106 protein-coding genes, 3 tRNA genes, 3 pseudogenes and 2 riboswitches (2 of these 114 cut by a window edge) are annotated in these 112,188 nt (G+C 71.8%); of the genes and pseudogenes, 85 read left to right on the top strand and 27 right to left on the bottom strand.

The annotated features are described in order from the left end of the window. Nucleotides 1-507, bottom strand: partial view of a helix-turn-helix transcriptional regulator gene (locus ACYVAQ_RS12880; RefSeq protein WP_460790095.1) — the beginning only. Its footprint begins 1,986 nt before the window's first position; the window shows 507 of its 2,493 coding nt (coding positions 1-507); it begins with the start codon at nt 505-507; its stop codon lies off the left edge, out of view. Nucleotides 508-557: 50 nt separating this feature from the next. Further along, the gene (locus tag ACYVAQ_RS12875) at nt 558-2,306 is read right to left on the bottom strand and encodes a fibronectin type III domain-containing protein (RefSeq protein WP_460790092.1); all 1,749 of its coding nucleotides are present in this window, start codon (nt 2,304-2,306) and stop codon (nt 558-560) included. On the opposite strand from ACYVAQ_RS12875, the pseudogene ACYVAQ_RS12870 reads away from it, so the two are divergent. The 6 genes and pseudogenes from ACYVAQ_RS12870 to ACYVAQ_RS12845 form a co-directional block, all read left to right on the top strand. Next, nucleotides 2,289-2,561: pseudogene (locus ACYVAQ_RS12870) on the top strand (hypothetical protein); the annotation flags it as partial. The gene ACYVAQ_RS12875 and the pseudogene ACYVAQ_RS12870 sit on opposite strands and share 18 nt — an antisense overlap. 238 nt (nt 2,562-2,799) lie before the next feature. Beyond that, nucleotides 2,800-2,925: pseudogene (locus tag ACYVAQ_RS12865) on the top strand (DNA topoisomerase IB); the annotation flags it as partial. A 172-nt stretch (nt 2,926-3,097) separates the two neighbouring features. Beyond that, the gene (locus ACYVAQ_RS12860) at nt 3,098-3,418 is read left to right on the top strand and encodes a hypothetical protein (protein WP_460790090.1); all 321 of its coding nucleotides are present in this window, start codon (nt 3,098-3,100) and stop codon (nt 3,416-3,418) included. A 7-nt stretch (nt 3,419-3,425) separates the two neighbouring features. Then, entirely contained in the window at nt 3,426-3,716 is a 291-nt protein-coding gene (locus tag ACYVAQ_RS12855) for a DUF1905 domain-containing protein (RefSeq protein WP_460790216.1), read from the top strand. Nucleotides 3,717-4,076: 360 nt separating this feature from the next. Then, entirely contained in the window at nt 4,077-4,631 is a 555-nt protein-coding gene (locus ACYVAQ_RS12850; RefSeq protein WP_460790088.1) for a DUF222 domain-containing protein, read from the top strand. A gap of 129 nt (nt 4,632-4,760) precedes the next feature. Beyond that, complete coding sequence (locus ACYVAQ_RS12845) at nt 4,761-4,976, top strand: HNH endonuclease signature motif containing protein (RefSeq protein WP_460790084.1); 216 nt, start codon at nt 4,761-4,763, stop codon at nt 4,974-4,976. Between the two features lie 198 nt (nt 4,977-5,174). On the opposite strand, the gene ACYVAQ_RS12840 is transcribed toward ACYVAQ_RS12845, so the two are convergent. Continuing rightward, on the bottom strand, nt 5,175-6,059 hold the full coding sequence (locus ACYVAQ_RS12840; RefSeq protein ID WP_460790082.1) for an alpha/beta hydrolase: 885 nt from the start codon (nt 6,057-6,059) through the stop codon (nt 5,175-5,177). 14 nt (nt 6,060-6,073) lie between these two features. Continuing rightward, nucleotides 6,074-7,192, bottom strand: a complete 1,119-nt coding sequence (gene serC / locus ACYVAQ_RS12835; RefSeq protein ID WP_460790080.1) for a phosphoserine transaminase — start codon at nt 7,190-7,192, stop codon at nt 6,074-6,076. Nucleotides 7,193-7,293: 101 nt separating this feature from the next. Between serC and ACYVAQ_RS12830 the strand changes: the two genes are divergently transcribed. Both ACYVAQ_RS12830 and ACYVAQ_RS12825 read left to right on the top strand, forming a co-directional pair. After that, entirely contained in the window at nt 7,294-7,701 is a 408-nt protein-coding gene (locus ACYVAQ_RS12830) for a zinc ribbon domain-containing protein (RefSeq protein WP_460790078.1), read from the top strand. Then, nucleotides 7,694-8,170 (top strand): GNAT family N-acetyltransferase, encoded by a 477-nt coding sequence (locus ACYVAQ_RS12825; RefSeq protein ID WP_460790076.1) that lies wholly within the window; start codon nt 7,694-7,696, stop codon nt 8,168-8,170. Before ACYVAQ_RS12830 ends, ACYVAQ_RS12825 begins: the two co-directional genes overlap by 8 nt. Here ACYVAQ_RS12825 and ACYVAQ_RS12820 read toward each other — a convergent pair. Continuing rightward, complete coding sequence (locus ACYVAQ_RS12820; RefSeq protein WP_460790073.1) at nt 8,167-9,369, bottom strand: MFS transporter; 1,203 nt, start codon at nt 9,367-9,369, stop codon at nt 8,167-8,169. The genes ACYVAQ_RS12825 and ACYVAQ_RS12820 overlap by 4 nt on opposite strands. 48 nt (nt 9,370-9,417) lie before the next feature. On the opposite strand from ACYVAQ_RS12820, the gene ACYVAQ_RS12815 reads away from it, so the two are divergent. Beyond that, complete coding sequence (locus ACYVAQ_RS12815) at nt 9,418-10,059, top strand: FadR/GntR family transcriptional regulator (protein WP_460790071.1); 642 nt, start codon at nt 9,418-9,420, stop codon at nt 10,057-10,059. Between the two features lie 4 nt (nt 10,060-10,063). On the opposite strand, the gene ACYVAQ_RS12810 is transcribed toward ACYVAQ_RS12815, so the two are convergent. Further along, nucleotides 10,064-11,167 carry a citrate synthase 2 gene (locus ACYVAQ_RS12810; protein WP_460790068.1) on the bottom strand — a complete coding sequence of 368 codons (1,104 nt, stop codon included), beginning with the start codon at nt 11,165-11,167 and terminating at the stop codon, nt 10,064-10,066. A gap of 119 nt (nt 11,168-11,286) precedes the next feature. Between ACYVAQ_RS12810 and pdxH the strand changes: the two genes are divergently transcribed. Beyond that, on the top strand, nt 11,287-11,955 hold the full coding sequence (gene pdxH, locus ACYVAQ_RS12805) for a pyridoxamine 5'-phosphate oxidase (protein WP_460790066.1): 669 nt from the start codon (nt 11,287-11,289) through the stop codon (nt 11,953-11,955). On the opposite strand, the gene ACYVAQ_RS12800 is transcribed toward pdxH, so the two are convergent. Continuing rightward, entirely contained in the window at nt 11,907-13,088 is a 1,182-nt protein-coding gene (locus ACYVAQ_RS12800) for a serine/threonine-protein kinase (RefSeq protein ID WP_460790064.1), read from the bottom strand. The two genes, pdxH and ACYVAQ_RS12800, sit on opposite strands and share 49 nt — an antisense overlap. Before the next feature lie 146 nt (nt 13,089-13,234). Between ACYVAQ_RS12800 and ACYVAQ_RS12795 the strand changes: the two genes are divergently transcribed. The 7 genes from ACYVAQ_RS12795 to ACYVAQ_RS12765 all read left to right on the top strand — a co-directional run bounded on the left by ACYVAQ_RS12795 (nt 13,235) and on the right by ACYVAQ_RS12765 (nt 21,266). After that, nucleotides 13,235-13,816 (top strand): TetR/AcrR family transcriptional regulator, encoded by a 582-nt coding sequence (locus ACYVAQ_RS12795; RefSeq protein ID WP_460790062.1) that lies wholly within the window; start codon nt 13,235-13,237, stop codon nt 13,814-13,816. Next, on the top strand, nt 13,816-15,555 hold the full coding sequence (locus ACYVAQ_RS12790; RefSeq protein ID WP_460790060.1) for an ABC transporter ATP-binding protein: 1,740 nt from the start codon (nt 13,816-13,818) through the stop codon (nt 15,553-15,555). Before ACYVAQ_RS12795 ends, ACYVAQ_RS12790 begins: the two co-directional genes overlap by 1 nt. Then, nucleotides 15,552-17,534 (top strand): ABC transporter ATP-binding protein, encoded by a 1,983-nt coding sequence (locus tag ACYVAQ_RS12785; protein ID WP_460790058.1) that lies wholly within the window; start codon nt 15,552-15,554, stop codon nt 17,532-17,534. The genes ACYVAQ_RS12790 and ACYVAQ_RS12785 overlap by 4 nt, the downstream gene beginning before the upstream one ends. A 186-nt stretch (nt 17,535-17,720) precedes the next feature. Further along, nucleotides 17,721-19,349, top strand: coding sequence for an MDR family MFS transporter (locus ACYVAQ_RS12780; protein ID WP_460790056.1), 1,629 nt, complete (start codon nt 17,721-17,723; stop codon nt 19,347-19,349). A gap of 29 nt (nt 19,350-19,378) precedes the next feature. Beyond that, nucleotides 19,379-19,870: a MarR family winged helix-turn-helix transcriptional regulator gene (locus ACYVAQ_RS12775; RefSeq protein ID WP_460790054.1), complete on the top strand. Its 492-nt coding sequence runs from the start codon at nt 19,379-19,381 to the stop codon at nt 19,868-19,870. A gap of 206 nt (nt 19,871-20,076) precedes the next feature. Then, nucleotides 20,077-20,520, top strand: coding sequence for a MarR family winged helix-turn-helix transcriptional regulator (locus ACYVAQ_RS12770; protein ID WP_460790051.1), 444 nt, complete (start codon nt 20,077-20,079; stop codon nt 20,518-20,520). Between the two features lie 59 nt (nt 20,521-20,579). Continuing rightward, nucleotides 20,580-21,266: a metal-dependent transcriptional regulator gene (locus ACYVAQ_RS12765; protein WP_460790049.1), complete on the top strand. Its 687-nt coding sequence runs from the start codon at nt 20,580-20,582 to the stop codon at nt 21,264-21,266. Nucleotides 21,267-21,465: 199 nt separating this feature from the next. On the opposite strand, the gene ACYVAQ_RS12760 is transcribed toward ACYVAQ_RS12765, so the two are convergent. From ACYVAQ_RS12760 to ACYVAQ_RS12735, 6 genes are all read right to left on the bottom strand, one after another. Beyond that, on the bottom strand, nt 21,466-22,839 hold the full coding sequence (locus tag ACYVAQ_RS12760; RefSeq protein ID WP_460790046.1) for an outer membrane protein assembly factor BamB family protein: 1,374 nt from the start codon (nt 22,837-22,839) through the stop codon (nt 21,466-21,468). A 29-nt stretch (nt 22,840-22,868) separates the two neighbouring features. Beyond that, nucleotides 22,869-23,696 carry a Sir2 family NAD-dependent protein deacetylase gene (locus ACYVAQ_RS12755; protein WP_460790043.1) on the bottom strand — a complete coding sequence of 276 codons (828 nt, stop codon included), beginning with the start codon at nt 23,694-23,696 and terminating at the stop codon, nt 22,869-22,871. 20 nt (nt 23,697-23,716) lie between these two features. Further along, nucleotides 23,717-24,274 (bottom strand): protein-L-isoaspartate O-methyltransferase family protein, encoded by a 558-nt coding sequence (locus ACYVAQ_RS12750; RefSeq protein WP_460790041.1) that lies wholly within the window; start codon nt 24,272-24,274, stop codon nt 23,717-23,719. Continuing rightward, complete coding sequence (locus tag ACYVAQ_RS12745; RefSeq protein ID WP_460790039.1) at nt 24,274-24,540, bottom strand: DUF2277 domain-containing protein; 267 nt, start codon at nt 24,538-24,540, stop codon at nt 24,274-24,276. Before ACYVAQ_RS12745 ends, ACYVAQ_RS12750 begins: the two co-directional genes overlap by 1 nt. A gap of 68 nt (nt 24,541-24,608) precedes the next feature. After that, a complete protein-coding gene (locus ACYVAQ_RS12740; protein ID WP_460790037.1) occupies nt 24,609-26,684 on the bottom strand; it encodes a beta-propeller domain-containing protein in 2,076 nt (691 codons plus the stop codon). A gap of 13 nt (nt 26,685-26,697) precedes the next feature. Then, entirely contained in the window at nt 26,698-27,204 is a 507-nt protein-coding gene (locus ACYVAQ_RS12735; RefSeq protein ID WP_460790035.1) for a SigE family RNA polymerase sigma factor, read from the bottom strand. A gap of 100 nt (nt 27,205-27,304) precedes the next feature. On the opposite strand from ACYVAQ_RS12735, the gene ACYVAQ_RS12730 reads away from it, so the two are divergent. Both ACYVAQ_RS12730 and ACYVAQ_RS12725 read left to right on the top strand, forming a co-directional pair. After that, nucleotides 27,305-28,522, top strand: a complete 1,218-nt coding sequence (locus tag ACYVAQ_RS12730; protein WP_460790033.1) for a saccharopine dehydrogenase family protein — start codon at nt 27,305-27,307, stop codon at nt 28,520-28,522. Nucleotides 28,523-28,657: 135 nt separating this feature from the next. Beyond that, nucleotides 28,658-29,401, top strand: coding sequence for a mechanosensitive ion channel family protein (locus ACYVAQ_RS12725; protein WP_460790031.1), 744 nt, complete (start codon nt 28,658-28,660; stop codon nt 29,399-29,401). A gap of 90 nt (nt 29,402-29,491) precedes the next feature. Here ACYVAQ_RS12725 and ACYVAQ_RS12720 read toward each other — a convergent pair whose 3' ends face one another. After that, a complete protein-coding gene (locus ACYVAQ_RS12720) occupies nt 29,492-30,781 on the bottom strand; it encodes a hypothetical protein (RefSeq protein ID WP_460790029.1) in 1,290 nt (429 codons plus the stop codon). Nucleotides 30,782-30,840: 59 nt separating this feature from the next. On the opposite strand from ACYVAQ_RS12720, the gene ACYVAQ_RS12715 reads away from it, so the two are divergent. The 14 genes from ACYVAQ_RS12715 to ACYVAQ_RS12650 all read left to right on the top strand — a co-directional run bounded on the left by ACYVAQ_RS12715 (nt 30,841) and on the right by ACYVAQ_RS12650 (nt 44,467). Further along, nucleotides 30,841-31,398, top strand: a complete 558-nt coding sequence (locus tag ACYVAQ_RS12715) for a TetR/AcrR family transcriptional regulator (protein ID WP_460790027.1) — start codon at nt 30,841-30,843, stop codon at nt 31,396-31,398. Beyond that, a complete protein-coding gene (locus tag ACYVAQ_RS12710; RefSeq protein WP_460790025.1) occupies nt 31,395-32,639 on the top strand; it encodes a cytochrome P450 in 1,245 nt (414 codons plus the stop codon). The genes ACYVAQ_RS12715 and ACYVAQ_RS12710 overlap by 4 nt, the downstream gene beginning before the upstream one ends. Beyond that, complete coding sequence (locus ACYVAQ_RS12705; RefSeq protein WP_460790024.1) at nt 32,636-33,415, top strand: SDR family oxidoreductase; 780 nt, start codon at nt 32,636-32,638, stop codon at nt 33,413-33,415. The genes ACYVAQ_RS12710 and ACYVAQ_RS12705 overlap by 4 nt, the downstream gene beginning before the upstream one ends. Beyond that, entirely contained in the window at nt 33,412-34,791 is a 1,380-nt protein-coding gene (locus ACYVAQ_RS12700; protein ID WP_460790021.1) for a cytochrome P450, read from the top strand. Before ACYVAQ_RS12705 ends, ACYVAQ_RS12700 begins: the two co-directional genes overlap by 4 nt. Further along, complete coding sequence (locus tag ACYVAQ_RS12695; protein ID WP_460790017.1) at nt 34,788-34,991, top strand: ferredoxin; 204 nt, start codon at nt 34,788-34,790, stop codon at nt 34,989-34,991. Before ACYVAQ_RS12700 ends, ACYVAQ_RS12695 begins: the two co-directional genes overlap by 4 nt. After that, complete coding sequence (locus tag ACYVAQ_RS12690) at nt 34,988-35,590, top strand: nuclear transport factor 2-like protein (RefSeq protein ID WP_460790015.1); 603 nt, start codon at nt 34,988-34,990, stop codon at nt 35,588-35,590. The genes ACYVAQ_RS12695 and ACYVAQ_RS12690 overlap by 4 nt, the downstream gene beginning before the upstream one ends. Then, on the top strand, nt 35,587-37,038 hold the full coding sequence (locus tag ACYVAQ_RS12685) for an aldehyde dehydrogenase (RefSeq protein ID WP_460790013.1): 1,452 nt from the start codon (nt 35,587-35,589) through the stop codon (nt 37,036-37,038). The genes ACYVAQ_RS12690 and ACYVAQ_RS12685 overlap by 4 nt, the downstream gene beginning before the upstream one ends. A 129-nt stretch (nt 37,039-37,167) precedes the next feature. After that, nucleotides 37,168-37,917 (top strand): SDR family oxidoreductase, encoded by a 750-nt coding sequence (locus ACYVAQ_RS12680; RefSeq protein ID WP_460790011.1) that lies wholly within the window; start codon nt 37,168-37,170, stop codon nt 37,915-37,917. After that, entirely contained in the window at nt 37,914-38,714 is an 801-nt protein-coding gene (locus tag ACYVAQ_RS12675) for an NAD(P)-dependent oxidoreductase (RefSeq protein WP_460790009.1), read from the top strand. The genes ACYVAQ_RS12680 and ACYVAQ_RS12675 overlap by 4 nt, the downstream gene beginning before the upstream one ends. After that, nucleotides 38,711-39,103, top strand: coding sequence for a carboxymuconolactone decarboxylase family protein (locus ACYVAQ_RS12670; protein WP_460790007.1), 393 nt, complete (start codon nt 38,711-38,713; stop codon nt 39,101-39,103). Before ACYVAQ_RS12675 ends, ACYVAQ_RS12670 begins: the two co-directional genes overlap by 4 nt. Before the next feature lie 36 nt (nt 39,104-39,139). Continuing rightward, on the top strand, nt 39,140-39,856 hold the full coding sequence (locus tag ACYVAQ_RS12665; RefSeq protein WP_460790005.1) for a 4'-phosphopantetheinyl transferase family protein: 717 nt from the start codon (nt 39,140-39,142) through the stop codon (nt 39,854-39,856). Nucleotides 39,857-39,962: 106 nt separating this feature from the next. Next, nucleotides 39,963-41,195: an imelysin family protein gene (locus tag ACYVAQ_RS12660; protein WP_460790003.1), complete on the top strand. Its 1,233-nt coding sequence runs from the start codon at nt 39,963-39,965 to the stop codon at nt 41,193-41,195. Continuing rightward, the gene (gene efeB / locus ACYVAQ_RS12655) at nt 41,192-42,409 is read left to right on the top strand and encodes an iron uptake transporter deferrochelatase/peroxidase subunit (RefSeq protein WP_460790002.1); all 1,218 of its coding nucleotides are present in this window, start codon (nt 41,192-41,194) and stop codon (nt 42,407-42,409) included. The genes ACYVAQ_RS12660 and efeB overlap by 4 nt, the downstream gene beginning before the upstream one ends. Nucleotides 42,410-42,451: 42 nt before the next feature. After that, a complete protein-coding gene (locus tag ACYVAQ_RS12650) occupies nt 42,452-44,467 on the top strand; it encodes a phospholipase C (RefSeq protein WP_460789999.1) in 2,016 nt (671 codons plus the stop codon). Between the two features lie 63 nt (nt 44,468-44,530). On the opposite strand, the gene ACYVAQ_RS12645 is transcribed toward ACYVAQ_RS12650, so the two are convergent. After that, nucleotides 44,531-44,603, bottom strand: a tRNA-Arg gene (locus tag ACYVAQ_RS12645). A 145-nt stretch (nt 44,604-44,748) separates the two neighbouring features. Between ACYVAQ_RS12645 and ACYVAQ_RS12640 the strand changes: the two genes are divergently transcribed. After that, complete coding sequence (locus ACYVAQ_RS12640) at nt 44,749-46,041, top strand: LCP family protein (protein WP_460789996.1); 1,293 nt, start codon at nt 44,749-44,751, stop codon at nt 46,039-46,041. After that, entirely contained in the window at nt 46,038-46,235 is a 198-nt protein-coding gene (locus ACYVAQ_RS12635; protein WP_460789994.1) for a hypothetical protein, read from the top strand. The genes ACYVAQ_RS12640 and ACYVAQ_RS12635 overlap by 4 nt, the downstream gene beginning before the upstream one ends. Before the next feature lie 28 nt (nt 46,236-46,263). Here ACYVAQ_RS12635 and ACYVAQ_RS12630 read toward each other — a convergent pair whose 3' ends face one another. The 4 genes from ACYVAQ_RS12630 to ACYVAQ_RS12615 form a co-directional block, all read right to left on the bottom strand. Further along, a complete protein-coding gene (locus ACYVAQ_RS12630; RefSeq protein WP_460789991.1) occupies nt 46,264-46,617 on the bottom strand; it encodes an MscL family protein in 354 nt (117 codons plus the stop codon). 49 nt (nt 46,618-46,666) lie between these two features. After that, complete coding sequence (locus ACYVAQ_RS12625) at nt 46,667-47,323, bottom strand: RcpC/CpaB family pilus assembly protein (protein WP_460789989.1); 657 nt, start codon at nt 47,321-47,323, stop codon at nt 46,667-46,669. 77 nt (nt 47,324-47,400) lie between these two features. Continuing rightward, complete coding sequence (locus ACYVAQ_RS12620; protein ID WP_460789986.1) at nt 47,401-47,685, bottom strand: FmdB family zinc ribbon protein; 285 nt, start codon at nt 47,683-47,685, stop codon at nt 47,401-47,403. A 71-nt stretch (nt 47,686-47,756) separates the two neighbouring features. After that, nucleotides 47,757-48,359 carry a 5-formyltetrahydrofolate cyclo-ligase gene (locus ACYVAQ_RS12615; RefSeq protein WP_460789984.1) on the bottom strand — a complete coding sequence of 201 codons (603 nt, stop codon included), beginning with the start codon at nt 48,357-48,359 and terminating at the stop codon, nt 47,757-47,759. A gap of 23 nt (nt 48,360-48,382) precedes the next feature. On the opposite strand from ACYVAQ_RS12615, the gene ACYVAQ_RS12610 reads away from it, so the two are divergent. The 8 genes from ACYVAQ_RS12610 (at nt 48,383) to ACYVAQ_RS12575 (ending at nt 54,431) form a co-directional block, all read left to right on the top strand. After that, entirely contained in the window at nt 48,383-49,771 is a 1,389-nt protein-coding gene (locus tag ACYVAQ_RS12610; RefSeq protein ID WP_460789982.1) for a UTP--glucose-1-phosphate uridylyltransferase, read from the top strand. Continuing rightward, nucleotides 49,764-50,243: a cyclic pyranopterin monophosphate synthase MoaC gene (gene moaC, locus ACYVAQ_RS12605; RefSeq protein WP_460789980.1), complete on the top strand. Its 480-nt coding sequence runs from the start codon at nt 49,764-49,766 to the stop codon at nt 50,241-50,243. Before ACYVAQ_RS12610 ends, moaC begins: the two co-directional genes overlap by 8 nt. After that, nucleotides 50,240-50,722, top strand: coding sequence for a MogA/MoaB family molybdenum cofactor biosynthesis protein (locus tag ACYVAQ_RS12600; protein ID WP_460789978.1), 483 nt, complete (start codon nt 50,240-50,242; stop codon nt 50,720-50,722). The genes moaC and ACYVAQ_RS12600 overlap by 4 nt, the downstream gene beginning before the upstream one ends. Nucleotides 50,723-50,730: 8 nt before the next feature. Further along, on the top strand, nt 50,731-51,348 hold the full coding sequence (locus tag ACYVAQ_RS12595; RefSeq protein WP_460789976.1) for a GNAT family N-acetyltransferase: 618 nt from the start codon (nt 50,731-50,733) through the stop codon (nt 51,346-51,348). Between the two features lie 99 nt (nt 51,349-51,447). Beyond that, nucleotides 51,448-52,275 carry a divisome protein SepX/GlpR gene (gene sepX, locus ACYVAQ_RS12590; protein ID WP_460789974.1) on the top strand — a complete coding sequence of 276 codons (828 nt, stop codon included), beginning with the start codon at nt 51,448-51,450 and terminating at the stop codon, nt 52,273-52,275. 132 nt (nt 52,276-52,407) lie between these two features. Further along, nucleotides 52,408-52,809: a hypothetical protein gene (locus tag ACYVAQ_RS12585; RefSeq protein WP_460789972.1), complete on the top strand. Its 402-nt coding sequence runs from the start codon at nt 52,408-52,410 to the stop codon at nt 52,807-52,809. Nucleotides 52,810-52,959: 150 nt separating this feature from the next. Next, on the top strand, nt 52,960-54,300 hold the full coding sequence (locus tag ACYVAQ_RS12580) for a malic enzyme-like NAD(P)-binding protein (protein ID WP_460790215.1): 1,341 nt from the start codon (nt 52,960-52,962) through the stop codon (nt 54,298-54,300). Nucleotides 54,301-54,355: 55 nt separating this feature from the next. Next, nucleotides 54,356-54,431 (top strand) — tRNA-Ala (locus ACYVAQ_RS12575). Between the two features lie 116 nt (nt 54,432-54,547). Here ACYVAQ_RS12575 and ACYVAQ_RS12570 read toward each other — a convergent pair. Beyond that, nucleotides 54,548-55,832 (bottom strand): annotated as a pseudogene (locus ACYVAQ_RS12570) (ISL3 family transposase). A 139-nt stretch (nt 55,833-55,971) separates the two neighbouring features. Here ACYVAQ_RS12570 and ACYVAQ_RS12565 point away from each other — a divergent pair. The 6 genes from ACYVAQ_RS12565 to ACYVAQ_RS12540 all read left to right on the top strand — a co-directional run bounded on the left by ACYVAQ_RS12565 (nt 55,972) and on the right by ACYVAQ_RS12540 (nt 60,646). Beyond that, the gene (locus ACYVAQ_RS12565) at nt 55,972-56,430 is read left to right on the top strand and encodes an IS3 family transposase (RefSeq protein WP_460789970.1); all 459 of its coding nucleotides are present in this window, start codon (nt 55,972-55,974) and stop codon (nt 56,428-56,430) included. Continuing rightward, on the top strand, nt 56,321-56,836 hold the full coding sequence (locus ACYVAQ_RS12560; protein WP_460790213.1) for an integrase core domain-containing protein: 516 nt from the start codon (nt 56,321-56,323) through the stop codon (nt 56,834-56,836). Before ACYVAQ_RS12565 ends, ACYVAQ_RS12560 begins: the two co-directional genes overlap by 110 nt. Nucleotides 56,837-56,874: 38 nt before the next feature. Then, complete coding sequence (locus ACYVAQ_RS12555) at nt 56,875-57,348, top strand: nucleotidyltransferase domain-containing protein (protein ID WP_460789968.1); 474 nt, start codon at nt 56,875-56,877, stop codon at nt 57,346-57,348. Further along, nucleotides 57,348-57,716: a HepT-like ribonuclease domain-containing protein gene (locus ACYVAQ_RS12550; protein WP_460789966.1), complete on the top strand. Its 369-nt coding sequence runs from the start codon at nt 57,348-57,350 to the stop codon at nt 57,714-57,716. The genes ACYVAQ_RS12555 and ACYVAQ_RS12550 overlap by 1 nt, the downstream gene beginning before the upstream one ends. Nucleotides 57,717-57,947: 231 nt before the next feature. After that, complete coding sequence (locus ACYVAQ_RS12545; protein ID WP_460789964.1) at nt 57,948-59,021, top strand: hypothetical protein; 1,074 nt, start codon at nt 57,948-57,950, stop codon at nt 59,019-59,021. Nucleotides 59,022-59,614: 593 nt separating this feature from the next. Continuing rightward, nucleotides 59,615-60,646: an FUSC family protein gene (locus ACYVAQ_RS12540; protein WP_460789962.1), complete on the top strand. Its 1,032-nt coding sequence runs from the start codon at nt 59,615-59,617 to the stop codon at nt 60,644-60,646. Here ACYVAQ_RS12540 and ACYVAQ_RS12535 read toward each other — a convergent pair. Then, entirely contained in the window at nt 60,573-60,953 is a 381-nt protein-coding gene (locus ACYVAQ_RS12535) for a thioesterase family protein (RefSeq protein WP_460789960.1), read from the bottom strand. The genes ACYVAQ_RS12540 and ACYVAQ_RS12535 overlap by 74 nt on opposite strands. Nucleotides 60,954-61,136: 183 nt before the next feature. On the opposite strand from ACYVAQ_RS12535, the gene ACYVAQ_RS12530 reads away from it, so the two are divergent. The 4 genes from ACYVAQ_RS12530 to nrfD all read left to right on the top strand — a co-directional run bounded on the left by ACYVAQ_RS12530 (nt 61,137) and on the right by nrfD (nt 67,780). Then, nucleotides 61,137-62,354 carry a PucR family transcriptional regulator gene (locus ACYVAQ_RS12530; protein WP_460789957.1) on the top strand — a complete coding sequence of 406 codons (1,218 nt, stop codon included), beginning with the start codon at nt 61,137-61,139 and terminating at the stop codon, nt 62,352-62,354. A gap of 64 nt (nt 62,355-62,418) precedes the next feature. Continuing rightward, the gene (gene fdh, locus ACYVAQ_RS12525; RefSeq protein WP_460789954.1) at nt 62,419-65,703 is read left to right on the top strand and encodes a formate dehydrogenase; all 3,285 of its coding nucleotides are present in this window, start codon (nt 62,419-62,421) and stop codon (nt 65,701-65,703) included. Further along, nucleotides 65,703-66,692: a 4Fe-4S dicluster domain-containing protein gene (locus tag ACYVAQ_RS12520; protein WP_460789952.1), complete on the top strand. Its 990-nt coding sequence runs from the start codon at nt 65,703-65,705 to the stop codon at nt 66,690-66,692. The genes fdh and ACYVAQ_RS12520 overlap by 1 nt, the downstream gene beginning before the upstream one ends. Further along, on the top strand, nt 66,689-67,780 hold the full coding sequence (gene nrfD / locus ACYVAQ_RS12515; RefSeq protein ID WP_460789950.1) for an NrfD/PsrC family molybdoenzyme membrane anchor subunit: 1,092 nt from the start codon (nt 66,689-66,691) through the stop codon (nt 67,778-67,780). The genes ACYVAQ_RS12520 and nrfD overlap by 4 nt, the downstream gene beginning before the upstream one ends. A gap of 131 nt (nt 67,781-67,911) precedes the next feature. Here nrfD and selD read toward each other — a convergent pair whose 3' ends face one another. Beyond that, the gene (selD, locus tag ACYVAQ_RS12510; protein WP_460789947.1) at nt 67,912-68,895 is read right to left on the bottom strand and encodes a selenide, water dikinase SelD; all 984 of its coding nucleotides are present in this window, start codon (nt 68,893-68,895) and stop codon (nt 67,912-67,914) included. Nucleotides 68,896-68,924: 29 nt separating this feature from the next. On the opposite strand from selD, the gene ACYVAQ_RS12505 reads away from it, so the two are divergent. The 25 genes from ACYVAQ_RS12505 (at nt 68,925) to ACYVAQ_RS12385 (ending at nt 98,785) form a co-directional block, all read left to right on the top strand. Beyond that, a tRNA-Sec gene (locus tag ACYVAQ_RS12505) sits at nt 68,925-69,020 on the top strand. A gap of 36 nt (nt 69,021-69,056) precedes the next feature. Further along, complete coding sequence (gene selA, locus ACYVAQ_RS12500) at nt 69,057-70,361, top strand: L-seryl-tRNA(Sec) selenium transferase (RefSeq protein ID WP_460789944.1); 1,305 nt, start codon at nt 69,057-69,059, stop codon at nt 70,359-70,361. Between the two features lies 1 nt (nt 70,362). Then, a complete protein-coding gene (gene selB, locus ACYVAQ_RS12495; protein WP_460789942.1) occupies nt 70,363-72,135 on the top strand; it encodes a selenocysteine-specific translation elongation factor in 1,773 nt (590 codons plus the stop codon). Nucleotides 72,136-72,280: 145 nt separating this feature from the next. After that, nucleotides 72,281-73,138: a formate/nitrite transporter family protein gene (locus tag ACYVAQ_RS12490; RefSeq protein WP_460789940.1), complete on the top strand. Its 858-nt coding sequence runs from the start codon at nt 72,281-72,283 to the stop codon at nt 73,136-73,138. An 18-nt stretch (nt 73,139-73,156) separates the two neighbouring features. After that, on the top strand, nt 73,157-74,539 hold the full coding sequence (locus ACYVAQ_RS12485) for a cytochrome ubiquinol oxidase subunit I (RefSeq protein WP_460789938.1): 1,383 nt from the start codon (nt 73,157-73,159) through the stop codon (nt 74,537-74,539). After that, a complete protein-coding gene (locus ACYVAQ_RS12480; protein WP_460789936.1) occupies nt 74,536-75,705 on the top strand; it encodes a cytochrome d ubiquinol oxidase subunit II in 1,170 nt (389 codons plus the stop codon). Before ACYVAQ_RS12485 ends, ACYVAQ_RS12480 begins: the two co-directional genes overlap by 4 nt. Further along, complete coding sequence (locus ACYVAQ_RS12475; protein WP_460789934.1) at nt 75,702-77,027, top strand: NAD-binding protein; 1,326 nt, start codon at nt 75,702-75,704, stop codon at nt 77,025-77,027. Before ACYVAQ_RS12480 ends, ACYVAQ_RS12475 begins: the two co-directional genes overlap by 4 nt. Nucleotides 77,028-77,125: 98 nt before the next feature. Continuing rightward, a complete protein-coding gene (locus ACYVAQ_RS12470) occupies nt 77,126-78,268 on the top strand; it encodes an acyl-CoA dehydrogenase family protein (RefSeq protein WP_460789931.1) in 1,143 nt (380 codons plus the stop codon). Further along, nucleotides 78,268-79,110 (top strand): phosphate/phosphite/phosphonate ABC transporter substrate-binding protein, encoded by an 843-nt coding sequence (locus ACYVAQ_RS12465; RefSeq protein ID WP_460789929.1) that lies wholly within the window; start codon nt 78,268-78,270, stop codon nt 79,108-79,110. Before ACYVAQ_RS12470 ends, ACYVAQ_RS12465 begins: the two co-directional genes overlap by 1 nt. Further along, nucleotides 79,088-80,278, top strand: a complete 1,191-nt coding sequence (locus ACYVAQ_RS12460) for a hypothetical protein (RefSeq protein WP_460789927.1) — start codon at nt 79,088-79,090, stop codon at nt 80,276-80,278. Before ACYVAQ_RS12465 ends, ACYVAQ_RS12460 begins: the two co-directional genes overlap by 23 nt. A gap of 193 nt (nt 80,279-80,471) precedes the next feature. Next, a complete protein-coding gene (locus ACYVAQ_RS12455; protein WP_460789925.1) occupies nt 80,472-81,158 on the top strand; it encodes an SDR family NAD(P)-dependent oxidoreductase in 687 nt (228 codons plus the stop codon). After that, nucleotides 81,158-81,922, top strand: a complete 765-nt coding sequence (locus ACYVAQ_RS12450) for an SDR family NAD(P)-dependent oxidoreductase (protein WP_460789923.1) — start codon at nt 81,158-81,160, stop codon at nt 81,920-81,922. The genes ACYVAQ_RS12455 and ACYVAQ_RS12450 overlap by 1 nt, the downstream gene beginning before the upstream one ends. A gap of 25 nt (nt 81,923-81,947) precedes the next feature. Next, entirely contained in the window at nt 81,948-82,844 is an 897-nt protein-coding gene (locus tag ACYVAQ_RS12445; protein WP_460789921.1) for a polysaccharide deacetylase family protein, read from the top strand. A gap of 180 nt (nt 82,845-83,024) precedes the next feature. Beyond that, nucleotides 83,025-84,542, top strand: a complete 1,518-nt coding sequence (locus ACYVAQ_RS12440; RefSeq protein ID WP_460789918.1) for a PucR family transcriptional regulator — start codon at nt 83,025-83,027, stop codon at nt 84,540-84,542. Between the two features lie 138 nt (nt 84,543-84,680). Beyond that, the gene (locus ACYVAQ_RS12435) at nt 84,681-86,309 is read left to right on the top strand and encodes a GMC family oxidoreductase (protein ID WP_460789917.1); all 1,629 of its coding nucleotides are present in this window, start codon (nt 84,681-84,683) and stop codon (nt 86,307-86,309) included. A 23-nt stretch (nt 86,310-86,332) separates the two neighbouring features. Next, a complete protein-coding gene (locus ACYVAQ_RS12430; RefSeq protein WP_460789915.1) occupies nt 86,333-86,740 on the top strand; it encodes a hypothetical protein in 408 nt (135 codons plus the stop codon). Continuing rightward, nucleotides 86,737-88,176, top strand: a complete 1,440-nt coding sequence (locus tag ACYVAQ_RS12425; protein ID WP_460789913.1) for an aminobutyraldehyde dehydrogenase — start codon at nt 86,737-86,739, stop codon at nt 88,174-88,176. The genes ACYVAQ_RS12430 and ACYVAQ_RS12425 overlap by 4 nt, the downstream gene beginning before the upstream one ends. Nucleotides 88,177-88,201: 25 nt before the next feature. Continuing rightward, nucleotides 88,202-89,620, top strand: a complete 1,419-nt coding sequence (locus ACYVAQ_RS12420; protein ID WP_460789911.1) for a purine-cytosine permease family protein — start codon at nt 88,202-88,204, stop codon at nt 89,618-89,620. After that, complete coding sequence (speB, locus tag ACYVAQ_RS12415) at nt 89,617-90,579, top strand: agmatinase (RefSeq protein WP_460789909.1); 963 nt, start codon at nt 89,617-89,619, stop codon at nt 90,577-90,579. Before ACYVAQ_RS12420 ends, speB begins: the two co-directional genes overlap by 4 nt. A gap of 39 nt (nt 90,580-90,618) precedes the next feature. Then, nucleotides 90,619-90,714, top strand: a riboswitch (glycine riboswitch). Next, nucleotides 90,715-90,808, top strand: a riboswitch (glycine riboswitch). A 47-nt stretch (nt 90,809-90,855) separates the two neighbouring features. Further along, on the top strand, nt 90,856-93,702 hold the full coding sequence (gene gcvP / locus ACYVAQ_RS12410; protein WP_460789907.1) for an aminomethyl-transferring glycine dehydrogenase: 2,847 nt from the start codon (nt 90,856-90,858) through the stop codon (nt 93,700-93,702). Between the two features lie 10 nt (nt 93,703-93,712). Further along, complete coding sequence (gene gcvT, locus ACYVAQ_RS12405) at nt 93,713-94,810, top strand: glycine cleavage system aminomethyltransferase GcvT (RefSeq protein ID WP_460789905.1); 1,098 nt, start codon at nt 93,713-93,715, stop codon at nt 94,808-94,810. A 31-nt stretch (nt 94,811-94,841) separates the two neighbouring features. Then, nucleotides 94,842-95,213: a glycine cleavage system protein GcvH gene (gcvH, locus tag ACYVAQ_RS12400; protein WP_460789904.1), complete on the top strand. Its 372-nt coding sequence runs from the start codon at nt 94,842-94,844 to the stop codon at nt 95,211-95,213. 1 nt (nt 95,214) lies between these two features. Next, on the top strand, nt 95,215-96,486 hold the full coding sequence (gene glyA / locus ACYVAQ_RS12395) for a serine hydroxymethyltransferase (RefSeq protein ID WP_460789902.1): 1,272 nt from the start codon (nt 95,215-95,217) through the stop codon (nt 96,484-96,486). Beyond that, the gene (gene lipA, locus ACYVAQ_RS12390) at nt 96,483-97,418 is read left to right on the top strand and encodes a lipoyl synthase (RefSeq protein WP_460789899.1); all 936 of its coding nucleotides are present in this window, start codon (nt 96,483-96,485) and stop codon (nt 97,416-97,418) included. The genes glyA and lipA overlap by 4 nt, the downstream gene beginning before the upstream one ends. Further along, the gene (locus tag ACYVAQ_RS12385) at nt 97,415-98,785 is read left to right on the top strand and encodes an L-serine ammonia-lyase (RefSeq protein WP_460790209.1); all 1,371 of its coding nucleotides are present in this window, start codon (nt 97,415-97,417) and stop codon (nt 98,783-98,785) included. The genes lipA and ACYVAQ_RS12385 overlap by 4 nt, the downstream gene beginning before the upstream one ends. Before the next feature lie 74 nt (nt 98,786-98,859). On the opposite strand, the gene ACYVAQ_RS12380 is transcribed toward ACYVAQ_RS12385, so the two are convergent. Genes ACYVAQ_RS12380 through ACYVAQ_RS12370 form a run of 3 tightly spaced genes read right to left on the bottom strand, consistent with a single transcriptional unit; the run spans nt 98,860 to nt 102,281 of the window. After that, entirely contained in the window at nt 98,860-99,522 is a 663-nt protein-coding gene (locus tag ACYVAQ_RS12380; RefSeq protein WP_460789897.1) for a nitroreductase, read from the bottom strand. A 9-nt stretch (nt 99,523-99,531) separates the two neighbouring features. Next, nucleotides 99,532-100,401: an exodeoxyribonuclease III gene (locus tag ACYVAQ_RS12375; RefSeq protein ID WP_460789894.1), complete on the bottom strand. Its 870-nt coding sequence runs from the start codon at nt 100,399-100,401 to the stop codon at nt 99,532-99,534. A 41-nt stretch (nt 100,402-100,442) separates the two neighbouring features. Continuing rightward, complete coding sequence (locus ACYVAQ_RS12370) at nt 100,443-102,281, bottom strand: GMC family oxidoreductase (RefSeq protein WP_460789892.1); 1,839 nt, start codon at nt 102,279-102,281, stop codon at nt 100,443-100,445. Nucleotides 102,282-102,371: 90 nt separating this feature from the next. Between ACYVAQ_RS12370 and ACYVAQ_RS12365 the strand changes: the two genes are divergently transcribed. Together ACYVAQ_RS12365 and ACYVAQ_RS12360 are read left to right on the top strand one after the other, a co-directional pair. Then, a complete protein-coding gene (locus tag ACYVAQ_RS12365; protein ID WP_460789890.1) occupies nt 102,372-103,535 on the top strand; it encodes a M20 metallopeptidase family protein in 1,164 nt (387 codons plus the stop codon). A gap of 55 nt (nt 103,536-103,590) precedes the next feature. Next, a complete protein-coding gene (locus ACYVAQ_RS12360) occupies nt 103,591-104,685 on the top strand; it encodes a carboxylate-amine ligase (protein ID WP_460789888.1) in 1,095 nt (364 codons plus the stop codon). Here ACYVAQ_RS12360 and ACYVAQ_RS12355 read toward each other — a convergent pair. Next, entirely contained in the window at nt 104,678-105,298 is a 621-nt protein-coding gene (locus tag ACYVAQ_RS12355; protein ID WP_460789885.1) for a TetR/AcrR family transcriptional regulator, read from the bottom strand. The two genes, ACYVAQ_RS12360 and ACYVAQ_RS12355, sit on opposite strands and share 8 nt — an antisense overlap. A gap of 110 nt (nt 105,299-105,408) precedes the next feature. Between ACYVAQ_RS12355 and ACYVAQ_RS12350 the strand changes: the two genes are divergently transcribed. The 4 genes from ACYVAQ_RS12350 to ACYVAQ_RS12335 are packed head-to-tail and all read left to right on the top strand — an operon-like array spanning nt 105,409 to nt 110,799. Next, nucleotides 105,409-106,215 carry an alpha/beta fold hydrolase gene (locus tag ACYVAQ_RS12350; RefSeq protein WP_460789883.1) on the top strand — a complete coding sequence of 269 codons (807 nt, stop codon included), beginning with the start codon at nt 105,409-105,411 and terminating at the stop codon, nt 106,213-106,215. Then, a complete protein-coding gene (locus ACYVAQ_RS12345) occupies nt 106,212-107,675 on the top strand; it encodes an aldehyde dehydrogenase family protein (RefSeq protein WP_460789880.1) in 1,464 nt (487 codons plus the stop codon). The genes ACYVAQ_RS12350 and ACYVAQ_RS12345 overlap by 4 nt, the downstream gene beginning before the upstream one ends. Continuing rightward, complete coding sequence (locus ACYVAQ_RS12340; RefSeq protein ID WP_460789878.1) at nt 107,672-109,135, top strand: flavin-containing monooxygenase; 1,464 nt, start codon at nt 107,672-107,674, stop codon at nt 109,133-109,135. The genes ACYVAQ_RS12345 and ACYVAQ_RS12340 overlap by 4 nt, the downstream gene beginning before the upstream one ends. Next, on the top strand, nt 109,132-110,799 hold the full coding sequence (locus ACYVAQ_RS12335) for a GMC oxidoreductase (protein WP_460789876.1): 1,668 nt from the start codon (nt 109,132-109,134) through the stop codon (nt 110,797-110,799). Before ACYVAQ_RS12340 ends, ACYVAQ_RS12335 begins: the two co-directional genes overlap by 4 nt. A gap of 117 nt (nt 110,800-110,916) precedes the next feature. Here ACYVAQ_RS12335 and ACYVAQ_RS12330 read toward each other — a convergent pair whose 3' ends face one another. Further along, nucleotides 110,917-112,140 carry an oxygenase MpaB family protein gene (locus ACYVAQ_RS12330; protein WP_460789875.1) on the bottom strand — a complete coding sequence of 408 codons (1,224 nt, stop codon included), beginning with the start codon at nt 112,138-112,140 and terminating at the stop codon, nt 110,917-110,919. A gap of 36 nt (nt 112,141-112,176) precedes the next feature. Between ACYVAQ_RS12330 and ACYVAQ_RS12325 the strand changes: the two genes are divergently transcribed. Then, nucleotides 112,177-112,188: the beginning of a TetR/AcrR family transcriptional regulator gene (locus ACYVAQ_RS12325; RefSeq protein WP_460789873.1), read on the top strand. 618 nt of this gene lie beyond the right edge of the window; 12 of the gene's 630 nt are visible here — the first part of the coding sequence; the start codon lies at nt 112,177-112,179; the stop codon falls past the right edge of the window.

Raw genomic sequence — 112,188 nt, 5'->3', positions numbered from 1 at the left:
CGTGGCGGCGCCCAGGTCGGGATGCACGTCGAGGGCCACCGCGGCCGCGTCGTCCGGGGTCAGGCCGCCCAGCTCGACGACCTCGAAGCCGGCTCCCGCGAGCCGCTCGAGCACGCCATCCGTGCCGGGGTCCCCGGACCGCACACCGGCGAGCATCGCCACGCGACCGGCCAGGAGCTCGACCACCTCGACGGTCGCGGCGGCGGCCCACTGCAGGTCGTCGAGCAGCAGGACGCCGTCACCGACGGTCGCCTCGACGTCGAGCGCCACCGCGGTCGGGTCGCCGCCGACGAGCGGGCTCCCGAGCGCCCGCTCGAGGGGCAGGTACTCCATCCAGGACAGCGTCGAGAGCGCGCCGCCCTCGCGGACCGGGCGGCCGGTCCTCTCGGCCGCGGCCCGCAGCAACGTCGTCTTGCCGATGCCCGCCTCACCGACGACTGCGACGGGGTGGTCCCGGGACAGCGCCTCGTGGAGGCGGTGCAGCTCGGTGGTCCGTCCCACCAGCACGGCGCGATCATGTCACGCGCCGTGCCGTGGCGTGGGTGGTTCGGTGGAGATCAGTCCTGACCGGCCACGAGGCCGTCCACGACCACCGGGCGGCCCGAGCTGAGCACCCGGACCGAGACGGCCGCCGAGCGGGATGCGAAGCGGGGCAGGAGCTTGACGACGCGGTTGTGCGTGCCGCTCGAGGCCAGGCTGACGCGGCCGACCAGCCGCCCTGCGACGTACACGCCGAGGGTGCCGCAGGAGGGGCAGGTGGTGGCGACGACGCCGACCCGGTCGACGGCGACGGCGCCGTGGGAGAGCGTGGCTCCGCGGGTGGTCGTGCTGGTCGCCGTACCGAGGAAGTAGCCGCCACCGGTGATCCTGCGCCACCCGCGGGACGCGCTGAGGGAGCGGTCGTCGAACGGGACCGCGGTGCAGCGCGTCGGGGACGTGGCGGTGTTGGACGCGGCGTCGGTGGCCACGACCCGGAAGCAGGTCGTGCGGCCGGGAGTGAGCCCGGTGACGGTCGCCGACGTGGTGCCCGGTCCTGCGGCCGCCCCGAGGTTCGCCCAGGCGCCACCCGTGCTCGCCTGCAGCTGGTACGACGCCACGCCGGTCCCGGCGTCGCTGCCCTGCCAGCGCACGACCGTCGAGGTGGCGACCGTCGCGGGGTTGGTCGGAGCGGTCACCGTGACCGAGGGCGGGGTGGTGTCGGCGGGCGGGTCGATGGGTGCGGGGCTCCAGAACGCGTCGTCGGCGCCGGCGACGAGCAGCGTCGCCGCGCAGGTCTGGGTGTCGAGGACGTACACGCCCTGGCCGGCCTTGCTGATCCCGCCGCCGCTGTCGGTGTCCTCGAAGGTCGCGTGCGAGCCGTCGGGGGACAGGCTCGGGTCGTACAGGCCGTCGGAGGTGTCGACCGGGCTCGCGTGCTCGCAGCGGTACGCCGGCGTGCCGGTCACGCTGCTCGCCGTCCACACGCGGACCACGTTGGAGGACGCGGACTCGGAGAGCCCGATCGTCGTGACGATCCCGTTGCGGTACGCGGGCTGCAGGTAGGCCGTGTCGATGTAGCTGGACGGACCGAACCAGGCCGTGCCGGACAGGTTCGGCAGCGAGGCGCGGTAGGCCTCGACCGAGCCGAAGTCGCCGCGGTCGACGAGCAGCGTCGAGCTGCCCGCCCACTGGCCGACGTCGAGCGACTCGTTCATGGTCGCGGTCCCGCTGCCGTCGTCGACGGGCACGGGGTTGCTGCCGTCGATGTTCACCACGGTCGTGCGGTAGGCGGTGTCGACGTAGCAGCCGCCGAACCCGTACACCTCGATCAGCGCGGTGATCGTGTAGGCGATGTGCCTGCCGTCGGGGGAGACGTGGGCGTTGGCGATGCCCTGGGGCGCGTTGGCGGGCATGCCGCAGAGGCTGCCGCCGTTGTAGGCGTACTGCGGCGGGTTGATCTTGCGGACCACGTGGCCGTAGGCGTTGAGCACCCACAGGAAGCCGCGCAGGTAGTGCTGGCCGTCGCTCGCGTTGACCTTGTCCTGGTTGCGCGCGACCACGACGACCGAGCCGTCGTCGGACTCGCTGGGGTAGAGGTAGCCGGTGCTGCCTGTGCCGTCGGCGGCCGGCGTCGAGCCGTCGGTGGTGAGCCGGCGGGTGCTCGTGCCGTTGGTGGCGTAGACGTCGTCGCCGAGGTGGTAGAGCACGGTGCCGTCGAGGGCGGTGGTCGCGGAGGCGGAGGCCGCCGTGACCGTCGTACCGGCGAGGGCGAGGAGGGGAGCGAGCACGGGGCTGAGCAGGAGCGGGAGGTGGTGGCGCACACGCATGAGGGACTCCGGGAGGGTCGGGAGGGAGGGTGCTTCGAGGCTCGCAGCGGGCGCGGCGGCGTACATCCCGAAGTTGCGCCACGTTCGGTTGGGTACTGGCGTCGCGTGCCGGGTCGTCTTCGTCGTACGTCGCCGCAGCAGCCGGGGTGGACCCGCCGTCGCTGCGGCGCTGGGTTCGTGTTCCTCGACGAGGAGGGCTCGCGGCTCTCGGGCGAGGACGCCGAGCGGTGCCGGTCGCTCGTGATCCCGCCCGCCTGGCGCGAGGTCTGGATCTGCCCGCACCCCAACGGCCACCTGCAGGCCGTCGGCGTCGACGACGCGGGTCGGCGCCAGTACCTCTACCACCCGCGCTGGGTCGAGCAGCGGTCCGCGGAGAAGCACGAACGCGTCGTGCGCTTCGGCCGGCGGCTGCCTCGGCTGCGGGAGCGGGTGCGCGAGGACCTCGGGTCGGGGACTTTGGATTCGGCTGCCGCGTGCGCGGTGGCCGTGCGGGATGCTCGACCTGGGCTGCTTCCGGATCGGGAGCGACGTCTACGCCGCCGAGAATGGCTCCTTCGGCCTCACGACGCTCGAGCGTCGGCACGTACGACGGCGCGGCGGGGTGCTCGAGTTCGACCTCACCGGGAAGTCCGGGGTGGAGCACCACGTGGAGATCGACGACCCCGCGGTGGTGGAGGAGGTCGAGAGGATGCGCCGGCGCCGGGCGGCCGACCCCGGCGCTGCTTGCCTGGCGCGACGGCCGGACCTGGCAGTCACTCACACCGGTCGACGTCAACGACTACCTGCGGTCGGTGGTCGGTGCCGAGGCCAGCGCCAAGGACTTCCGCACGTGGCACGGCACCGTCCTCGCCGCGGCTGCGCTCGCCGAGGCGCCGGACGCGTCGTCGGGCAAGGTGGCCGCGCGGCGCGCGATCGCGGCCGCCATGCGGGAGGTGGCCGACTACCTCGGCAACACACCGGCACTGGCCCGATCGGCGTACGTCGATCCCCGGGTGGTCGACGCCTACGAGGAGGGCCGCACGATCCGGGCAGCCGTGCGTCGTCGCTTCGCCGGCCCCGACGAGCGGCAGGAGGCACTCGAACGCGCCACGTTGCGGCTGCTCGCGGGATGATCGGTGCGTGACCTGGGAGTTCGAGGCCGAACTGTGGCGCTGGAAGGCGCAGGAGAGCTGGTTCTTCGTGAGCCTGCCCTTCGACGTCGCCGACGAGATCTCCGACGTCGCTGCGCCCGGCAAGGGCTTCGGCAGCGTGCGGGTGGAGGTCGCCATCGGGCCGGTCACCTGGCGCACGTCCGTCTTCCCCAGCGCCGAGGAGAAGACCTACGTGCTGCCCGTGAAGAAGGCGGTGCGGGTGGCGAACGGGGTGGGGGAGGGGGACTCGTGCCGGGTGAGCTTGTCGTTGGTCGAGTAGCCGCGAGCGCCAGCTGCCTGGTCGTTGGTTGAGTAGCAGCGAGCGCCAGCGAGCGGCGTGTCGAAACCAACCCTTGCTTCCTTCGGGGTCGGTCGGTGGCGGCCGCACCGTAGCCGACCGGTCCCCGCCGTCAAGGACGCCTTCGGCGCCGCTACGCGGTCGCTTCGCGATCCTTGACTGCGGGTCCTTACCGGTCGGCTGGTACGGCGCGGAGTCGGCACGGGCTTCGCCCGCGCCGCCGCTTCGCGGCCGCCACCAAACATGCCCTGACCTGCGAAGATACTCGTGAAAACGCTCGATAATCTGTTCGATTCTTGGTATCATCGAGGTAGTTGATCAAGCTCTATCTCGGGAGTCTCGATGACCGTGGAACAGGTGCTCTGCCACCCGATCCTTGCCTGCGCACGAGACCTCGAGAAGGCCCTGAGCTCGGTCGCGGAGATGCCCGTCGACTACCTGCGCACCCGCGACAAGGAAGAAGTCCTCCTGACCCTCGCCCGGGTCAAGGCCGAGACCGCCGAGCTCGAGCTGCGGCTCCTCGCCAACGCATCGGATGTCGCCGAGGAGCACGCCGCCCGCGACGCCGGGACCTGGTACGCCCACGCCGCACGGGTGACCGCCCAGGCCGCGCGCGCCGACCTCCACCTCGCCGGAGATCTCGTCGCCCATCCGTTGACCGCGGCCGCGATGCGCACCGGCCAGGTGAACCCGGCGCAGGCGCGGGTGATCATCCGCGCGATCGACAAGCTCTCGGACGAGGTCGACGACCTCACCCGCACCCGAGCCGAGAAGCACCTCCTCAAGCTCGCCCAGACCTACGACCCTCCGCGACCTGCGGGTCCTCGGAACCAAGATCCTCGAAGTCGTCGCCCCCGACATCGCCGAGGCCGAGCTCGGCAAAGCACTCGAACGTGAGGAACAAGCAGTCCGCGACAAGTGCAGCGTGAAGCTCCAACGTCGTGGCGACGGCACCACGAAGATCACCGCCCTGGTCCCCGACTCGATCGCGGTCGACGCCGGTATGCGCCCCATCAGCGCAAGGCCATGTGTCTGCGGGACAAACGCTGCCGCGCGGAGGGCTGCTCGATTCCAGCGGCCTGGACTGAGGCGCACCATCTGAAGCCGTGGTCCGAAGGCGGCAGAACAGACCTCGCCGACGGCGTGCTGCTCTGCTCGCACCACCATCATCGGGCGCACGACACCCGGTACACGATGACCAAGCTGGCCTCGGGCGACGTCCGGTTCCACCGCAGGACGTGAGGGTCGGGCGCCTACGGGCTATGGGTCGGGTGACCCATAGTCGGTAGCGGCGCGACCACCACCGACCGGCCCCGAGAGCATGTCGCCGGGTCTCGTGATGGTTGCTGCGCAACCTCCTCGACCACCGTGGCGTTGGTTTCGATATGCCGCTCGCTGGCGCTCGCGGCTACTCAACCAACGACCGGCCCGAGAGGGGGCTCAGGCGAGGGAGGCGCCCAGCAGGGCGATGTGGGCGGGCAGGACCCGCCGCCAGTACTTGGAGTTGTGGGCACCCAGCGCGAACCCGCCGGCCGGCGCGGTCGTGAAGCCCTCGCGGTAGGCCTTGACGTTGGAGTAGAAGGGGTCGCTGTCGCCGCAGTCGATGCGGACCGGGATGCCGTCCAGCTGGGGCTGGCGGCCGAAGGGCGTGTTGGCGTCGAAGTCGGCCTCGTCGTCGAAGGAGCCGGGCGTGGTGACGTCGTACGACGGCCAGATCGCCGGGCTGAGCGCGCAGGCCGCAGCCACGCGGGCGGCGCCGAGCTGCATCGCGAAGTGGAGGGCGCCGAAGCCGCCCATCGACCAGCCGATGAACCCGATCCGCGAGGTGTCGAGCCCGCGCTTCGCCAGCAGCGGCAGGAGCTCGGAGACGACCATCGTGCCCGCCCGGTCGCCCGAGGCGCGGTCGTGCCAGTACGTCTCGCTGCCGTCGACGGTGGCGATGGCGAAGGGAGGTACGCCGGCGGCGACGCCCGCCGCGAGGAACCACGGAAGCGCCTCGTGGTCGCGCGACATGCCGTTGGTGTGGCTCTCGCCGCGGCCGTGCAGCGCCACGACCACGGGCAGCCGCCGGTCGGCCATGTGCGGCGGGTGGGCGATCGACCAGCCCACGTCGACGCCGCGGGCGGCCGAGGCGAACGAACCGCTCACCACCGGCCCGATCTCCACGTCGGGCACTGCGCCGGTCGCACCGTTGATCCCGAGGTGCTGGTAGACCCACGAGCGGCCGGGGAGCACCTCGGTCTGGATGCCGACCGCGGTGGCCGCCGTACCTGCCCCCAAAAAGGCGCCTCCCGCCGTCAACAGGGAACGGCGGGAGAGCGGCATGCCCGAAGGCTAGGTCAGAGAGCGCCCACGACGTAGTCGATCGACTTCGTGAGCTGCTCGACGTCGGACGGGTCGATCGCCGGGTACATGGCGATGCGCAGCTGGTTGCGACCGAGCTTGCGGTACGGCTCGGTGTCGACGATGCCGTTCGCGCGCAGCACCTTCGCGACCTGCGCCGCGTCGATGGAGTCGTCGAAGTCGATGGTGCCGATGACGAGGGAGCGGTGGCTCGGGTCAGTGACGTACGGCGTGGTGTACGACGTCCGCTCGGCCCAGCCGTACAGCGCGTTGGACGACTCCGTGGTCCGCTTGACCATGCCGGCCAGGTTGCCGTTGGCGTTCATCCAGTCCAGCTGCTCGGCCATCAGGAACAGCGTGCCGACCGACGGCGTGTTGTAGGTCTGGTTGAGCCGGCTGTTGTCGATCGCGGTCTTCAGGTCGAAGAACGGCGGGACGTACCGGTCGGAGGCGGCGATCCGCTCGGCGCGCTCGATCGCCGCCGGGCTGAACAGGCCGAACCAGATGCCGCCGTCGGAGGCGAAGCACTTCTGCGGCGCGAAGTAGTAGACGTCGGCCTCGGTGAGGTCGACCGGCAGGCCGCCGGCGCCCGACGTCGCGTCGATGAGGACCAGCGCGCCCTCGTTCGCACCGGCGGGCCGGACCACCGGCGCCATCACGGCGGTCGAGGTCTCGTTGTGCGCCCAGCCGTAGACGTCGACGCCGGCCTCGGCGACCGCGTCGGGCCGCGAGCCCGGGTCCGAGGAGATGACCGAGGGGGCGTCCAGCCACGGAGCGGCCTTGACGGAGCTCGCGAACTTCGACGAGAACTCACCGAAGGTGAGGTGCTGCGACTTCTTCTCGATCAGGCCGAACGCGGCGATGTCCCAGAACGCCGTGGCGCCACCGTTGCCGATGACGACCTCGTAGCCCTCGGGCAGGTCGAAGAGCGCGGCGAGGCCCTCGCGCACCCGGCCCACGGTGTTCTTCACCGGTGCCTGGCGGTGCGAGGTGCCCATCAGCCGGTCGCCGGTCGCGGCGAGCGCGTCGAGGTGGCTGGTCTGGATCTTGGACGGACCCGCACCGAACCGGCCGTCGACGGGCTTGAGCTCTGCAGGGATCTGGATCTCGGTCACGGGCCCAGTCTGACAGCCCGAAAATCGTTCCGGCGACCAGGTCTGAACGCCGGACGGGACGGGCATATCCTCGCCGACACCCCCTCTCTCCAGGAGAAGCCATGAGCAACCCGGGCCTCAGCAACCAGACCAGCGTCCGCACCACCTTCCGGATCCTCGGTCCGATCCTGGCGGTGGTCGGCCTCGTGGTGTGCATCAGCGGGTTCATCTCCTTCGCCCACTACGACGGAGACTCCGCCCCGCTCTCGCAGATGGGCATGTTCATGGGCGGTTTCGTCCTGTTCGCCGTCGGCATGGGCATGGCGCGGGCCGGCTTCCTGGGAGTCGGTCTCCGGTACGCCGCCGGCGAGGTCGCCCCGGTCGCCAAGGACGGCCTGGAGTTCCTGACGGCCGGCAAGGGTCTGGGCAACCTCGGCGTGGCCGCCGAGGGCCCGTTCTGCCGGGGTTGCGGCACCCGCAACGACGCCACCGCGAAGTTCTGCGACAACTGCGGCGCGACGCTTGCCTGAGCTCGAGCTGCGCGTCACCGGCTACGCGCACCCCGACGCGGTCATGCTCGTCGCGCGCGTCCAGCAGGAGTACGTCGACCGCTACGGATCACCCGACGAGAGCCGGGTGGACCCGACCGAGTTCGACCCGCCCGGCGGCCTCTTCCTGGTCGGGTACGCCGACGGCGTACCCGTCGCGACGGGAGCGTGGCGGGTCTCGGAGAACCGCGAGCTCGGCGGGTCGAGCGCGGTGGAGATCAAGCGCATGTACGTCATCCCCGAGGCGCGTCGTACCGGCTTCTCCCGGCAGGTCCTGGCTGCGCTCGAGCGCACCGCCGCCGCGGCCGGGCACGACGTGGCGGTGCTGAGCACCGGACCGCTGCAGCCCGAGGCGATCGCGCTCTACGAGGCCTGTGGCTACGTCGCGATCCCGGGCTTCGGGCACTACGCGGAGTACCCGACGCTGCGTGCGTTCGGCAAGCGTCTCTAGCTCTCGGCGCCGATGGTGACCGGGCGCCCGGCGAAGTAGCCCGCGGTCGCCTGCACCAGGCCGAGGCCGACCAGCAGCGCACACGGGAGCGACCAGCTGCCGCTCACGTCGTGCAGCATGCCGACGAGGAACGGGCCGCTCGCGGCCAGCAGGTAGCCCACGCTCTGCGCCATCGTCGACAGCGCGGCGGTGTCAGCGGCGGTGGCGGTGCGCAGCCCGAAGAAGGACAGCGTCACGGGGAACACCGCACCGCCCGCGCCGAGCAGCGCGGCCCACAGCCAGGCGCCCTCGGCAGGCGCGAGCCACATGCCGGCGAACCCCGCCGCCATGACCGCGGTCAGGGCCGCCACGAGGTGACCCTGGTGCCCGATCCGGCCCGCGACGGTGGGTGCGAGCATGAAGAACGGGACGCCGATGAGGATGCTCACGGCCAGCAGCAGGCCGGACTTCTGCTCGCTGAACCCGGCGGCGGCGTACATGCTCGGCAGCCAGCTCATCATCACGTAGGCATAGGTGGACTGCGTCGCGAACAGCACCGTGACCGCCCACGCGGTCGGGTTGCGCCACAGCGACGCTCCCCGCTCGGTGGAGCGCGTGTGGTCGCGACCGCGGCAGTACGGCGCCCACACGACCGCCGCCGCGACGGCGACGAGCGCCCACGCGCCGAGGCCGATCCGCCAGCTGCCGCCGGCGTCCGCGATCGGGACGGTGACGGCGGCGCCGAGCGCGGAGCCGATCGAGAGGACCCCGCTGTAGGCGCCGGTCATGACGCCGACGCGGTCGGGGAAGTGCTCCTTGACGACCGCCGGGATGAGGACGTTGGCCAGCGCGATGCCGGCACAGGCGACCAGGGTGCCGAGGATCAGCGCCGGCGTGCCGTCCAGGACGCGCAGGACCAGGCCGAGGGCGAGCACGACCAGCGAGATCTCCAGGCCGCGGTGGATCCCGAGCCGTCGGGTCACGCCGAGCGCGGTGGCGCCGACGACCGCGAAGCACAGCACGGGCAGGGAGGTGAGGACGCTCTGGGTGGCGGTCGAGACGCCCTGGTCGCCGAGGCGGTCCATGAGCGCGCCGACGCTCGTCACGGCGAGGCGGAGGTTGAGGGCGATCAGCAGCACGGCGGCCGTCATGCCGGCCCCGGCCCGGACGCGTGCGGATCCGCGGTCGGTCGGCGGGGCGGTTGGAGTCGACGTCGTCACGGCTCTAGGATGCCAGACATCGGATGATTGGATGAAATGGAGAGCCCGATGCCCCTTGCTCCTGCGGCCACGGCCTCGCTCGTCGACCAGGCGATTGACGGCATGCGCGGCCTGCTCGACAGCGGCGAGTGGGTCGTCGGCACTCGCATCCCGCCCGAGCCGGCGTTGGCCGCCGCCCTCGGGGTCAGTCGCAACACGGTCCGCGAGGCCGTCAAGGCGCTCGCCCATCTCGGCCTGCTGCAGGTACGTCGCGGCGACGGCACCTATGTCGTCGCCACCACCGAGGTGCAGGCCCTGATGCGGCGCCAGCTCGACCGGGTCGAGATCGCCCACCTGCTCGAGGTCCGGCACACGATCGAGGTCCGGGCGGCGGGGTTGGCCGCGCAGCGTCGTACCGACGCGGACCTGGCGGCGATGGACGAGATCCTCGCGCGGCGGACCCAGGTCACGGGCGCGGACTTCGTCCGGGTCGACATCGAGTTCCACGTGGCGGTCGTCGAGGCCGCCCACAACCCGCTGCTCAGCGAGCTCTACCAGGGCCTGGTCGACACGGTCGCCGCCAGCATCGACCCCGATGCGGGCGACGACCTCTTCGCCGAGCACGCGGCGGTCGCGGCCGCCATCCGGGCCGGCGACCCCGCGGCCGCCTCAGCGGCCGCGGGTCTGCTGCTCGACCACGTGTCCTACTGAGCCCCTACTGGGCCCAGGCGGCGTTCCAGCCCTCGACCGAGTCGGCGGGGCGGGTGGCGGGGCCGGTGTAGATCGCGGAGGGCCGGATCAGGCGACCCGTCTCCTTCTGCTCCAGGATGTGCGCCGACCAGCCACCGGTGCGGGCGCAGGTGAACATCGAGGTGAACATGTGCGCCGGGATGTCCGCGAAGTCCAGGACGATCGCGGCCCAGAACTCCACGTTGGTCTCCAGGACCCGGTCGGGCCGGCGCTCGCGCAGCTCGGCCAGCGCGGCCTGCTCGAGCGCCTCCGCGACCTCGTAGCGCTCGGCGCCGAGCTCGCGGGCGGTGCGACGCAGCACCCGGGCACGCGGGTCCTCGGCGCGGTAGACGCGGTGGCCGAAGCCCATCAGCCGCTCGCCGGAGTCGAGCAGGTTCTTCACGTACGCGCGGGCGTCGCCGGACTTCTCGACCTCCTCGATCATGCCGAGGACGCGGGACGGGGCGCCGCCGTGCAGCGGGCCCGACATCGCGCCGATCGCGCCGGAGAGCGCGGCCGCGACGTCGGCACCGGTCGAGGTGATGACACGGGCGGTGAAGGTCGAGGCGTTCATGCCGTGCTCGGCGGCCGAGGACCAGTAGGCGTCGATCGCGTGCGCGTGCTTCGGGTCGGCCTCGCCGCGCCAGCGGATGAGGAACTTCTCGGCCAGCGTCTGGCCCTTGTCGACCTCGCGCTGCGGCACGATCGGCTGGTGGATGTCGCGGGCCGACTGGCCGGCGTACGAGAGCACCATGACGGCCGCGCGGGCGAGGTCGGCGCGCGTCTCCTCGGCGGTCGAGTCGTAGGTCTGCTTGAAGCCGAACGCCGGCGCGAGCATGGCGATCGCGGACTGCAGGTCGACGCGGACGTCGCCGGTGTGCACGGGGAGGTTGAACGCCTCCGCGGGCGGGAGCCCGGGCGTGTAGCTGCCGTCGATGAGCAGGCCCCAGACGTTCTCGAACGGCACCCGGCCGACGAGGTCCTCGATGTCGACACCGCGGTAGCGCAGCGCCGAGCCTTCCTTGTCCGGCTCCGCGATCTGCGTCTCGAAGGCGACGACGCCTTCCAGTCCGTGGTGAACCTCGGTCATCGGGACTCCTTCGTCGGTGGACTAGGTCTGGTCCGCGGGCGAGTCGGTGCCGCCCCCGCAGCCTTCGGCATTCTGCCGCACCCGCCTACCGCGCAGTAGGCCGCGTCTACCTTGGGGGCATGGACGCATCCTCCGCTGCCCAGCACCTGGCGGCCCTGCGCACCGAGTACGGCGAGCGCGGGCTGTCCGAGCGGGACGCCGGCGACGATCCCTGGGCCCTGTGGCAGCGCTGGTACGGCGAGGCCGCCGTCGGCGGGATTCACGAGCCCAACGCGATGGTGCTGGCGACGGTCGACCCCGACGGCACCCCGTCCGCCCGGCTGGTGCTGCTCAAGGGGATCGCGCCCGAGCCGCCCGACGACGGGTTCACGCTGTTCACCAACACCACCTCGCGCAAGGGTCGCGCGCTGGCCGGCGATGACCGGTGCGCGCTGCTGTTCCCGTGGCACCCGCTGGAGCGGCAGATCCGGGTCGAGGGGCGCGCCGTACCGCTCAGCGAGGCCGAGGTGGCGGCGTACTTCGCCACGCGACCGCGCGGGGCGCAGCTCGGTGCCTGGGCGTCGCCGCAGTCCGAGGTGGTGGCGGGCCGCGAGGACCTGGAGCGTCGGCTCGCCGAGGCCGAGGAGCGCTTCGGGGAGGGCGAGGTCCCGGTGCCGGAGGGGTGGGGCGGCTACCGCGTGCGGCCCGAGGTCTTCGAGTTCTGGCAGGGCCGGCAGGGCCGGCTGCACGACCGGCTGCGCTACGTGCGCGCCGGCGCGGGCTGGACCAGGGACAGGCTTGCGCCCTGAAGCGACGGGTCGTACCTCGGCCCGTCCTTGTGGGTGAGCGCCCACACGGCGCCGACCGCGATCAGCACGAGCAGGATCAGCACCAGGACGACCTTCTGCGTCCGCTCGGGTGAGCGTTCGTGGCGGCGGCGGCGTACGCGCCGACCGGGCCGGTGCTCCAGCTGGCCCTCGGGGATGGCCCGGTCGAGCGGCTCGATGGACGGGACCTCCGCAGGCGCGCGCAGCGCGTCCATGAAGTCGTGCAGGAAGGTGGCGTCGTCGGTGGGGACGACCGGCTGCTCGCGGGTGTCGGTCAGGGGCTCCGGCTCGGGCAGGCGGGACCAGTCGATGGCCGGCACCTCGTCACTCGGACGGGTCGGGTCCTGGCCGTGGCGCCAGTCGATCGCCGGCACGTCCTGTGCCGGCGCGATGGCGGCGTGCCACTCGTGCTGGTCGAGGGGGTCCGCCAGCGGGTCCGCCGACGGCTCGGGCACGACCTCCGCGTCGGGTGCCTCGTCGCTGACGGCCGCGGCCGGCTCCTCGACGACGGGCGCGGGCGCGACCTCCTCGACGACCGGCGGCTGCTCGGGCTCCGTCGCCGGCGCGTCGACGGCCTCGGGAGCCGGCTGGTCCGGCTGATCCGGCTGGTCCGGCTCCGGCTGGGACGAGGCGGGCCAGCGGTCCACCGGGACCACCCGCAGCAGGGTGAAGAGCACCTTGGGGAGGGGGCGGGCGGCGGGGTCCTTCTGCAGGCCGCGCGCGATGGCCTCGCCCGCGAACGCGGGGAACCCGGGGTGCCGCGCGGGCACGGGCAGCGGGGTCCCGTCGCCCTCGAACGCGGGTGCGTCGCCGGCCAGCAGCAGGTGCGCCAGGGCGGCGTAGGCGTACGCGTCGGCGGCGGGGGAGGGCTCGCCACCCGCACGGATCTCGGGAGCCAGGAAGGTGTCGTCCGGCGTACCGTCCGCGCCGTCGCCCAGCGTCGCGGTGTCACCGTCGACGAGGACGTTGTCCGGGCTGATGCCGCCGTGTGCCTGACCGGAGGCGTGCAGCGGGAACACGGTGTCCGAGAGGGCGCCGAGGATGCCGAGCGCCCGGTCCGCGGGCAGCAGGCGCGGCCCCTCCGCATCCAGCAGAGCGCGCAACGAACCCAGCACCAGACCACGTCTCCTCAGGTGAGCCGACCTTCGAGATTGCGGCGCCGAGTCGCCATCGCTCCCATCGTTCCACGGTAAAGACGCGCCGTCAGACGACCCCTGATATTCACTTGTGAGTGAGTGCTCACTCATTTAGGGTGGCGAGCATGGCCCGTGCCGCCCCGATGTCACCCGACGAGCGCCGTGCTGCGCTCGTCGAGGCGACGGTGCCGCTGCTCAGCCTCCACGGACGCGCGGTGACCACCAAGCAGATCGCGGAGGCCGCCGGGGTCGCGGAGGGGACGATCTTCCGGGTCTTCGACTCCAAGGAGGAGCTGGTCGACGCGGCCATCGCCCGCGCCTTCGAGTCGGGGCACGTGGTCGAGCAGCTCGAGCGGATCCCGCGCGACCTGCCGCTGCACGACCGGGCGGTGCGGATGGTCACCGTGCTGCAGGACCGGTTCATCGAGATGTTCGCGCTCATGCACGCGATCGGGATGGTCGGGCCGCCGGACCAGACGGACGCGGCCGCGCACCAGAAACGCGTGCAGGCGAGCCTCGACGCGATGCTCGCCGTCGTCGAGCAGGACGCCGCCGTGCTCACGCTGCCGCCGATGCGGCTGGTCCACCTGCTCCGGATGCTCACCTTCTCCGGCAGCCACCCCAAGTTCTCCGGCGGGGAGATCCTCACGCCGGAGCAGATCGTCGACACGGTGCTGTACGGCGCCGTGACGAGGGAGGAAATCTGATGCTCCTGAGACTCATGCGCGAGCACCTGCGCCCCTACCGGGGCTGGCTCACCGCCATCGTGCTGCTGCAGTTCGGCTCCACCGCCGCGATGCTCTACCTGCCCAAGCTCAACGCCGACATCATCGACAAGGGCGTGGTGCGGGGCGACACGTCGTACGTCATCCAGAGCGGCGCCGTCATGCTCGCGATCTCGCTCGGTCAGGCGGTCTGCTCGATCAGCGCCGCCTGGTTCGGCTCGCACGTCGCGATGGCCTTCGGGCGCGACCTGCGCGCGGCGGTGTTCCACCGCGTCGGCCGCTTCTCCAGCCGCGAGGTGACCACGTTCGGTGCGCCGTCGCTGATCACGCGCGCGACCAACGACGTCCAGCAGGTCCAGATGCTCACGATGATGACCTGCACGATGGCGGTGCAGATCCCGATCATGATGATCGGCTCGATCTTCATGGCGATGCGCGTCGACTTCGGCATGTCCTGGCTGGTGGCCGCCGTCGTACCGACCCTGGCGGTGCTCGTCGGCATCGTGGTGAGCCGGATGGTGCCCTACTTCCGCAAGGTCCAGGAGCGCCTCGACGGCGTGAACAAGGTGCTGCGCGAGCAGATCACCGGCATCCGCGTGGTGCGGGCGTTCGTCCGTGAGCCGCTCGAGACGCGGCGCTTCGCGGAGGCCAACGACGCCCTCACCGACGTCTCGCTCAAGGCGGGGTCGTGGATGGCTGCGATGTTCCCCATCGTGATGCTGGTGGCCAACGGCGCGAGCGTCGCTCTGATCTGGTTCGGCGGCCACCGGATCGCCGCCGGCACCATGGAGCCGGGCGCGATGACCGCCTTCCTGTCCTACCTGATGCAGATCGTCATGTCGGTGATGATGAGCACCTTCATGCTGATGATGGTGCCGCGTTCGGCAGTGTGCGCCGACCGCATCGGTGGGGTGCTCGCCACCGACTCCTCCGTGGTGCCGGCGGCCCAGCCGGTCACGTCCGTGGACGTCTCCGGTCACCTCGACTTCGACCACGTCTCGCTGACCTACCCCGGTGCGGAGCAGCCGGTGCTGCGGCACGTCACCTTCTCCGCGCGACCCGGCCAGACGGTTGCCGTGATCGGCTCGACGGGCGCCGGCAAGACCACGCTGGTGAACCTGGTGCCGCGGCTCCTCGACGCCACCGACGGCCGGGTGCTCGTCGACGGCGTCGACGTGCGCGACCTCGACGAGGAGCTGCTCTGGTCGAAGCTGGGGCTGATCCCGCAGCGGGCCTTCCTGTTCTCCGGCACCGTCGCCTCGAACCTGCGGCACGGCAAGCCGGACGCGACCGACCAGGAGCTGTGGGAGGCGCTCGAGATCGCCCAGGGCGCCGACTTCGTGCGCGCGATGCCCGACCAGCTCGACGCGCCGATCGCCCAGGGCGGCACGAACGTGTCCGGCGGTCAGCGGCAGCGCCTCGCCATCGCCCGCGCGTTGGTACGCCGCCCCGAGATCTACCTCTTCGACGACGCGTTCTCGGCGCTCGACCTGGCCACCGACGCCCGGCTCCGCGCCGCGCTCAAGCCGGAGACCCGCGACTCCACCGTGGTGATCGTGGCCCAGCGGATCGCGACCATCCGTGACGCCGACCTGATCCTCGTCCTCGACGACGGCGAGGTCGTGGGGCGCGGCACCCACGACGAGCTGATGGCGAGCAGCCCGACGTACCAGGAGATCGCGGCGAGCCAGGGGATCGGCGACGACGAGGTGGCGGCATGAGCGGGGCGAAGCAGAACCAGATGAAGACGACCGAACGGGTCGTCGCGGGTCCCGGCCCCGGCCGGGGGCCGATGGGCGGCGGGATGGTCGGCCAGAAGGCCGACAACTTCAAGGCCTCCGCCAAGCGGCTGCTCCGCGAGCTCGCCCCGGAGCGGGGGATGCTGTACGGCGTACTCCTGCTCGCCATCGGGTCGACCGTCCTGATGGCCTTCGGCCCGCGGCTGCTGGGCCACGCCACGGACAAGGTGTTCGCGGGCTTCATCGGCACGCAGCCGGGCCTGTCGCACTTCGCGACCAAGGACCAGGCGATCGCGGCGGCCGAGGCCTCGGGCAACAGCTCCTTCGCCGACATGCTCCGCGGCATGGACGTGATCCCGGGCGTCGGCATCGACTTCGCCGCCGTCGGGCACATCCTCCTGCTCGTCCTGGCGGTGTACGTCGTCGGCTCGGTGCTCGCCTGGGGCCAGGGCTTCCTGGTCAACCGGATCGTGCAGCGCTCGATCCGCCGGATGCGCTCCGACGTCGAGGACAAGGTCAACCGGCTGCCGCTGGCCTACTTCGACCGACAGCCGCGCGGTGAGCTGCTGAGCCGGATCACCAACGACATCGACAACCTCGCGCAGAGCATGCAGCAGACCATGAGCCAGCTGCTGTCCTCGCTGCTGTCGGTGGTCGCGGTGCTGTCGATGATGATCTGGATCAGCTGGGTGCTGGCGCTGATCGCACTGGTGACGGTGCCGATCTCGATGTTCGTGACCGCGCGGATCATGAAGCGCTCGCAGTCGCAGTTCATCAACCAGTGGCGGCAGACCGGCAAGCTCAACGCCCAGATCGAGGAGGCCATCTCCGGGCACGCCCTGGTGTCGGTCTTCGGCCGCCGGGCCGAGGTCGAGGCGACCTTCGCCGAGCACAACGGCTCGCTCTACGAGTCCGCGTGGCGCGCGCAGTTCGTCAGCGGCCTGATCATGCCGGTGATGATGCTGGTCGGGAACCTGAACTACGTCGTGATCGCCGTTGTCGGTGGTCTCCGGGTCGCGCACGGGTCGCTGTCACTGGGCGACGTGCAGGCGTTCATCCAGTACTCCCGCCAGTTCACCCAACCGCTCACCCAGATCGCGTCGATGGCGAACCTGCTGCAGTCCGGGGTCGCCTCGGCCGAGCGGGTCTACGAGCTGCTGGACGCCGAGGAGCAGACGCCGGATACCGTCGTGGCCGGCGCGAGCGGGCTGAACGGCAGCACGCGTGGCCGGGTCGCGTTCGAGGACGTGTCCTTCTCCTACGACCCCGCCAAGCCCCTCATCGAGGACCTCTCGCTGGTGGCCGAGCCCGGGCAGATGGTCGCGATCGTCGGCCCGACCGGTGCCGGCAAGACCACGCTGGTCAACCTGATCATGCGGTTCTACGAGCTCGACTCCGGCCGGATCACCCTGGACGGCGTCGACATCACCGCGATGAGCCGGGCGGACCTGCGCAGCCGGATCGGCATGGTGCTGCAGGACACCTGGCTGTTCGAGGGCACCATCCGCGACAACATCCGCTACGGCCGCCCCGACGCCACGGAGGAGGAGATCCTGGCTGCCGCCAGGGCGACGTACGTCGACCGCTTCGTGCACTCCCTGCCCGACGGCTACGACACGATGCTCGAGGACGACGGCGCGAACCTGTCGGCGGGGGAGCGGCAGCTGCTGACGATCGCCCGGGCGTTCCTCGCGCAGCCGGCGCTGCTCATCCTGGACGAGGCGACCTCGTCGGTCGACACCCGCACCGAGCTGCTGCTGCAGCACGCGATGGCGGTGCTGCGGACCGATCGCACCTCGTTCGTCATCGCCCACCGGCTCTCCACCATCCGTGACGCCGACCTGATCCTGGTGATGGAGGACGGGCGGATCGTGGAGCAGGGGTCGCACGCGGAGCTGCTGGCCGCGGACGGGCCGTTCGCGCGACTGCACGCGGCGCAGTTCGCGGCTGCGGTGGCCTGAGCGACGGGGTGCAGGAATCACCGGTCGACCGGTGATTCCTGCACCGGGCGGGCGTTGCAACACCCATCAAGTGCAGGAACTGCCCGTCCCGCGGGGCAGATGTGGTTCGCGCCACGTTGGTTGCGGATAGCAACTATTTGAGATAAGGTTGCTGCCATCAACCAATCTTTGAACGAGGCGAAGCAGATGTCCCACCCCGAGTCCGCGGCGGTCGAGTCCAGCGGCCAGATGACCCACCGCGAGGTGCTGGAGGCCATGAGCGGCCTCCTCATCGCGATGTTCGTCGCGATCCTGTCCAGCACCGTCGTCACCAACGCCCTGCCGCGGATCGTCAACGACCTGCACGGTACCCAGACCGGCTACACCTGGGTCCTGGTCGCGACGATGCTCGCGATGACGGCGACCACGCCGATCTGGGGCAAGCTCGCCGACCTGTTCCCGAAGAAGCTGCTCATGCAGCTGTCCCTCGTGGTCTACCTCGGCGGCTCCGCGCTGGCCGGTCTCGCTCCCTCGATGGGGTGGCTGATCGGGGCGCGCGTCATCACCGGCCTCGGCGTGGGCGGCGTGCTCGCCCTGATCCAGATCATCATCGCCTCGCTGGTGTCCCCGCGGGAGCGTGGTCGCTACTCCGGCTACATCGGAGCCTCCTTCGGCCTCGCCACCCTGATCGGCCCCCTCGTCGGCGGCGTGATCGTCGACAGCCCGCTGGGCTGGCGGGGCTGCTTCTACGTGAGCCTCCCGTTCGCGATCCTCGCCTTCGTGGTGCTCCAACTGAAGCTGCACCTGCCGACCGTCAAGCGCGAGGTCAAGGTCGACTACGCCGGCTCGGTCCTGCTCATGGGCGGCGTCAGCGTCGTCCTGATCTGGGTCTCCCTCGCCGGTACGGCGGGCTACTTCGGCTGGTGGTCCGGGACGACCGCACTCATGCTCGGTGGCGCCGCCGTCCTGCTCGCCGCGGCGCTGTACGTCGAGGCCCGGGTCGCCGCCGAGCCGATCATCCCGCTGCGGCTGTTCAAGGACCGCACGATCACGCTGGCCGTCGTCGCGTCGATCCTCGTCGGCGTGGCGATGCTGACCGGGACGACGTACCTCTCGGAGTACTTCCAGAACGCCCGGGGCATGTCGCCCACCGCCGCCGGATTGATGTCGCTGTCGATGGTGATGGGCCTGATGATCGTGAGCATCCTGTCGGGTCGCGTCATCAGCGCCACCGGGCGCTGGAAGGCCTGGCTCGTCGGTGGCATGGTCGCCGTCGTCATCGGCGCGGCCCTGCTCGCCACGATCGACCACGCCACCCCGATGTGGGTGATCGGGCTGTTCATGTTCGTGTTCGGCGCGGGCCTCGGTGCGACCCAGCAGAACCTGATCCTCGCCGTCCAGAACAACGTCGACCAGGCCAACATCGGCGCGGGCAGCTCGCTCGTCACCTTCTTCCGGACCCTCGGGGGCGCGGTCGGTGTCAGCGCGTTCGGTGCGGTCCTGTCCCACCGGGTCGGCGACCAGGTGCAGACCGGGGTCGCCCAGCTGATCGCCGGTGGGCAGGTCACGCCCGCCCAGGCATCGGCGCTCGCGGGCGGAGACGTCCCGGCGGTCGGCGCGCTGCCGGCGCCGCTGCGGAGCCTCTTCGAGGCGGCCTTCGGTGACGCCACCGGCCACATCTTCCTGTTCACCGTGCCGTGCGCGGTGCTGGCGCTGGTCGCGGTCCTCTTCATCAAGGAGAAGAGCCTGCGCACCACCCTCGACACGCTCGAGGAGCCGGAGACCGCGCTCGACCTCGCGGCCGAGCTCGAGGTCGCCGAGCTCGCCCGGCGCTGAGTGGCCGGTCAGTGGGCGGTGAGCGAGCGATGAGCGACGAGACCCGCGAGGCGGCGGTCGGCCGGGTGCAGGAGGAGGTGCGTGCCGTGGTGCACCGCGCCAAGCGGGTCATCGGCACGCGGGCTCACGCCGTGCACCCGGCGCTGCAGGGGGCGTCGTACCTGCTGCTCGGGTGGCTGGCCGGCCGCGAGGCCCTGCGCGCCTCGGCCATCGTGGAGGCGCTCGGCAGCGACAAGGGCGCGCTGAGCCGGCAGCTCCAGCACCTGGAGGACCTCGGCCTCGTCGAGCGGACCCCCGACCCGTGCGACGGGCGCGCGACGCTGGTGAGCGTGACCGCCGCGGCACGGCTCCGGCTCGCCGAGGTCGACGACCGCGAGGCGCGCGGGCTGTGCGACCGGCTGGCCGAGTGGAGCGTCGATGACCTCGACGACCTCGCCGACCGGCTCGCCCGCTACAACCAGGCACTCGCCGAGGTCACCGAGAATCCCGTTGTGAGCGCGCCCGGTACGACCTACCGTTGACGCACACGGGAAAGGAGGTGATCCGAGGAATGAGTTCCCATCGGACGCGTGAGGTGGCTGCGCGCTAAGCAGCCCAGCAGTTCGGCTGCTGGCGAAACCACCGCAGTCACCCGACCCGCAGGCGCCCCGGATCGTCCTCCGGCCAGGTCTCATGGACCACGCCTGCGGGTCGTCCGCATTTCGCGGAGGCGCTACGGTTCGAGGCGATGAACAAGCGGGACGAGGCGCTGGGGGCGCTCGAGAGTGAGATCGGCGCATTGCTCGGGAGGGCGCGCCGGGTCGTGGCGGAGCGCGCCCGGATGCTGCACCCGGACCTGCAGGCCGGCTCCTACCTGATCCTCGGCTACGTGCGGTCCAACGGCCCGGTCCGCGCGACCGACATCGGTGAGGTCTTCGCCATCGACAAGGGCTCGATCAGCCGGCACGTCCAGCAGCTCATCGACCTCGACCTGGTCGCGCGCCAGCCCGACCCGCAGGACGGCCGGGCCATCCTGCTGACCGCGACCGAGCACGGCCGCACCCAGCTCGACCAGGTCGCCGCCGTACGCCGCGACCAGTTCTCCGAGAAGATGCAGGACTGGTCCACCGAGGACCTCACCGGGCTGGCCTCGGCGCTGGCGCGCTACAACGCAGCCCTCAGCGACTGGTGATCGCGGGCTGATCGGCGGACAGTTCGCCCTCGCCGCTACCCGCGGGGGAGAATGTCCGGGTGAGCGACCTGATCGACACCACCGAGATGTACCTCCGCACCATCTACGAGCTCATCGAGGAGGGCATCGTCCCGCTGCGCGCCCGGATCGCCGAGCGGCTGCACCAGAGCGGGCCGACGGTGTCGCAGACGGTCGCCCGGATGGAGCGCGATGGGCTGCTCACCGTCGAGGGCGACCGGCACCTGGAGCTCACCGAGGAGGGCCGCCACCTCGCGGTCCGCGTCATGCGCAAGCACCGCCTCGCGGAGCGGCTGCTCACCGACGTGATCGGCCTGGACTGGGAGCTGGTCCACGAGGAGGCGTGCCGCTGGGAGCACGTCATGTCGGAGAACGTCGAGCGCCGGCTCCTCGAGCTGCTCGGCAACCCCGTGGAGTCGCCGTACGGCAACCCGATCCCGGGCCTGGCCGAGCTCGGCCAGGACAAGGTCGCCGAGAGCTTCATGGCCGACGTCGTCCCGCTGTCCAAGGCCGCCGGCGCCGACACCGCCCGCGCCCTCGTCCGGCGCATCTCCGAGGAGATGCAGAAGGACGAGGCGCTGATGAGCGCCATGCGCCGGGTCGGGGCGCTGCCCGACAAGACGATCACCATCCAGGCCACCCAGGACGGTGTGCTGGTCGGGGCGGGCGGGGAGACCGCGGAGATCTTCCCCGAGGCCGCCGACCACATCTTCGTCAAGGTGCTCTGAATGGCGCGAGCGCGTCGCCGCTGATCGGCGCCTTGCTCGGTTTGCGTCCCTCGGCTCCTCCGGTCGCTGGCGCTCCCTCCGTCGACTCGTGCCGCGCACCTCGCAACCGGCGCCGGCGGCGCCGCGCTGCCGCGCGCGCAGTTGCCCTCCGTAGGTCCCGCCTTGGCATGGCGGCAAGCCTTCGGCCGCTTCGGGCGGGTCACTCCTTCACGATCGTGATGCCGGTCAGGGTCGGGACGATGACCCGGTCGCCGGAGAGGGCGGGTGTGGCGAAGCGGCTGGTTGCTCCGACCGACACGCGACCGCGGGAACGGCCGGTGGCGGGGTCGAGCGCGTGCAGCACGCCGCCGGAGGGGTCGAGGGACCAGACACGGCCGCCGCCGACGACGGGCGAGCCGATGATCGAGGACGCCGCCCGCCACCGCACGTGCAGGTGGCCGGTGCTGTCCACGCGCAGGGCGCGCAGGCCGTCGACGCACGGCAGGTAGACGGTGGAGCCGCTGACCGCCGTACCTCCGAAGGACGGGGCGACGGACAGCGACGACACCTGGCCGCCGATGCCGCCGAGGCGGTCCTGGCGCAGGACGTAGACCCGGTCCGACTTGCCGCCCTGGACCAGCCACGTCGTGCCGACCAGGGCCGGTCCGATCGAGCCGAGGTCCACGTCGCCCGCGTTGTCCTGCGCCCAGCCGCGCGGCGCGAAGAACCCGAGCAGGCGTGCCGAGGTGTCGAGCTTGAGGATCGAGTCGCTGTGGTCGTACGGGTCGCCGGGGCCTGCCGCGCCGTTGCCGACCGCGGCGAGCAGGTGGCCGCGGGAGTCGACGGCCGGGCCGGACGTCTGCCACATCCCGCCCTCGCGGGTCGTCGGCACCGTGTAGCGGACGGCGGTGCCCCGCCCGTCCAGGGGTACGCCGACCAGGCGGCCCCGGTAGCCCGCGCAGTCACCCGCGAGCCCGCCGAAGGGCACCCACACCCGCCCGCCCGCGACCGTCAGCGCGCCCCGCTGCTGCATCGCGCGCGTCTCCACGCCGGGGTAGTCGACGCCGCGCCGCCAGTTGACGGCACCCGAACCGACGTCCAGCGAGACCAGGGTGTGCCGCACCCCGCCGGTGCTGGTGGGGGTCTCGGTGACGACGTACGCCGCTCCGGTGCCCGGGCTGTAGACGGGCGATCCGGTGATGCCGAGCGGGTCGATGTTGCCGCAGGGCAGCTGGGAGGTGCGGACCGGCGTACCGAGGTGCCGGCGCCAGAGCACGCGGCCGCCGGGCGCCATGCCGTAGACGGAGTCGTTCTCGGTGGCGGCGACGACCACGCCCTCGGCGACGATCGGCGATCCGTACACGGCCCCGTCCAGCCGGCGGCGCACGACCACGGTCAGCGGACCGGCCGGCGGCATCGTGGTCGAGACCCCGCGGTGGGCGCCGCCGCCGTGGTAGCCCCACCACGCCGTCACGGGGGCCGCGCGGCCAGGTGAGGGCGCGGGCGCGGCGGGGCTCGGTGACCCCGTCCCGGCGCAGGCCGCGAGCGCGAGCGTGGTGGCGAGCAGGGCGTTTCCGAGGGAGCGGAGGGCCATGCCTCAGGCTATGCCCGATCCGCCCCGCATCAAGCGGGCAGAAGGTCCTGGTTCTCGCTGCGCAGCCCGGCCAGCAGCGGCAGCCACTCGCTGGTCCCGGTGTCGAGGCGGACGGTCGCCTGGTCGTCGCCGCGGGTGGCGCCGCGGTTGACGATCACGACCGGTACGCCGAGCCGCGCCGCCCGGCGTACGAAACGGAGACCGCTCATCACCGTCAGGCTCGACCCGGCGACGAGCAGCGCGCCGTCCTGCGGCGTGAGCGCGTCGACCGCCGCGTAGCAGCGTGCCACCCGGGGCTTCGGGACGTTCTCGCCGAAGAACACCACGTCGGGCTTCAGCGCTCCGCCGCACACCTCGCAGGCGGGTACGACGAAGCCGTCGGTCTCCTCGAGCGCGACATCGCCGTCGGGCCGGACGGCGACATCGGTGTGCCGCTCCGCCCAGCCCGGGTTGGCGTCGGTGAGCCGCTGCTGCAGCTCGGCGCGCGGCGTGACCCGACCGCAGCCCAGGCAGATCACGTCCGCGATCCGACCGTGCAGCGCGACCAGCCGCGGGGTGCCGGCGCGCTCGTGCAGGCCGTCCACGTTCTGGGTGATGACGAGGTCGGGGCCGAGCCGGGCGACCGCACGGTGCCCGGCGTTCGGCTCCGCGTGCCGCATCCGGGACCAGCCGAGGTGGCTGCGCGCCCAGTACCGCTGCTGCGCCTGCGGGCCGGACACGAACTCCTGGTAGGTCATCGGCATCCGCGCCGGCGCGTCCGGGCCGCGGTAGTCCGGGATGCCGGAGTCGGTGCTGAGACCGGCACCGGTGAGCACGACGAGGCGGCGGTCGGCCAGGAGGTCGAGCGCGGCATCCACGACGGCGAGTCTAGGTCGACTCATCGGAGGAGCGGAACGAAGACGTAGCGGCCGTGTGCCTCGACCTCATAGCCCTCGTCGGTGCGGGTGACCCGCCGCATCTCGCCGGCGACCGGGACCACCATCACGCCGTCCGGGGCGAGCTGGTCGACGAGGTCGTCGGGGAGGGTGGGCGCGTCGGCCGACACCAGGATCCGGTCGTACGGCGCTGCCTCGGGCCAGCCCAGCACGCCGGGCCGGGCCCGGTGGACGACCACCCGCGGCTCGCTCGCGAGGCGGGCGCGGCAGGAATCCGCCAGCTCGGGCACCAGCTCCACACCCACCACGGTGCCGTCGGGCGCCACCAGCCGGGCCAGCAGGGCCGTGGTCCAGCCGGAGCCGGCGCCGACGTCGAGCACGCGGTCACCGGGACGGGCGTCGAGCAGCTCGAGCATGGCGCGCACGGTGCTGGGCTGGCTGTTCGTCGCGCCGTACCCGATCGGCAGCGGAGCGTCGCGTCCGGCGTACCGCTGCTGCTCGGGCGGGAGGAACCGGACGCGCGGCACGGCCACGAGGGCGGCCGCGACCCGGTCGGACATCAGCCGTAGCGCAACCGCGCGCGCTCTCGGGCCTTCTCCGCCTCGACCTCGCGGTTCTTCGGCGGGGCCGTGGTGACCAGGTCCTCGAGGAGGTGCTGGGTGATGTGCGCGATCTCGGCCACGGCGCGGTCGAAGACCTCCTGGTTGGCCTGGCTCGGCTTGGTCGTGCCGCTGACCTTGCGCACGAACTGCAGCGCGGCGGCGGTGACCTCGTCGGACGTGGCCGGGGGCTCGAAGTTGTTCAGCGGCCTGATGTTGCGGCACATGCTCCCAGGGTAGGTCGAGGTCTCGATACGCGCTCGCTCGTTCCTCGCGGGCGCTACTCGACCGACGACTACGGCGTCAGCGAGAGGAAGCGGGCGCCGTTCCCGGTGACCAGCACGACCCGCCCGTCGCCGAGGGGTACGGCGCGCACCTGGGCCACGTCGGCGCCGTACTCCACCTGGGTGAGGTGCTTGATCAGCTTGCCGTCGCGCACGGCGACCGAGGCCAGGTAGCCGATCCGGGTGCCCGACCACCGCTCGAGGACGGTGAGGGCGGTGCGGGACTGCTGCACCCAGGTGAAGGCGCGCGGGTCCTGCGCGGCGAGAGGATCGGTGCGGCGGAACCGGATGGCGTCGATCCGGGTCAGGTGGCGCAGGTGCTCGGTGTCGAACAGGCCGATCTGGGTGTTGCCGCCGGGGCCTGTGCCGACGCCGATCATCCGGCGCGCGCCGAGCGGGTGCAGGTAGCTGGAGTAGCCGGGGATCCGCAGCTTGCTGAGCAGGGCCGGGTGCGCGGGGTGGGACAGGTCGACGGCGTACATCGGGTCGACCTGGCGGTAGGTCACCAGGACCGCGAGGTCGTCGAACCAGCGCACCGCCTTGATGTCCTCGTTGTGCCCGAGGTGGTCGATCCGGCCCAGCGGCACCAGGTCCTGGCCGAGCTTGTGCAGGGTGAGGATCGAGTTGAACGGCCCGGTCTCGGAGGTGGGGGAGACGGCGACCCGGAGCACGCCGCGGACCTCGTCCATCGCCCACCGGTCGTCGATGCGTCCCTCGACCTCGCCGGACGCGACGTGGACCGCGCGGTCGCCGTTGAGGGCGAAGTCGAAGACGTAGCTGGTGCCGCCGGTGGTGAGCCCGCGGGCCTTGTAGCCGGCGCTGTAGGCGCAGTCCACGAGCGGACCGCACTCGGGGAAGTACGACGACGGGCTGGCCACCAGGTAGAGGTTGTCCGTCGACTCGTAGGCGATGTCGGTGGCGCCGGCCAGGCCGATCGCGTTGACGTCGGTCGGGGTGCTCGCGTCGAAGCCGACGACACCGACGGTGTCGAGACCGACCTTGGGGTTCGGGATCGCGATGCTCGTGCAGTCGACGAGCTGCTTCGGGGTGGCGCCGTTCGCGGCGATCGTCGGGATCCAGTCGCCGATCGTCGACTTCCGCACGATGGCGCGGTTGCGGCGGAGCGCCTCCGGGTAGCTCAGCCCCCTGTGCGGCTGGACGAAGCCGAGCTGCGGCAGGCCCGTGTCGAGGACCAGCCGGATCGAGGTGCCGTGCTGGCGGGCCGAGTCGAGAGCGGCCGAGTAGGCGATGTCGTCGGTCTGCTTCGGGTTGTGCGGGTCCGAGATGTCGACGGTCAGGACGCGCGTGGTGTCGGCCGGGCGCTGGGCGTCGGCGTCGCCGCCGAGGACCACGAGGGTGTGCCCGGCCAGCAGCAGCTCCGGGTTGTCGACCGAGTCGACGGGCATCGAGGAGAGCCGGGTGACCCGGTGGCTCGCGACGTCGTACAGCCACAGCTCGTCGTCGTGGACCTGGGCCAGGATCCTCCCGTCGGTCTTGACGGTGTCGGGCTCGTCGACGCCGTCCTCCTGGACGTTGGTGCCGGTCGCGCTGCTGTTCTGCCGGATCGTCTTGGCGGCGGAGTCGAAGGTGCCGTTCTGGGCGCGGAGGCTGGCCTCGAGCGGCATGGAGCCATGACCCAGACCAGGGAGAGGCAGGTCGCCGTCGACCGGCACGGGTCCGCGGATGTAGTCGTAGTACTGGTACGGCGGCTGCCACCCGTACGCCCCGACCAGCTTCAGGCCGCGCTGCACGTAGCTGGCGAGCAGCGCGTCGCAGGACGCAGCGGGCTTGAGGTCGGCCTGGAACGCCGCGGGCGCGGGCTGGCCCGCCCCGCCGGAGTGCGTCCCGAGACCCCCGCCGCCGACGTTCGCCCCCACCACGAACGCGGCGGCGAGGCCGGTGAGGGCGCCGGCCGCGACCAGCGGCCGGCCGGCGAGGCGGCGCCGGCGCGCGCGTCGTACGTCGGCAGCGGCGGCGTCGTCGGCCGCCTGCTGCTGCAGCTCGGCGCGGCGGGCCGCGCGCAGGATCGCGTCGGTCGGCGCGGGGCCGACGGGGAGGTCGTCCCAGAGGTTCTCGAGATCGGTCATGGCGGTGCCTTCACTAGGCCTTGAAGGAGAGGAGGTGGTCGTCGGCGGCGAGCTGGGTCAGCGCGCGCGAGAGCCGGCTCTTGACGGTGCCGGCGGGGATGCCCAGGGCCTGGGCGGTCTGGGCCTCGGAGAGCTCGACGAAGTAGCGCAGCACCACCACGTCGCGGGCCGGCTTGGTCAGCCCGGCCAGGGCCCGGTGGACCGCGTCGGCGGTGGCGACGGCCTCGGTGCGGTCGGGTGCGGGCACGTCGAGGCGTTCGGTCGCGACGTCGCGCCGGTCCTTCCACCACCGGCTGCGGCGCTGGTCGCGCAGGCAGTTGAGCAGCATCCGGTAGACGTAGGCGTCCCGGTTGTCGGCGGCGCTCACCCGGTCCCAGGCCCCGTAGCAGCGCACGAGCGTCTGCTGGGCGAGCTCCTCGGCCTCGTGCACGCCGGCGCCGAGGAAGACGGCCGCGCGCACGAGCGTCGGCCAGGCCTTCTCGACGTACGCCGTGTAGGCCGCCTCGTCCTCGATCTCCATGGGTCGCCGGTGCTCCTGTTCGCCGTGCCTTCCACCCCTACGACGGAGCGACCCCGGACCGCGGTTCCGTCGTCACCGAGGAAGTGCCACGATTCTTCCCATGGCTGCTGCCGCTGACCGCGCTTCGCGGTCCTACGACGTCGTCCTGTTCGGTGCCACCGGGTTCACCGGCGGCCTCACCGCCGACTACCTCGCGGCCCACGCCCCCGAGGGGCTGCGCTGGGCGCTGGCCGGCCGGTCGAAGGCCAAGCTGGAGTCCGTGCGCGAGCGGCTCACCGGGATCGACCCGCCGCTCGCCGACCTGCCGCTGCTGGTCGTGGACGCCTCCGACGAGGCGGGCCTCGCCGAGGTCGCGGCGCAGACCAAGGTGATCGCCACGACCGTCGGGCCGTACCTGCAGCACGGTGGCCCGCTGGTCGCGGCGTGCGCGGCGGCCGGTACCGACTACGTCGACCTCACCGGTGAGCCCGAGTTCGTCGACAAGATGTACGTCGCCCACCACGCGACCGCCGAGAAGACCGGTGCCCGCATCGTGCACGCGTGCGGCTTCGACTCGATCCCGCACGACCTCGGTGCCTACTTCACGATCCGGGCGCTGGAGGACGCGACCGGCGGCCCGATCGTCGACCCGGTGCGGATGCGCGGCGTGGTGCGGGCGGGTGCGGGCTTCTCCGGCGGCACCTTCCACTCGGCGATGACCGCGTTCTCGCGGGCCAAGCAGATGCGCGACGCGCTCCAGGCCCGGCGCCGGATCGAGGGGCGGCCGGAGGGCCGCCGCTCGCGCGCGATCGCCGGCAAGCCCGGTCGCGACGGCGTGCTCGGCTACTGGCTGCTGCCGATGCCGACCATCGACCCGTTCGTGATCGCGCGCAGCGGGGCCGCGCTGCCGGCGTACGGACCGGACTTCGGCTACTCGCACTTCGCCGGCACCAAGACGCTGCACTACGCCGCCGGCGGCGCGGCCGGGGTGAGCGCGCTGGCCGTCGCGGCCCAGGTGCCGCCGGTGCGGGAGTTCCTCAAGCGGCGGGTGCCGCAGGGCAGCGGGCCGAGCGACGCCCGTCGCGAGAAGTCGTGGTTCACCGTCGACTTCGTGGCCTCCACGCAGCCCGCGTCCGGCGAGCCGGTCACGGTCCGGACGCGCGTCTCGGGAGGCGACCCCGGCTACACCGAGACCGCCAAGATGATCGCGGAGTCAGCGCTCTGCCTGGCGCTCGACGACCTCCCGGAGACCGCCGGCCAGGTGACGACGGCGGCCGCGATGGGGGACGCGCTCCTCGCTCGGCTCATCGACGCTGGGATCACCTTCGAGGTGCGCTGAGCGTCCGTACGACGCGCCGGAGGGGCGCGCGAGGGCCTTCGATGTGGCTACCGTGAGAGTCGGAGCATGACCCCGAGAGGGGTTCGAGCGTTGCTCCGGTAAGTGGTTGTCTCCATCTCGGGAAGGCAGAACCTCATGACAACTCCGTCCATCTCACCCCTCTCCATCGACTGGAGCGGCATCTTCAGCGACAACCTGACGAACGTGCTCAACTTCGTCCCGAAGCTGATCGTGTTCCTCGTCGTCCTCTTCATCGGCTGGATCATCGCCAAGGCCGTTGCGAAGGGGCTGGGCATGCTGCTGCAGCGCCTGGGCTTCACGACGCTGCTCTCCAAGGCCGGTGCCGACCAGGCCCTCGCCGCGGCGCAGATCAAGCCGATCGACCTGATCACCAAGCTGATCTACTACTTCGTCCTGCTCATCGCGCTGCAGCTCGCGCTCAGTGCGTTCGGGCCGACCAACCCGGTCAGCCGGATCGTCGACGACATCCTCAACTGGTTGCCCAAGGCGCTGGTCGCCATCGTGATCGTGGTCATCGCGGGCGCGGTCGCGAACGCGGTGCGCGACATCCTGGGCGCGACCCTGGGCGGAGTCTCGTACGGCGGCCTCCTCGCGAAGATCGCCGGGATCTTCATCATCGCCCTCGGCGTCATCGCCGCGCTCAACCAGGTCGGGATCGGCCTCTCGGTCACGTTGCCCGTCCTGATCGCGGTGCTGGCGACCATCGGCGGCATCCTCGTGGTCGGCGTGGGCGGCGGTCTGATCGTCCCGATGCGCACCCGCTGGGAGGGCTGGCTGACCCAGCTCGCGGCCGACACCAAGGGCAACGGCACCCGGGCGGCCGACGTACCCCCGACGCCGCCGGCGCCGTCGGTCTGATCGCCGAATGAACACGTGTGGCCCGTCGAGATCGCGATCTCGGCGGGCCACACGTGTTCATTCGGCGGGCCGGGAGGCTTCTTTCGCGGGTCAGGCGGGGGTGATCGGCAGCGAGCGGCGGGGTTCGAAGACGAAGGCGGCGCCGGTGCTGAACCGGGTGACCGCGACGGTCGGGTCCTCGGCGAGCGGCTCGGGACGGCGTACGACGTCGACGAACCAGCCGCCGCCCAGCACGTCCGCGACCCCGGTGACCTCGACGTCGAGGTGCGGGTCGAGGGCGCGGGTGATCGCCCGCAGCGCGTCGGGGTACGACGGCCCGCACAGCGAGATCCACGCCTCGTCGTCCTCGGCGGGGGAGCGGCCGGGCAGGGCGATGGCCGTGGTCAGCTCGCGCGGCTCGACGTAGGCGAACGGGTTGAGCAGCGGGTGCAGGCCGAGCAGCCGGCGGGCGCCGTCCTCGTCGGGGCTGATCGCGAGCGCGCGGGCCAGCCGCTCCGCTGCGATCCCGGCCACGCCGGTCAGCTGCTGGCGGCGGATCTCGAGGGCTTGGTCGGGCGAGGTCGCGCGGGCGGCCACCGCCATCGCGAAGCCACGGTCGAGCAGGTGCATCTGCAGGCAGACCTCGTCGGCGATCCGGACCAGCGCGGAGTGCGAGAACGCCGCGAAGTCGACGTCGGAGAGCAGGGGCCCGGCGTAGTCGGACGCGCCCTCGTCGGCGGGATCGATGGGGGTGAGCTCGAGGGTGGCGGCCGCGGAGCGCTCGTTCACAGCCAGGGCCGGGATGCCCGCGACCGGCGGGTGAGACTCGTCGATGACGACGGTCCACGCGCAGTGCGGACCCGTCGCGCCAGGGGCGCGCGGCGGCCGGTGGATCGGCCGCACTTGCGCGCGCGGGTTGCTCGCCACGGCAGTCGCGTCGAAGGTCGGGTCCTCGATGTCGTGACACATCGAGCGCACGTAGTCCTCGCCCATCGGCTCCACGTCCATCAGCGCGCCGCAGTGGTCGAGCCGGAACTCGCCGTGGTGGCGGTCGTGGACGACGTACCGGAAGTCCATGAACTGGGGCGGTGCGCCGATGTCGAGCTGCAGGCCCTTGAAGATCGTGACGACGTCGCCCCGGCCGGGGACCTCGGGCGCGTAGCCGAGCGCGGCCTGCATCCGACGGGTGTAGATCGGCGAGGCCGCCGCCCACTCCTCGATCGCGATCCGCGCCATCTCCTCACGCCCGAAGGCCGAGATGCACCAGGCCATCCCGGACCGGTCGATGAGCTGTCCGATCAGCAGCAGCTCCGGTACGACGACAGCCAGCTCCTCGCGGCTCAGCCGGGCGTAGCTGCTGGGGATGCTGCGGGGGATGTGACGCGGATCCTCGGTCGACATGCTTGCCAGATTACTAGAACTCGTTCTAAGTTGGACAGGTGTCCAGTGAAGTTCTTCGTATGCGGGGCCTCGACCTCGGGCCGCGCCAGGCCGAGACCGTGCGCAGGCTGCTCGAGGCCGGCGGCGCGCACCTCGACGAGGTCGGCCACGAGGCGCTCACCGTGCGTCAGGTGGCCGAGCGGGCGGGGGTGTCGCCGGCGACGGCGTACACCTACATCGCGTCCAAGCAGCACCTGATCGCGCAGCTCTTCCTCGCCCACCTGGTCGAGCAGCCGGAGGCCGACACCTCCGCGTCCGACGCCGTCGTCCGGGTCCAGGCGCTCACCCGCCAGCTCGTCGACACGCTCGCGCTGCAGCCGCGGCTCTCGGCCGGGGCGACCAGTGCCCTGCTCGGCAGCGATGACGGGGTCGCCGAGCTGCGGCTCGAGATCGGCGCCGAGCTCGTCCGGCGCTTCGAGGCCGCGACCGGGCCCGGGGTGGACCCCGTCGCGCTCGACGCGCTGATCCTCGCCTTCACCGGCGCCCTGCTGCAGGTGGGCATGGGCCTGCTGACCTACCCGGCGATGCGCGAGCGGATGGACGCCGTCGTCGCCACGATCCTGAGGGGCAACGCATGACGGTTTCGACAGGCTCGACCACCGGAACGGCTCTGGTGTTCGACCCGTACGACTACGCGCTCCAGGACGACCCGTACCCGACGTACCGCCGGCTCCGGCTCGAGGAGCCGCTGCACCACAACACCGAGCACGACTTCTGGGTGCTGAGCCGGTACGACGACGTGCACGCGGGAGTCCGCGACGACGACACCTTCAGCAACGCGATGGGGGTGACGCTCGACGCGAGCGCCTGGTCGCCGGACGCGCGCCGGGTGATGTCGTTCCTCGCGATGGACCCGCCGGAGACGACCCGGCTGCGCCGCCTGGTCTCGAAGGGGTTCACCCCGCGCCGCGTGCGCGAGCTGGGGCCGGACATCCAGCGCATCACCGACCACTACCTCGCCGCGTGCCTGGAGAGGGCGCGCAGCGGCGAGGAGTTCTGCTGGATCAAGGACTTCGCCGGCAAGGTGCCGATGGACGTCATCTCCGAGATGCTCGGCGTGCCGGAGTCGGACCGGGACGAGGTACGCCGCCTCGCCGACCTGCTCGTCCACCGCGAGCACGGTCTGCGCGACGTGCCAGCGGCCGGGGTGGAGGCGGCCGGCCGGCTCTTCGGCTACTACGACGAGCTGCTCGCCGAGAAGCGCCGCAACCCCGGCGAGGACCTCACCAGCGCGTTGCTGCACGTCGAGGACGAGGGCAACCAGATGACGCAGGAGGAGATCATCGCCTTCCTGTTCCTGACCGTGGTGGCGGGCAACGAGACGACCACCAAGCTGCTGGGCAACGCGCTCGCGAACCTGAGCCGGGTCCCGTCGTACGTCGAGCGGGTGTTCGGCGGTGCCGGCGACGCCGGTCTCGTGGGGCCGTGGGTCGAGGAGACGCTGCGGTACGACGGCTCGACCCAGATCCTCGCGCGGCAGCTGCGGCGCGACCTGACCCGAGGCGACGTGACCGCGCCCGCCGGCGCCAAGATCGTGCTGCTCATCGGGGCGGCCAACCACGACGAGTCGGTCTTCACCGACCCGGACACCTTCGACCTGGACCGGCCCGCCGAGGAGCTGGATCGCCTCGTCAGCTTCGGCGGAGGCCGCCACTTCTGCCTCGGTGCGAACCTGGCCCGGCTCGAGGCGAGGATCGCCCTGCAGAGCCTGGTCGCGGCGGTCGACCACGTGGAGGTCGACCACGACCGGTCGGTGCGCTTCTACTCGGCCAACGTGCGCGGCTTCGCGCAGATGCCGATGCGGGTGAGCGTCCGATGACCAAGCCCGTCCACCCCGACCGTCGCCCCGCCGTGATCGCGGGCGCGTCCTCGGGCATCGGCGCCGAGACCGCCCGGGCACTGGCCGAGGCGGGCTTCCCCGTCGCTCTCGGTGCTCGCCGGGTCGACCGGCTCGAGGAGCTCGCCGCGCGGATCCGGGCGGCCGGCGGCGAGGTCGTCGTGCACGAGCTCGACGTGTCCTCCACCGACTCGGTCGAGAAGTTCGCGACCGCGGTGACCGCCCAGCTGGGCGAGATCGAGGTCGTGATCTGCAACGCGGGCCTGCTCGCGCCCGGCGCGATCGTCGAGGCCACGACCGAGCAGCTCGCGGCCGAGTTCGACGTCAACGTGCTCGGTGCGCACCGGCTGGTCAAGGGGTTCGGGCCGGGGATGATCGAGCGCCAGCGCGGCGACCTGGTCTTCGTCTCCTCCGACACCGCGCTGCGGGCGCGGCCGTTCATGCGCGGCTACAGCGCCACCAAGTCCGGCCTCGAGGGGCTCGTGGAGGCGCTGCAGATGGAGCTCGAGGGCAGCGGGGTGCGGGCATCCGTCGTACGCCCCGGTCCGACGTGGTCCGAGATGGGCTCGGACTGGGATGCCGAGGCCGGCGCGAAGGTCCTCACCGAGTGGGTCAAGTGGGGCCACGCCCGGCACTCCCACTTCCTCAAGGCGCGCGCGATCGCGGACGCCATCGCCACCGTCGTCTCGGCGCCGCGGGGTGTCCACATCAGCCCCGTCGACGTGAACCCCGAGGCCCCGATCGGAGGAGGAGCATGAGCCTCGACCAGATCCCCGAGGTGTCGGTCGTCCTGGACGACCAGGACGCCTCCGTGCCCGCGATCATCAAGGGCACCGGCCACCTGCCGGAGATGCGGGTCGACCCGATCGGGCTGTTCCACCGGGTGCGCGAGGAGTGCGGGGACATCGGCCGGTTCCGGCTCGCCGATCGCGATGTCGTCATGGTGACCGGGGCGGCGGCCAACGAGGCGTTCTTCCGGGCACCCGAGGACGTGCTGGACCAGGCGGCGGCGTACCCCTTCATGACGCCGATCTTCGGCAAGGGCGTGGTCTTCGACGCCTCACCCGAGGAGCGCCAGCAGATGCTGAAGAACCAGGCGCTGCGCGGCGACATGATGCGCGGGCACGCGCAGACGATCGAGGCGGAGATCCGCCGGATGGTGGCCTCGTGGGGCGAGCAGGGAGAGATCGACCTGCTCGACTTCTTCGCCGAGCTGACGATCTACACGACCTCGTCGTGCCTGATCGGGCGCCCGTTCCGCGAGCAGCTCGACGGCTCGTTCGCGGAGATCTACCACCGGCTCGAGCTCGGCACCGATGCGATCGCGTACGTCGACCCGTACGCCGACATCGACTCCTTCCGGGTTCGCGACGAGGCCCGCGAGGAGCTCGTCGCCAAGGTGGCGGCGATCATCTCCGAGCGGGTCGCGCGCGGCGAGGTCCCGCGTGAGCACAGGGATCTCCTCGACGTGCTCATCGCGGTCGGCTACGACGCGGACATGGTCACAGGCATCTTCATCTCGATGATGTTCGCCGGCCACCACACCTCTTCCGGTACGGCGAGCTGGGCGATGATCGAGCTCCTCCGGCACCCCGAGGTGATGTCAAGTGTCGTGGCGGAGCTTGACGAGCTGTACGCCGACGGCTCGGAGGTCTCCTTCCAGGCCCTGCGCTCGATCCCGGTGCTGGAGTCGGCCCTCAAGGAGACGCTGCGGCTGCACCCGCCGCTCGTCATCCTGATGCGCCTGGTCCGGGAGGACTTCGAGCTCCTCGGGCACACGATCCCGGCGGGTGCGCTCATCGCGGCCTCGCCGCGGGTGTCCAACCGGATCGAGGAGGACTTCCCGAAGGCCGGCTCCTTCGACCCGGGGCGCTACATCGACCCGCGCCAGGAGGACCTGCAGAACCGCTGGACCTGGATCCCGTTCGGGGCCGGCAAGCACCGCTGCGTCGGCAACGCGTTCGCGATGATGCAGATGAAGGCGATCTTCTCGGTGATCCTGCGCGACTTCAGCTTCGAGCCGGCGCAGCCGCTGGACGACTACCGCGACGACTTCTCGAAGATGGTCATCCAGCTCGCCCAGCCCGCCCGCGTCCGGTACCGCCTGCGGACGGGGACGGGAGGAGCGCGATGAGCTACCGGGTCGTCGCCGACACCAGCGTGTGCCAGGGCCACCAGCTCTGCCAGGGCGAAGCCCCCACCGTGTTCGGGTTCGACGAGGACGCCGATGTGGTGACCGTGCTGGACGAGCACCCGGACGAGTCGGTGCGCAGCGACGTACAGGCAGCTGTGAAGTACTGCCCTGCCTTCGCGCTCTCCCTGGAGGAAGAATGACCGAGCTGACCCGTGCCGAGATCGAGGAGTTCTGGGACTCCTGGCTCGACATCAACCGGAAGGTCGAGGCGTCGGGCGACTGGCGCCCCATGGCCGAGTGGTACGCCGAGGACGCGACCTACGGCTGGATGTACTCCGTCGACGAGCACTTCATGGCGGTGGGCCGCGACCAGATCCGCGACTGGGCCATCGGCATCGAGATGGACGGCCTCGACGGCTGGCACTACGACTACGTCTGCACGGTCATCGACGAGCAGAAGGCGATGGTCGTCGGCTTCTGGAAGCAGCGGTCCGGGATCCTCGACGACGAGGGCAAGGAGTACGAGATCCTCGGCCTCGGCGGGTCCTGGTTCGGGCTCAAGCGGACCCACGAGGGCGTCAAGATCGACTGGCAGCGCGACTGGTTCGACATGCCCTCGACCGCGCACACCTTCCTGCAGATCATCGAGGCCGGCAAGGCGCCCGACACCCTGCTGAAGCGGATGTCGGTGAGCGGTCACGGGGTGCCCGGGCACTACCACCTGAAAGACCTGCCGAGCACGGTCTGGCCGCCTCCGGTCGAGGCCGGGGACTTCGTCACCCAGGAGGCGCCGCGATGACCGCACCCGCCCAGCAGCTGATCGACGGCAAGCTCGTGCCGGCCTCCGACGGCGCGACGTACCCGATCCTCAACCCGGCGAACGGGCAGGAGATCGGGGTGGCGCCGGACGGCACCGCCGACGACGTCGAAGCAGCCATCGCCGCGGCCCGCCGGGCCTTCGACGAGTCCTCGTGGTCCACCGACCGCGAGCTGCGGGTGCGCTGCCTGCGCCAGCTGCACGAGGCGCTGCTCGCCAACGCCGACGACTTCCGCGCGCTGACCAGGGCCGAGGTCGGGATGCCCGACTTCATGATGGGCGCGGCCGGTTTCGACGTACCGGTCGAGGGTTTGCGGTGGGTCACCGACCTGGTCGAGACCTACGCGTTCGAGACCGACCTGGGCGTCGCGGCGCCGATGGGCATCCCGTCGCGGCGTACCGTCCGGCGCGAGCCCGTCGGCGTCGTCGCCGCGATCACGCCGTGGAACGTGCCGACCCAGATCAACCTGGCCAAGGTCGGTCCCGCGCTGGCGGCCGGCTGCACCGTCGTGCTCAAGCCCGCGCCGGACACGCCGTGGGTGGCGGCCGAGCTGGGCCGGCTGGTCGCCGAGCACACCGACATCCCCGCCGGCGTCTTCAACGTGGTGACGCCGCGGTCCAACGAGGTCGCGTCCGTCGTCTCCGCCGACCCGCGCGTCGACATGGTGTCCTTCACCGGCTCGACCGCGGTCGGGAGGGCGATCATGGCGGCCGCTGCGCCGACGCTGAAGAAGGTGTTCCTCGAGCTCGGCGGCAAGTCGGCTGCGATCGCCCTCGACGACGCCGACGTCGCCGCCGTGGCGGGAGGTACGGCGTTCGCCGCCTGCATCCACGCCGGCCAGGGCTGCGCGATCACGACGAGGCTCGTGGTCCCGCGGGACCGCTACGAGGAGGCGGTCGCCGTCGCCGCCGCGACCATGGAGTCGATCGGCGCGAAGGACCCCGCCGACCCCGGGGCGATCTGCGGCCCGGTGATCTCGGCGGCGCAGCGGGACCGGGTGGCGGCGTACTTCTCGATCGCCGAGGAGGAGGGCGGCACCTTCGCCGCAGGCGGATCGATCATCGACCGGCCCGGGTTCTGGGTGCAGCCCACCGTCGTCGCCGGCCTCTCGAACGAGTCGCGGCTCGCGCAGGAGGAGATCTTCGGGCCGGTGCTCGTGGTCATCCCGCACGACGGCGAAGACGACGCGGTCCGGATCGCCAACGACTCGGCGTACGGGCTCTCGGGGTCGGTCGACTCGGCGGACCTCGAGCGCGCCAAGGCCGTCGCGGCCCGGATCCGCACTGGCACCCTCGCCGTCAACGGCGGCGTCTGGTTCAGCCCTGACGCCCCCTTCGGCGGCTACAAGCAGTCCGGCATCGGCCGGGAGATGGGCGTCGCCGGGTTCGAGGAGTACCTGGAGACCAAGACGATCGCCGAGCCGGCGTGAGGGGCGGGGGTTGGTTGGAATCACCGGTCGACCGGGGATCCCTGCGCTGGGCGGCCGTTGCAACACCCGACAAGTGCAGGAATCACCGGTCGACCGGGGATTCCTGCGACACGAGTGACAGGACGTGACATGAGGTTCAAGGACAAGGTCGTGGTGGTGACCGGCGCCGCCCAGGGCATCGGCGAGGCGTACGCGAAGGCGCTCGCGGCCGAGGGGGCGCGCGTGGTCGTGGCCGACCTCAACGAGGCGGCCGGCCGGCAGGTCGTCAAGCAGATCGAGGCCGACGGCGGGAAGGCGCTCTTCGTGCCGTGCGACGTCAGCGACGCGACGTCCGCCGCAGAGCTGGTCACCACCACCGTCGAGGCGTACGGCGGCATCGACCACCTCGTCAACAACGCCGCGATCTACGGGGCGATGGAGTTCAACCTCCTCATCTCCGTGGACTGGGACTACTACAAGAGGTTCATGGCCGTGAACCTCGACGGGGCGCTCGTGATGACGCGGGCGGCGTACCCGGAGATCGCGAAGCGCGGCGGGGGAGCGATCGTCAACCAGAGCTCCACGGCGGCGTACCTCTACTCCGGCTTCTACGGTCTCGCCAAGGCCGGCATCAACAGCCTCACCCAGCAGCTCGCCCACGAGCTCGGCGGACAGGGCATCCGCGTCAACGCGATCGCGCCCGGCCCGACCGACACCGAGGCCACCCGCACCCAGGCCGGCGACGCCGCGAAGGACATCGTCCGCACCAGCCTCGCCCTCAAGCGGATGGGCAGCGTCGACGACATGGTCGGCGCGCTGCTCTTCCTGCTCTCCGACGACGCGTCGTGGGTCACCGGCCAGATCCTGGCCGTCGACGGCGGCCAGACCTTCCGGCTATGAGGGTCGGGTTCGTCGGGCTCGGCAACATCGGCAAGCCGATGGCGCTCCGGCTCGCCCAGGCAGAGGGCACCGACCTCCAGGTGTACGACGTGGCGCGCGATCCGGTCGCCGAGCTGGTCGCAGCCGGGGCGACCGCCGCAGGATCCGTCGAGGACATGGAGGTCGAGGTGCTCTGCGTGATGGTTCGCGACGACGAGCAGGTGCGCCACGTGGCGAAGGAGGCCCGACCCGGCACGGTCCTCGTCGTGCACTCGACCGTCGCCCCCGGCACCCCGGAGGAGCTCGCGCGCGGGGGCCACGACGTCCTCGACGCCCCGGTCAGCGGCGGCCCGATGGGCGCGGCCGACGGCACGCTCGCGATCATGGTCGGCGGCCACGCAGCCACCTTCGCCACGGCCAAGCCGGTGCTCGACACCATGGGCACGAAGGTCGTCCACGCCGGCCCCGTCGGCGCCGGCACCCGGATGAAGCTGGCCCGCAACCTGATCCACTTCGTCGCCTTCACCGCGGTCACCGAGGCGCAGCGGCTCGCCGAGGCCGCCGGCCTCAGCCTCACCGACCTCGGCGAGGTGGTCCGGCACACCGACGCGATCACTGGCGGCCCGGGCGCGATCATGTACCGCGCCACGACCGCACCCCTGCAGAAGGACGACTTCTGGCACGGTGTCTTCGACCACGTGCGCGCGTTGGGGGAGAAGGACCTCGCGTTCGCGATCGCGCTCGCGGACGAGCTCGGGGTCGACGTACCGCTGGCGCGCGAAGCGCTGCCACGACTGGGCAAGGGGCTGGGGCTGTGAGCAAGTTCGACGACCTCCCGGAGATCCGCCGCCGGGGTCTGGAGAAGATGGAGCAGGTCTACGGCTTCGAGATGAGCGACGGCGACGGCGACTTCTTCCGCTATACCGTCGAGCACCTCTTCGGCGACATCTGGAACCGCCCGGGCCTCACCGACCGCGACCGCCGGCTGCTGCTCATCGGCATGCTCGTCGGCAGCAACCAGCACGACGTCCTCGGCATCCAGGTCCCCGCCGCCCTCGCGGCCGGCGAGCTCGACGACGAGGCGCTGCGCGAGGTGGTCATCCTGGTCAGCCACTACGCCGGCTGGCCGCACGGCGCCCGGCTCAGCTCGCTCGTCGAGGAGACCATCGGCAAGGCCCAGCACAGGCCCACCAGGAGTGATCCCTAGGTCGATGGGGCATGGTGGTGGGGTGGAGTCGTCGCCATGCACGTGAGCACGCCGCTGGATCCGTTGGTCATGGACAGCCTGTTCGACCTTCCGCCGTACGACGTGGCGGGGGTCCCGGGCAACGCCACCGTCTGGTCGTTGACGACGGACTCGGTGCCGGAGCCCGAGCTCGTCGAAGGCCGGGAATGGCTCGACGAGGAGGAGCGCGCGCAGGCCGCGTCGTACGTCCGCGCCGAGCTGCGCCGTCCGTACGAGATCGCCCACGCCGCAGCCCGCCGGATCGTCGGCGCCGCGACCGGTGTAGCGCCCGAGGCGGTGCGCTGGGGACGACACGCCTGCCCGCGCTGCGGTGAGCCGCACGGCCGGCCGCGGATCGAGGGGTCGGACCTGGAGTTCTCGCTCAGCCACACCCCCGGCCTGGTCCTCGTCGCGCTCGCCGACGCCCCGGTCGGCATCGACGCCGAGACCTGCCCCGAGCCCGAGGGCCTGGCCGGCCTGGTCGGCGTGCTGCACCCCGACGAGGCGGCCGAGGTCGAGGCGGCCGAGACCCCCGAGGAGGCCGCGCAGCGGTTCACCCGGTCCTGGACCCGCACGGAGGCCTACCTCAAGGGCCTCGGTGTCGGGCTCGGCCGCGACCCGCAGCTCGACTACCTGGGCTCCAGCGGGGACCCCGAGCGGGTCATCGACGGCTGGCGGGTCCGCGACGTCTCCGTGCCCGAGGGGTACGCCGGAGCCGTCGCCCTCCATCTTTAGGAGTCGTTCGCCCGCCGTCCACCTGGGCCACCTCCGCTCGTTGCACGCCGCAACAAAACTCGCTCCGCTGGTGACCGGGTTCGGGTGAGGCGGGGACAGAGTGGCGATGCGGACGGGGCGCTTGCCCGCGCGCTCGGGCGGCATCGTCGTCATCGCCGGCATCCTGCTGCTCGGCGCGCTGCTCGCCTGGAACGCAGGCCGTGACCACGGCGCTGCCGCCGCCGTCCCGCACGCGGACCCGAGCGTCGCCGGCACGCCCGTCGTCGCGGGCGACAGCGGCTGCGGCGACGGCTGGAGCGGCGGCAGCGCCGGCACGCTCACCTTCGCCGTCTGGAACGCCTCGAACAACCCGGTCGAGGTCTACCTGCGCGACGTGCGCACCGACGAGGTCTACCTCGACGTCGAGAACCTCGGCACCGGCGCCACCCGCTCGGCCCAGGTCACGCTCGCCCCCGGCCGCTACGCCTTCGTCTGCCTGCCCTCTGAGGGACCCCCGGTCTCCGGAGCCACCCAGCAGGTCACCGGCAGCACGCCTGCCGCGGCCACCGCCGGCGTCGTGCCCATCACCGAGAACGACCTCGCCCCCGCGGTACGCCGCTACCAGGCATGGGTACGCCGCCAGCTGCCCGGTCTCCTGGCGCAGACCGGCCGGCTCGCCGCCGACGTACGAGCGGGTGACGTGGCCGCCGCGAAGCGCGACTGGCTGACCGCGCACCTGACCTACCAGCGGCTGGGTGCGGCGTACGGCGCGTTCGGCGAGGACGACTCCGCCATCGACGGTCTCCCGTCCACGACCGTGCCGGCCGCGCGCGACCGACGCCTGCACGGGTTCCACAAGATCGAGGCGCTGCTCTGGAGCGGCCGGGGCGTCCGGAGCGACCGGACGACCGGTCTGGCGCGCGAGGCGGACGCGCTGCTCGCCGCCGAGCACCACCTGCACACGGACCTCGCCCGCCAGGACGCGATCCAGCCGATCGACGTCGGCCTGCGTGCCCACGAGATCCTCGAGGACGCCGTGCAGCAGGTGCTGACCGGTGCCGACGACGCCGGCAGCCACACCCAGCTCGCCACCCTCGACGCCGACATCGACGGCACCTGGGCCGCGCTGGACCAGGTGCGGCCGCTGCTCCGCAGCCGGGACCCGGAGCTGGCGCGCACGCTGCGCTGGCTGCGCCGCACCCAAGCCCTCGTCCGCGGCTACCGGCACGGCGCGCACTGGGTGCCGCTCGAGCGGCTCGGCCGCCTGCAGCGGGAGACCCTCGACGCCCACGTCGAGCAGGCCGTCGAGCTGCTGTCCCGGGTCGCCGTGATCACCGACCCGCGGAGGTCCGCCGGATGAGCACGTGCCCGATGTCCGGCGTGTCCCGCCGCGGTCTCCTCGGCGGTGCCGCGGTCGTCGGTGCCGCCGGCGCGCTCGACCTGGGCGCGGCCCGCGCCGACGAGGCCCCGGCGGCGTACGCCTTCGAGGGGCCGCACCAGGCGGGCATCCTCACCCCGGCCCAGCGGTCGGCGGCGTACGTCGCCCTCGACGTCACCGCTGCCACCAGGCCGCAGCTGGCGCAGGCCCTCCGGACCCTCACCGCCGACCTGCGCTTCCTCACCGCCGGAGGTACGCCGCCCGACGCCGGCCTGGTCGCGACCAACGACGACAACGGCATCCTCGGGCCGCAGGTCCCCGCCGACGGGCTGACCGTCACGGTGAGCGTGGGCGCGAGCCTGTTCGACCACCGCTTCGGCCTCGCCGAGCGCAAGCCCCGGCAGCTGCGCGCGATGGACGTCTTCGACAACGACCGCCCCGACCCCGCGCGCACCGGCGGCGACCTGCTGCTCCAGATCTGCGCCGACAACCAGGACACCGTGCTGCACGCGCTGCGCCAGGTGCTGCGGCACGACCGTGGCGCCCTCGCGGTCCGCTGGCGCCAGGACGGCTTCGTCTCGCCGTCGCGCCCGGACGGAGCACCGCGCAACCTCCTCGGCTTCAAGGACGGTACGGCGAACGCGGAGATCCTCGCCGACCAGCGGCTCGTCGACGAGCTGGTGTGGGTGGGTGCCGACGCCGGCGAGCCGGCCTGGGCGGTGGGTGGCAGCTACCACGTCGTCCGCCTGATCCGGATGTTCGTGGAGTTCTGGGACCGGGTGTCGATCCGCGAGCAGCAGCGGATGATCGGCCGCGACCGGACCACGGGCGCCCCGCTGACGATGACCCACGAGACCGACCCGGTCTCCTACGAGCGCGACTCGACCGGCGACGTGATCCCGTTCGACGCCCACATCCGGCTGGCCAACCCGCGCGACGGGTCCGCGGACCGGTCCCGGATGCTGCGCCGCGGCTACAACTACGACGCGGGCACCGACGCGAACGGCCAGCTCGACGAGGGCCTGATCTTCACGACGTTCAACGCCGACCTCGACCGGCAGTTCGTCGCCGTCCAGAAGCGGCTCACCGGGGAGCCGCTCGAGGACTACATCTCGCCGTTCGGCGGCGGCTACTTCTTCGCCCTGCCCGGGGTCCAGGGGCAGGACGACTGGCTCGGACGAGACCTCCTCGCCTGAGCCGGAACGCACCATCCACCAGCACCGAACAAGGGGAACCACGTGAGCAACATCAACGCCCGCATCCCGCGGGCATGGAAGGGCGCCGGGATCGCGCTGGCGTGCGCCGGCCTGGTCACGGCCGGAGTCACCCACGCCGCGGGCGGCGACGCCGCGACCTCGGCCACCACGACCGCGACGACGACGCCGATCAAGCACGTCGTCGTGCTGTTCGACGAGAACGAGACGTTCGACCACTACTTCGGCACCTACCCGAACGTGAAGTACCCGATGGGCTCGGCGCAGGCGGGCGGCGACGGCTCGGCCTTCACGAAGTCGAGCACCGCGCCCCGGACGAGCGACGGCCAGCCGATCAACAACTACGTCGGCCACCCGGACCTGCTCAGCCACAACCCGAACAGCATCGCGCCGTTCCGGCTCACGCACGAGCAGGCGTGGACCTGCTCCCAGAACCACGGCTACACCGCCGAGCAGAAGGCCGTCGACAACGGCGCGATGGACAAGTTCCCCGAGAGCGTCAGCCGCGACACCTGCACGGGCAGCGGCAGCGGTCCGCTCAACACCGCCGGCGAGACGATGGGCTACTACGACGGCAACACCGTCACCGCGATGTGGAACTACGCCCAGCGCTACGCGATGAGCGAGAACAACTGGGCCGACACCTTCGGCCCGTCGACGCCGGGCGCGCTGAACCTGGTCTCCGGCCAGACGCACGGCGCGAAGACCTACAGCAGCACGGGTGACGTGGAGAACCCCACGCAGGTCACCGCGCCGGTCGACAACAGCGGCATCTCGGCCAACGACGCGAACGGCGTCGGCACGGTCATCGGCGACCCGGACCCGGTGTACGACGACTGCGCGGACCTCGACCACACCTCGACCAGCAACCTGGCGGGCATGCAGGACACCAACAAGAACGTCGGTGACCTGCTCAACGACAAGGGCGTCAGCTGGGGCTACTTCGCAGGCGGGTTCAACCCGACGACGCCGTGGAACGGCACCGCCGGCACCTACGCCAAGTGCGACGCGCTCAGCTCCAACCTGACCCACACGCTGGGCTTCGACTACAACCCGCACCACAACCCGTTCGCCTACTACAAGTCGACCTCGAACCCGCACCACTTCCCGGGCACGCCCGGCGTCGCGATCGGTACGACGGACCCGACGAACGACACCACGAAGACCGGTGCCAACCACCAGTACGACCTGAGCGTCTTTTACGACGCGCTGGAGAACAACCAGCTCCCGTCGGTCTCCTACGTCAAGGCGATCTACGCCGAGGACGGCCACCCGGCCAACTCCGACCCGCTCGACGAGCAGCGCTTCCTGACCCGCACGGTCAACGCGGTCATGCAGTCCCCGGAGTGGTCCTCGACCGCGATCATCATCGCCTACGACGACTCCGACGGCTGGTACGACCACCAGGCGCCCACGATCATCAACGGCTCCAGCTTCACCGGCACCAACACCGACAACCAGGCCGTCTGCACCGGCGCACCGACGGCCGGCTCGCCGGCCGGCGGCTACCAGGACCGCTGCGGTCCGTCGCAGCGCCTGCCGCTCGTGGTGATCTCGCCCTTCGCGAAGCGCAACTACGTCAGCAACACGCCCACCACGCAGTCGTCGATCCTGAAGTTCATCGAGGACAACTTCTCGCTGCAGCAGGTCGGCGACGGCAGCTTCGACGCGAGCGCGGGCTCGCTGAAGGACCTGTTCGACTTCGCCCACCCGCGCTACGGCACCACGCTGCTGCGGGCCGACGGCACGGTCAAGGGCTCGACCAAGGCCTCGATCGCGCTGAGGGCGACCCACACCAAGGTCGTCGGCGGCAAGACCACCGTGACGGTCACTGCCACCCTCGGCAACGGGTACTACGCGGCCGGCAAGGTGATGGCCACGCTCAACGGCAAGGCGATCGCGACCAAGACCCTCACCAGCACCGGCAAGGCCGTGTGGTCGGGCCTGAAGCTGCCGAAGGCGACGGACACCCTGGTGTTCACGATGGCGGCGACCGACGACACCAACGCGGCATCGCTGACGGTGCGGATCACCCGCTGACCCCAGCAAGAGACAGACGGAGGACCGTGGGCTCGGCCCACGGTCCTCCGTCGCATTTCGAGGTGCCCCTGGCAGGGATCGAACCTGCGACGCACGGTTTAGGAAACCGACGCTCTATCCACTGAGCTACAGAGGCGGGTGGCCGCTCCCACGAGCGGACCGCCGCCATTGTCGCAGGTCGGCGGCGCGACGATGGTGCGAGGGTTGCCGGTCTCCCGTACCGTTTCTCCGACCGTTCTCGGACCGAGCCCGCCCCGCGCGGACGTAGCACCAGGTGATCGATGACCCAGCAAACCCCCGCACCCCAAGCAGGCCGCCGCGCCCGCCGGGTCGGTACGTCGATCGCCGCCGAGTCCGCTGCCCCGACCCCGAGCGGCGGCAAGCGCAAGCTCCCGCGACCCGGTCGCGTCGTCGCCAAGGTGATCGTGGCGTCCCTGGTCGTGCTCGCGCTGCTGACCGGTGCCGGCGTCGTGCTGGCCTACGACCACTGGAACGGCAACCTGACGCACACCGACGTCGCCGCCCAGCTGCACAACCGGCCGGCCGAGCTGCGCCCCGGCGCGCTCAACATCCTGGTGATGGGCTCCGACTCGCGCTCCGGCAAGGGCGACAACATCGACCACAAGGGCGACATCGGCCAGCGGTCCGACACCACGATCATGTTCCACCTCTCGGCCGACCGGAAGTACGCCTACGCGATCTCCGTCCCGCGCGACACCCTGGTCGACCGGCCGACCTGCTACAAGGCCGACGGCACGAAGATCCCGCCCGCCCACGACGTCATGTGGAACGACGCGTTCTCGGTCGGCGGCGCGGCGTGCACGATCCAGCAGTTCGAGCAGCTGTCGGGGATCCGGATCGACAACTACGTCGTCGTCGACTTCAACGGCTTCAAGAACATGGTCAACGCCCTGGACGGGGTCGAGGTCTGCATCCCGCAGGAGATCGACGACCCTGCCCACCACATCAAGCTGATGCCGGGCACCCGCGAGATCAAGGGCCAGGAGGCGCTCAGCTACGTGCGCGTCCGCTACACCGTCTCGGACGGCACGGACCCGATGCGGATCCACCGCCAGCAGGCGTTCATGGCGTCGATGATCAAGAAGGTCGTCTCGGCAGGCACGCTGACCCGCCCCGACCGCGTGGTGAAGTTCCTCAACGCCCTCACCAGCTCGCTGCAGACCGACTTCAAGAACATCGCGGAGATGGCGTCGATCGCCGAGGCCGCGAAGGGTGTGGGGCTGAGCGACATCAAGTTCGTCACCACGCCCTGGACCTACTCGACCACCCAGCCCGGCCGCGTCGTCTGGCTGCCCGCGGTGCACCAGCTGTTCAGCCTGGCAGCGCACGACAAGCCGCTGACCAAGGAGTTCCTGGACCAGGCGATCAGCGCCGACGAGAACACCGACGGCAGCACGTCCGCGGCGTCGGGCACCACGTCTCCCGGCTCGGGCAAGACGGGTTCGACGGCGTCCTCCGGCCCGTCCACCAGCCCGTCGACCAGCCCGTCGACCGGGCCGTCCTCGGGCGGCCTGTCGCAGTCGGCCCGGGCCGCGGCGGGGTTGTGCACGTGAGCCAGCAGGACCCGGGCCAGCAGGACCCGAAGCGCGAGGCCGACTGGGTGCGCAAGCGCCGGCTGGCCGAGGTGTTCGGCGACGTGCTGCCCGGTTCGACGAGCGACGATCGTGACGAGGGCACGCCCGCTGAGCGCGAGAGCGCGTCCGACCGCTGGCTGAAATCACAGGTGCCGCCCCACCACGGAGGGTGAGACGGCACCTGTCAGGTGGTGCGGTGGATCAGGGGCGCGCGGCCAGCTGGTCGCGGATCTGGGCCAGGAGCTCGACCTCCGACGGGCCGCCGGCCTCGTCGGGGAAGTACTTGTCCTTGGCGCGCGTGTACGGGGTCACGACGAGGAAGTAGACGACCGCGGCGAGGATGATGAACGCGATCACGGCGTTGATGAACAGACCGACGTTGACGCCGGCGATCGCAGCGCTCGCGAAGTCCGGCTTCCCGCCGATCTTGCCGATGAAGCCCATCAGGGTCGCTGTGAACGTCGACACCACGGTGGCGAACGAGGTCGCCATGATCAGGCCGACGGCGATCTCCACGAGGTTGCCGCGCAGCAGGAAGTTCTTGAAACCGGTCACGTAACAGCTCCTAATACCGAGGTTTTATGGGGGCGTTCGTGTCCAGAATCTAGCGTTTGTGCCACGCACAAGTCACGAACGAAGCCACCGACGCGGCGGTGACGTGCTGCACGTCCGCCGCGGGTACGGCGAGCACCACGAGCCGCCCGGTGAGGGACCCGCCGGTCGTGTCGGGCGTCGCCGGAGGTACGGCGAGCACGGCGACGTCGCTCGCGAGGGTGGTCGTCGTGGCCTCCCGTGGATCGGTGGCGAGCAGGTCGATCCGGTCACCGACCGTGAGCAGCGCGACCTGTCCCGGGTCCGAGATGCGCACCGCTAGCGCGGCCGTGCCGGGATCGGCGCCGACCAGGCCGGCGCCGACCAGCCGGGGCTCGGTGATCGGCTCGCCCCGGGTGAGCGGGGCGGCCAGTGTGCGGCCGGCCGGCGTGGCGGCGAGACCGTCGGGCACGGCGTCGGGCGGGAGGTGTGCCGTCGTGACGTCGCTCGCCGCCAGGGTCGTGCCCGCCGGCAGGTCGCGCGCCGCGACCGTCACCGCCGTGCTCGCCGGCGGCTGAGGAGCGACGGTGTGCAGCGCCGCGCCGACAGCGACGGCGGTCAGCCCGGCGGCCAGCACGCGCCGACGGCGGAGCACCAGGCGGCGTACCCGCGTGAGGGCGGAGCCGATCCGGCGGCGAGGTGAGCGGGCGGCGGCGGTCCGAGGGTCCATGCGCCGGACGCTAGGCCGCCCGGCGTACCCCTTCCAGGGGCGTCACCGCTTGTCCACAGGACGCCGCTGCAGGAGGGTCAGTCGGCCTTCGCGGCGGCGGGAGCCGGCTTCGGGTCCGCCTTCTTCTCGGGCTTCGTGGTGCTGTCGGAGGACGTCGACGAGGCGGTGTCCGAGCTGGACGACTTGCCGCGGGAGTCGTTCTTGTAGAAGCCCGAGCCCTTGAACACCACGCCGACCGCGTTGAACACCTTGCGCAGCGCACCCGTGCACTCGGGGCACTCGGTCAGGGAGTCGTCGGAGAAGGACTGGACGATCTCGAAGAAGTGGCTGCAGTCGGCACAGCGGTACTGATAGGTGGGCATCGATCTCTCCTGCGAGCGTTAGCACTCTCGTTTCGCGACTGCCAACAATAGTCGACGCCCGGATGTTCCCTCTAACCCTCGAACCGGACCAGGCCCGCGGGGGAGGCCGCTGCCATGACCGGCCGGTCGTGCGGCTCCGCCGGTACGTCGACCCCCACCTCCTCGGCGTACAGGAGGACGCAGGTGAAGGTGCCGACGGGCACCCGGCCCAGCGCACGGTCGTAGGAACCGCCGCCCCGGCCGAGCCGCAGGCCGGTGGGGGACACCGCGAGGCCGGGCACGAGCACCGCGTCGGCGGTCGCGATCGCGTCGACGCCGAGCGGCTCGCCGACGGGCTCGAGCAACCCGCGACGGGCCGGCGCGAGCGAGGAGCGGCCGCGGTAGACGGCCCAGTCCAGGTCGTTGTCCGGCAGCAGCACCGGCACGATCACCCGCTTGCCCGCCTCGACGAGCGTGTCGAGCAGCCCGGTCGTGCCCGGCTCGGTGCCGAGCGAGACGTAGCAGGCGACGGTCGCGGCCCGGCGTACCTCCGCGGCGGCCAGCACGGCCCCCGCGATCGCACGGGCGTCCTCGCCCACCTCGAGCAGCGGCCGGCGACGCCGAGCGGTGAGGAGCTGGTCACGCACGGCGAGCTTGGCAAGACCGCCAGTCGGCATCGGTTGTCCCTCGGGCACGCGATGAGCCTACGATCGAGCGCATGCTGAGCAGTCAAGACGGCCTGGCGCTGGCCCGCGCCAAGATGAGCGCCGCCGGAGTCGACCAGGTGGCGATCGACACCTTCGCCCACTACTACGACCTGCTCGAGCGCGGTGAGACCGGGCTGATCCCCGAGTCGACGATCGACCCGATCGACATGGAGCGGCTCGCCGACGTCGAGGTCAGCGACGCCGACGCCGCGGACGCCATCGCGCACACGGTCGTCATCAAGCTCAACGGCGGCCTCGGTACCTCGATGGGCATGGACCGGGCCAAGTCGCTGCTCTGCGTCGGCCGTGGCCTGTCCTTCCTGGACGTGATGGCCAGGCAGATCCTCCACCTGCGTCGGCAGTACGACGCCCCGCTGCCCCTGCTGTTCATGAACTCCTTCCGCACCTCGGCCGACACCCTCGACGCCATCGCGCGCTACGAGGACCTGCCGACCGAGGGCCTTCCGCTGGAGTTCCTGCAGAACAAGGAGCCCAAGCTGCTCGTCGACGGGCTCGTCCCGGCGACGTACCCCAAGGACCCGGACCTGGAGTGGTGTCCGCCCGGCCACGGTGACATCTACACGGCGCTGCGCGGCTCCGGCATCCTCGACCAGATGATCGAGGCGGGCTACCGCTACGCCTTCGTGTCCAACTCCGACAACCTCGGCGCCGTGCCGGACGCGCGGGTCGCCGGCTGGTTCGCCACCTCCGGTGCGCCGTTCGCGATCGAGGCGGTCCGGCGTACCGCCTCGGACAAGAAGGGCGGCCACTTCGCGCGCCGCAGGTCCGACGGCCGGATCGTGCTGCGCGAGACCGCGCAGACCGCCGAGGAGGACAAGGCCGCGCTCGCCGACCTCGACCGGCACCGGTACTGCTCCACCAACAACCTGTGGTTCGACCTGCACGCGATGAAGCAGGCGCTCGACGAGCGCAACGGCATCCTCGGCCTGCCGATGATCCGCAACGTCAAGAACCTCGACCCGGCCGACAAGAGCACGCCCGAGGTCGTCCAGATCGAGACCGCCATGGGCTCGGCCATCGAGGTCTTCGACGGCGCCCGTCTGATCGAGGTCGGCCGCGACCGGTTCATCCCGGTCAAGACGACCAACGACCTGCTGGTGCTGCGCTCCGACGTCTACGAGATCGGCCCCGACTTCGCGCTGACCCAGGTCGCAGCGGAGGTCCCGTACGTCGACCTCGGCGCCTCCTACAAGCTGGTCCGCGACTTCGACCAGCGCTTCCCCGACGGCGTGCCGTCGCTGCAGAAGGCGACCTCGTTGCGGGTCGACGGCGACTGGACCTTCGGCAACGGGGTGCAGGTCGTCGGCGAGGTCGAGCTCGCCGACGAGGGCGCGCAGCGGGTGCCGGCCGGCCAGGTCCTGTCCGGTCGCGATGCCTGACGAGCAGCCCCGCCTGACGCACGTCGACGCGGCGGGCGCCGCGCGGATGGTCGACGTGTCCGCCAAGGACGTCACCGTTCGGATGGCGACGGCCACCGGCCGGGTGCTCACCACGCCCGAGGTGATCGCGCTGCTGCGCGGCGAGGGCGTGCCGAAGGGCGACGCGCTCGCGGTCGCTCGGATCGCCGGGATCATGGGCGCCAAGCAGACGCCCGCCCTGATCCCGCTGTGCCACCCGCTCGCCATCTCGGGCGTGACCGTCGACCTCGCCGTCGCCGACGACGCCATCGAGATCACCGCGACCGTGCGCACCACCGACCGCACCGGCGTGGAGATGGAGGCGCTCACCGCCGTCTCGGTGGCGGCGCTGACGGTCGTCGACATGGTCAAGGCCGTGGACAAGGCGGCCGTGATCAGCGACGTACGTGTCGAGACCAAGACCGGCGGCAAGTCGGGGGACTGGGCGCGGTGAGCTCCGGGTTGCCCGCGGCCGTCGTCGTCGCGTCGAACCGCGCCGCTGCCGGTGTGTACGCCGACACCACCGGTCCGCTCATCGTCGCCGCGCTCGCCGAGCTGGGCTTCGTGGTCGGCGACCCCGTGGTCGCGCCCGACGGCGAACCCGTCGGCGCCGCCATCGCCGCGGCCGTCGCGCGGGGCGCGCGGGTCGTGCTCACCACGGGTGGCACCGGCCTCACGCCGACCGACCGCACGCCCGAGGTCACCCGGCCGCTGCTCGACCGCGAGGTCCCCGGCATCGCCGAGGCGATCCGTGCGGCGGGGGTCGCGAAGGGCGTGCCCACCGCGATGCTCTCGCGCGGCCTCGCGGGCGTGAGCGGCCAGTGCCTGGTGGTGAACCTCCCCGGCTCCCGCGGCGGCGTGCAGGACGCGCTCGAGGTGCTGCGGCCGGTGCTCGTGCACGCGGTGGAGCAGGTCGTCGGGAGCGACCATTGAGTGACCGGATGGTCGTCTCGATCCCCGGCCGCGCCTGGCCGAACACGCTGATGTCCGGCACCGACCCGACCGTGACGCTGCGCCCGATCCGTGCGTCCGACGCCGCGGCCTGGCGCGAGGTGCGCGGGCGCAACCGGATCTGGCTGACCCCGTGGGACGCGACGGTCCCGCCGGGCGGTGATGCGCGGCCCACGACGTTCCGGGCGCTGGTGCGCCGGCTGAAGAAGGCGGCGCGGGAGGGATCGTCGTACCCCTTCGTGGTGGAGGTGGACGGTGCCTTCGCCGGACAGGTCAGCGTCAACAACATCGTGCGCGGCTCGGCGCAGTTCGCGTCGATCGGCTACTGGATCGACCAGAAGTACGCCGGTCGTGGCGTCATCCCGCGTGCCGTCGCGATGGTGATCGACCACGCCTTCGTCAGCTGCGGCCTGCACCGGCTGGAGATCTGCATCCGGCCGGAGAACACCAACTCGCTGCGGGTCGTGGAGAAGCTGGGCATCGGCGAGATCGGCTACGCGCCGCGGTTCCTGCACATCGACGGGGAGTGGCGCGATCACCGGATCTTCGCGATCACCAAGGAGGAGGCACCCCTCGGAGTGCTGGCCCGACTGGTGCGATCTGCCTGAACCCCGGGCAAATCACACGAGTCACACGAACCAATCCGTGACACACCGATTGACATTCGTCCCGTCACGCTCCTCCGCTCCTAACCTGCAGGTGTGGACATGAGCGCACTGATCTTCGTCGCCCTGGCGGGGGCTTGGGCCGTCTACCTGGTCCCGAAGGCGCTCAAGCAGCAGGAGGACGCCGACGCGGTCCGCTCCGTCGAGAGCTTCTCCGACCGGCTGCGTGTCATCGATCCGCGCAAGGTCGCGACCCCTCCGGCCGTTGCGCCCCCGTCGGCCGATGCCGACGAGGCCAGCAACGTCGAGATCGACACCGACGCGGACGAGGACGAGTACGTCCTCGAGCCCGTCCGCCTCACGAAGGTCCAGCTCCGGCTGCGCCAGGCCGCTGCCCGTCAGGCCGCCGCCCGCCGTCGCCGTGTCCTCGGCAGCCTGGTGCTGCTCCTGGTCGCTGTCGTCGCGGCTGTCCTCGCCGGCTCGATCGGCGAGGCCTGGATCGCCGCCCCCGTCGCGCTCATCGCGGCCTGGCTGGTCGCCTGCCGGATGATGGTCAAGAAGGAGACCGCCAGCCGCACCCGGATGGTGAAGAAGCGTCGTACCACCCTCGCCGACCAGGCGATCGCCGACGAGGACGTCGTCGAAGAGCCCGCGGTCGACGAGGCCGAGGCCGTCGACTGCACCGAGGAGATCCCCGCGGTGGGTCCCGCGTCCGCATCGACCTGGGAGCCGGTCCCCATGACGCTGCCGACGTACGTCGACAAGGCCAGCGCCGCCCGCACCGTGCGCACCATCGACCTCGACTCCACCGGGGTGTGGAGCTCCGGCCGCAACGCCGGCGACTCCGACCTGGCGCGCGAGGCCGAGGCGTCGCGTCGTACCGAGAAGCAGGCGCAGACCGCCGACGAGCGCCGCGCCACCGGTTCCTGACCCGAGGATCCGACACGCCCTGTTCACCGGGGGTGCCCTAACTCCGGCGGCTCGCCTACGTTGGACCCGTGCCACCTCGGGGTGGAGGCCGGGACCGTCCCGGCCAGGCATTTTCTCGGGAGTTGATCCAGCATGACCCAGGAGAGCTACGGTTCCGACCAGGGCAGCAACGAGGAGCAGTACGGCTCGAGCGAGGAGCAGGGCCAGGAGTCGTACTCCGAGTCCAGCTCCGAGGGTGAGTCCTTCGGTGGCTCCAGCGAGGAGTCGTTCGGCGCGTCCACGGAGTCGTCCGACGACGACTCCGGCGACTCCGGCGACAGCGAGTCCTCGTACGGCGACTCGAGTGGCTCGAGCGAGCAGGGCGAGTCGTCCTACGGCGGGTCGAGCGAGGGCGGGGAGTCCTCCTACGGCGGGTCGAGCGAGGGCGGCGACTCCGGGGAGTCGTCGTACGGCTCCAGCGACTCCGGTGAGTCGCAGGGACAGGAGTCCTTCGGCGGATCGGACGAGCAGCAGGAGCAGTCCGGCTCCTTCTGAGTGAGCGCGTGACGGAGCGGCCGGGGCTGGTGCCCCGGCCGCTTCGTCGTCGGTGCGCCGACCGTCGCGTACTTCCAAGTAACCCGGCCCCGGCGGGACACTCGGTGTGTGTCCAGCAGATCCGTGACCGCGTCGTCCAACTCCGTCACCATGCGGCTCCACACCGAGCCCGACTTCAAGGTCGTGGGGGCGGTCGCCACGGCGATCGCCGACGCGGGCGGGGTCGTCACCGCGATCGACGTCGCGGACTCGCGCCACGACCGTCTCGTCGTCGACGTGACCTGCTCGTCGGCCGACGCGGACCACGCGCTGGAGCTGCAGGCGGCGGTCGAGGCGGTGCCCGGCGTGACGGTGCACAAGGTCTCGGACCGGACGTTCCTGACCCACCTGGGCGGCATCATCGAGGTCGCGTCGAAGGTCCCGCTGAAGACCCGTGACGACCTCTCCCTCGCCTACACGCCCGGCGTCGGTCGCGTCTCGCAGGCGCTGGCGGAACGGCCCGAGGACGTCTCCCGGCTGACCATCAAGGGCAACGCCGTCGCAGTGGTGACCGACGGCTCCGCCGTGCTCGGCCTGGGCAACATCGGCCCCGGCGCCGCCCTGCCCGTCATGGAGGGCAAGGCGGCGCTGTTCAAGAAGTTCGGCAACATCAACGCCTGGCCGATCTGCCTGGACACGCAGGACACCGACGAGATCGTGCGCGCGGTCGAGCTGATCGCGCCGGGCTTCGGCGGGATCAACCTCGAGGACATCGCCGCGCCGCGCTGCTTCGAGATCGAGGCCCGCCTGCGCGAGCGGCTCGACATCCCGGTCTTCCACGACGACCAGCACGGCACCGCGATCGTCGCGCTCGCCGGCCTCACGAACGCGCTGCGGGTCGTGGGCAAGACGCTCACCGACGCCCGGATGGTCGTGTCGGGCGGTGGCGCGGCCGGTACGGCGATCGTCGGCCTGCTCCTCGCTGCCGGCGTCACCGACATCGTGGTCTACGACCGTGCGGGCTGCCTGGTGGCCGGCGCTGACGGGCTGTCACCGGCCCACACCGAGCTCGCCTCGCGCACCAACCCGCGCAAGGTGACCGGCACGCTCCGCGACGCGCTCCAGGGTGCGGACGTCTTCATCGGCGTGTCGGCGCCCGGCATCCTCAAGGCCGAGTGGATCGCGGAGATGGCCGCCGACCCGATCGTCTTCGCGATGGCGAACCCGGACCCGGAGGTTGACCCCGTCGAGGCCGCGAAGTACGCCGCCGTCGTGGCGTCGGGCCGCTCGGACTTCCCGAACCAGATCAACAACGTCCTCGCGTTCCCCGGTGTCTTCCGGGGTCTGCTCGACGCCCGCGCCCACGAAGTCACCACCGACATGATGCTGCGCGCCGCCGCCGCCATCGCGGGGGTCGTCACCGACGAGGAGCTCAACCCGAGCTTCATCATCCCGACCGTCTTCCACCCCGAGGTGCACGCCGCGGTGGCCGCCGCGATCGCCGGCCATTGAGGGGGATCCGGATTTCGGACGACCAGCAGCGGGATGCTAGCGTTTCCCACTGCTTGGGGGTGTGGCGCAGCTGGTAGCGCGTCTCGTTCGCATCGAGAAGGCCAGGGGTTCGAGTCCCCTCACCTCCACCAAGTACGCAGGTCAGCGGCAGGGTTCCAGAACCTCACATGAGGAGAAGGAACCCTGTCTCGTCTTTTACTCGACTGTACGGCCCCCCGATTTCCGGCTCTCCTGACACATTCGTGGGTCATCTGCGGCCGGGGAGGCTCGGGCGGTGACCGCCGAGGTTGAGCATCGCCAGGGCGATCAGGGCGTCGGGAGTGGTGAAGCCGAAGGCCATGCGGGTGATGAGTCGGATCTTGGTGTTGACCGATTCGATGAGGCCGTTAGACAGGCCGTGCTCGATCGAGGCGAGGATCGTGTCGCGGTGCTCGACGATGGTGCGCTGCAGTTTCACGAAGACACCGATCCGGCAGCGGCGTGCCCACCCGATCCATGCGTCGAGGGCTTCGACGGCCTCGTCGTAGGGCAACTGGAACACCAACCGCAGGCCCCCCTTGAGCAGATAGGCGCGATGCAGCCGTGGCTCGGCTTTTCGCGATCCACGCCAGCTTCGCGGCTTGTCGAGTGGTGAGGTTCTCGGGGTTCTTCCACAACGCGAACCGGGCGTTCTTCAGCGCCTTGGCGTGCCCGGCGGCCTCGACACGAAGCCCGGCGGCTCGTCGGGCGCGGTGGGCGCGGACGTCGCCGCGGGCGGCGTTCCATACCTCGCGTCGCACCTCGTCCAACGCGGCGGTGGCCCACTTCACCACGTGGAACGGGTCGGCACAGCGCACCGCGTTCTTGCACCGCTCGGCGACGACGTCGGCGATCCAGTTCGCCCCGTCCGCGCTGACATGAGTGATGTGCTTGCACCGCTCGGGACCGAGGGCGTCGAAGAACGCCCGGACCGTCGCCTGGTCGCGTCCCGGTGCCGCCCACACCAGCCGGCCGGTGTCGTGGTCGACCACGATGGTCAGGTACTTGTAATTGCGCTTGTAGGAGATCTCGTCGATCCCGATCCGCCGCAGCCCGGCGAACAGATCGACCTGTCCAGCGGTATCAGCCCACACCCGGGTGATGATCGCGCCGACGGTGCGCCACGCGATCCGCATCAGCTCGGTGATCGCGCTCTTCGAGCACTGGGTGGCCAGCCAGGCCACTTGCTGGTCGAACCCGAGCGTGTGCCACGCACCGTGCCGCGCCCACGGCACCTGCCGGACGGTGGGGCCGTGGATCGGGCAGCTCACCCGCGGCGCGTCGGCCTCGAGGAAGACCTCCATGACACCCACATCCAAGCCGCGCCACCGGCGGCGGCCCCCGCCATGGTCGTACCACGCCGCCCGGGTCCCGCACGCGCCGCAGCGACCGCGGCCAGCTCGTCGGGGCCGCACATGGACAACCACCAGTTCGGCGTCCTCGTCGTACTCGACGTCCTCAATGACGGTGTTCTCGACGCCCAACAGGGAACGCCATACGCTGGCGTTTCGCACGCCGTTCTCCGCTCTGCAGTTTCTGACCTTCGACAAAAGGTGTCGGAGCGCCGTGCCTGTGGGCTGGTTGGGCAGCACCGGTCGACCAACCGGTACGTGGCGGTGCCCTCCGATTTCGAGGAGCGGCTGGTCAAGGCGGATGCGTGACTTGGCCGACCGGCATCCCCGCTACGGCTACCGGCGGGTCCACGCGCTGTTGGTAGCCGAGGGTTGGGCGGTCAACGTCAAGCGGATCGAGCGGTTATGGCGGCTCGAAGGGCTCCACGTCCCGCCATCGCGGAGCAAGGAATCGGGCCAGAAGGCGCGTGGTGTCGATGAGAACTCTGCGTGGGCGCTGCCAGCGGTTCGGCCGATGCACGTGTGGTCCTATGACTTCGTGTCCGCCCGGCTGGACAACGGCAGCGCGTTCCGGGTGTTGAACATCGTCGACGAGCACACCAAGGTCGCGCCAAGACAGCTTGATCAGGTCCTCGATCGGGGCTCGGCAGATCATCGCTCACCTCGAGCAGCTCTTCGAGGTATTTGGGAAGCCGAAGATGATCCGCTCGGACAACGGGCGCGAGTTCATCGCCGACACGCTGCGGACCTGGCTCGCTGAGCAGGGCGTGGAGGCCGTGTTCGTCGCGAAAGCCAGCCCGCAGCAGAACTGCTACATCGAGCGTTTCAACCGCTCGATGCGCGACGAGCTGCTCCACCTGGAGACCTTCCGGACACTGACCGAAGCGCGGGTCGTCATCGCCGATTGGCTCCGCGAGTACAACGAGGTGCGGGCGCAGTTCGTTGCACTCGACCACAGCCCGGCAGCGCTCCTCGAGCGAACCCTGCGTGCCGAGAGGCCGGACCGAGGCCTGCTCGCGGCTCCAGCGAGCGAGGCGGAGGAGATCCAGCTGGCCGAGCTGACCGACGACCGGGTACGGGACCGCTCGGAACCGGACCGGGTTCGGAGCCGTGCCGGCAGTCCTGCCGCGGTGGTGCACCGGGTGCACGACCGGCGACCGGCGTGAGGATGCACACCTGTCGGCCAGCACGATAAGATTGCCTTATGAGTCTGTTGGCCCAGTATCGCGACGCCCGTCGCGACGAGGACGTCGCGCGCCTGCGACGGATCCTCGCCCTGCGGGCCTTGGGGACGACCGGGATGTCGCAGCGACAGATCGCCGAGGCTCTCGGCGTCAGCCAACCTGCGGTGAGTCAGCAGCTCAGGGCCGGGCGCAATCTCGGCGACGTGCACCCGGAAGTGTTGGTCGAGGCGGCAGCGCCCGTCCTCCGATCGATCGCCGAGGAACACGGCTATGGCGACCTGGCCGTCTTCGGATCGGTCGCGCGGCACGACGCACGGCCCGATTCGGACATCGACCTGATCGTGAAGGCCCCCGAGGGAACCTCGTCCTTCGACTTCATCCGGTTCCAGCGGCTGCTCGAGCAGGTGCTGGGGCGGGAGATCGACCTAGTGGAGTACGGAGGCCTGAGGCCGGGCCGCGACGACGACGTACGCCGTGAAGCGGTGCTGCTGTGATGAACCGCAAGGCAGCCAAGGAGCTCGCCCACATCGAGGCGTGGCTGGAGCGCGTCGCCGAGATCGTCGAGCGCGGCCGCGACGCCTACCTCGATGATGCACTGATGCAGGAAGCCGGCGACTCGCTGATGATGAAGCTCGGCGAGGCCGCGAACCGGCTGTCCAAGCTGGGAGTCCTCGCGCCCGACGGCGTCGACTGGGCGATCGCCGTGGCGAACAGGAACTTCATCATCCACCAGTACGACCTGATCAACCGCTCGATCACCTGGGAGACACTGGCCAACGACCTCGCCGCGTGGCGCGAGTCGTTGTCAGCCTCGTTCGAGGCGGCGAGGCGCGTCGGTGGTGCCGAACCTTCCGGCCAGTGACGACGAGTTCTGGATAGCCCAGCTCGGCTGACGGCGCCGCACCGGGTGCGGAGCCGTGCCCTTCCGGTCCTGCACCGGGTGCCGAACCGGCGGCCGGACGATCCCGTGAGGTGCGCAGGACTGCCGGGTCGCCTCCCGCACGCTTCGGACCTCTGTAGGCGATAGCCTCGCTGAGTCCCTCATGCACGCCGACGCTTCCGCCGCATGCGCGCCCATCACCCCGGAGCTCCAATGACTGGTTCTAGCGTCCCGGACAGCGTTCGCTGGCTCACCTCCCTGCCTGGCCTCGCCTCCGCCGGCTGCGTGTCGTTCGTTGGAAACGGCGGAGCGGAGTCGGAAGTCCTCGCCGCTTTCGGATCGGACCTGAGCATCGACCTCGAAGACCTGGCAGATTGGACCGATCGTGTCGGGATCGTCGAACTGGCCGGACACGGTCTGATCGCGATCGAGCCGGACGGTGGATACCAAGGAACCCGCCCAGAGGTGCTCGTTGACCTGGCCCGTTTGTCAGACATCGGCCGCAGCGCAGGTGTCCACTGGAACGTCAATGACGCGGTGTTCCTTGCCTACGCCGACGGCAAGAAGTACGGGTTTGTCGACCTCAGTGGATGGGATGCCGGCGACGTCGCGCAGCTGCCCGGCCCATTGAGGAGATGGGCCAAGACCCATGCTGACGATCTGATGACGGACCCCGTTTCCGCAGGAATAGCGATGGCCTCGATGTTTACCGGTGTCACGCCGCTACCCACTGTGACGGGCGCCGCCCCGCCGTCATATGTCGCAGTCGTGCCCCGCGCTCCAACGGTGATCGCCGACACGCTTGAGTCCACGCCGCTCAATGACCGCGATCCCGACATGGCTCTCGAGATTGACCGACTATCGCCCGAGCGGCAGAGACAGATTTCGGCGTGGGTCAGTCGACGCCTTCTCGAAGTCGCTCATCTCGACGATGATCCCGAGCTTCGCGAGGTCGTCACGCAGTTCGAGAACTCACGGAGACGCCCGCAGCTCACTCCGCGAGCAAGGACTGGGCTTGGAGCGATCAAGGCGAGGGTTGATGTCGAGCAACGCAGGTGCGACCTTCGGGGCGTGGGGGTGTCTCATTTGCTGCGTAAGCTGTGGATCCAGCATTGGGCTGGGTACTGCCTGCAATACGCATGCCACCCTGACTCGGCAACCGCGGCATGGCGAGCCATCTACGCATCGATCTTCGCGCTCGCCAACGCCGAGATGACCGACCCAAGTAGCCCGCTTCCGGCTCAGTTCAGGGCGGACCTACGGCTTCAGCTGGATCGGTCCGACTAGGGAGCTCGGCTGGCGGGCGGGCCGTGCCGGGTATCAGGTCACACGACCGCCCGAGCTGCGCACACGCGCTCCGGCGGTGCGGCGGGCGTCCATGCGCGTGAGGTGGACTCGACGCCGCAATGACGACGTGTCTGGGCTGACGGTCACAGGCTGATCCCGCGGTCGTCGCGGGTCGTGCGCGACGATGGCGGTGGAGGCAGGGGCCGTCGGCGGGGTGCGTTGGGGCTGTAGCGGTCGATGGCGTTCGCGGCGAGGGTGCGGGCGTGGGCGGGGCCGAGGTCGGCGCGGTCGCGGCTGAACGCGGCGTTCCACTGGTCACGGCCCCGGCGACCTCCTTGGCCTTTCCTGCCACGGTGTCGAGGAGCCCTTCACGTGCTTCTGATGCGTGGTGGTTGGTCATGGTTCTGCGGTGCCCGACGGGTCCGGGACGACACGGGCGACCGGTGTGATCTGGGTTGCACGCACGCCGACAACGGGTGTTGTCCGGGCCCCCAAGCGGGTGGCGGACGGGCGCCGGTGTGCGGCACCATCGGTGCGACTGACGCAACGCGAGAAGGCAGTGGGGTATGACGAGTGCCGGTCGCCTGGGTCGGGTGGTTCCCGAGAGCGACCGGGCGCACGCGGTGCGGGTGGCGGCAGGCCTCGTCGTACCGGGCCTCGCGCTCGTCGCCCTCGACCGCCCCAGCCTCATCATCTACGCGGTGTTCGGGTCGTTCACCGGGATGTACGGGCGCGCCGACTCGCGGGTGATGCGGCTGCTGCACCAGTCCCAGGGTGCGCTGCTCCTGCTGTCCGGTACGGCGCTCGGCGTGCTGCTCGCGCACGAGCACGCGTCCGCGCAGGTCCTGATCGCCACCGCTGCGGCGTTCGCGGTCGCCGGCTCGCTCCTGGCCGACTTCTTCGCGCTGCGACCGGACGGCCCGTTCTACGGCCTCTTCGCGCTGGGGGCGATCGCCGGCGTGCCGAGCGCGGTGCTGGCGCCCGTCGCGTCCTGGCTGATCGCGGCAGCCGGCGCCGCGATCGCGATCTGCATCGGCCTGTCCGGCGGTGACGCCCGCCCGATCACGCCGCGCGCCGTGACGGAAGCGTTCCGCGGCCAGCGGGTGCGGTCGCGACCCGCGGCCGTCCTGCACGCGTTCCGGTACGCCGTCGCCGTCACCTTCGCCGGAGGCCTGGCCCTGGTCGTGGGACTGAGCCACGTCAACTGGGCCATCGCGGGCGCCGCGGTCACGCTCGCGGCGGCCGACCCCCGCGGTCGCTTCTGGCGCGGGGTCCACCGCATCGTCGGCACCCTCGCCGGCCTCGGCATCACCGCCCTGCTGCTGGCGACGGGCATGGGCCCCCGGTCGCTGGCGATCGTCGTGATCGTGCTGCTGTTCCCGGCCGAGCTGTTCATGGCGGCCAACTACACGCTGGCGCTGAGCTTCTTCACCCCGATGATCATGCTGATGACCGAGCTGGCCGCGCCCATCGGCGTACGGGAGCTGCTCGAGTCCCGTGCGCTCGGGACGATGCTCGGGGTGCTGTGCGGGTTCGTCGTCACCTACGTGATCAGGGACCGGACGGAACGGGCTGCTGGCGCAGGCGCGTCACGAAGTCCCGCCGGTCCACGATCGCGCGCGTGATCGTGCCGCGGGCCAGGGACCGGCCCGTGCCCGGCTCCTGTGCCGTGACGTCGAAGTCGAGCCAGCGCGAGGTGCGCTCGCGGACGGTCGCGGTGATGGTGACGGCGCTGCCCACGGCGGACGCCGCGAGGTGCTCCAGCTCGACGCCGGTGCCGACGGTGGTCTGGCCCTCGTCGAGCAGGGACTGGGCCAGCTCGCAGGTCGCCGCCTCGAACCAGGCGAGCAGCCGCGGCGTGGCGAGGCACGGTACGTCGCCGGATCCGATCGCGGCGGCGGTGTCGGCCACGTCCACGTGGTGCTCGCTCACCATCCGGGGATAGCACGGTCGCGAGGGGTCGGGGAATCGCCGCGGGGCAGATCTGTGGAACGGGACAAGCGATGCTGTGCCGCCGGGCAACGCTCGCCGATCCGAGCTCCGTGGAGGGCCGGCCCGACCGGCGAGCGGCGGTAGATTCGCAGCCATGCTGGGGTTCGTGGTCAGGTGTCGCCGGTGAGCGGGCCGAAGGAGCCGGTGCTCGCCGAGCTGGCCGAGTGGGCGGAGGGACAGCTCCTGGCGCTGGTGGACCAGGCCTGCGGTCTGGTCCGCGAGCGCATCCCGCTCTACGCGAACGGTGAGCTGGTCCCGGCCACGGAGCTGGCACGGTCGGTCACCCAGAACATGCGGTTCATGATCGCCGCCCTCGCCGACCCGGACGGGACGCCCGACCTCGAGGTACCCCGGGAGACCGGGCGCCGTCGCGCCCACCAGGGAGCGCCGCTGCCCGAGGTGCTGCAGGCCTACCGGATCAGCTTCGCGACGCTGTGGGACGCGCTCGTCGCCCGGTCCCGGACGCTCGAGCCGGGGTCGTCGGAGCTCGCCCTGCTGGACGCCGCGAGCCGGGTCTGGCAGCTGACCGACCAGCACGCCGTGGCGGTCACCGAGGCGTACCGGATGACGACGGCCGAGCTGATGCTGCGCCAGCAGCGGCGCCGGGGGGCCCTGGTCGAGGCCGTCCTGACCGGCCAGACCTCGTCGGACGCGGGGCCGTGGGACGCCGCGGCGCTGCTCGGGTTGCCGCCCGACGGCGAGCTCGTCGTCGTCGCGGCCGAGACCGGTCGGCTGGCCGAGGAGGCCCTGCCGGGCATCGAGCGCGAGCTGGCCGCTGCGAACATCGCCTCCGCGTGGCGACTGACGCCCGCCCTGCAGCTCGGCATCGTCGCGGTCCGCCCCGACCAGTCCGACGAGCTGCTCGAGATCCTCGGCGCTGTCGCGCGCAACCGGGTGGGCGTGAGCCCGCTCTACCGGCCCATCAGCGGTTCGCCGCGCGCGCTGCAGCTGGCGCGGGCGGCGCTCACCATGCGTCCGTCCGGTTCGCCCGGGGTGACGATGTTCGGCGACAGCCCGCTCGCCGCGCTGATGGCCCAGGCGCCGGGGGAGGGGGACCGGCTCGCCGAGGAGGTCCTCGGCAGCGTGCTCACGCTTCCCGACGACGACCGGGACGCCCTGCTGGAGACGCTGGCGGCGTACCTCGAGGCGGCGGGTTCGGCCGACGTCGCGGCGACGGTCCTGCACTGCCACCCGAACACGGTCCGCTACCGGCTGCGCCGGATCCAGGAGCTGACGGGCCGCTCGACGTCGGATGCTTTCGCGCTGGCCGAGCTGGCCGCCGCGTCGTACGCCGTGAACATGGCGCGGGGTCGTCGTACGCACCCCCACAACCGCCTTTGACCTCGCGAACAAACCCGCCGCGTCACCCTTCTGCGCGCGTCCGTCCGGCCGCTAGGGTCGAACCATGCCCCTGAGTCCGCTCGAATGGCCGGTCCTCCGGCAGCTGCGAACGGATCGCTTCGGCCGCGGGCCGGCCGTGCAGTCCGCGAAGACGAAGGCGATGACCTCGCGCAACGCGACCGCCGACCGGGTGGTGCAGAGCGTCTGCCCGTTCTGCGCGGTCGGGTGCGGGCAGAAGGTCTACGTCAAGGACGAGAAGGTCATCCAGATCGAGGGCGACCCGGACTCGCCGATCTCGCGCGGACGCCTCTGCCCGAAGGGCTCCTCGAGCGCGCAGCTGGTGAACAACCCGTTGCGGGTCACGAAGATCCGCTACCGGGCGCCGTACGCGAAGGACTGGACCGACCTCGACCGCGACCAGGCGATCGACATGATCGCCGACCGCTTCATCGAGGCCCGCCGTCGCGGTTGGCAGGAGCTGGACGACAAGGGCCGCAAGCTGCGCCGGACGATGGGCATCGCCTCACTCGGCGGCGCCACGCTGGACAACGAAGAGAACTACCTGATCAAGAAGCTCTTCACCGCCGCGGGCGCGATCCAGATCGAGAACCAGGCCCGTATTTGACACTCCGCCACGGTTCCCAGTCTGGGAGCCTCGTTCGGCCGCGGTGGGGCCACCCAGTCCTTGCAGGACATGGCCAACGCGGACTGCATCGTCCTCATGGGCGGGAACATGGCGGAGGCGCACCCTGTCGGGTTCCAGTGGGTCACCGAGGCCAAGGCACGCGGTGCTCGGCTGATCCACGTCGACCCGCGGTTCACGCGGACCGGCGCGGTCGCTGACCGGCACATCCCGATCCGGGCGGGCTCCGACATCGTGCTGCTCGGCGCGCTGATCAACCACATGATCAGCAACGAGCTGTACTTCCGGGAGTACGTCGTCGCCTACACCAACGCGGCCACGCTCATCAACGAGGACTTCCGCGACGCGGAGGACCTGGACGGCCTGTTCTCCGGGTTCGACCCGGAGACCGGCACCTACGACCGCAGCTCGTGGGCGTACGCGACCGAGGACGGCGGCGGCATCGGCGGCCCGCAGGGGCACGTCGAGCACGGCACCAGCGCCGGCGAGCGAGCAGCCGGTGACGAGCACGGTGACGGCGGACCGGCGTTGGAGCACCCCAAGGTGCTGCGCGACGAGACGCTGCAGCACCCGCGGTCGGTGTTCCAGATCCTCAAGCGGCACTACGCGCGCTACACGCCGGAGATGGTCGAGGCCATGTGCGGCATCAGCCGCGCGGACTTCGCCTACCTGGCCGACTCGATCGCCGCGAACTCGGGTCGCGAGCGCACCACCTGCTTCGGCTACGCGACCGGCTGGACCCAGCACACGCAGGGCGCCCAGTTCATCCGTACGTCGGCGATCCTGCAGCTGCTGATGGGCAACATCGGCCGGCCGGGCTCGGGGATCATGGCGCTGCGCGGGCACGCCAGCATCCAGGGCTCGACCGACATCCCGACGCTGTTCAACCTGCTGCCGGGCTACCTGCCGATGCCGTCGGTGGGCGTGCACGACACCTTCCGCGACTGGGTCGACGCGATCGCCTCGAAGAAGCAGAAGGGCTACTGGGCCGATGCGGAGAACTACTGCGTCAGCCTGCTGAAGGCGTGGTTCGGTGACGCGGCGACGGCCGAGAACGACTGGTGCTTCGACTACCTGCCCCGGTTGAACGGCCCGCACAGCACCTACCAGACCTGCATCGACATGCTCAACGACCAGGTCGACGGCTACTTCATCCTCGGCCAGAACCCGGCCGTCGGCACGCCCAACAGCCGCCAGCAGCGGCTCGGCATGTCGCACCTGAAGTGGCTCGTCGTCCGCGACCTGAACATGATCGAGTCCGCCACCTGGTGGAAGGAGGGTCCGGAGATCACCTCGGGTGAGCTGCGGACCGAGGACATCGCGACCGAGGTGTTCTTCATGCCGGCGGCTACCCACGTCGAGAAGGCCGGCTCCTTCACCCAGACGCAGCGGATGCTGCAGTGGCGCCACCAGGCGGTGCAGCCGCCGGGTCAGGGCCAGAGCGAGCTCGACTTCTTCTACGAGCTCGGGCTCAGGATCCGGGAGCGGCTCGCCGGCTCGACCGACGAGCGTGACCGGCCGCTGCTGGACATGACCTGGGACTACCCGCCCGACGAGCACGGCAACCCGGACCCCGAGGCCGTGCTGGCCGAGATCAACGGGTTCTTCGTCGAGGGACCGGACAAGGGCAAGAGCCTGTCGTCGTTCACCCAGATGAAGGCCGACGGCTCGACCGCCGGCGGTTGCTGGATCTACACCGGGGTGTACGCCGACGCGACCAACCACGCTGCCCGGCGTACCCCTGACGGCGGGCCGGGCCTGACCCAGTCCGAGTGGGGCTGGGTGTGGCCGGCCGACCGGCGGATGCTCTACAACCGGGCGTCGGCCGACCCCGACGGCAAGCCGTGGAGCGAGCGGAAGAAGTACATGTGGTGGGACGAGGAGGCCGGCCGCTGGACCGGTCCGGACGTGCCGGACTTCCCGGTCGACCGTGCGCCCCACGCCCGGCCCGATCCGGAGCTCGGCGGTCCCGCCGCGCTCGCCGGTGACGACCCGTTCATCATGCAGGCCGACGGGAAGGGCTGGCTGTTCGCTCCGCAGGGGTTGGTCGACGGTCCGCTGCCGACCCACTTCGAGGCGCAGGAGTCGCCCGTCCGGAACGCCCTCTACAACCAGCAGCAGGCGCCGAGCCGGGTGATCTTCCCGCGCGAGGACAACCTGGACGCGCCGAGCGCGGGCGACCCGGGCGCGGACGTCTACCCGTTCGTGTTCACGACGTACCGGCTCACCGAGCACCACACGGCGGGCGGCATGAGCCGCTGGTCGCCGTACCTCGCCGAGCTGCAGCCGGAGATGTTCTGCGAGATCTCTCCGGAGTTGGCCGCCGCGCGCGGGCTGGAGAACGGTGGGTGGGCGACGATCATCTCGCCGCGCGCGGCCATCGAGGCGCGCGTGCTGGTGACCGACCGGGTCCGGACGCTGACGATCAACGGCCGCGAGGTGCAGCAGGTCGGGCTGCCCTACCACTGGGGCCAGGGCAGCGACGCGGTCGTGGCGGGTGACGCCGCGAACGACCTGATCGGCGTCACGCTCGACCCGAACACCCAGATCCAGGAGTCGAAGGTCGGCTCCTGCGACGTGATCGCCGGCCGCCGCCCGCACGGCGCGGAGCTGGAGGCGCTGGTCCAGCAGTATCGAGAACGCGGTGGAGTCACGACCGAGACCGACAACGTCCGGCTGACGCCGCGCACGGAAGGGGACGACTGATGGGCCAGCTGGCCGGGCCGACCGACCCGATCGCGGATGTCGACTGGCACACGCACCAGCACCGCAAGGGGTTCTTCACCGACACCTCGATCTGCATCGGCTGCAAGGCGTGCGAGGTCGCGTGCAAGCAGTGGAACCAGAACCCGCGCGACGGTGACCTGGAGCTGACCGGGTGGTCCTACGACAACACCCAGGCGCTGGGTGCCTCGACCTGGCGGCACGTGGCCTTCATCGAGCAGAGCTCGGAGCGGATCCAGGAGGCGAAGGCGTCGGGACAGGCGCTGGTCGACCTGGGGATGCCGACGCTGCGGGTCGCGGACGCGGAGCCCGCTGTCGACGTGACGCCGCCGGACACCCCTGAGTTCCGCTGGCTGATGGCCTCCGACGTGTGCAAGCACTGCACGCACGCGGGTTGCCTGGACGTGTGCCCGACGGGCGCGCTGTTCCGCACCGAGTTCGGGACCGTGGTGGTGCAGGCCGACGTCTGCAACGGGTGCGGGACGTGCGTCGGCGGGTGTCCGTTCGGGGTCGTCGAGCGTCGCAGCGACGGCACCGCCGCTCCGACCACGCGCCAGGGGCAACGCAAGGGCGAGCAGCCCGAGATCCCGAACAAGGGCGTCGCCCAGAAGTGCACGCTCTGCTACGACCGGCTGCTCGACGACGAGACGCCGGCGTGCGCCAAGACCTGTCCGACGACGTCGATCAAGTTCGGCGACCACGACGACATGGTCGAGCAGGCGCGCGAGCGGGTCGCCGAGCTGCACGCCCAGGGCATGACGGAGGCCCGTCTGTACGGCGCCAACGAGCTCGACGGCGTCGGTGGGATCGGCTCGGTCTTCCTGCTGCTCGACGAGCCCGAGGTGTACGGCCTGCCGCCCGACCCGCGCGTCTGCACCGCCGACCTCCCGACCATGTACAAGCGCGCCGGTATGGCGATGCTCGGGATGGTCGGAGCCGCCACCTACTCCTTCCTCAAGGGGCGTCGATGAGCACCTCCGAGTACGACAGCGTCCGACCGCCCGCGATGCCCCGCAAGCGGCGCGGCGGAGGGCGTCGCAAGCGGGTCGACGGAGGTGCCGGCGGCAACGGCAACCACGAGGAGTCGATGGTCCCGCCGGTCGAGTTCAGCTCGTACTACGGCCACAACATCGTCAAGCCGCCGCCGTGGGAGTGGCCCGTGGCGCTCTACCTGTTCGTGGGCGGCGTCGCCGGCGGCTCGGGCGTCATCGCCGCGGGTGCCCAGCTGACCGGCCGGGAGACCCTGCGGCGCAACGCCCGGCTCGGAGCGATGACCGCGGTCGGCATCTCTGGCGCGGCGCTGGTCGCCGACCTGGGCAAGCCCTCGCGGTTCTACAACATGCTGCGCACGTTCAAGGTCACCTCGCCGATGAGCGTGGGGTCCTGGATCCTGACCGCGTTCAGCGTCGGGCTCAGCGGCGCCGTCGCGAACGAGGTCGACCGGCTGACGGGGGAGCGGCTGCCACTCGGCCCGCTGCGCAGGCTGCTGCGCCTCATCGAGGGTCCGGCCGGTCTCGAGGCGGGGCTGTTCGGGCCGCCCTTGGCCGGCTACACCGCCGTGCTGCTCGCCGACACCGCCGTACCGACCTGGAACGGTGCCCACCGCGACCTGCCCTTCGTCTTCATCAGCTCGGCGTCGCTCGCCTCCGGCGGACTCGCGATGATCACCACGCCGGTTGCCGAGACCGGTCCGGCGCGGACCCTGGCGCAGCTCGGCGTCATCGGCGACATCGCCGCGATGAAGTACATGGAGAGCCGGATGGACCCGGTGCTGCTCGAGCCGCTGCACCACGGCACGCCGGGCAAGCTGCTGAAGTGGGCCGAGCGGCTGGCGATCGCCGGCGGTATCGGCTCCCTGTTCGCCGGACGCTCGCGCTCCGTCGCCGTGGCCTCCGGGGCCGCGCTGATGACCGCCTCCGCGTTCACCCGGTTCGGCGTCTTCGAGGCGGGCCTGCACTCGGCGAAGGACCCGCGCTACACGGTCGAGCCGCAGAAGCGCCGGCTCGCCGAGCGGCGGGCGGCGGGGGTCACGCACGACTCCATCACGACGGCGGGCTGAGGTTCCTCGTCGGGGCAGCTGCAGATTTCCCAAGGTATGCAGCAAACTCTGCGCTTCCCATCCTCTGTACAGGCAGGTAAGCGCGGAGTCCGCTACATACCTTGGGAAATCTGCAGCGGCTCGCAGGGCGATCAGCGGATCTCGAGGACCCCCGAGGCTGTGGTGTGCCCGATGACCGGGTAGCCCGGGACCTCCCCGACCACGAGCAGGCCGCCGGAGGTCTGGGCGTCGGCGAGCAGGAGCAGGTCGTCCTCGGCGATGCCGTCGGCGAGCAGGTGGGGCCAGACCCAGTCCAGGTTGCGGTGGGTGCCGCCGGAGACGTAGCCGGCCTCGAGGGCCTCCCGCGCACCCTCGACGAGGGGTACGGCGCCGCGATCGATCACGGCACCCACGCCGGAGGCGCGGCACATCTTGTACAGGTGACCGAGCAGACCGAAGCCGGTCACGTCGGTGGCCGCTCGAGCGCCCGCCGCCAGCGCGGCCACGGAGGCGTCGCGGTTCAGCGTCGTCATCACGTCGATGGCCGCCGCGGACACCTCGCCGGTCTGCTTGTGCCGGTTGTTGAGGAGGCCCACGCCGATCGGCTTGGTGAGCGTCAGCGGCAGGCCGGCCTCGGCCGCGTCGTTGCGCAGCAGCCGGTCGGGATCGGCGACGCCGGTGACCGCCATGCCGTACTTGGGCTCCGGGTCGTCGATCGTGTGGCCGCCGATGACGGGGCAGCCGGCCTGCCGGGCGATGTCGAGACCGCCGCGCAGCACCTCGGTCATCAGCTCCAGGGGCAGCACGCCCCGGGGCCAGCCGACGAGGTTGATCGCCATGATCGGCGTACCGCCCATGGCGTAGACGTCGGAGAGCGCGTTGGCGGCCGCGATGCGGCCCCAGTCGTAGGCGTCGTCGACCACGGGCGTGAAGAAGTCGGCCGTCGAGAGCACCGCCAGGTCGCCGACCCGGACCGCGGCCGCGTCGTCGCCGGCGTCGAGCCCGACGAGCACCTCCGCGCCGGGCTGACCGGTCAGGCCGCGGACGGCGTCCTCGAGCTCACCGGGCGGGATCTTGCAGGCGCATCCCCCGCCGTGCGCGTAGCCGGTGAGGCGGGTGGTCTCGGCGGTGCTCACGCTCGCGAGGTTATAGGTTGGGCCCGCGTGGAGGCGTCTGGGTTCCTGGTGGGCCCCCCGGTCTTCAACACCGAGGAGGCCGAGCATCTCGGTCTGGCGGGTTCGATTCCCGTCCGCCTCCGCCACGCGATCCTGGGTGCGACCAGCAGGAAGGTGTGCCGATGAGCGAGGTCGATCCGCGGCGCCTGATCCCGCGCACCGACGTGCTGCTCGAGCTCCCCGAGGCGGTGCAGGCGCGCGACCGGTGGGGCGACGGGTTCGTGCGAGGGGTCGTGGTCGACGCCCAGGACCGGGCGCGTCGTGGCGAGGTCCCGCCCGATGCGGTCCGCTCGCTCGTCGTCGAGGCGCTGTCGTCGCGGCGCGCCGCGAGCCTGACGCCGGTCATCAACGCCACGGGCGTGGTCGTCCACACGAACCTCGGCCGGGCGCCGTTGTCGCCGGACGCGGTGGATGCGGTCGTCGCGGCGAGCGGGTACGTCGACGTGGAGCTCGACCTCGGCACCGGGCTGCGGTCGAAGCGGGGCGTCGCGGCACGGTCCGCCCTGTTGCGCCGGTGCCCCGCGGCCGAGGACGCCCTCGTGGTCAACAACGGTGCCGCCGCGTTGGTCCTCGCGACCACCGCGCTGGCCGCCGGACGCGAGGTGGTCATCAGCCGCGGGGAGCTCGTCGAGATCGGCGCCGGCTTCCGGCTGCCCGACCTGATCGCGTCGACCGGTGCGCGGCTGCGCGAGGTCGGCACCACGAACCGCACCCACCTGCAGGACTACCTCGACGCGATCGGTCCCGACACCGGCTGCGTGCTCAAGGTGCACCCGAGCAACTTCCGGGTCGAGGGCTTCACCAGCGAGGTCGCGCTGGCGGACCTGCGCGCCCACGTCGAGGTCCCGCTGGTCGCGGACCTGGGCAGCGGCCTGCTCGAGCCCGACGCCGCCCTGCCCGACGAGCCGGACGCCACGACCGCGCTGCGGGCCGGCGCGGACCTGGTGATCGCGAGCGGTGACAAGCTGCTCGGCGGCCCGCAGGCCGGCCTGCTGCTGGGTCGTGGCGACCTGGTCCAGCGACTCGCGCGGCACCCGCTCGCGCGCGCCGTACGGGTCGACAAGCTGACGCTGGCCGCGCTGGAGGCGACGTTGAACGGGGCGGCGTCCCCGGTGGTGCGGGCGATCCACGCGGAGGCGGACGAGCTGCGCCGGCGTACCGACGCGCTGGCGGGGGCGCTGGGCGTGGAGGTCGTGCCGCACGACGGACGGGTCGGTGGCGGGGGCGCTCCGGGACTCCCGCTGCGCGGCTGGGCGCTGTCGCTCCCCGAGGCCGCGGCCGAGGCACTGCGGGCGGCCGAGCCCGCCGTCCTCGCGCACACCCGCGGCGGGGCGTGCCTGGTCGACCTGCGCTGTGTTCCGGAGGGCCAGGACGACGTCGTGGGCCGGGTCGTGGGCGAGGTGCTCGCCGGGCTCCAGGACCGCTGACGTGCACGTCGTCGCCACCGCCGGCCACGTCGACCACGGCAAGAGCACGCTGCTGCGCGCGATGACCGGGATGGAGCCGGACCGCTGGGCGGAGGAGAAGCGGCGCGGGCTGACCATCGACCTCGGCTTCGCCTGGACCACGCTGCCGTCGGGGCGCGACGTGGCCTTCGTCGACGTCCCGGGCCACGAGCGCTTCCTCGGCAACATGCTGGCCGGCCTGGGACCCACGCCCGTCGTGCTGTTCGTCGTCGCGGCCGACGAGGGCTGGCAGGCGCAGTCCAGCGACCACCGCGACGCGGTGGCGGCCCTCGGCATCGAGCACGGCGTGATCGTGCTCAGCCGCGCCGACCGGGCGGCGGAGGGGAGCGACGTCCTCGCCGACGTACGCCGTGAGCTCGCCGGCACCGGCCTCGCGGACGCACCCGCCGTCACGGTGTCTGCCGTCGAGGGCACCGGCCTGGCCGAGCTCGCGTCGGCATTGGACGAGGTGCTCGCCGCGCTGCCGGACCCGCCCCGCGACGGTCGGGTGCGCATCTGGGTGGACCGCTCGTTCAGCATCACCGGGGCCGGCACGGTCGTGACCGGCACCCTGCCGTCGGGCACCGTGCACGTCGGCGACCACCTCGAGGTCGTCGGTGGCGACGGCACCCGGGCGGTGACCGTGCGCGGGCTGCAGACCGAGGGCCGGTCGGTCGATCGGCTGGAGCCGGTCAGCAGGGCCGCGGTCAACCTGCGTGGCGTCGCAGCCACCGAGGTGCGGCGCGGCGACGCGCTCGTGACGCCCGGTGCGTGGTGGACCACCACCGTCGTCGACGTACGCCGGGTCGGCGGGGTCGGCTTCGAGGACGTGCCCGAGCGCGTGACGGCCCACCTCGGCAGCGCCGCGCTGTCGGCGCGGGTGCGGCCGTTCTCGGCCGACCACGCCCGGCTCACCCTCGACCGCCCGGTCCCCGTGAGCGTGGCCGACCGGCTCGTCCTGCGGCAGCCGGGGGAGCGCATCCTCGGGGGTGCCCTCGTGCTCGACGTGGACCCGCCCGCGTTGCGTCGGCGCGGTGACGCCGCCCGGCGCGGCGAGGCGCTGGCGGCCCTCACGCCGGCCGGCCGGGTCGCGGCCGAGATGGCGCGCAGGGGTGCGGTGGAACGGGGCCTCCTGCGGCGGATGGGTGTCGCCGGCGACGTACCGGACGGGGTGCTGGTGGAGGGTGACTGGCTCGTGGACCCGGCCGCGGCCGGCGGGTGGGCCCGACGGCTGGCGGACCTCGTCGCCGACCTGCACCGCACCCAGCCGCTCTCCCCGGGGCTGAGCCGCTCGGCGGCCGGCGACCTGCTCGGTCTCCCCACGGACGCGATCCTCGACGTCGTCGCCCGCCGGGCCGGCCTGGTCAGCGACAGCGGCTACCTGCGGTCACCCGACCACGGCGGCCTCGGCGTCGCGGAGGCGGCGGTCGCCCGCCTCGAGCAGCGGCTGGGCGAGCAGCCCTTCCTCGCGCCGGAGGCCGACGACCTCGCCGCAGCCGGGCTGGGCGCGCGCGAGCTCGGCGCGGCCGAGCGGGCCGGCCGGCTGCTGCGACTCGGAGACGGCGTGGTGCTCCTCCCGGACGCGCCCGCCCGCGCCATGCGGGTCCTCGCCCGCCTCGACCAGCCGTTCACCACCAGCGACGCGCGGCAGGCGCTGGGCACGACGCGACGGGTCGTGATCCCGCTCCTGGAGCACCTCGACCGGCGGGGGTGGACCCGGCGCCTGGACGGTGTGCTCCGTCAGGTCGTCCGGTAGGAGCGGCCGCCAACCGCGGTTGTCGGGCCGAACCAATCGGGGTGCTGCTCCGGCCTGGGGCCTTGCCGGTGGCCGCGGCCTGCGGGAACGTCGGGCGGTGCCATCATGCGCCGCCCCGGTGCGGCGCTCGCGAGAGGACAGCCAGATGAGCGGGTACAACACGCCTCCGGAGACGGTCATCGCGGCCATCGCCTCGGGCGAGGCGAAGGCGAACCAGCGCCTGTCGACGATGGTGGTGAGCGGGTTCCTCGGTGGTGCCTACATCGCCTTCGGCGGGCTGCTCGCGATCGTCTCGTCGTCGGGTGTCGCGTCGACGTGGGGTGGCGCCACCAGCCTGATCACCGGCGTGGTGTTCAGCCTGGGCCTGATCCTCGTCGTCATCGCGGGCTCCGACCTGCTGACCGGCAACTTCATGCTGCTGCCGCTGGCCGCGATGGCGCGGCGGATCACCCCGTCCCGGCTGGCGATCAACTGGGCGGTCGTCACCGTCATGAACCTGGTCGGCTCCCTCGTCGTGGCGTACCTCATCGCCTACAAGACCGGGGTGATCGGGAGCCACGCGACGGACCTCGCGCACCTCGGCGCCGGCGCCAAGCCGACGACCGCGGACGCCACCTACGAGCGGCTCGCGACGATCGCCGCTGGCAAGGCGCACATCGAGTCGCACCTGCAGGTCTTCCTGCGTGCCATCGGGTGCAACTGGCTGGTCTGCCTCGGCGTGTGGCTGGCCCTGGCTGCGAAGGACGTCGGCGGCAAGATCCTCGGGATCGTCTTCCCGATCACCGCCTTCGTCGCGCTCGGGTTCGACCACGTCGTCGCCAACATGTTCTTCCTGCCGCTCGCCCTCTTCGCCGGCGTACCGGACGTCACCGTCGGCAACACGGTCGCGAACCTGGTGCTCGCGTTCTTTGGTAACCTCATCGGTGCCTCCGTGTTCGTGGCTGGCGCGTACTGGGCCATCTACGGCCGCACCGTCACGGATGTCACCCGCTCCACCACCTGACCCCCGACCGGAGGAGCCATGTTCGCCCTCGTCGTAGATCCCCCCGGGCTGCTGCCGGCCCGCGAGCAGATGGCGCTGTCGCTGGGCTGGCACATCGTCATGTCCTGCTTCGGCGTCGCCTTCCCCGCGATGATCTTCGCGATGCACCGGCGCGGGATCCGCCGCAACGACCCCGTCGCGCTGGAGCTGGCGAAGCGGTGGTCGAAGGTCGCCGCGGTGCTCTTCGCGATCGGAGCGGTGTCCGGCACGGTGCTCAGCTTCGAGTTCGGCGTGCTGTGGCCGGGGCTCATGGGTCGCTTCGGCGACGTGCTCGGCCTGCCCTTCGCCTTCGAGGGGCTGTCCTTCTTCATCGAGGCGATCTTCCTCGGCGTCTACCTGTACGGCTGGGGACGGATGAAGCCGCGCGTCCACCTGCTGGCCCTGCTGCCGATGGTCACCGCCGGCGTCGTCGGCACCTTCTGCGTGCTCGCGGTCAACGCTTGGATGAACTGGCCCACGGGCTTCAAGATCGTCGACGGCAAGGTCACCGACGTGAACCCGTGGAAGGCGATGTTCAACGCACGGGTCTGGCTCGAGTTCGCCCACATGTGGGTCGGCGCGTTCATGGTCGTCGGCTTCACCATGGCCGGGGTCTACGCGATCGGCATGCTCAAGGGGCGTCGTGACGAGCACCACCGCCTCGGCTTCATCGTGCCGTTCGTGTTCGCGAGCTGCGCGGCCCTGGTGCAGCCCGTGATCGGCCACGTGCTCGGCTTCGGCATGGACAGCCACCAGCCGTCCAAGCTCGCCGCGTTCGAGTACGCCGAGACGACGACCGACGGACCGTCGCCGCTGCGCATCGGCGGGATCTGGATCGACGGGAAGGTGCACGGCACCATCGACATCCCGCGGGTCGGCTCCCTGGTCGCGGAGAACTCCTTCACCAAGCCGGTCACCGGCATGGACACCATCCCGGCCGCCGACCGGCCCGTGGACGCCGAGATCAACACGGCGCACTGGGCGTTCCAGTCGATGATCGGCCTGGGCAGCGCGCTCGCGCTCGGGGTCGTCCTGTTCTGGTTCGCCCGGTGGCGACGACGCGACCTGCTGCGCAACAAGTGGTTCCTGCGGGGCTGTGCCGTCGCGGGTCCGCTCGCCGTGGTCGCCCTCGAGTGCGGCTGGACCGCCACCGAGGTCGGCCGCCAGCCCTGGGTGGTCTACGGCTACCTGAAGACCGTGGACGCGGCGAGCACGCACGCCGGTCTGTGGTGGTTGTTCGGGGTCACGGTGGTCGTCTACTCGGCCATGACGGCGGGCGCGGTGATCGTGCTCCGCTCGATGTCGCGTCGTTGGCGAGCCGGCGAGGCCGACCTGCCCAGCCCGTACGGGCCGGCGCTGGCCACGACGGGCGAGCGCTCATGACCGCCCTGGCCTACGTCGTCTGCGCCGCCCTCTTCGTCGGCATCATCGCCTACGCGGTCTTCGGGGGCGCCGACTTCGGGTCCGGGTTCTTCGACCTGACCGCCGGCGACGCCCGCCGGGGCGCGGAGCTGCGCACGCTCGTCGACCACAGCATCGGCCCGGTGTGGGAGGCGAACCACGTCTGGCTGATCTACGTGCTCGTGGTCTGGTGGACGGGCTTCCCGAGCTCGTTCGCCGCGGCGATGACGACGCTGATCATCCCGATCCTGCTGGCGCTGCTGGGCATCGTCCTGCGCGGTGCGAGCTTCGCGTTCCGCAAGTTCGCGGCCACGCTGGACCAGGCACGGCTGTTCGGGGTCATCTTCGCGTCGTCCTCGTTCATCACCCCGTTCTTCCTGGGCGCCGCGGCCGGCGCGATCGCGTCCGGCCGGGTGCCGGCGAACGGGTACGGCGACGTCTGGAGCTCGTGGCTCAACCCGACGTCGATCTTCGGCGGGCTGATCGCGGTCGGCACGTGCGCCTTCCTCGCCGGCGCCTTCCTCACCGCGGACGCCGAGCGGAGCGGCCACCTCGAGCTCTCCGAGGAGCTGCGGCAGCGCTCCCTCGCGGTCGGCGTCGGCACCGGCGTCATCGTGTTCGGTGCCCTGGTGCCGCTGTTCCGCGACGCGAAGACCCTCAGCCACGGGCTGATCGGGCCGGCGTCGCCGCTGATCGTGCTGTCCGCCCTCGCCGGCGGGGCCACGCTGTTCCTGCTCTGGAAGAAGCGGTACGCCGGTGGCCGCGTCACCGCGGTCGCCGCCGTGGTGTGCGTGCTGCTCGGGTGGGGCGTGGCGCAGTTCCCCTGGCTGCTCGTGGACCAGGTGAAGATCGTCGACGCCGCCGGTGCGACCGCGACGCTGTGGGCGCTCGTCATCGTGGTGGCGCTCGCCGGTGTGACGGTGCTGCCGGCGCTCATCTACCTGTTCCGGCTCACCCAGTCCGAGAGCTGGTCGCACGACCCGCACGCCGACCACGGGTCCGTCGTACCGACGGGCGGGGCGAGGGTCCCGGCGCGTCCGGTGGTGGCGCAGCGCCCGGCCGGCCCGGAGCGGGTGCCGCTCAGCGTGGTCGTCGGCGCCGCCGTCGTGCTGGCGGGTGCCGCACGGTGGCTGAGGCGTCGCCCGTGACGGCTGCGGCGGACCGTTTCCTCGTCATCGGGGCGACGACGCTGGCCCGTCGTGTCTGCGCGGCGCTGACCGACCGCGGGCACACCGTCCACCACCTGCTCGCGCCGGACGACGCGGAGCTGCGCGCGTCCCTGCAGCGCGAGGTGTCCGGCATCGCGATCCTGCTGCACCAGGACGACGTCGGGCTGCGCTACGCGTTGGCGGCGGCGCACTTCGCCCCCGGCGTACCCATCGTCGCAGCGATCTTCGACGCCACGATGTCCGAGCAGCTGCACCGGCTGCTGCCGAGCTGCGTCGTCACCTCGCCCGCCGAGCTCGCGGCCCCCGCCCTGGTCGCGGCCTGCCTCGGCGACGGAGCCGCGCTGTTCCCGACCGGACGGGACCGCGCCGAGGCGGTGGCCGTGGACGGGGACCTGGTCACCCGCCGCCCCTGGCGCCGGTCGTTCGCCGAACGGATGCGCGCGCTGCGCGGCCGCGTCGCCGGGCAGCTGCGCCCGCACGACGCGGGCAGCCGCATCCTCTACCTGGGGCTGGGCGGCGCGACGCTGGCGCTGCTGTGCGACTTCACCTGGCTGGTCAGCGTCGGTACGCCGTGGCCGGAGGCGTTCCAGGAGGCGGCGCAGGTCGCGGCCACCGTCGGACCCGAGGGCCGGCACGGTGAGGCGTACGGCGTCTTCGCGGGCGTCGCGATGCTGCTGTCGGTGCTCTTCACCGGCATGTTCACGGCCGGTCTGGTCGACATGCTGCTCGGCCCGCGGCTGATCGGGCTGTTCGGGTCGCGCGCCCTCCCGCGTGCCGGTCACGTGGTCGTGGTCGGGCTCGGCCAGGTGGGCCTGCGGCTGTGCCGCCACCTGCAGGCGCTCGGGATCCCGGTCGTCGGCGTCGAGCGGGACGGTGACGCGCGGTGGGTCGTGGTGGCGCGCAACCTCGGCATCCCGGTCGTCATCGGCAACGGTGGTGACCGCGCGGTCCTCGAGCGGGTGCGGATCAGCCGTGCCGTCGCGCTCGCCGCGGTCGGGTCGGCGGACCTCGACAACATCTCGGTGGCGGTCTCGGCACGCGGCGTCGCGCCGGACGCCCGGATCGTGCTGCGGGCGGGGGAGCACGAGCTGATCAGCGAGACCGCGTCGCTGCTGCCGCTCGGCGAGACCCGCGACGTGACCCGGCTCAGCTCGGCGTACGTCGTCGCCCGGCTGCTCGGCGTCGCCGCCGACCACGTGCTGCTCGACGGCAACCGGGTCCTCCTGCTGCTCCCCTCCGGCGAGGCGTCGGAGTGGAAGACCTCGCGACCGCACGGGTGCTCCCATGTCGCGCCGGCCTGATCGGGAGGAGGTCGCCATGTCGCTCGGCCGTTGAACCACGCCCCTCATCGCCGTCCGGTCGGGCGGCTCCCCTTCCTCACTGATCAGGAGACACACCCATGCCTGGAATCCTTCCGCCCACCCTTGACGCCCGCCTCGACGAGATCATCGAGGAGGTCGTCGCGCCGCAGGCCGCCGCCGTGGACGCCGACGGCGCCTTCCCCAAGGCCGCGATCGAGGCGCTGGCCGAGGCCGGTCTGCTCGCGCTGACCGTCCCCACCGAGCACGGCGGTGGCGGGCTCGGCCTCGACGCCGCCGCGGACCTCGTACGTCGCCTCGCGACCGCCTGCAGCTCGACCGCCATGGTCGTGACCATGCACTACTCCGGCACGGCGATGCTGGTCACCGCCGACCACGCCGCATCGCTGACCGCGATCGCGCAGGGGCGCCACCTGACCACCCTCGCGTTCTCCGAGCGCGGCTCGCGCAGCCAGTTCTGGGCCCCGATGAGCACCGCGGCCGCCGATGGCGACGCCGTGGTGCTGGACGCCTTCAAGTCCTGGGTCACCTCGGCCCACCACGCCGACAGCTACGTGTGGTCGTCGCGTCCGCTGGCCGCCGACGGTCCGATGACGCTGTGGTACCTCGACACCACCACCGCCGGACTGTCCTCGCCCGAGGCGTTCGACGGCCTCGGGCTGCGCGGCAACGACTCCTGCCCGGTGATCGCGGAGGGCGTCCGGGTGGCGCGCGACGCGATGCTCGGCGAGGACGGCGCCGGCCTCGACCTCGCGCTCGGCCACGTGCTGCCGGTGTTCCTGGTGCTCAACGCCTCCGCGAGCCTGGGCGCCATGCAGGCGCTCACGTCGGCGACGGCCGCCCACCTCACCGGTACGTCGCTGGAGCACCTCGGGCAGTCGCTCGCCCAGCAGCTGCCGGGCCGCACGCGGCTGGCGCAGATGAACATCGAGACCGACCGCACCCGCGCCCAGATCGCCGACGCGATCGCCGCGGCGGGCGCCGGGTCGGAGGTCGCCGCGCTCCTCGTGCTGCAGACCAAGGCGGCCGCCGACCAGAGCGTCGCGCTCGTCTCCGACCTCGCCATGACCGCCTGCGGTGGGGCTGCGTTCCGCAAGGAGCTCGCGGTCGAGCGCCGCTTCCGCGACGCGCGCGCCGCACGGGTCATGGCGCCGACGACCGACGCGCTGCTCGACATCATCGGCCGTGCGCTGACCGGCCTGCCGCTGCTGGGTGATGCGTGATGGTGCTCCTCATCGGCTCGGTGGCCTACGACCCGAAGGTCGTCACGATCTGGGACGGGTTCCGGGCGTACCTGCGCACCCAGGGCGTGGAGACCGACTACGTCCTCTACTCCCACTACGAGCGGCAGGTCGAGGACCTCCTCGCCAGCCGGATCGACCTGGCCTGGAACTCGCCGCTCGCGTGGGTCCGGTCCCGCCGCCTCGCGTCCGCGCAGGGGGTGACCGTCACGCCGATCTTCATGCGCGACTCCGACCGCGACCTGCGCTCGGCCGTCGTCACCCTGGCCGACAGCGGTCTGCGCACGCTGGCCGACCTGAAGGGCAAGCGGATCGGGGTGGGGGCGATCGACTCCCCGCAGGCGACACTCATCCCGTCGTCGTACCTGCGCAGCGAGATCGGTGACGACGTCGACGTCGTCCGCTTCGACGTCGGCGTCGGGTTGCACGGCGACCACGTCGGCGGCGAGCGGGACGCGGTCCTCGCGCTGCGGGCGGGGGAGGTGGACGCGGCCTGCGTCCTCGACGCGAACCTGCTCGTCTTCAGCCAGGAGGGCACGGCACCGGCCGGCACCGTACGGGTGGTCGGCCACACCGAGCCCTACGACCACTGCATGATGACCGCCGGGCCGTCGGCCGACCCGGCCGAGGTCGAGGAGCTGACCCGCGTCTTCCTGGCCATGTCGTACGCCGATCCGGAGGTACGCCGGCTGCTCGACCTCGAGGGTCTCAAGGCCTGGCTCCCGGGGCGGGTCGAGGGCTTCGCGCAGCTCGAGCGGGCCGTCGACGAGACCGGTTTCTACTCCGCGGAGGGCGCTGTCGATGCCGCCGGCTATCGACCTTGAGCACCTCTCCCTCGACGAGGGCGGCCACCTGCTGGTCGCCCGTGCTCTCGCCGGCCTGCGGGCCGGCGAGAGCCTCGAGGTCCGCGGTTACGACCCGGCGCTGCCGCTCGTGCTCGGCGCGTGGTGCCGGACCAAGGGGCACCGGATCGATCCGTGGGGCGAGCCCGAGGAGGGCCGGCACCGGGTGACGGTGCACAAGGGCGAGGTCGACGACCTGCGCTGGTCGGGCGCCGTCCGGGCCGGGTCCGTCGACGCCCCGTCGGCCGTGGCGGACCGCCGCTGGGGCCTGGCCGCACGCGGCGCCCTGGTCGAGGAGGGCGGCCCCGCGCTGGACGTCGCGTGGGTCGAGCGTGACCACGTCTGGGCCGACATCGCCCCGACGCTCTACGCCCGCGCGGCGGCCTCCCAGTGGGACCCCGCGACCGTCATCGACTGGACCCCGGAGGTCGTCCCGGACGACATCGAGGACGCGGTCGTGCAGATCATGACCTACCTGGTCGAGAACGAGCAGGCCGCGCTGATGATCCCGGCCCGGATGCTCGCCTCGCTGCACCCGCACTACCGCGAGGTGATGCAGCTGCTCGCTTCGCAGGTGGCCGACGAGGCGCGGCACGTGGAGATCTTCACCCGTCGTGCCCTGGTGTCCCGCGACCGCATGGGTACGTCGAGCGTGGCCGGCCGCGCGTCGCTGCAGACCCTGCTGAACGAGCCGGACTTCACCCTCGCGTCCTTCCTGCTCTCGGTGCTCGGGGAAGGCACGTTCGTGGACCTGCTGCAGTTCCTCCACACGAACGCGCCGGACCGGATCACCGCCGACGTGACCCGGCTGGCGGCGCGTGACGAGGCGCGGCACGTGGTGTTCGGGGTGGCGCACACGACGCACCTCACCACCCACGACCCGGCGTTCCTCGGGCGGTTGCGGGGCGCGATCGAGCGGCGGCACGACGCACTGCGGGAGGCGAGCGGGCTCAACGAGTCGGTCTACGACGCCCTGGTGCTGCTCGCCGCGGGCTCGTGGGAGCCGGCCGCGATCAGCCGCGGCTGGCGCGCGGTCCAGGAGCTGCAGGCGCGGATGGACCAGGGCCGGCGCCGCCGGCTCGCGGCCATCGGCTTCCCCGACGACGAGGCGGCCGAGCTGTCGGCGCTGCACACCCGCAACTTCATGTGAGGCCGACCCGGACGTCATACGGTGCGAGCCCTCCAGCGCTCGCACCGTATGACGTCCGCTGCCTCCAGCTGTAGGCGGCTCTGTGCATTCGTATGAATGCCGCCGTGCGATCTGTGCACCCGCCGGGCTGCCCTCCGCCGCCCTGCGTCGCGAGGATGGGAGCGGGCACGGTCGGGTGATGGAGGTGGGTCGGATGGCAGGCGTGGCAGTCGTCACGGGGGCAGCGTCCGGGATCGGGGCCGCGGTGTGCGCCGCGCTCGCCGAGTCCGGCTGGACGGTCGTCGGGGTGGACCTGCGCCGGGCCGAGCACCTCGAGCACGCGGTTGTGGTCGACGTGTCGGACCCGCACGCGGTGCGGGCCGCGTTCGCCCGGATCCGCAGCGCGGTCGGGCCGGTCGACGCGCTCGTCACCGCCGCCGGGCACTACGAGCTGGTGCCCTTCGGCGAGATCAGCGAGGACCGCTGGAACCGGATGCTGCGGGTGCACGTCGGCGGCCTGCTCAACCCGGTGCGCGAGGTCCTGCCGGGCATGATCGAGCGGCGCGGCGGGGCGATCGTCGCGATCTCCTCCGAGCTCGGCATCGGCGGCACCGACAGCGAGGCGCACTACTCGGCCGCCAAGGGCGCGATCCTCGGCTTCGTGCGCAGCCTGGGGGCGGAGGTCGCCGAGCACGGCGTACGGGTCAACGCCGTTGCGCCCGGTCCGACCGACACGCCGCTGCTGCCGGCAGCGCAACGTACGCCGGAGTACCTGGCGTCGCTTCCCGCGCGAGCCCTCGGCACGCCGGACGACATCGCCCAGGCCGTGCAGTTCCTCGTCGACGAGGGATCCTTCTGCGTGGGAGAGGTCCTCTCACCCAACATGGGAGCGGTGATCTGATGGAGCGGCACCAGGAGGGCCGGATCGCGGTCGTCACGGGCGCGACCCAGGGCATCGGCCGCGGCATCGCGCTGCGGCTCGCCGCCGAGGGCGCCCGGGTCGGGATCAACGGTCGCGCGGACACCCCGCAGATGCGCGAGGTCGTCGAGCTGACCGGGGGCTTCCCCGTGGTCGCCGACGTGGCCGACGCGGACTCGGTGCGCACCGCCTTCGAGGAGGTGGAGCGCGAGCAGGGTCCCGTCGACGTGCTGGTGTGCAATGCGGCGTACATGTCGATGAGCCCGCTGCTCGAGCAGCCGCTGGCGGACTGGTGGCGCAACATCGACACCAACCTGACCGGCGCCTTCCGCTGCATCCAGGCCGTCCTGCCGGGCATGCGGCGGATCGGCCGCGGCAACATCGTGGTCATCAGCTCCGAGTGGGGCGTCGTCGGCTGGCCCCGCGCCACGGCGTACGCCTCCTCCAAGGCCGGCCTGATCGCCCTCGCGAAGTCCCTCGGTCGCGAGCTCGCGCCGGAGAACATCACCGTCAACGCGGTCGCGCCCGGCATCATCGACACCCCGCAGCTCCAGGTCGACGCCGACGACGCCGGGCTGACGCTGGAGCAGATGCACGCCGAGTACGCCGCCGAGATCCCCGCGCGGCGGATCGGGCGGCCCGAGGACATCGCCGCGCTCGTGGCGCTGCTGTCGCGACCCGGCATGAACGCCTTCGTCGGCCAGACCCTGCAAGCCAACGGCGGCAGCACCCGCGCCCGAGCGTGACCACCGACGCGACCGTGAGGAACCCATGACCAGCTCCGACGCCACCCAGCCCGCCGCGCCCGTCGCCTGGCCGGCCGGCTACCGGTCCGCCGCCAACCTCGGCTTCGACCTGGACGGGGAGGACGTCGCCCTGACGATCGACCCGGGCACCCGCGACCGGCTCTCGGTCATGAGCCACCAGGCGTACGGCGCCCTCACCGGCGTCCCGCGGGTCCTCGACCTGCTGGAGCGCTTCGAGGTGAAGGCGACCTTCTTCGCGCCCGGCTACACCGTCGAGCGCTACCCCGACCTGCTGCGCCGGATCCGCGACGCGGGCCACGAGATCGCCCACCACGGCTACCTGCACGAGGCGATGGCCGGGCTGTCGTACGCCGAGGAGGCCGCGATCATCGATCGCGGCCTCGAGTCGCTCGACAAGGTGCTCGGCGTCCGGCCGACCGGCTACCGGGCGCCGCTGTGGGAGACGTCGTACTCCACCGCCGAGATCCTGCTCGACCGCGGCTTCCTCTACGACTCCAGCCTGATGGACAGCGACCTGCCCTACGAGCTCGCGGAGCGTCCCGGCGACGGCGCCCGGTCGATCGTGGAGATCCCGGTGTCGTGGGCGCTGGACGACTGGGAGCAGTTCGCGTTCGTGCCGAACGTCTTCGGGCCGGGCGTCATCGAGGACCCCGCGAAGGCGCTGTCGATGTGGACCGGCGAGCTCGCCGAGTCGCACCGCTACGAGTCCTGCTTCACGCTCACCGTGCACCCGTTCCTCAGCGGCCGGCTCGGCCGGCTCCGCGCCCTTGAGCAGCTGCTCGAGACGATGTCCGCGATGCCCGACCTCTGGGTCGCGACGTGCGCGGAGATCGCCGGGCACGTGCGGGGTCTCGACCTCGTCCCGCGGGTCTTCCCGCAGCCGGAGATCCCCGGCACCTGAGCGCCAGAGGGGTCGCACCGTAGGGCGATGTCGGCCGTGCGTCGTTCCAGCACGCACCTGAGCACCTTCTCCTCGGTCGCCGTGCCTCCGGCACGGCTCCCTCGTCGGCGGCGCTCATGCACGCACTGGAACGACGCACGATTCGACAGCCCCTACCGGTGCGACCCCTATCCTCGGCCCATGGCGATCACCGTCGCGGACCTCCTCGAGATGCCGCACCTCCGGCTGCGGCTGGTCTCCGGTGACGAAGGCGTACGACGTGCGGTGTCGTGGACCCACGTCTCCGACCTGCCCGAGCCCTGGCGCTGGCTCACCGGCGGGGAGCTGCTGCTGACCAACGGCATGTCGTTCCCGGCCGACGGCGCCGAGCAGCGGGCGCTCATCGAGAAGCTCGACGAGGCGGGCGCCAGCGCCCTCGCGATCGGCGAGCAGATGTACTGCCCGCCGCTGACCGAGGAGCTGCTCGAGACGAGCCGGCGGCTCGGGCTGAGCGTGCTGGCCGTCGAGTTCCCGATGCCGTTCGTCGCCATCTCGCAGGCCGTGGCGGCGGCGAACCTGCTCGAGCAGTCCGACCGCCTCGTGCGGACCGAGAAGATCTACCGCACCGTGCAGCGGATGGTGGGCACGCACGACACCGCGTCGGTGCTGCGCGAGCCTCTCGCCCAGGTTCTCGGGTGCGAGGTGCACATCTGCCACCGGGCGTCGGGCGAGCCCTGGTACCCCGAGGACCCCCGCTTCGACGCCGTGCTCGCGGCCGCCCTCCACGAGATCACGCGCCGGGAGGCCGACCTGCGGGCGGGCGCGCTCGTCGTACCGCTGCCGGACGGTCGCGACCTCCGCCTGGTCGACATCCCCACCCAGCAGGGCGCGCTGATGGCCCTGGTGTCGCAGGGGCGCAACCCGGTCGACGCCATCCTCATGCAGCACGCCGTCACGGTGCTCGCTCTCGAGCTGTCCCAGAGCGTCGTCGCCGTCGAGCACCGTCGCCGGCTCGGCGCCGAGCTGCTGTCCCAGCTCGTCGAGGGCAGGGCCGAGGAACGGGCCGCGCGCCGTCAGCTGAAGGCCGTCGGGATCGCCACCGCCTCGGCCCGCCTGTACGCCGTGAGCGGGGGCGACGTCAGCCGGCTGCGGGACGCCCACGTGGCGCTGTGGAGGGGAGGGATCGCCCACGTGGCGACGTACCGGGCGGGGGTGCTGTACGTCCTCGCCGCCGCGACCGCGGACGTGCACGACGTCCTCCGGGCGGACCTGGGTGCCCAGGTGCTGGTCGGCGTGAGCGCGCCCCTGCGCAGCACGGACCGCGCGCCCGAGGCGCTGCGTGAGTCGGCGTGGGCGCTGCGCGCAGCCGAGGGCTCGCTCTCCCGCACCTTCCACTACGGGGAGGCGACCCCGTTCATCGGCGTCGGCGGCATCGACGACGCGGCCGCGCTCGCCTCGCGGGTCCTCGGACCGCTCGTCGAGTACGAGCGCGCGCACGACACCCCGCTGCTCGCGACGCTCGACGCCTTCCTCGGTCACCAGCGTTCCTGGCAGAAGACCGCCGACGCCCTGCGGGTGCACCGGCAGACGGTGCTGTACCGGATCCGGAAGGTCGAGGAGATCACCGGCCGCAGCACCAGCGAGACCGCCGACATCGCCGAGCTGTGGCTCGCGCTGCGGGCGCAGTCGCTGCTGGACCCGGGCGCGGGCGGGCGCTGACCGGTCCAGAAACTGACCTTGTGCAATCGCACAAGGTCTCTCGTGCCATCTGTTGCGAATGGGGGGCAGCGCTGTGACCTGGGTCGCAGGCACGCTGGAGGCATCCCCAAGGCCCCGAGCAGCGCGGAAGAAGGAACAGTGAACCAGCAGACAACGGTCGCTGACGCGGACGTCCTGATCGTCGGGGCCGGCCCCTCGGGTGCCGTCGCGGCGTACGAGCTGGCCCGCAAGGGATTCAAGGTCGTGTGCCTCGAGCAGGGCGACTGGAACCTGCCCGACGACTTCACCGGCGACAAGCCGCAGTGGGAGCTCGCGCGGCTCAAGAAGTGGAGCCCCAACCCCAACACCCGGGGCAACGAGGCGGACTACCCGATCAACACCGAGAACAGCCCGATGGAGCCGTTGATGTTCAACGGCGTCGGCGGCAGCAGCATCCTGTACTCGGGCCACTGGGTCCGGGCGCTGCCTTCGGACTTCCGGGTGAAGACGCTGGACGGCGTCGCCGAGGACTGGCCGTTCACCTACGAGGACCTGCGCCCGTTCTACGACGAGGTGACCCACCACATCGGCGCGTCCGGGCTGGAGGGCGACCCGTCGTACCCCGACGCGCACACCTTCCCGCTGCCGCCGCTGCCCATCGGCAAGGCCGGCCTGCGCGCCGCCCGCGGCATGGACAAGCTCGGCTGGCACTGGTGGCCGGCGCCCAACGCGATCTCCTCGCGCGCCTTCCGCAACCGCCCGGCGTGCCAGCGCTTCGGTGCCTGCGAGTCCGGCTGCCCGGCCGGCGCGAAGGCGAGCGCCGACCTCACCTACTGGCCGGACGCGATCGCCGCGGGCGCGGTGCTCATCACCGGCGCCCGGGTCAGCAAGCTGACGCTCAACGAGGCCGGGCTGGTGTCGGGGGCGGAGTTCATCGACCGCACCGGCACCTGGCGGCACCAGGCCGCCGGCATCACCATCCTCGCCGCGAACGGCCTGGGTACGCCGCGGATCCTGCTCAACTCCGCCACCGCCGGCCACACCGACGGCCTCGCGAACTCCTCGGGCCTGGTCGGCAAGCGGCTGATGATCCACCCCTACGCCTCCGTCTACGGCTCGTACGACGAGGACCTGGAGAGCCACCTGGGCCCGGCCGGCCAGTCGCTGCAGTCCCTGGAGTTCTACGAGACCGACGAGTCGCGCGGCTTCGTGCGCGGCGGCAAGTGGAACCTGATGCCGACCCCGGGTGCGCTCAACCGGGTCCTGTGGGAGCCCGGCACGCCCTGGCGGGACGGCTTCGGCGACAACTTCCACCAGCGCCTGAGCAGCACCTTCGGCCGCACCCTGGAGTGGGGCATCACCACCGAGGACCTGCCCGACGAGGCCAACGAGGTGATCCTCGACGCCACGCTCACCGACTCCGACGGCATCCCGGCGCCGAGGATCAACTACCGGATCGGCGAGAACAACCAGAAGCTCCTCGACTTCCACATCGCGCGGGCAGTCGAGGCCCACGAGGCCGCCGGCGCCACCAACATCGAGGTGGTCCCGGTCGTGCGGGACAGCGGCTGGCACCTGCTCGGCAGCGCCCGGATGGGGGAGGACCGCTCCGACTCGGTGGTCGACCAGTGGGGGCGGTCGCACGACATCGCGAACCTGTTCGTCCTCGACGGCAGCAACTTCGTCACCTCGACCGGCGTGAACCCGACGGCCACGATCATGGCGATCGCCCTGCGTGCCGCCCGCCACCTCGCCGACAACCGCCACAACCAGGCCTCGGCCTCCTGACCCACGGCACGGAAGGACATCTGATGCTCGACACCACCGACCGCGACCGGCTCGCCGTCCTGGCCGACGTGCTCATCCCGGGCTCCGCCAGCTTCCCGTCGGCGTCCGCCGCCGGCGTCTCGGCGGACCTCATCGACCGGGTCCTCGGCTTCCGGCCCGACCTCGACGCCGACCTGCAGCGGGCCCTCCGGGTCGCCGCGGACCTCGATGCCGAGGCCGCGCTCGACGCGCTGGCGACCGGCCACCCGGCGCTGTTCGAGGCCCTCACCACCCTGGTGTCCGGCGCCTACTTCCAGAGCCCGCAGGTCCAGGCCGCGCTCAACTACCGGCCCGCTCCGCGCCAGGCCAACGACGACATCGACTCCTACGTCGACCTGCTCGAGGTCGTCGTCGAGCGCGGCTTCGACATCCACGGGGCGGACCTCGCATGAGCGGCGGCGTTCCGGTTCTGGCGCACTTCGTCGACGGTGGAGCCTGGGAAGGGTCGGGCCCGGCGACCCAGGAGGTCGTCGACCCGTCGACCGGCGAGGTCATCGCCCTGGCGCGTCGCGGCACGACCGAGGACGTGGACCGGGCCGTGACCGCGGCCCGTCGCGCGGCGGCCGAGTGGCGCCGGCGTACGCCGAAGGACCGCGCCGACGCGCTGCTCGCGGTCGCGTCCGTGCTCGAGGCGAATGCCGCCGAGCTGATCGAGCTCGAGTCCCGCAACGCGGGCAAGCCTCTCGGGCTCGCCGGCGACGACGTCGCCGGCACCGTCGACACCTTCCGCTTCATGGCCGGCGCGGTCCGGTCGCAGCAGAGCCTCGCCGCCGGTCAGTACGTCGAGGGCAGCACCTCGATGATCCTGCGCGAGCCGGTCGGCGTGGTCGGTGCCATCACGCCGTGGAACTACCCGTTGCTGATGGCCGCCTGGAAGCTGGCGCCGATCCTCGCCGCGGGCAACACCTGCGTGCTCAAGCCCTCCGAGCAGACCCCGCTGAGCACCCTGCGCCTCGCCGAGCTGGTGGCCGACGTGCTGCCGGCGGGCGTGCTCAACGTCGTGACCGGAGACGGCGCCGTGGTCGGTGCCGCGATCTCCACGCACCCCGGCATCGACCTGGTGTCGGTGACCGGCAGCGTCCGCAGCGGTCGCGCGGTGGCGGTGGCCGCCGCGACCGGCCTGAAGCGGGTGCACCTCGAGCTCGGCGGCAAGGCGCCGGTCCTGGTCTTCGCCGACGCCGACCTCGACGCGGTCGCCGACGGCGTCGTGTTCGCCGGCTTCGGCAACTCGGGCCAGGACTGCGGGGCCGCCTGCCGCGTCCTGGTCGACGCGGCGGTCCACGACGACCTGGTCGCCCGGCTGGTCAAGCGCGTCGAGCAGCTGCCGGTCGGTGCCCCGACCGAGGGCGACCACATCGAGATGGGACCGCTCGTCTCCCGCGAGCACCGCGACCGCGTGGTCGCCGCGCTCGAGCAGGCGTACGCCGACGGGGCGCGTGCCGCGACCGGCGGTCACGCCGTCGACCGGCCCGGCTTCTTCGTCGAGCCGACCGTCCTGGTCGACATCCCGGCAGGCGCCGCCTGCACGACCGCGGAGATCTTCGGCCCGGTCGTCACCGTGGAGACCTTCACCGACGAGGACGCCGCCGTCGCCGCGGCCAACGCCACGCCGTACGGGCTCTCCGCCTCGGTGTGGACCGAGAACGTCCGCCGTGCCGCGGACCTGCCCGGCCGTCTCGACTTCGGGACGGTCTGGGTCAACGACCACCTCGCCTTCGCCACGGAGATGCCGTGGGGCGGCTTCAAGTCCTCGGGCTACGGCCGCGACCTGTCGGCGTACGCGCTCGACGACTACTCCCGGACCAAGCACGTCATGGTCAAGCACTGACCACCAGCAGACAAGGAACAGCACCATGTCGCAGGACACCAAGCTCGTCGAAGGACTGACGATCCAACCGGTGCCGGAGTCCGAGCGGACCGGCAACGTCCGGCACCTCTTCTCCTTCTGGTTCACCGTGCAGATCATCCCGCTCGCGGTCGTCACCGGACTCCTGGGCCCGACCGTCTTCGGCCTCGACGTCACCTCGACGATCATCGCGATCGTCTGTGGCAGCGTCGTCGGAGCCGTCTTCATGGCTTTGCACTCCGCACAGGGCTCGAAGCTCGGCGTCCCGCAGATGATCCAGGCCCGCGCGCAGTTCGGCATGTACGGATCGGTCCCGATCACGGTGATCGTGATCCTGATCTACGTCGGCTGGATCGTGGCCCTGATGGTGCTCGCGCAGCAGACGCTGAGCGCGGTCTGGACCGGCCTCGGGCACACGCCCGGACTGCTGCTGAGCACCGCGCTCACGCTGCTCGCGGTCGTCGTCGGCTACCAGCTGATCCTGCGGTTCAACCGGGTGATGGTCTTCATCTCCGGCCTGGCCCTGGTCCTCACCCTCGTCTACACGATCCACGAGGCCAGCGGCGGCAGCGCGGCCGCCGGCGACACCGGCACCTTCACCTGGGCCGGGTTCCTCGGCATGGCGTCCGTCGTCGGTGTGTGGCAGCTGTCGTACGCGCCGTACGTCTCGGACTACTCGCGCTACCTGCCCTCGGCCACCACCACCCGCGCGGCGTTCTGGTACACCTACGCGGGCACCGTGCTCGGCGTCATCGGGTCGATGGCCGTGGGCGCCTACCTCGTCGCCGGACTCGGCGCGGACGGCACGCTCGCGGACCTCGACAACGTCATGCCGCACGCCGTGTTCGTGTTCGTGATGCTCGCGTTCTTCCTGGGCGCCATCGACGCCGGCGTGATCAACATGTACGGCTCGGCGCTCTGCATGCTGACGACCATCCAGACGTTCAAGCTGAGCTGGGTGCCCAAGCCCTCGGCCCGCCGGTTCACCGCCGTGGCGCTCGCGGTCGCGGTCTTCGTGGTGTCGACCACCGTGTCGGACTCCTTCATGACCGACTACACGAACTTCATCCTGGTCCTGGCCTACCTGCTGGTGCCGTGGAGCATCATCAACCTCGTCGACTACTACCTGGTCCACAAGGGCGACTACGACCCGGACTCGTTCAGCGACCCGCGGAGCGGCTACGGCCACTTCAACGTCCCGGCGCTGCTCAGCTACGTCCTGGGCTGCCTGACCCAGATCCCGTTCATGTCGACGACGCTGTACGTCGGGCCGATCGCCAAGCAGACCGGCGCCGTCGACACCTCCTGGATCGTCGGCAGCATCGCGACCTTCTTCATCTACCTCGGCCTGCTCAAGCTGCTGCGCCGGCCGGCGCCCGCGCTCGCCGCCGCCACCCTCACCCCCGAAACGGAGATCTCGGCATGACCACCTACGCCCCCGTCGGCGCCCTCGACGCGACCATCGTCCCGCGGTTCGCCGGTCCGGGCACCTTCGCCCGGATCCCCACGATCGAGTCCGTCACGGACTACGACATTGCGGTCCTGGGCGTGCCCTTCGACGGCGGTACGTCGTACCGGCCCGGCGCGCGCTTCGGCCCGATGGGCGTCCGTCAGGCCTCGCGGCACCTGCGCCCGCGGTTCCACGTCGACCTCGACGTCGCGCCGCTGGAGCAGGTCCAGGTCGTCGACGCGGGTGATGTGCCGTGCACGCCGTACTCCATCGACATGGCGATGCAGCAGATCGAGGGCTATGCCCGCGAGGTCGTCGGCAACGGCAACCGCCGGCTCGTCACCATCGGCGGCGACCACACCATCGCGCTGCCGATGCTGAAGGCGGCTCACGCGAAGCACGGTCCGATCGCGCTGGTCCACTTCGACGCGCACCTCGACACCTGGGACACCTACTTCGACGCCCCCACCACGCACGGCACGGTGTTCCGCCGGGCGTTCGAGGAGGGCCTGCTGGCCGAGGACAAGTCGATCCACGTCGGCATCCGTGGCCCGATCTACGACAAGCTCGACCTCGTCGACGACAAGTCGTTCGGGTTCCAGGTGATCCGCGCCGGCGACATCGACGTGATGGGCGTGGAGACCGCCGTCGACGTCGTACGCCGCCGGGTCGGTGACGCCCCCGTGTACCTGTCGATCGACATCGACGTGCTCGACCCGGCATTCGCTCCCGGCACCGGGACGCCCGAGATGGGTGGCCTCACCAGCCGTGAGCTGCTCCGGGTGCTGCGCTCGCTGGACGGGCTCAACATCATCGGCGGCGACGTGGTCGAGGTGGCGCCGGCGTACGACCACGCGGAGATCACCTGCGTGGCAGCCGCTACCGTTGCCTTCGACCTCGTCACCCTGATGAGCAAGACGCCGGCCCGGGTCTGACCCCGCGGCCGAGCGCCACCACAACTGAAGAAGCCGTTCGAAGCGCCAGCAGGAGAGACCCCGCCCGTCCGGGCGGGGCGCCGTAGGAGCAACTCTCCCCGAGAAACTCTCAGGCACCGTCACTGCTCGCGCCAGGCGACTCTGGAAAGTCAGGACCCATCGTCCTGCGCCCAAGGTGCAAGCCGCTGCCGCGGTGAAGCTCTCAGGTACCGATGACAGAGCGGGGAGGCAACCAGCCAGCGGGCGCACACGCGCCCACGACGACGGGAGCCTTCCGTGACCTCACCGACCCCTGCCCACCCCAGCCCCTCGACGGCCTTCGCCGACCGGCACATCGGCCCCGGCGCCGGCGACGAGGCGAAGATGCTCGCCGAGCTGGGCTACGCCTCGCGCGCCGACCTCGTCGCCGCGGCCGTCCCCGACAGCATCGTCTCGGCGCGGCCGCTCGACCTGCCGCCGGCCGCGACCGAGACCGAGGCGCTGGCCGAGCTCGCCGCCCTGGCCGGCCGCAACGAGGTCGGTGTGTCGATGATCGGCTGCGGCTACCACCCGACGATCACCCCCGGCGTGATCCGCCGCAACGTGCTCGAGGACCCGGCCTGGTACACCGCGTACACGCCGTACCAGCCGGAGATCAGCCAGGGCCGGCTCGAGGCCCTCATCAACTTCCAGACTGTCGTCGGCGACCTCACCGGCCTGCCCACCGCGAACGCCTCGCTGCTCGACGAGGCGACTGCCGTGGTCGAGGCGATCCTGCTCATGCGGCGGGCGGGTCGGTCGGCGTCGAACCGGGTGCTGGTGGACGCCGACACGTTCCCGCAGACGCTGGCGGTGCTCGGCACGCGCGCAGACGCGGTCGGTCTCGAGGTCGAGCTCGTCGACCTCGACCAGCCGCTGCCGGAGGGGGACTTCTTCGGGCTGTTCGCGTCCTACCCGGGCTGCTCGGGGGAGGTCCGCGACCTGCGCGCGGTCACCGCGGAGGCCCATGCGCGCGGCGCCGCGGTCACGGTCGCCTGCGACCTGCTCGCCCTGACCCTGCTGACCTCGCCGGGTGAGATCGGTGTCGACGTCGCTGTGGGCACCACCCAGCGCTTCGGTGTCCCGATGTTCTACGGCGGCCCGCACGCGGCCTTCATCGCGGTGCGCGACGGGCTCGAGCGGCACCTGCCCGGGCGCCTGGTCGGCGTCTCGATCGACGCGGCCGGGGACCCGGCGTACCGGCTCGCGCTGCAGACCCGCGAGCAGCACATCCGCCGCGACAAGGCGACTTCCAACATCTGCACCGCGCAGGTGCTGCTCGCCGTCACCGCGAGCATGTACGCCGTACACCACGGCCCGGACGGGCTGCGTGCCATCGCGGAGCGGGTCCAGGCCCACACGGCCGAGCTCGCGCGGCGCCTCGCCGCCCGCGGTGTACGCCGCACCAACCGGCTGTTCTTCGACACGCTGACCCTCGAGGTCGCCGACGCCGCGGCCTGCGTGGCGCGCGCGCACGAGGCCGGCGTGCTGCTGCGTCTCGTCGACGAGACCCACGTGGGCGTGGCCTGCTCGGAGATCACCACCGAGGCCCACCTCGAGGTCGTGGTGGCGGCGCTCGCGCAGGGGGCGGGTGTGGCCGCCGAGGATGCCGAGCTGCCGGCCGGGCTGCGCCGGACCACGGCGTACCTCGAGCACCCGGTGTTCCACCGGTACCGCTCGGAGACGGCGATGCTGCGCTACCTGCGGGCCCTGTCGGACAAGGACTACGCGCTCGACCGGGGCATGATCCCGCTCGGCTCCTGCACGATGAAGCTCAACGCGACCTCCGAGATGGAGCCGATCTCGTGGCCCGGGTTCGCCGACGTGCACCCGCTCGCCCCGCTCGAGGACGTCGCCGGCTACCGCGAGCTCGTCGAGCAGCTCGAGGCGTGGCTGGCCGAGATCACCGGCTACGCCGCGGTCTCGATCCAGCCCAACGCCGGCTCGCAGGGCGAGCTCGCCGGGCTGCTGGCGATCCGCTCCTACCACCGTGACCGCGGTGAGGACCGCGACGTGTGCCTGATCCCCGCCAGCGCTCACGGCACGAACGCCGCCTCGGCGGTGCTCGCCGGGTTCCGGGTCGTCGTCGTGGCCTCGCGCGAGGACGGCACCGTCGACCTCGACGACCTGACCGCGAAGTGCGAGGAGCACAGCGAGCGGCTCGCGGCGATCATGGTCACCTACCCCTCGACGCACGGCGTGTACGAGACCGGCATCACCGACCTGTGCGACCTGGTCCACCGCCACGGCGGTCAGGTGTACGTCGACGGTGCGAACCTCAACGCCCTCGTCGGCATCGCCCGGCCCGGTGAGTTCGGCGGCGACGTCTCGCACCTCAACCTGCACAAGACCTTCGCGATCCCGCACGGCGGCGGAGGTCCCGGGGTCGGTCCGGTGGCGGTCGCGGCGCACCTGGCGCCGTACCTGCCGAGCCACCCGCTGCACCCCGTGCCCGAGCAGCGCGCCGGCATCGGCCCGGTCAGCGCGGCGCCGTACGGCTCGACCGGGGTGCTGCCGATCGCCTGGGCCTACATCCGGATGATGGGTGCCGACGGCCTGCGTCGCGCCACCGAGACCGCGGTGCTCAGCGCGAACTACCTGGCGCGCCGGCTGGCTCCGCACTTCCCGCTGCTCTATACCGGCGAGAACGGCCTGGTCGCGCACGAGTGCATCCTCGACATCCGGCCGCTGACCGCGGCCACCGGCGTCACCGTCGACGACGTCGCGAAGCGGCTGATCGACCACGGCTTCCACGCACCGACGATGAGCTTCCCGGTGCCGGGCACGCTGATGATCGAGCCGACCGAGTCCGAGGACCTCGCCGAGATCGACCGCTTCGTGGCTGCCATGGTCGCGATCCGCGCCGAGATCGAGGACGTCGCCGCCGGCCGCTGGTCGGCCGCGGAGAGCCCGCTCCGGCACGCCCCGCACACGGCCGCCTGCCTGGTCGGCGAGTGGACGGCGGCGTACTCCCGCGAGGAGGCGGTCTTCCCCTCGGGGGTCACGGCCGGCAAGTACTGGCCGCCCGTCCGCCGCATCGAGCAGGCGTACGGCGACCGCAACCTCGTCTGCTCCTGCCCGCCGCTCACCGCCTTCGAGAACTGAGGAACCCCGCATGTCGCGACTCACCGCCCTGCACGCCGTCCACACCGAGCTGGGGGCCAGCTTCACCGACTTCGCCGGCTGGCAGATGCCGGTCCGCTACGGCTCCGAGATCGCCGAGCACCAGGCGGTCCGCACGACCGCCGGGCTGTTCGACCTCAGCCACATGGGCGAGCTGGAGGTCACCGGTCCGGCCGCCGCGGCCGCGCTCGACCACGCGCTCGTCGGCAGGCCGTCGGCCATCGGTGTCGGCAAGGCCCGCTACCAGATGATCTGCGCGCCCGACGGCGGCATCATCGACGACCTCGTCGTCTACCGGCTCGACGAGGAGCACTTCCTCGTGGTCGTCAACGCCAGCAACGTCGAGCCGGTCGTCGAGGCGCTGCGGGAGCGGGTGGCGGCGTACGACGCGACCCTGCGCGACGCCTCCGAGGAGTGGGCGCTCATCGCGATCCAGGGGCCGGTCTCGGCGCGGGTCCTGCAGCGGCTCACCGACCTGGACCTGACCGGGCTGAAGTACTACACGATCGCGACCGGCAAGGTCGCCGGCGAGCCCGTCCACCTGGCCCGCACCGGCTACACCGGCGAGGACGGCTTCGAGATCTACTGCCGGCCCGACGTCGCGGCCGGCCTGTGGACGGCGCTGAGCGAGGCGGGCGCCGAGGACGGGCTGCTCCCCGCCGGTCTCGCGTGCCGCGACACCCTTCGGCTCGAGGCCGGCATGCCGCTCTACGGCCACGAGCTCTCGCGCGACATCACCCCGTTCGAGGCCGGCCTGCACCGGGTCATCGCCTTCGACAAGCCGGCAGGATTCGTCGGCGACACCGCTCTCGCGGCCCGCCGCGACGAGGGCGCACGCAGCGCCCTGGTCGGGCTGGTGCTGGAGGGGCGGCGCTCGCCGCGGGCCGGGTACGCCGTGCTCGACCCGGCGACCGGTTCGCCGATCGGCACCGTGACCAGCGGCGCGCCGTCACCGACCCTCGGGCACGCGATCGCCATCGCCGCCGTACCCGTCGGGATCGGGCCGGGCGACACCGTCGACGTCGACCTGCGCGGGACGGCCACGCCGGCGCGGGTCGTCGCCCTGCCGTTCTACAAGCGTCCCGCCTGATCCCCTCACCTCTCACCTCAGGAGTCCGATCATGACCGTTCCCAGCAACCTCCAGTACACCGCCGAGCACGAGTGGCTCACCATCACCGACGGCATCGCGACCGTCGGCATCACCGCCTTCGCCGCCGACGCGCTCGGTGACGTCGTGTACGTCGATCTGCCCGACGTCGGCACGACCGTGACCGCCGGCGAGGCGTGCGGCGAGCTCGAGTCGACCAAGTCGGTCAGCGACCTCTACTCGCCGGTCGACGGTGAGGTCGTCGAGGTCAACCCGGCCGTCGACGAGGCGCCGGACCTGCTCAACCAGGGCCCGTACGACGCGTGGCTGCTGAAGATCCGCGTCACCGGCGAGCCGGCGCTGCTCGACGCGGCGGCGTACGAGCAGCTCATCGCGAGCGCCTGACATGAGCGTCCTCGACACACCCCTGGCCGACTTCGACCCGGAGGTCCACGCCGCCATCCGGGCCGAACTCGAGCGCCAGCAGGGCACGCTGGAGCTGATCGCCAGCGAGAACTCCGCACCGGTCGCCGTGATGGAGGCGCAGGGCTCCGTCCTCACCAACAAGTACGCCGAGGGCTACCCGGGTCGCCGCTACTACGGCGGCTGCGAGAACGTCGACGTCGTCGAGCAGCTCGCGATCGACCGGGTCAAGGACCTGTTCGGCGCGGGCTTCGCCAACGTCCAGCCGCACTCGGGTGCGCAGGCCAACGCGGCGGCGATGTTCGCGCTGCTCGACCCGGGCGACACGATCCTCGGCCTCGACCTCGCCCACGGTGGCCACCTCACGCACGGCATGCGGATCAACTTCAGCGGCAAGCTGTACCACGTCGTGGCCTACCACGTGCGGCCCAGCGACATGCAGGTCGACATGGAGGAGGTCGAGCGGCTCGCGAAGGAGCACCAGCCCAAGCTGATTGTGGCCGGCTGGTCGGCGTACCCGATGCACCTGGACTTCGCGGAGTTCCGCCGCATCGCCGATCTCGTAGGCGCCCGTCTGATGGTCGACATGGCCCACTTCGCCGGGCTGGTCGCGGCCGGCCTGCACCCGAGCCCGGTGCCGTACGCCGACGTGGTCACGACCACGACGCACAAGACCCTCGGCGGCCCGCGCGGCGGCGTGATCCTCACCAACGACGCCGACCTGGCCAAGAAGCTCAACAGCGCGGTGTTCCCCGGGCAGCAGGGTGGACCTTTGGAACACGTGATCGCGGCCAAGGCCGTGGCCTTCAAGATGGCCGCGGGCGAGGACTTCGCGGACCGGCAGCGTCGTACCGTCGCCGGTGCGCAGGCGATCGCGTCGCGCCTGCTCCAGCCGGACCTGGCCGCCGCGGGCATCACCGTCCTCGCCGGTGGCACGAAGGTGCACCTGGTGCTCGTCGACCTGCGCGACTCCGAGCTGGACGGGCAGCAGGCCGAGGACCGCCTGCACGCGGTCGGGCTCACGGTCAACCGCAACGCGGTGCCGTTCGACCCGCGCCCCCCGATGGTGTCCTCCGGGGTGCGCATCGGTACGGCGGCGCTGGCGACCCGCGGCTTCGGGCCGGAGGAGTTCGCGGAGGTGGCCGAGATCATCGCGGCGACGCTCGTGGGCTCCTTCGACGACGCGCAGCGTTCCTCGCTGCGGGCCCGGGTCGAGTCCCTCGCCGCCCGGTTCCCGCTGTACCCGGGCCTGTGAGCGCGCCGGTGCTGCCGGGGGAGCGCAGGCTTCTCCGACTCGAGGTGCGCAATGCGGAGACCCCGATCGAACGCAAGCCGTCGTGGATCAAGACCCGCGCGAAGATGGGTCCGGAGTACACCGCCCTGCACAACCTGGTGAAGTCCGAGGGGCTGCACACGGTCTGCCAGGAAGCCGGCTGCCCGAACATCTTCGAGTGCTGGGAGGACCGCGAGGCCACCTTCCTCATCGGCGGCGACCAGTGCACCCGGCGCTGCGACTTCTGCCAGATCGACACCGGCAAGCCCCAGCCCCTGGACCGCGACGAGCCCCGTCGGGTGGCCGAGTCCGTCCAGAAGATGGGGCTGAAGTACGCCACGATCACCGGTGTCGCCCGTGACGACCTGCCCGACGGTGGTGCGTGGTTGTACGCCGAGACGGTGCGGGCGATCCACGAGCTCAACCCGGAGACCGGGGTGGAGAACCTGGTGCCGGACTTCAACGGCGACCCCGACCTGCTGGCCGAGGTGTTCGAGTCGCGTCCGGAGGTGCTCGCGCACAACCTGGAGACGGTGCCGCGGATCTTCAAGCGGATCCGGCCCGCGTTCCGCTACGAGCGCTCCCTCGGTGTGCTGACGGCGGCGCGGGAGTTCGGGCTGGTGACGAAGTCGAACCTGATCCTGGGGATGGGTGAGACCCGTGAGGAGGTCTCGCAGGCGTTGCGGGACCTGCACGAGGCGGGGTGTGACCTGGTCACGATCACCCAGTACCTGCGCCCGAGCCTGCGGCACCACCCGGTGGAGCGGTGGGTGAAGCCGGAGGAGTTCGTGGAGCTGCAGGCCGAGGCCGAGGAGATCGGCTTCGCCGGTGCGTTGTCCGGCCCGCTCGTCCGTTCGTCGTACCGTGCCGGACGGCTCTACCGCCAGGCGCTCGCGTGGCGAGGTCTCGCGTGACCCTCAGCGCGTTCGACCTCTACTCGATCGGGATCGGGCCCTCCTCGTCGCACACCGTCGGGCCGATGCGGGCGGCGAGGACCTTCGTCGACGGCTTGCTCGCCGACGGGCTGATGGAGGCCACGGTCCGGGTGCGGTGCGAGCTGTTCGGCTCGCTCGGCGCGACCGGCCACGGCCACGGCTCCGAGCGGGCCGTCGTGCTCGGGCTGGAGGGGGAGGAGCCGGCGACCGTGGACACGGCGACCGCACAGTCGCGGTGGGACGCCATCCGAGCCGGCCGCACGATCGCGCTCGGCGGGCGGCACGTGGTCGGGTTCGACCCCGACGCGGACCTCGTGCTGCACCGGCGCCGCTCGCTGCCGGCCCATCCCAACGGCATGGTGTTCACGGCGTACGACGGCGACGGGGTGGTCCGCGAACGCACCTACTACTCGGTCGGGGGCGGCTTCGTCGTCGACGAGGCCGCCGTGGGCGCCGACCGGGTCGTGGTCGACTCGACCGCGGTGCGCTTCCCGTTCACGACCGGCGCCGAGCTCCTCGAGACCTGCGCCCGCGAGGGCCTCGCGATCAGCGACGTGATGCTGGCCAACGAGCTCTCCTGGCGGACCGAGGCGGAGGTGCGGGCCGGGCTGCTGGAGATCTGGGGCGTCATGCAGTCCTGCGTCCGGGCGGGGTGCGCCGCGTCGGGGGTGCTACCGGGCGGGCTGCAGGTGCCGCGCCGCGCGCCCGGCCTGCTCGCCGATCTCGAGGCTCGCTGCGACTCCGGCGACCCGCTCGACGTCATCGACTGGGTCAACCTGTTCGCGCTCGCCGTCAACGAGGAGAACGCGTCGGGCGGGCGCGTCGTGACCGCGCCGACGAACGGTGCGGCCGGCATCATCCCGGCGGTCCTGCTCTACTACGCGCGGTTCGTGCCCGGCGCCGACGACGACGGTGTCGTGCGCTTCCTCCTGACGGCCGCAGCGATCGGGATCCTGTTCAAGGAGAACGCCTCGATCTCGGGCGCGGAGGTCGGCTGCCAGGGCGAGGTCGGATCGGCCTGCGCGATGGCGGCCGGCGCCCTGTGCGAGGTTCTCGGCGGGACGCCGACCCAGGTGGAGAACGCCGCCGAGGTCGGCATCGAGCACAACCTCGGGCTCACCTGCGACCCCGTCGGCGGGCTGGTCCAGATCCCCTGCATCGAACGGAACGCGATCGCGTCGGTGAAGGCGATCAACGCCGCCCGGCTCGCCATCAACGGCACCGGCGTGCACAAGGTGTCGCTGGACAAGGCGATCCGCACCATGCGGGAGACCGGGCGGGACATGCACGTCAAGTACAAGGAGACGTCGCGCGGCGGGCTCGCCGTCAACGTCATCGAGTGCTGACGCCGCCCTCCCGCCACCCGGACGTCATACGGACGGAGCCCTCGGACGCTCCGCCCGTATGACGTCCGCGGGGGTCAGGGGAGGCCGATGACGACCTCGTCCAGCCCGGCCCGCTCGGTGCGGAAGGCGTTGGCGGGGTGGTCGGGGTCGGCGTACCCGAAGGAGACCGCGCACACGATGGAGCGGTCCTCGGGGATGCCGAGCTCGGCGCGCACGGTGTCGGAGTACATCGCGACGGCGGCCTGCGCGATCGCGCCGAGGCCGAGGGACTGGGCGGCGTTGAGCAGGTTGGCGACGTACCCCCCGCAGTCCATGACGCCGTAGGTGCCGAGCGCGACGGGGGAGCTGATGATCGCCACGTGGGGCGCGCCGAAGAACCGGAAGTTCTGCAGCATCTGCAGCAGCCGGCCCTCGCCGTCGCCGCGCTCGACGCCCACCGCGTTGTAGAGCGCGTAGCCGCAGGCGCGGCGGCGGTCCTGGTAGACGCCCTCGTACGCCGCCGGCCCGGCGATGTCCGGTGCCTCGGGGCCGGAGGTCACGCGGGCCACCAGCTTGTCGGAGAACGCCGCCGCCTCGTCGCCGCTGAGCAGACGCACCTGCCAGGCCTGGGAGTTGCACCAGGAGGGCGTGCGCTGCGCGATGGCGAAGAGGCGGCGTACGACGTCGGCCGGCACCTGCTGCGGCAGGAACCCGCGGCAGCTGTAGCGGTCGGCGAGGATCTGCTCGAGCGTGGTCACGCTCGCACCCTAGAGGTCGTAGTCGACGACGACCGGGGCGTGGTCGCTGAGCCGGACGCCCGCGTGCTCGCGGTCGACCTCGGCGTTCGTCGCCGTGCGGGCGAGGCCGGGCGTGGCCAGGTGGTAGTCGATCCGCCAGCCGGCGTCCTTGGCGTAGGCCTGCCCGAGCCAGCTCCACCAGGAGTACGGGCCGGCGGTGTCGGGGTGCAGGCTGCGGACGACGTCGACCAGGGTGCGGGGCGACAGCTGGGCGTCGAGCCAGGCGCGTTCCTCGGGGAGGAAGCCCTCGACCTGGTGGCTGCGCCGCCAGTTGGCCACGTCCGCGGGCGCGTGGGCGATGTTGAGGTCGCCGGTGAGCAGGAACTCGCGCCCCGCCTTGGCGGCGGCCTTGCGCGAGGCCGTCAGGTGGCGGGCGAAGCCGGCCATGAAGTCCATCTTGCGCTGGTACTTCGCGCCGCCGTCGGGCGCCTCGCGCATCCGCTTCGGGTCCTGCAGGTGGGCGGGGAGACCGCCCTTGGGCAGGTACAGGCTCGCCACCGTCACCGGCGCGTCAGCGAGGTCGACCTCGATGTAGCGGCCCTCGTCGGCGTGCGTGCGCAGCGCGCGGGGGAACGGTCGGTCCGGGTCGGGAAGCGACCAGGACCGTACGGCGACCGCGGGCTCGCGGGTCAGCACGGCGACCCCGTTGCGCCCCTTGATCACCCCGGCGTCGTACGCCGCGTGGTAGTCGCCGAACGCCCCCTCCGGCAGCGCGTCCTCCGGGCAGCGGACCTCCTGCAGCGTGACCACGTCGCAGTCGCGCTTGTCCAGCCACTCCCCGAAGCCGCGGCGCTGGGCGGCACGGATGCCGTTGACGTTGACGGTGGCGACGCGGAGCACCCGGCGATGCTACGAGAGCCCACCCGCAGCCGCTTCGCGGGTCAGGCGACGAACTCCTTCAGGGCGACCCCGTGGTCGCGCGCGATCAGCTCGGCGGCCTTCTCGCCGATCATGATCGAGGCGGCGTTGGTGTTGCCGCTGACCACGTTCGGCATCACGCTCGCGTCGGCGACCCGGAGGCCGGTGACCCCGAGGACCCGCAGCTCCGGGTCGACGACCGAGCCGATTCGGCAGGTGCTGGTGAGGTGGTAGACGCTGAGCGAGTAGTGGCGGGCCAGGTCCTCGATGAGCTCGTCGCTGAGGTCAGCACCCGGGGTCCAGCCGTGGCGTTCGGCGATGGCCGGCGGCACGAGCAGGTCGCCGATCTGGTGCGTGCTGCGCAGCTGCTCGATGATCGCGAGGCACTTGCGGACCGTCGCCGTCATGACCGCCATGTCGTGCGGGTCGCCGTAGTAGTTCATCCGGATCTCGGGCGCGGCCAGCGGGTCCGCGCTCGCGAGGACGATCTCGCCCTCGCTGTGCGGCTGCACCGGGTTGGCCAGCACGATCATGTTCTCGGCCATGGGGGAGAGCGTGGTCTCGACGTCGGCGAAGAAGTCGTCGGGGTCCACGCGCAGGCACACCCGCCAGATGTCGCCGTTGTAGCCGCAGGCGAACAGCCCGATCTGGGCGTCGTGGGTGTGCGGGTCGCCGAGGCCGGTGGAGAACCAAGCGCTGGCGTCGTACAGGGAGGAGGAGGCGAGGCCCGAGCCGGTGGTGAACCACTCGATCATCTGTCGCTCGGCCTCGGCCTTGAGACCGGCCAGCTCGGGCGGAAGCGACGTGTCGTCCGCCGGGTCGGCCGGCAGCGGACCGGCCGGTGCCCGCAGCGCGTCAGGCCCCATGGCGACACCCATCGCGGCCATCGAGACGCCGAGCCCGGGAGCCGGGAACATGAGGCCCATCTGCAGGTGGTCCTTGAGGTGCTGGCCCACCTCGGGAGCGTCGAGGACGCAGTCGATGTCGAGGTCGGCCAGCTGCTCGCGCGGGCCCACGCCCGAGAGCATGAGGATCTGTGGCGAGCCCACGGCGCCTGCGCTCACCACCACCTCGCGACGCGCGGTCACGGTCTGCCGCGTGCCGTCGTCGCCGATGTACTCGACGCCCGTGGCCCGCAGCGAGTCGCCCGAGCCCTCGAGCACCAGCCGCGCCACCTGCGCCTTGGTGACGATGGTCAGGTTCGGCCGCTGCTCGGTCTCACCCTCGAGGAACGCGTGGTAGGTGCTCGCCCGCTTGCCGTCCTTGGTGGTGGTCTGCAGCAGCGAGACCACGCCGTCGGCGCCTCCGCGGGAGAGCCCGTTGTAGTCGCCGGCGGGGATGCCGGCGGCGACCGCCGCGTCGACGAACGCCTGGGCGCCGGGCAGCACCGGGTTGCGCACCGAGACACCGAGCGGTCCGTCGGTCCCGTGCGCCGCGGTGTCGATCGGGATGGCGTCGCTCGGCACGAGGCCCTCGCTCTTGCGGAAGTACGGGAGGACCTCGTCGTAGGACCAGCCGGTCGCGCCGCCCTCGGCCCACGCGTCGAAGTCGCCGGGGTGACCGCGGACGTAGGCCATGTAGTTCATGCCGGAGGAGCCGCCGAGCATCTTGCCGCGCGGCACGAACATCAGCCCGCCCTCCAGGCCGCGGCCGCAGCCGCCGGCCTGAGCGACGTACATCCAGTCGGTGTCCTTGTCCTGCTGGATCGCCGGCGCGGCGGCCGGCATCAGCTCGGCCGCGGGCGGGTGCCCGCCGGCCTCGAGCAGCACGACCGAGACGCTCGGGTCCTCCGAGAGCCGGGCGGCGATCACCGCCCCTGCAGATCCGGCACCGACAACGACGAAGTCCGCGGACGTGGTCATGGAGCCGAACGTAGCGCCGACGGTGGTCGGGGGGAATGGATCGGGCTCGACCAATCCGGGTGGGCTGGACCGGTGGCTAGTGTCGTTGGGATGAACCAGCCGACGCTCCTCGAACGGTTCCGTACGGCGCTCGCCGCCGAGCTGCCGGGCGCGGTCGACCTGCGCCGCCGGCTGCACGCCGACCCCGAGCTCTCCGGCTCCGAGTGGCGTACGGCGGAGCTCGTGGTCGATGCCGTCGGCTGCGGATCCGGCGAGGCGGTGGCCGGCACCGGGCGGGTCGTCCGCATCGGGCGACCCACCGGACCGAGCGTGGCGCTGCGGGCCGAGCTCGACGCCCTGCCCGGTCCGTCCGGGCCGATGCACGCCTGTGGGCACGACGTCCACCTCGCTGCGCTCGTCGCGCTGGCCCGCGCCGCTCGCCGCATCGACGCGGAGGGTGAGGAGGGCGGGCTGCCGATGCCGGTCCTCGCGGTCTTCCAGCCCCGCGAGGAGCGACCCCCGTCGGGCGCCCGCGACATCGTGGCCGAGGGCGTGCTGGAGAGGTACGGCGTCTGCGCGGTCGTGGCCGCCCACCTGCAGCCGCAGCTGCCGGTCGGCCGGGTCGCGGCCGTGCCCGGTGCGGTGAACGCGGCAGCCGACCACGTCGAGATCGTGGTGACCGGCCGCGGCGGGCACGGTGGCTACCCGCAGCTCACCCGCGACCCGGTGGTCGCCATGGCGCAGGTCGTGGTCGCGCTGCAGCAGGTGGTCAGCCGGCGGATCGACCCGCTGCACGCGGCCGTCCTGACGATCGGCTGGATCCACGCCGGGTCCGCGGCCAACGTGATCCCCGACCAGGCGCGTGCCGAGGGCATCCTGCGGGTCCTGGACGAGGGCGACCGGGCGGCGGCGCACGAGGAGGTCCGCGCGACGGTCGAGCACGCCGCGGCCGCCGCCGGCTGCACGGGGGAGGTGATCGTGCACGAGGGCGAGCCGGCGCTTGTCAACGAGCCCCGCCTGACGGCGTACTCCCATCCCTGGCTGGAGGAGCTCGGCCTGTCGGTCGACACCTCGCTGCGGTCGTGCGGCGCCGACGACTTCTCCTACTACGGCGCCGTCGCGCCGAGCCTGATGATGTTCGTCGGGCTGCCGGAGATCGGGGCCTCCCTGCACCAGCCGTCGTTCGACCCGCCGGACGCCGCGATCGCCGACGTGGCGCACGCGCTGCTCGCGGGCTACCTCGGCGCCCTCGACCTGGTAGGCCTCGACCTGTAGGCCTCGACCTGGAGCCGGGCGGAGTGATCGCGGCCGGTTCGGGGAACCGGGCTGCATGTACAGCGACGAGGTCCGCACCGTCGGCGTCGAGGAGGAGTTCCTCCTCGTGCACAACGGCTCGCCGCTGCTCGCGTCCGTGGGCGACGAGGTCGTCGCGACGGCCGGCCGGATCGCCGAGGGTCAGTTCGAGCACGAGTTCAAGCAGGAGCAGGCGGAGATCGGTACGGCGCCGCACCGCGCCATCGCCGACGTCGAGCGCGACCTCCGCTCGCGGCGGAGCGTCCTGGCCGAGGCGGCGGCCCGCCACGACGTACGTCTGCTGGCGTCGGCGACCAGTCCGCTGGACCAGGACTCCTCGACCACCGTCGACCGACGCTACGAGCGGATGCGCGAGGTCTTCGGCGAGCTCGCGCGGGTGCAGCTCACCTGCGGGATGCACGTCCACGTCGCGATCGCCTCGCCGGAGGAGGGCGTGGCCGTGCTGGACCGGATCCGCGGCTGGCTGCCCGTCCTCACGGCGCTCAGCACGAACTCGCCGTACGTCGCCGGAGAGGACACCGGCTACGCCAGCTACCGCTCGATCCTGTGGGGGCTGTGGCCGAGCGCGGGTGCGACCGAGCCGTTCGGCACGGTCGACACCTACGAGCGCGCCCGGGCGGACCTCATCGCGACCGGCGCGGCCCTCGACGACGGGATGATCTACTTCGACGCCCGGCTGTCGGCCAGCTACCCGACCGTCGAGGTGCGGGTCTGCGACGTGTGCGCCGACGTGGCGGACGCACCCGTGCTCGCGGCGCTGGTCCGGGCGCTCGTCGCCACCGCCGCCCGGCACGCCGCGGCCGGTTTCGCCGCTCCGTCGCTGCGCGGAGAGCTGCTCGCCGCGGCCCGCTGGCGCGCGGCCCGGTGGGGGCTCGAGGACCAGCTCGTGGACCCGGCCGAGCGGCGGCTGGTGCCGGCCGGGGAGCTGGTCGACCGGTTGGTCGACCTGGTCGCGCTCGAGCTCGCCCGCGCGGGTGACGACACGATGGTGGCCGACGGCCTGGCCCGGATCAGGCGGCGCGGCACCGGGGCCCGGCTCCAGCGCGAGGCGTACGCCGCCGGAGGCATGGCGGCGGTGGTGGAGACCCTGGCGGACCGGACCGTCAGCTGAGCTCGAACGACGCGGCCAGCACCGCCAGCGCCCGCTTCCACTGCTCCACGTTCTGCTGCTGCTCGGGGCGCTTCCCGGTGAGCATGGCGGTCATCGACAACCCGGACAGGAAGTCCACGGTGAACTCGACGAGGGTCGCCGCGCGCGGGTCGGTGGCGAGGTCGGAGCCGAGCGCCTCGGCGTACAGGGTGCGCATCTCGCGGAAGACGCGCTCCTCCTCGGCGACCAGGTTCGCGCGCAGCTCGGGGTCGGTGCGCGCCGCGACCCAGAGCTCGACCGCGGCGTAGAACACCGGTCCGCTCAGGTCGTTCCAGGCCAGGTCGACGGTGGTGCCGATCCGGTCGGTGTCGTCGGCCATCGCGTCGATGGCCCGGCGGAACGCGGCGAGGCGCAGGTCGACGACGTGCGTGGTGGCGGCGACGAGCAGCTCGGAGCGGGTCGGGAAGTGGTGCTGGAGGGTGCCGCGCGCGACGCCCGCCCGCTCCTGGACCTCGCTCACCGTGGTCGCGGCGTACCCCTTCTCGACCAGCGAGGCGGCGGTCGCGTCGAGGATCCGGGCCCGTGTCGTGGCGCGCCGTTCCGCCTGGGTACGACGGGCGGGCGGGTGCGGCACGCAAGAAATCGTATGCACTGACGGTTTGTGTGTCGAACCTGTTGACGGCGCCCCGTTTTGCTGGTGCACTGAGAAACCGTACGTCGTAACTGTTTCTCAGCGGGGTGAGCTTGAGCATCTCCTTCGAGCGCCGGGGTGCCGGCGACCCGATCGTCCTCGTCCACGGCATCGGCAGTCGCTGGCAGGTGTTCGACCCGATCCTCGACGCGCTCGTCGGGGCGGGCCACGAGGTCCTCGCGGTCGACCTCCCCGGCTTCGGCGCCTCCAGCCTGCCGCCCGGCGTCGCCCCCGGTCCGCGCGGGTACGCCGACTGGCTGGCCGGCTGGCTCCCCGAGCAGGGCGTCGAGCGGCCCCACGTTGTCGGCAACTCGATGGGCGGCGCGATCGCGCTCGAGCTGGGTCGCCGCGGCCTCGCCCGCGCCGTCACTGCCTTCTCCCCGGCCGGCTTCTGGCGCGAGCCCGGCCTGCGCTGGGGGCAGTCGATGATCACCACGATGCGCGCCGCCGCGCGGGTCGCCGGCCCGGTCATGGGCGGAGCGGTCGACCACCGGATCGGCCGGCAAGTGCTGCTCAGCGGCTTCTTCGGCCAGCCCGGGAAGATCGATCCCGACGTGGCCCGGGCCGACATGGCGGCGCTGGCCGACTCGCCGGCGTACGCCGCCGCCCGACACGCCTTCTCCGGCTACCGCCTGGCGTCCACCGACGACCCCGGCGCCCTCCCGGCCATCCCCGCGACCATCGCGTGGGGCACCCGCGACGTGGTGCTCGCCCACCGCACCCAGAGCGCCCGCGCCCGCGAGGTCATGCCCTACGTGAACCACGTGGACCTCCCGCGCTGCGGGCACGTCCCGTTCAACGACGACCCCACCACCTGCTCCCGTCTCGTCCTCGCCGACGCACAGAAAGCCACCTCATGAACGAGCTGATCAGCACGAACCCGGCCACCGACGAGGTCGTCGCGACCTTCCCGGTGATGGACGGGGCGGCCGTGCGCGCGGTTGTCGCGCAGGCCCGCGAGGCCGCCCCGTGGTGGCGCGCGCAGGGGTACGCCGGCCGGAAGTCCGCGCTGCTCGCCTGGAAGAAGCACCTGGCCCGTCACAACGACGAGATCGCCGACCTCATCCACCGCGAGAACGGCAAGCCGCTCACCGACGCCCGCCTGGAGCTCCTGCTCGCGCTCGAGCACATCGACTGGAACGCCAAGCACGCGGGCAAGGTGCTGCGTCCCGAGAAGCGGAAGACCGGCCTGCTGCTGTCGAACTTCGAGGCGCGCGTCGAGCACGTGCCCTTCGGCGTGGTCGGCGTGATCGGCCCGTGGAACTACCCGATCTTCACGCCCAACGGCTCGATCGCGACCGCGCTCGCGGCCGGCAACACGGTCGTGTTCAAGCCGAGCGAGTACACCCCCGCGATCGGCGAGTGGTTCGTCGAGGCGTTCGCGAAGGCCAATCCCGACGCGCCCGCAGGCGTGCTCAGCCTCGTCACCGGCGACGGCACGACGGGCGCCGCCCTGTGCGACGCGGGCGTCGACAAGATCGCCTTCACCGGCTCGGGTCCCACGGGCCGCAAGGTGATGGCGGCCTGTGCCAGGAACCTGGTCCCCGTGGTCATGGAGCTCGGCGGCAAGGACGCGGCCATCGTCGCGGCCGACGCCGACCTCGACCAGGCCGCCGAGGCGATCGTCTTCGGCGCGATGGGCAACAGCGGCCAGACCTGCGTCGGCATCGAGCGGGTGTACGTCGAGCGCCCCGTGCGCGAGCAGTTCCTCGACCTCGTGAAGCAGCGCGCGTCCGCGCTGGAGGCCGGTTCCGGCAAGGGCGCGTCGTACGGACCGATGACGATGCCGTCGCAGATCGACGTCATCCGCCGTCACGTCGACGACGCGCTCGCCAGCGGCGGCACCCCGGTGGTCGGCGGGCCGCACAGCATCGGCGATCGGTACGTCGCCCCGATCGTCATCCTCGACCCGGCCCACACCTCGGCGGCGGTGCAGGAGGAGACCTTCGGGCCGACGCTGACCGTGACCACGGTGGAGTCGGTCGACGAGGCCGTGAAGCTGGCCAACGACACGGCGTACGGGCTGGGTGGTGCGGTCTTCTCGGCCCACCCGGACGCGATCGTCGACGGCCTGGAGACCAGCCAGGTCTCGGTCAACTCGGTCCTCGGCTTCGCCGGCATGGCCGCGCTGCCGCTCGGCGGCAAGGGCGAGAGCGGCTTCGGCCGGATCCACGGGCCCGAGGGCCTGCGCGAGTTCACCCGGCCGCGCGCCATCGCCACCCAGAAGCGCTCCGCCCCGGTCAACCTGCTGACGTTCAGCCGCAAGTCGTGGGTGGAGCGGGTCCTGCCGCGGCTGATCCGCTGGATCCACGGGCGATGAGCCGCACCGGCGCATCGAGCCCGAGCGTCGCCGTCGTCGGCGCGGGGTTCGGCGGGCTGGCAGCCGTCATCGAGCTGAAGCGCCGCGGCTTCGACGACGTCGTGGTCCTGGAGAAGGCTGGCGACGTCGGAGGCGTGTGGCGGGAGAACACCTACCCGGGTGCGGCCTGCGACGTGCCCTCGCCGTTCTACTCCTACTCCTTCGAGCCGAACCCGCGCTGGCCGCACCGGTTCTCGCGCCAGCCCGCGATCCTCGACTACATCCGCCACGTCGCCGACAAGTACGACGTGCGCCGGCACATCCGCTTCGACACCGAGGTGCTGGGCGCGACCTTCGACGAGGCCACCGGCACGTGGGCCGTCGAGGTGAGCAATGGCGACCCGGTGGTGGTCGACGTGCTCGTGTCCGCGGTGGGGCAGCTGTCGCGTCCGGCGTACCCGAACATCCCGGGCGTCGACACCTTCGCCGGCGAGGCCTTCCACTCCGCCACCTGGGACCACTCCGTCGACCTCACCGGCAAGCGGGTCGCGGTCATCGGCACCGGCGCGAGCGCGATCCAGTTCGTGCCCGAGATCCAGCCCGTGGTCGGCCACCTGACCGTGTTCCAGCGGTCCTCGCCGTACATCATCCCGAGGCCCGACCGGGAGTTCGGCCCGCTGCACCACCGGGTCTTCGAGAGGGTGCCGGCCACCGAGCTCGTCGAGCGCGGCACCTGGTACGCCGTGACCGAGGGCCTCAGCGTCGCCTGGGTCTACTCCCGGCCGCTCGCCGCCGCGGTCCGGGCGTGGTCGAAGCGGCACATGCGCAAGCAGACGCGCACCAAGCCGGGCCTGTTCGAGAAGGTCTGGCCGGACTACCCGATCGGCTGCAAGCGGGTCCTGTTCTCCGACAGCTACCTCCCGGCCCTGGCCCAGCCCGATGTCGACCTCGTGACCGAGGCGATCGAGCGGATCACGCCGTCGGGCGTCGTCACGGCCGACGGCGTCGAGCACCCCGCGGACGTGGTCATCTGGGGCACCGGATTCAAGGTGCAGGAGTTCCTCGCGCCGATGCGGATCACCGGGCCGGGCGGGCGTGAGCTGCACGAGGAGTGGAGGCACGGGCCGCACGCCTACTACGGCATGACCGTGCCGAGCTTCCCCAACCTGTTCGTGATGTACGGCCCGAACACCAACACCGGCGGCGGGTCGATCATCTACTTCCTCGAGGCGCAGGCGAGGTACCTGGGCGACTACGTCGCCCACCTGGCCGCGGTCGGGCGACCGCTCGCGGTGAGGGCCGAGGTGGAGGCGGCGTACGACGACCGCATCCAGACCGAGCTCTCCACGAGCGTGTGGAGCCGGTGCACGTCCTGGTACCGCCGGGCCGACGGCCGGATCACGGCCAACTGGCCCCTGCTGGGGGCGCAGTACAGGAAGCAGGCGCGCTTCGACGCGGCCGACTACGAGGTGGTGGGATGAGCAAGGGCTACGACTACGACGTCATCGTCATCGGGTCCGGGTTCGGTGGCAGCGTGAGCGCGCTGCGGCTGACCGAGAAGGGCTACCGCGTCGGCGTGCTCGAGGCCGGCCGCCGCTGGAACGCCGAGGACCTGCCGAAGACGAACTGGAACGTGCGCAAGTCGATCTGGGCGCCGCGGCTGGGGATGACCGGGCCGCAGCGGATCAGCGCGCTCGGCAAGTGCCTGGTCTTCAGCGGCGCGGGCGTCGGAGGGGGCTCGCTGATCTACGGCAACACCCTCTACGAGCCGCTGCCGGAGTTCTACTCCGACCCCGCGTGGGGCGGCATCACCGACTGGCGCGAGGAGCTGGCGCCGTACTACGACCAGGCGAAGCGGATGCTCGGCGTCGAGACCAACCCGCGGGTCGGACCCAAGGACGAGCTGCTGCTGCAGGTCGCGCGCGGCCGCGGTGTCGCCGACACCTTCCACACCACCCAGGTCGGCGTCTTCTTCAACGAGGGGGCCGAGGGGGTGGAGGTCGACGACCCGTACTTCGGCGGCGCCGGGCCGCGCCGCGCCGGCTGCATCCACTGCTCGGAGTGCTTCACCGGCTGCAAGCACAACGCCAAGAACACGACGACGATGAACTACCTGCACCTCGCGGAGAAGAACGGCGCCGAGGTGCACCCCCTGACCACGGTCACCTCCGTACGACCCGACGGATCGGGTGGATACGTCATCGACACGGTCCGCTCCAACGGCAAGCTGCGCAAGGGCCGGCGTACCTTCACCGCCGAGCAGGTGGTCTTCGCGGCCGCCGCGCTGGGAACCCAGAAGCTGCTGCACCGCCTGCGCGACTCGGGCACGCTGCCGCACCTCTCGCCGCGGCTCGGCGAGCTCACCCGCAGCAACTCCGAGGCGATCATCGGCGTGACCAGCCGCAGCCGCACCGACCTGGCGCAGGGTGTGGCGATCACCTCCTCGATCCACCCGGAGCCGCAGACCCACGTCGAGGTCTGCACCTACGGCAAGGGCCACAACTCGCTGTTCCTGCAGACCGTGCCGATGGTCGACGGCGGCGCGTTCCGCTTCCTGCGGCTGCTGCTCACCCTGGTGCTGCACCCGATCGCCTCGATGCGCACCATGAACGTGCGCGACGCGTCCTCGCGGTCGGTGATCCTGCTGGTGATGCAGTCGCTCGACAACTCGCTCACCTCCTACCTCAAGGGCGGCCTGCTCAAGACCAGGCAGGGCACCGGCCAGCCCAACCCGGACTGGATCCCGGTCGCGCACGAGGTGGCCCGGGAGTACGCCGCGGCCGCCGACGGCGTCACCGGCAACATCGGCACCGACATCTTCAACATCCCCGCGACCGCGCACTACATCGGTGGCTGCACGATCGGGCTGTCGGCGGAGACCGGGGTCGTCGACCCGTACCAGCGCGTCCACGGCCACCCCGGCCTCCACATCGCCGACGGCAGCGCCATCACCGCGAACCTGGGCGTGAACCCGTCGCTCACCATCACCGCGCAGGCCGAGCGGGCCATGGCGTTCTGGCCGAACCGCGGGGAGGCCGACCCTCGGCCGGCCCTCGGATCGGCGTACGAACGGATCTCGGCGGTCCAGCCGAAGGCCCCCGCCGTCCCCGCCACGGCCCCGGGTGCCCTCCGCCTCCCCGCCTGACCCCTCAGCGCGAATCGTTAGTTCTGGCCCGCCGAATCCGGACTTCTGGTCGACCGAAACGCCAGTTTCGGTCGACCAGGACTAACGATTCGGCGGACCACAACTAACGATTCGGGGTCAGGGGTGGAGGTGGCTCGCCGACCCGCCGATCTGGCTGGTGGTGCCCATCCGGGCGAGGAACCGGTGTTGCTCCCGGGTGCCGCGGTGCGCGGCGCGGTCGAGGCCGCCCGGCAGCTGGCGAAGTGCGGACCGGACCGCGTTGAGCGGGAAGCGGACGGCGGGGTACCACGGCAGGACGTACGGCGGCAGTCCCAGCTGCCGCATCGCCGCGGGGCCGAGCACGGCCTGGGTGATCGACAGGTGCTGTGAGCGGGCGAAGCGGCGCCGGATCCCGGCGAACCGGTCGAAGCGCCACCGCAGCGGGTCGTCGGCCATCGGCCGCGCGAGCTGGCGGGTGGTCTGGTCGGGGGTGGCGAGCGCGGACAGCGTGACGTACTGGATCCGGACCGCCTCGCGGAAGCTGCGCGGCAGGAACTCCTCGTCGACGCCGATCAGCCACCCCACGTAGCGGGTGAAGTGGGCGACGGCCTCCAGGTCGCGGGGAGCGTTGAACAGGCCGAGAGCCGTTCCGGCCGCGACCGGTGCGATGAAGGAGCCGTGGATCGTCGCGGCCATGTCGGTCTGGTTCACCGGGAGCCCCCAGGCGGAGCTGTCCCAGTCCGGCATGGCCGAGACGTGCCTGCGGACGAAGGAGTGGATCAGCCGCACCCGCAGCGTGGATCGGAAGCCGATGCCGCCGGGTGCCAGCCCGCCGACCTCCGTCGCGTCGAGAGCCCACTGCGTGGTCTCGGCGAAACGCTGGTTCGAGCCCTTCTCCAGGGCACCTGTGCGGAGCAGGGTCTGGTTGAAGCCGGAGAACTGGTAGCCGCCCTGCAGCGAGACGTCCCGGGCGATGAACAACCCGTCCGCGCCACCCGAGCGCAGCACCAGCGCGGCGCGGTGCACGAGGCGGGCGTCCACCCAGTCGGGCGTCGTCTCGACGTGCCGGAAGAGCGCGCGCAGCGGGGCAGGGGCGGCAGGGACCGAGGCGATCCCGTGCTCGAGGGCCCGGTCGAACAGGGCCCTGCCCTCCGTGCGGCCCGTCGTGGACATCCAGGCCACCACGTCGTCCATCAACGGGTCGCCCTCGGTCAGCGCCTCGCCGTACCGCCGGAACTCCGCCTCCGTCGCCGGTGCGATCCGCAGCGCCGTCGCGAGCAGCCTGATCGAGGCGGGGACGGGGAGGGGAGCGGCCGGGTGGCGCGACGGGATCGGGCGAGTCCCGGCAACTGGATAACGCATGTATTCCAAAGTAGGGACGTCGCTAGAGTGCTGTCAATGGCCAGGGCA

The sequence above is a fragment of the Nocardioides maradonensis genome (genome assembly GCF_054777115.1).
This window is presented reverse-complemented; position numbering and strand designations above follow the sequence as displayed.

What these genes read in the sequence shown, in the direction of transcription:
- ACYVAQ_RS12425 (WP_460789913.1), top strand. Translation starts at nt 86,737, where the DNA reads ATGAGCGGCGGCGTTCCGGTTCTGGCGCACTTCGTCGACGGTGGAGCC.
- ACYVAQ_RS12465 (WP_460789929.1), top strand. Translation starts at nt 78,268, where the DNA reads ATGGTGCTCCTCATCGGCTCGGTGGCCTACGACCCGAAGGTCGTCACG.
- gcvT (WP_460789905.1), top strand. Translation starts at nt 93,713, where the DNA reads ATGTCGCGACTCACCGCCCTGCACGCCGTCCACACCGAGCTGGGGGCC.
- ACYVAQ_RS12455 (WP_460789925.1), top strand. Translation starts at nt 80,472, where the DNA reads ATGGCAGGCGTGGCAGTCGTCACGGGGGCAGCGTCCGGGATCGGGGCC.
- gcvH (WP_460789904.1), top strand. Translation starts at nt 94,842, where the DNA reads ATGACCGTTCCCAGCAACCTCCAGTACACCGCCGAGCACGAGTGGCTC.
- ACYVAQ_RS12695 (WP_460790017.1), top strand. Translation starts at nt 34,788, where the DNA reads ATGAGCTACCGGGTCGTCGCCGACACCAGCGTGTGCCAGGGCCACCAG.
- selA (WP_460789944.1), top strand. Translation starts at nt 69,057, where the DNA reads ATGAGCGAGGTCGATCCGCGGCGCCTGATCCCGCGCACCGACGTGCTG.
- ACYVAQ_RS12760 (WP_460790046.1), bottom strand. Translation starts at nt 22,839, where the DNA reads ATGGCCCTCCGCTCCCTCGGAAACGCCCTGCTCGCCACCACGCTCGCG.
- ACYVAQ_RS12745 (WP_460790039.1), bottom strand. Translation starts at nt 24,540, where the DNA reads ATGTGCCGCAACATCAGGCCGCTGAACAACTTCGAGCCCCCGGCCACG.
- ACYVAQ_RS12365 (WP_460789890.1), top strand. Translation starts at nt 102,372, where the DNA reads ATGAACCAGCCGACGCTCCTCGAACGGTTCCGTACGGCGCTCGCCGCC.
- ACYVAQ_RS12470 (WP_460789931.1), top strand. Translation starts at nt 77,126, where the DNA reads ATGCCTGGAATCCTTCCGCCCACCCTTGACGCCCGCCTCGACGAGATC.
- ACYVAQ_RS12770 (WP_460790051.1), top strand. Translation starts at nt 20,077, where the DNA reads ATGAACAAGCGGGACGAGGCGCTGGGGGCGCTCGAGAGTGAGATCGGC.
- ACYVAQ_RS12480 (WP_460789936.1), top strand. Translation starts at nt 74,536, where the DNA reads ATGACCGCCCTGGCCTACGTCGTCTGCGCCGCCCTCTTCGTCGGCATC.
- ACYVAQ_RS12720 (WP_460790029.1), bottom strand. Translation starts at nt 30,781, where the DNA reads ATGTCGACCGAGGATCCGCGTCACATCCCCCGCAGCATCCCCAGCAGC.
- ACYVAQ_RS12610 (WP_460789982.1), top strand. Translation starts at nt 48,383, where the DNA reads ATGCTGAGCAGTCAAGACGGCCTGGCGCTGGCCCGCGCCAAGATGAGC.
- ACYVAQ_RS12520 (WP_460789952.1), top strand. Translation starts at nt 65,703, where the DNA reads ATGGGCCAGCTGGCCGGGCCGACCGACCCGATCGCGGATGTCGACTGG.
- ACYVAQ_RS12715 (WP_460790027.1), top strand. Translation starts at nt 30,841, where the DNA reads ATGCGGGGCCTCGACCTCGGGCCGCGCCAGGCCGAGACCGTGCGCAGG.
- ACYVAQ_RS12845 (WP_460790084.1), top strand. Translation starts at nt 4,761, where the DNA reads ATGTGTCTGCGGGACAAACGCTGCCGCGCGGAGGGCTGCTCGATTCCA.
- ACYVAQ_RS12815 (WP_460790071.1), top strand. Translation starts at nt 9,418, where the DNA reads ATGCCCCTTGCTCCTGCGGCCACGGCCTCGCTCGTCGACCAGGCGATT.
- ACYVAQ_RS12700 (WP_460790021.1), top strand. Translation starts at nt 33,412, where the DNA reads ATGAGCCTCGACCAGATCCCCGAGGTGTCGGTCGTCCTGGACGACCAG.
- ACYVAQ_RS12545 (WP_460789964.1), top strand. Translation starts at nt 57,948, where the DNA reads ATGACTGGTTCTAGCGTCCCGGACAGCGTTCGCTGGCTCACCTCCCTG.
- ACYVAQ_RS12345 (WP_460789880.1), top strand. Translation starts at nt 106,212, where the DNA reads ATGAACGAGCTGATCAGCACGAACCCGGCCACCGACGAGGTCGTCGCG.
- ACYVAQ_RS12675 (WP_460790009.1), top strand. Translation starts at nt 37,914, where the DNA reads ATGAGGGTCGGGTTCGTCGGGCTCGGCAACATCGGCAAGCCGATGGCG.
- efeB (WP_460790002.1), top strand. Translation starts at nt 41,192, where the DNA reads ATGAGCACGTGCCCGATGTCCGGCGTGTCCCGCCGCGGTCTCCTCGGC.
- ACYVAQ_RS12595 (WP_460789976.1), top strand. Translation starts at nt 50,731, where the DNA reads ATGGTCGTCTCGATCCCCGGCCGCGCCTGGCCGAACACGCTGATGTCC.
- nrfD (WP_460789950.1), top strand. Translation starts at nt 66,689, where the DNA reads ATGAGCACCTCCGAGTACGACAGCGTCCGACCGCCCGCGATGCCCCGC.
- ACYVAQ_RS12550 (WP_460789966.1), top strand. Translation starts at nt 57,348, where the DNA reads ATGAACCGCAAGGCAGCCAAGGAGCTCGCCCACATCGAGGCGTGGCTG.
- ACYVAQ_RS12840 (WP_460790082.1), bottom strand. Translation starts at nt 6,059, where the DNA reads ATGCCGCTCTCCCGCCGTTCCCTGTTGACGGCGGGAGGCGCCTTTTTG.
- ACYVAQ_RS12830 (WP_460790078.1), top strand. Translation starts at nt 7,294, where the DNA reads ATGAGCAACCCGGGCCTCAGCAACCAGACCAGCGTCCGCACCACCTTC.
- ACYVAQ_RS12780 (WP_460790056.1), top strand. Translation starts at nt 17,721, where the DNA reads ATGTCCCACCCCGAGTCCGCGGCGGTCGAGTCCAGCGGCCAGATGACC.
- ACYVAQ_RS12565 (WP_460789970.1), top strand. Translation starts at nt 55,972, where the DNA reads ATGCGTGACTTGGCCGACCGGCATCCCCGCTACGGCTACCGGCGGGTC.
- moaC (WP_460789980.1), top strand. Translation starts at nt 49,764, where the DNA reads ATGCCTGACGAGCAGCCCCGCCTGACGCACGTCGACGCGGCGGGCGCC.
- ACYVAQ_RS12710 (WP_460790025.1), top strand. Translation starts at nt 31,395, where the DNA reads ATGACGGTTTCGACAGGCTCGACCACCGGAACGGCTCTGGTGTTCGAC.
- ACYVAQ_RS12705 (WP_460790024.1), top strand. Translation starts at nt 32,636, where the DNA reads ATGACCAAGCCCGTCCACCCCGACCGTCGCCCCGCCGTGATCGCGGGC.
- ACYVAQ_RS12740 (WP_460790037.1), bottom strand. Translation starts at nt 26,684, where the DNA reads ATGACCGATCTCGAGAACCTCTGGGACGACCTCCCCGTCGGCCCCGCG.
- ACYVAQ_RS12795 (WP_460790062.1), top strand. Translation starts at nt 13,235, where the DNA reads ATGGCCCGTGCCGCCCCGATGTCACCCGACGAGCGCCGTGCTGCGCTC.
- glyA (WP_460789902.1), top strand. Translation starts at nt 95,215, where the DNA reads ATGAGCGTCCTCGACACACCCCTGGCCGACTTCGACCCGGAGGTCCAC.
- ACYVAQ_RS12440 (WP_460789918.1), top strand. Translation starts at nt 83,025, where the DNA reads ATGGCGATCACCGTCGCGGACCTCCTCGAGATGCCGCACCTCCGGCTG.
- ACYVAQ_RS12775 (WP_460790054.1), top strand. Translation starts at nt 19,379, where the DNA reads ATGAGCGACGAGACCCGCGAGGCGGCGGTCGGCCGGGTGCAGGAGGAG.
- ACYVAQ_RS12490 (WP_460789940.1), top strand. Translation starts at nt 72,281, where the DNA reads ATGAGCGGGTACAACACGCCTCCGGAGACGGTCATCGCGGCCATCGCC.
- ACYVAQ_RS12690 (WP_460790015.1), top strand. Translation starts at nt 34,988, where the DNA reads ATGACCGAGCTGACCCGTGCCGAGATCGAGGAGTTCTGGGACTCCTGG.
- ACYVAQ_RS12420 (WP_460789911.1), top strand. Translation starts at nt 88,202, where the DNA reads ATGTCGCAGGACACCAAGCTCGTCGAAGGACTGACGATCCAACCGGTG.
- ACYVAQ_RS12330 (WP_460789875.1), bottom strand. Translation starts at nt 112,140, where the DNA reads ATGCGTTATCCAGTTGCCGGGACTCGCCCGATCCCGTCGCGCCACCCG.
- ACYVAQ_RS12660 (WP_460790003.1), top strand. Translation starts at nt 39,963, where the DNA reads ATGCGGACGGGGCGCTTGCCCGCGCGCTCGGGCGGCATCGTCGTCATC.
- ACYVAQ_RS12485 (WP_460789938.1), top strand. Translation starts at nt 73,157, where the DNA reads ATGTTCGCCCTCGTCGTAGATCCCCCCGGGCTGCTGCCGGCCCGCGAG.
- ACYVAQ_RS12680 (WP_460790011.1), top strand. Translation starts at nt 37,168, where the DNA reads ATGAGGTTCAAGGACAAGGTCGTGGTGGTGACCGGCGCCGCCCAGGGC.
- sepX (WP_460789974.1), top strand. Translation starts at nt 51,448, where the DNA reads ATGAGCGCACTGATCTTCGTCGCCCTGGCGGGGGCTTGGGCCGTCTAC.
- pdxH (WP_460790066.1), top strand. Translation starts at nt 11,287, where the DNA reads ATGGACGCATCCTCCGCTGCCCAGCACCTGGCGGCCCTGCGCACCGAG.
- ACYVAQ_RS12685 (WP_460790013.1), top strand. Translation starts at nt 35,587, where the DNA reads ATGACCGCACCCGCCCAGCAGCTGATCGACGGCAAGCTCGTGCCGGCC.
- ACYVAQ_RS12460 (WP_460789927.1), top strand. Translation starts at nt 79,088, where the DNA reads ATGCCGCCGGCTATCGACCTTGAGCACCTCTCCCTCGACGAGGGCGGC.
- ACYVAQ_RS12370 (WP_460789892.1), bottom strand. Translation starts at nt 102,281, where the DNA reads ATGACCACGTCCGCGGACTTCGTCGTTGTCGGTGCCGGATCTGCAGGG.
- ACYVAQ_RS12625 (WP_460789989.1), bottom strand. Translation starts at nt 47,323, where the DNA reads ATGGACCCTCGGACCGCCGCCGCCCGCTCACCTCGCCGCCGGATCGGC.
- ACYVAQ_RS12785 (WP_460790058.1), top strand. Translation starts at nt 15,552, where the DNA reads ATGAGCGGGGCGAAGCAGAACCAGATGAAGACGACCGAACGGGTCGTC.
- ACYVAQ_RS12360 (WP_460789888.1), top strand. Translation starts at nt 103,591, where the DNA reads ATGTACAGCGACGAGGTCCGCACCGTCGGCGTCGAGGAGGAGTTCCTC.
- ACYVAQ_RS12810 (WP_460790068.1), bottom strand. Translation starts at nt 11,167, where the DNA reads ATGACCGAGGTTCACCACGGACTGGAAGGCGTCGTCGCCTTCGAGACG.
- ACYVAQ_RS12335 (WP_460789876.1), top strand. Translation starts at nt 109,132, where the DNA reads ATGAGCAAGGGCTACGACTACGACGTCATCGTCATCGGGTCCGGGTTC.
- ACYVAQ_RS12750 (WP_460790041.1), bottom strand. Translation starts at nt 24,274, where the DNA reads ATGTCCGACCGGGTCGCGGCCGCCCTCGTGGCCGTGCCGCGCGTCCGG.
- ACYVAQ_RS12875 (WP_460790092.1), bottom strand. Translation starts at nt 2,306, where the DNA reads ATGCGTGTGCGCCACCACCTCCCGCTCCTGCTCAGCCCCGTGCTCGCT.
- ACYVAQ_RS12640 (WP_460789996.1), top strand. Translation starts at nt 44,749, where the DNA reads ATGACCCAGCAAACCCCCGCACCCCAAGCAGGCCGCCGCGCCCGCCGG.
- ACYVAQ_RS12555 (WP_460789968.1), top strand. Translation starts at nt 56,875, where the DNA reads ATGAGTCTGTTGGCCCAGTATCGCGACGCCCGTCGCGACGAGGACGTC.
- ACYVAQ_RS12445 (WP_460789921.1), top strand. Translation starts at nt 81,948, where the DNA reads ATGACCAGCTCCGACGCCACCCAGCCCGCCGCGCCCGTCGCCTGGCCG.
- ACYVAQ_RS12735 (WP_460790035.1), bottom strand. Translation starts at nt 27,204, where the DNA reads ATGGAGATCGAGGACGAGGCGGCCTACACGGCGTACGTCGAGAAGGCC.
- ACYVAQ_RS12430 (WP_460789915.1), top strand. Translation starts at nt 86,333, where the DNA reads ATGCTCGACACCACCGACCGCGACCGGCTCGCCGTCCTGGCCGACGTG.
- ACYVAQ_RS12665 (WP_460790005.1), top strand. Translation starts at nt 39,140, where the DNA reads ATGCACGTGAGCACGCCGCTGGATCCGTTGGTCATGGACAGCCTGTTC.
- ACYVAQ_RS12580 (WP_460790215.1), top strand. Translation starts at nt 52,960, where the DNA reads ATGCGGCTCCACACCGAGCCCGACTTCAAGGTCGTGGGGGCGGTCGCC.
- ACYVAQ_RS12340 (WP_460789878.1), top strand. Translation starts at nt 107,672, where the DNA reads ATGAGCCGCACCGGCGCATCGAGCCCGAGCGTCGCCGTCGTCGGCGCG.
- speB (WP_460789909.1), top strand. Translation starts at nt 89,617, where the DNA reads ATGACCACCTACGCCCCCGTCGGCGCCCTCGACGCGACCATCGTCCCG.
- ACYVAQ_RS12585 (WP_460789972.1), top strand. Translation starts at nt 52,408, where the DNA reads ATGACCCAGGAGAGCTACGGTTCCGACCAGGGCAGCAACGAGGAGCAG.
- ACYVAQ_RS12620 (WP_460789986.1), bottom strand. Translation starts at nt 47,685, where the DNA reads ATGCCCACCTATCAGTACCGCTGTGCCGACTGCAGCCACTTCTTCGAG.
- ACYVAQ_RS12725 (WP_460790031.1), top strand. Translation starts at nt 28,658, where the DNA reads ATGACAACTCCGTCCATCTCACCCCTCTCCATCGACTGGAGCGGCATC.
- ACYVAQ_RS12450 (WP_460789923.1), top strand. Translation starts at nt 81,158, where the DNA reads ATGGAGCGGCACCAGGAGGGCCGGATCGCGGTCGTCACGGGCGCGACC.
- ACYVAQ_RS12730 (WP_460790033.1), top strand. Translation starts at nt 27,305, where the DNA reads ATGGCTGCTGCCGCTGACCGCGCTTCGCGGTCCTACGACGTCGTCCTG.
- ACYVAQ_RS12790 (WP_460790060.1), top strand. Translation starts at nt 13,816, where the DNA reads ATGCTCCTGAGACTCATGCGCGAGCACCTGCGCCCCTACCGGGGCTGG.
- ACYVAQ_RS12850 (WP_460790088.1), top strand. Translation starts at nt 4,077, where the DNA reads ATGACCGTGGAACAGGTGCTCTGCCACCCGATCCTTGCCTGCGCACGA.